A 115,343-nucleotide genomic window follows, 5' to 3' on the forward strand; every position below is an offset into this window, starting at 1 on the left:
CGCTGCCCAGCCGAGCAGGCTCCATTTGCGAAACCCATGCTTCAATGTCCACATGAACATCACTGCTCTCGTTCGACGAATTGCATGCTATAAAGTTTCGTTCCCCGGGAACGAACGACTACTTTTATAGTACGCCCTGCCAGCGCCGAGACGTCTTTGCCAGCCTTGAGCCATTCAACTTCCGTGTCGATGAAATCGCCGTTCAAATAAATGCATTCGTCTAATTCGAAGCCTTCAATCGGCGCTCCATGCTCGTCAAGTAGGCCTACTTGAGCATAGCCAGTTGCATCTGTATCGAGATTAATTACCAATCGATTACCAGAAAAAACAAGCGGTCGAGTCGTCATTGTGCCGCCAGTGTAGGGAGTGTCTGCAGAAACGAAGCCGTCGAAACGCTGCACAACACGAAACACTGCTTCTCGGGCCGTCGGGTTTTTCTTCCAGGGAGAGTGGTATTCCTCACTACCAACATAGTATTGCCAAATCTCTTCGCCGCGTCGCACCATGCCGTGTCCTATGTAGGCCTTCTTTAGATCAAACCCGGCATGACGGCCGATCCCGATATAGGCAGGGCGGGGATAACGTTGCCAGCGTATTCCATCTCGACTAACCGATAACTGGGTCTCCAAGGGTCCTGATCCGCGGTCTGCTTCAGGAGTTCCTAATGCTTGCCGCGCAAGAGGGTCTTCTTCATGGTAATGAAAGTACATGACAGGAAATGCTAGATAAGTGTCGTCAGCCCAGGGGTATTTGATGCACTTAGGTACGTAAATATCTGTCCCAACTGGGTCGAATTTTTCTATTGGTGCAAACACCGTTGGGAATTCCACTCCGAACCCCGGCGGAGTGAGTGGGCCATTATCAGTGTAGTAAGGATTTTTCCACCCCAATCGCCTCGTCTTACTCATTGCTGTTTGCTCATCAGGTAAAACAGGTTTGAGTGGCCAAGGACGCATGAGATCCGTTGTCTCGGTCATCACCGACGTCCTGGCTGTTTTACCACTCTCAAAGCGAGCCATATCACTCCGATGATATCCGACATACCGCTGACGTTGTTCGTCGTAAAATACGATGGATTGCGAAGCGCCCCTGAAAGGCAAAGCACTCGACTCATTTCGAGTGAAATGATAGCCGTCCGGGGAGGAATAGACGTAAAGTCCTCGGCCACGGTATCCACTAATATACTTGATTCTTTCCTCAGGAGGTGCATTAGGATCAACGAAGATCGTTCCCAGCCCAACAGGATCCTCGACTACGATGTTGCGAGCTCCATGATACTCGCGCCCCAAATCGGGAGCCGTAAAATTGACGCCATCCTCCGAAGTCCAAACGGCCAAGCTGTTCAGCGGCCCACGGCCATAGATCCTTACTAGCCCGTCGCCGCTAGCGCTATCTTCAAATACGACCAAATGGTTTGACAAGCCGCGACTTTCCATAATGACTTTGTCCAACCGCGGCGGATTAACACGAAATTCGATATTCTCCCGAGTAGCTAACAGAGAATCGTCGAGGAAGAGATATTTCCGACTACCAAGCTCAACAGGCCTGTCCTGTTGGACTTCCTCAGCAAACAACAGAGGTGGACCCGAACTGAGGCTAGGAGGAGAATAGTCGGCAGAATACCTGGAAAAGCTGTCTGGTGGAGTAAAATTGCTATGGTAATCCTGAGTATCGGAAAACCGCAACTCGTCAATCTGACCTGGTAAACGATGCTGCCACCGACCGTCACGGCCAACGCTCATATAATCCTCCTTGCCAATAGGAAGAGGCTTCATTTCGCATCTATCTGGCAGTGGCTGGAGTACTCCGTCTACATAGTGCCGCAATTGTTCCTCGCTTTTGTCATAGGCAAACGCGAGGTGATGCCAATCAGGGCCACTTGCATCCAAAGCTGTGCTGCTGGAAGGAATCCGCAACTTCAGATCAGCAGGATCATTGAGCAGAGAGAAGCTTTGACCGTCCTCATGAAGACTCAGCTGCGTAATAGCATCGTTCTTGTGGCGAGGTCCTTTCCCAATTTCGAAGACCACACCCGACCGTTCCGGTGGTCGTACAGGGCGGTACCAGAATTCAACGGTCCAGTCGCTCTCTCCTAAGTTCAGTCCGCTGGCCGTTGGGCTGCCGAATTCGACCTCTTGTCTGAGGTGCTGTTCCCCGCGCGTCATGAGTGCGGCGAAATAGGCGTTCAACCACGACATTCTCGCAGACGATTTCGACGCGGACTCTAGCGTTTCATGAATTGGCTTTCCGGACTCAGTCACAATCGATTGAGGAGGGTATGAAACTTGTGGTCGTCCAACGGGCTCTAGAGCGTTGCCAAATCTTCCTTCCACGAGTTGCCCGCCGGCACCAATGACTAGCGGAAAGTTGCCCGACGCCGCATCACCCAGCACACAACTGGGATACATTCCCACCTGCTCGTCGAACAACCAAAGAGCAACTGTTTCTGCATCGCAGCTGTCGTATCCTCGCCCCCAAAAGATGACTGCTAGACTCAATCGCATGAATGCGAGGGCCAACCAAACTTTCCAGTGAGAGCGAATCAACTGAGGCCTCCGAAAGCATTCCGTGTGTGAATCGCGATTGCGAGTGACAAGTCAAGTAGAATAAATATCAACCATACAATGAATTATGTTGCACACCATGAAAGGGTGCAACTCTCTATAGTCTCACAAGCAAACTTATTGAGAGCCCGAAGCCGATAGATTCCGGTACTTGCACTGATCCTGCTCGAAACGCCAACCGCGAATTACGCATTCACCAAATCGTAATGATATGAGCAAGGCTCATTTAGACAGGTGTACGTTGGATCTTGAACCGACCAAGAACTTGACTAACAATCGCACACCGGCTAGTTTGAAGTAAAGGTTGACTTGGCTTAATAAGTGCCTTTTCAGCGTTTTCTTCTTCTTATCAACTTTTGATTCATTACCGTAGACAAAGGGTTATTTTATGCCGACTACCACGCGAAGAAAGTTCCTCGCTACAGCGGCTGCCAGCGCGGCAGCGTCTACACTTTATAGCACCGTCGGCTCGGCTGCCGTCGGAGCAAATGAGCGAGTGCGAATTGGTGTGATTGGCGCAGGAAATCAAGGAAAAGCACATCACTTGTCGCTTTCTACTTTGCCTGACGTAAAGATTGCTTATGTTTGCGACATTGACGAAAAGCGATTGAAAGAAGGAGTTGCCCGGACTGGGGCAAAACCCGAGAGTGATTTACGGAGAGTATTGGACGATCCCACGATTGACGGTGTTACGATCGCTACTCCCGATCATTGGCATGTCCCCGCGGCTCTGCTGGCACTCGATGCTGGTAAGCACGTCTATGTAGAGAAACCTTGTTCTTATAATTTCGCCGAAGGGCAAATGCTGGTCAAAGCACTCGCCAAGTCGGATCGAGTATTTGCCCATGGCACTCAAGCTCGTTCTTGTGCGGGGATGCAACAAGCGATCAACATGCTGCGAGATGGAATCATCGGCGACGTATTAATCGCCAAATGCTGGAATTGGCAGCGACGCAATGACATCGGCCACCAACAGCCATCAGAGGTCCCCGCAGGGGTCGATTACGACACGTGGGTTGGCCCGGCCGAGTGGATACCCTTCCAAGCAAATCGCTTTCACTACGATTGGCATTGGTGGTTTAATTTCGGCTCAGGCGGTATGGGTAATGACGGTGTCCACGAACTCGACTACGCCATGTGGGGCTTAGGTGTCGAGAATCATCCATCGACTGTCTCCTCAGTAGGAGGAATTTATTATTTCAAGGATGACCGCGAGTGGGCCGACACGATGCAGGTTTCTCTCGAGTATCCAGGTGATCCGACGAAGTTGTTGATTTATGAGCAACGGCTCTGGTCTACTTCCTATCCATTCAATGTCGATGCGGGTGCTGAGTATTTCGGCACGAAGGGACGCATGTTCCTCAGCAAGCGTGGCAAGTTTGAAGCTTTCGATGATGACAAGAAACGAATCGACGTGAAACTCGATGCCTCGGTGAAATCAGAAGTATCCGACAACCAGCGCAACTGGGTCGATAGCATCAAGACAGGATCCATGCCTAACGCTCCGATTGACGCTGCCTTCCGAACCGCGGCGGCAATTCACTTGGGTAATATTTCTACGCGTCTGGGTCGCACTATAAAGTTTGACCCCAAATCGGAGAAGATCGTTGGTGATGAAGAAGCAACCGCAATGCTGTCTCGCAAGTATCGCAAAGAAGGACATTGGTCGGTGCCCAAGATGGCATAAATGATTTCCACGACACGTGGACTGAAATAGCAATAGTCTCCAAAGCATGTAGGTCGGAACGTGTAGAGCGAGTTCCGGCAAGGCATTTCATTTTGCGCCGCGTTTCTGGAATTTGCATTACGATTTTCCGGTAGACGTCTCCTCGGAATCAAGCGTGAAACGAATCTCCAAGGAAGTTTCGGAGTAATTCTCGATGCGATTTGCAGGAAGTATTACACTCTTGTTGTTTCTCTTTGTGCCCCGGGTGCAGCTGCTGCTAGGCGGTGAGGTACGACCAAACATCCTGTTCATTGTGGCCGACGATCTCGGTTGGAGTGACGTGGGCTGGCATGACGGGTTCAGCAAAACGCCACACCTGGATCGGTTGGTTCGCGAGGGGGTCGAACTCGATCAACACTACGTACAGCCCGTCTGTACTCCGACAAGAGTCGCTTTGATGAGTGGCCGTTATCCTGGTCGCTTTGGCCCCCACGCACTCGCACCGAGCAACCTCCGTGCGATGCCGCTGAGTACGATCACCTTGGCGTCGGCACTTAAGTCGCGCGGCTACAGCACGTGTCAGGTTGGCAAGTGGCATCTGGGATCGCGGTCCGAATGGGGTCCCAGTCACTATGGCTTTGACCACAGCTATGGCACGCTCACGGGGGCAGCTGATCCATGGACCCACAAATATCGGCATGGTCCTTACGAAGACACCTGGCATCGTGACGGCAAGCGCCTCGACGAGAAAGGAAATGCCACCGAGTTAATAGCCGCCGATGCACTGCATTTCATAGAGCAATTGCCGAACCCATGGTTCGTCTACGTCGCCTTTCATGCTGTGCATACCCCGGTGGATGCGCCGGACAAGTACAAGCAGCTTTACGACGGGGTCAAGTTTCACGATGATCCGGAGAGACAGGACTCACGATTGCGGCTAGCTGCAGAGACATCGCAACTCGATGCGAAGGTAGGTGCTTTCGTCGATGCCCTGGAACGAACCGGGCAAAGAGAAAACACATTGATCGTCTTCACCAGCGACAACGGCGGCATTGAGTCGCTCAAAAACGCATACGTCGGCGAGGTAGATGACTCTCCTTTAAATAGCGAAAACGACCCGCTTCGCGGCCAAAAAAATACGCTCTACGAAGGAGGAGTGCGCGTGTGCGCGTGTGCAAACTGGCCAGGCCAACTCGCCGCTCGCAAGTATGCCACACCCATGCATGTGGTCGATTGGTTTCCGACGATCTCCTATCTCACCGGCTATCAACCAGCAAATGACCTCAAGTGGGACGGCAAAAATCAATGGCCAGCACTCACGGGTTCTCAGAGCGACAACGAACCGCGCGCCATTTACATCGCTATGCAGCAAGGTCACGCACTGCGGCTCGGCGATTGGAAACTCATCGTACCTGCCAAAGGCAAGCCAGAGTTATATAATCTGGCCGACGATCCCTACGAGACGAACGACCTCGCTACTTCGGAACTTGAGCGAGTAGCGGGTATGCAACGACTGATGAAGGAGGAACAGACGAAAGACGATCCAGTGCTACCTGCCGACTTGGAGGGACTGCCGGGGTGAGGCAAGTGCCAGAGAGCAAGTTGAACTTGCAGTTGGCGTCTAGGCTGACATAGAGTTTCGGAGGAGCCATCGTGCTATGCCGCGTGTTCTGGTCATATCGATCAACAGCTAGCCGCTGAGTGCGTTCAATTGCTTTGTTCTATAGTTTTCTTTTAACTGCCGAAGCTAAGGTGATTACCTTTGTATTATCCAAACGAAATAGCCATGACTAGGCGAGTAGGTCAGCTTCTTGCCGCGACGTTGTTCTTTGGTCCCCCTGTGAGTGCCGCTTGGGCGGACGAGTCCATCACTTACGTCGGAGTGATACGCGATCAGACGGATTTCGAGAAATTGGGCATCGGGAAGGCTGGGTATTGGTTTCCGCAGTTCTCTGCGGAAGAACCAGTGGCCGGCAGGCCGACGGGTGAGAATGCGCGCGACGCGCTTCCGACTTGGGCAGGGCCGCTCAATCACGCCACCAAAATTTGGGATCTTGCTTTTTGGACGCGAACGTTTTCTCAGGATGGACCAGGCCGGTCAAAGGGGGGGCAAGAAAAGTGGAACAAATTTATTCTCCCTGGCGGCGAGGCAGGTAGCTCCGGCGCTATCGTCGACCCGTTTGCTTTCAAAAATACAAATAACTCGGTGAACCGAATTCAACTTGGCGAGAGTACGCCGTCACTGTTTTTCTTGCACATCGTGACCGATAACACGAACAAGGAACACAATCCGACAAATCGACTTCGTGCACGGGGAAACACGAATGGCGTTGACTTGGAGCCCTCCAGTGCACCTGCAAAGGAAGAATTGAAGTTCAACGGAGTCGCAGACATCTACACGTTCCGCTATGAAGGTTTCGATTCGGGAGACTTCATCAAAATCCAGCTCAACGGAGATAGCAAGCAAGGACCAAGCATCGGTGGGATGATGTTCGACACCGAGTTTGAGCCCCAGTCATCTTCGCCACTAAAGTCGAAGTATGATCCATAAATGCTAGAAGCTGATTTGACTGAGTTTTATCACAAGCGTGTCGATTACTTTATCATCGATATTGACGATCTCGTAGGTGATCGTGGGATCGGCTTGAGTGGTGTCGAAGGTCACCATTCCGCAAGAACATAATTTGTTGTAGCAAAAGAGCTGTCCTGGTACGCATTCGTGGGTGTGTTCGTTGGTGAGCTTCGAACTCATCAAGTCATACAAAGGATAACCATTCGGCCTGTCTATTTTCCAAGCTTCGCTGCGATGTCGGTCAGCCGAAAGTAACAACACACCATCAATCTTCTGCTTCTCGATCCAGCCAAATATTTCCTCGCGCTCGTGTGGAAATCCGTCCCACGTATCGTGGCTTCCCGGTTTAACGTTTGGGGCCCAAGGGACGGAAGAGACTATGACTTTGAAACGAGCTTGCGAGTTTTTCAATTCATTCAGCAACCATTTCTTTTCAATCGAACCGAGCATCGTGGGATTCTCGCCAAAGGGATTGGTGCGCAAATAACGAGTCTCAAGAAAGAAACAATCGACGCTTCCGAACGTGGCTTTGAACCAACAACCCGGTGACTCCTGGTTGCCGTAGCCGGGATTCACCCAGTTTTCCATGAATATCCTGAGCATCGCAGGTTTCCAGGCAGGTCGGTCGAGATAGGGACCCAGCCAGACATCATCCATGGCAGCATCGTGATCATCCCAGATGGCGTAGACGGGCGTGCTCGCGGTAAGCCGACGAAACTCCGGCTGCGATTGGCGACGATAATAAGTGTACTGATGCAGGCCTCGCGGCTCTTCGGGTAGATCGATATAGACGTTATCACCCAACAAAAACAACGCATCTGGATTGCGAGACGAAATCGTGTCCCACATGCGCTCATGTTCGGGCATGAAGCCCGCTCCACCGCCAAAAGCAACTTTAAAAATTCCCGGAGCACCCGGCTCAGGGAATGTGTGGAAATGAGGGCGGTCCCCTTTGAGAAGAGATTGGTCGTCGATCAGTACGTCGTATGCATACTGGGTATTTGGTTGAAGACCCGTCAGCTCAATAATCGCTGTGAAATCCTCTTGGAGGTCGACCAATGAGGAACTAGTACTGGCGATGTTTGACGATGGGTTGCCCTGCGTGTCACAAGAAAAGACCTGCACCTTTACCGGGCTGGCATTCTCGGTCCGCACCCAAATCCGTGCCGAATCATCCGTGACACAACCGAGCATCGGCCCATGCAACAAACCCGATGTCCGACTCCGCGCATATTCCTGGAATTCTTCGGACTCGGTGAGCGGTTTCAGCAATTGACGCGGACCCGCCAAGAACCGCTCAATGGGGAGTCCCCCCTCCACCGCCTGTTTCATTGCGGCAAACGCTTGGTCTATTTTTCCTAACTGACAGTAGGCAATTGACTGGTTGTAGATTGATTCAAGATCGTGAGGATCTTCTGCCAAATACTCTGCAGCCCAATCAAGTGATTTGTTCGGATTGCCGTTTAAAGTTGCTAAGAGTAGCCTCTGCCCACGTCTTTTATACTCGTCTTCGGCCTTCTCCTTAGAAAACTGACGTCTACTCCATTCATTCTCACTACCGTAGTAGGCCAGCTGAGGATTCTCCTCAAATGCATCGGGAGGAGCAAACTGCCCGTATTTCGTTCCTTGAGCACGACCCGCTTGCGAAACTGCAAGTGAAATCGCTAGGATCGATGCAAAGATAGCCAAATAAAAGAGGGGCCTGTTCAAATGAACCTCCTACTGATTCTGTTCAACTTTTAAGAGCTTCTTTAATTGCTGCCGCGTTTCAGCCAGATCAGACTTTTCAGCCAGATTTACGAGTTCGCGCGGATCACTTTGATGGTCATACAATTCAACTCCCCGTTTGCCATCGTCCCATTCGGTATATCGCCAGCGGTCGGTACGGACTGTGCGTCCCAAGTAGTCCATGGTCTTGGCGTGATCAGCTGCGGGATTAGTGCTTCGTGAAACAACGGTAAATGCTGCAAGTTTCGTATTCTTCGCCGGATCATCAAGCACTTCGGTTAAATTGATTCCGTCTAGATTCTCGCGTTCTGGCAACCCTGCCAGTGAAACCAAGGTGGGATACAGGTCGATCAATTCGACCAGTTGATCGGTTTTTTTACCAGGCGCCTTCATGCCCGGCGCATAGATAATCAGAGGAACCCGATCAGCCTCTTCAAACAGCGACATCTTATGCCAAAAGCCGCCGTGGTCGCCGAGGTGATAACCGTGATCGCTGACAAATACAATCACCGTATTGTCTGCGATCCCCAAACGATCAACTGCTTCCAGCAATACTCCTACCTGGGCATCGACAAACGAATTGCAGGCATAGTAGGCGGCAATCAGCTCGCGTTGTTCTTTTTCAGATAGAGGCTTCTCTGGGGCTGGATAATTAATCGCTGCCGGGGGCAAGCTTTCGTAATAACCATCGGGCGTAGAAAGTGGCAACTCGATCGAATCGGGAGGATACATATCGAAGTACTTTTTTGGTGCCGCGAAAGGAGCATGAGGACGTCGGAAACCAACTCCCAAGAAAAACGGTTCGCCGCGGCCCACTACTTCCTCCATGATTTCGATTGCTTTTCTAGCTACGATGCCATCGGGAGTCTCTTCATCAGGGGTCTTGAGGACCGACCAATCGTTGGTGTGCTCGCCAGGTCCGTCAGGATCGGCTCCAAGTAATATTTCCTCCTCGGGGGGCCGTTTGCCAAACTCGCGAATCTCCACGTCCCACGAACGAGGATCCTCGAAGCCATCATCAGTGTGATAGATCTTGCCAATTTGCGCTGTGAAATAGCCTTGCTTTCGGAAATACTCCGGCAACATCACCCAATCGCCTAAATGCGAGCGGGTCTGTTCAGTCAACGTGTAAACTTGTGTATTGTCCGGCCTGAGACCACTTAGCATCGAGACTCGCGACGGATTACAGACGGTGACTTGGCAATAGGCACGTTCAAATTGCATCCCTCGGCTTGCCAATTCGTCGATGTGCGGACTATTGACACGAGAATTCCCGTAGCACCCTAGGTCGTTGTTCATATCATCTGTGACGATGAATAGCACATTGGGCCGCGTCGAATCAGCTGCTGAAACTGATTGCCTAATATTAGAAAAGCCGAAGAAAAGAAATAGCACTAAACACGTTGGTATCAATAAACCTATATCAGTTCTGGACATGCTTATCCTCGCTAGATTGAAAAGACCCGTGAAAGAACAGAAAAGACATTGTGAATGAGAACTGCTCACAATTCGTCCGCAGGGATCACCTGACCATCTCCGATAGAAGTCAGTAATTGAAAAGCAAGCATATCAATAGTGATGGAGATCGCCTTTACATGCCCATCAAGAAACGCGAATTGGCTTATGCCGTGGTGCTCGCTGCCGAATTTGGTACGTGAGTTGTCCTGCGGGCCTTCTGCAAGACCATCTTGACTGCTGCGGAGAATGGTCGGGGCAATGTCACCAGAGAAAAAAGCGGTGTCTCCTTGGGCAAGCTGCTGCAGCCCACCTAGCGGATTCTCTTGCTCGGGAGGGATGTGCCGTTCGCCCTCGGCAATGGTATTGCTCAAGCCATCTTGCACCTGCCGATCCCCTACTCTTGAGAAGGTAAAAATCGGTCCTGCAACGGTTTCATCAATCGCTGAGAGAGGTTGTTGCTGTTTGTCGACACCATACTCAACTTTATCTCGACCCGCATTGGCCGCGTAGTCACCATTGGCACCCACACCCTCGGCCAATATTTTTGGAACAGATCCATCGATGAAGTCTCGATCTGCTGCCGGAGATCGCCGACTGGGACAGGAGTACGTTTCCACAGGAGTGCGCATGGCTGAGGCGTTATCTGCTTCGAAAGGAGATACATTCCGTTTCCAGGTTTTGAAGACATTGCCACCTTCTAAGTACTGTAGCAAGTGAAATGCCCATGAGGTTGTGAATTCGTCGGTTCCAATCCGCCCAGCGGGAAACTGCTTTTTTGTGTCGTGATACATTTGTGTCGCCAACCCAATCTGCTTGAGGTTGTTGGAGCATTGGTTGCGACGGGCCGACTCGCGTGCTGATTGAATCGCAGGGAGCAGCAAACCTACGAGTACGCCAATGATCGCGATAACCACTAGGAGTTCTACGAGCGTAAACGCACTCAGCCTTTTTCTATTTCGAGCCATAAGGAAACCTCGGGAGGATGTTAGGTTGGCAAAAGCAGGTTTGGGAAACCCGCCGGCTGGAACGCTCAGTATATCGTCCTCCAATTCAACTGGCAATAAAACTCTAGGAGTTCACAAACAAGCAATAGGCTGCATTTCTTTTTTGGGTCCGGCAACTACCGCACGAATTGCCAAGCGTCGATTTCTGGTTTCGCAAATTTCATTCCTTGGCAAGATTCTGGCTGAAAGAATCATATTGAGTTAAATTGAAATTCTTGGTCGCACTTTTCCTGATGTTTCGACTTCTTGCTCTTGAGAGGAGAACGGCAATGAACAGATCGGTGAGCATTTTCCTTTTACTTGCAATTACGTTTTCACCACTGACATGCCTAACTGCCGCCGAGTCGAATCCCGATCAACTTCGCATTGCAGGTATAGTCCTCAAATGGATTCGTGGTGATCGTGATGCCAATATTTCCCGCTTATTTCCGCTTGTCCGCAAGGCTGCAGCCAACGGAGCACAGATTGTTTGCACGACAGAATGTTTTCTGGATGGCTACGCAATCGAAGACAAAGAAATTCCACTGGCGGACTTTCGCGCGTTGGGCGAAATAATTCCAGGAGGAACATTTTATGAGCAACTGCGGCAACTGGCGGACGAGCTAGACATCTATCTGATCGCCGGAATGCTGGAAAGCGACGGTGATCAGCTATACAACACGGCCGTCGTCCTGGATCCACAGGGGCAGCTACTCGGCAAATACCACAAGCAGATGCTCGGACACGAGTCGGTGCGTGTTTCCCCGGGGGACGAATCATCAGTCATTGAAACCCCCTTCGGCAAGCTGGGGGTGATGATTTGTGCTGACCGCAGTAATGAAGAGGTCGTTCAGCAATTTTGTTCGCGAGGGGCTGACCTTCTGATCTGCCCCTCGGGGGGGATGTTTGGCCCCGAAAAAAATGATCACATTCTGCAGCGTCGCTCCAAAGAGAACAAAAAATACATCGTCTTTACTCATCCAGACGAATTTCTGGTCACAACTCCTGAAGGGGAAATAGCACAGCGAGTTCTGCTCGGAGAGAAACTGAATCTCGATGACGATGAGACCGGCACAACTGAAGACTCAAGTGGTGTATTCTTCACTGACTTTCAACGTCGGAAGGGTGCATGGCGCGCCAGCTCCATATCGAAAGCACTAAGTCAGCCGCTTCTTCAGAGTGGGCTTTCAAAAAAACAGGTGCGATCCTATGTCGATGCACGAATACCAAAGGTAGAACTTCCAGCAAAGAAAGCCGAGTGGAAGAATGAAGCTGCCCGCCTTCGCGAGGAATTTCTGGCGAGAGTTATCTATCAAGGGGAAGCAGCAGCTTGGCGTGATGCAGAAGTCAAGGTCGAGTGGTTCAACACAATCGATGAGGGCAATGGCTATCGGATCAAGAAATTTCGCTACGAAGCGCTACCCGGATTCTGGATTCCTGGATTGCTCTACGAACCGGAAGTTGTCGCCGACAAGATGCCGGTGATGATCAATCCCAACGGCCACCACCGAGGTGGTAAAGCGATGCCCTACAAGCAACGGCGCTGCATCAATTTAGCGCGGCGTGGTGTTCTAGCCTACAACCTTGAGTTCATCGACATGGGGCAACTGCACGATGGCAACAACAAACACAACCGTCTAGTTCAACTAGACCTTTGCGGTACGAGTGGCGTGGCTCCTTTTTATCTGGCTCTCAAACGCGGATTGGACATAGCTTTATCGCATGAGCATGCCGATTCAACGCGAGTTGGTGTCACTGGCTTGTCTGGCGGAGGCTGGCAATCAATCTGGCTCGCTGCACTCGACACTCGAGTCACAGTCGCCAATCCTGTCGCCGGCTATTGCAGCATTCACGAGCGAGTCAGTGGCGACAATAACATCGGCGACGCGGAACAGATTCCCTCCGATCTCTGCTCCGTCGCCGACTATACTCATCTCACTGCCATGATGGCTCCTAGGCCACTACTTCTAACGTACAATGCCCAAGACGACTGTTGTTTCGTTCCCACCCAGATCTTGGAGCCCTTGGAAACTGTTGGGCGTGCTGCCTATGGCTTATTAGACGTTGATGACAACTTCCAAATTCATATCAATGAAGATCCTGGTACGCACAACTTCGATCAAGACAATCGCGAAGCACTTTATCGATTCCTGAAACAACATCACTTCTTTTCTGATCCGGATATCGAGCCTGTCGAATTATCCATCAGCGATGCTGAAATTAAGTCAGAGGAAGAACTTGCCGTACCAATGCCAGCAAATAACCTGACATTACACGAGCTAGCTTTAAAACTAATTCCGTCTCTTACCAGCCAGAATTCTCTTCCTGCGGAGGAGGCGACTGTATTTCAGTCGCTCGACAGGCAAAGACAGCTTCTGAATAAGATCGTCCAGCGACCTCATTACGATGTAAAGCCCGAATTCTTCGAAAGGGAGCAATTAAAAGAGATAACCATCTCTCAATGGCGATTGAACGTCGGGGGCCATTGGACAATACCAGTAGTCGAATTTGACCCGGTAGATTCGAACAGGGAAACTTATATCCTGCTGAGCGATTGGGGCAAGCAGTCGATGATCACAGACGTGGCACGACTGGTTGCTGGCAGAAATCGGGTACTTGCCTTGGACTTGCTGGGATTTGGTGAAGCGGACCCTGGAAGCGATCCAAAAAGCTACGACGATGTGATGCTGATGCTGATTGCCACAGTGGGCGACCGACCTCTCGGGATTCAAGTTGCCCAATTGACTGCCATTGCTCAGTGGGCTACCAGAGAATCAGGTGAACAGCTCCCGCGAGTCTTTGCCACAGGTCCCCGCAACAGCTTGATTGGTCTCGTTGCTGCGGCGCTGGAGACCAGATCGATAGCAGGCATCGAACTGCGACAAGCTAGACAATCGCTCCGGGAGATCATCGAACAAAACCTTAAAGTCGAAGACGGCCCAGAACAGTTTTGTTTTGGGTTGCTTGAACAATTCGACGTGCCGCAACTGGTCGCAATGGTCAAGCCAAGACCGATTGTTCTTGGAGACATCAACGGCGACAATGATTAAGCATGGATTATCATTCTCAGAGGAACCGTATGGTTTCTTCAACCCTTCTCATCATTGGCCATTAGTTCACGAAGCGGATTTTCGCATGATATACGCATCGAGTGTCGTGGTCTTGTTCTTGATGCTCCTGCTAGCCATCGCGGTCCGACAATCTGAGACTCGCTATGATACTGTTGGATACATCCTTGGCGCATTATTGGGTTTACTCGTAGGCACCATCTACGGGATGTACCTCAATCAGCCTCACTTGGTGATGACAAACCAATCCTGGCTGTTGGTTGTGTCTATGATCGCGGGAAGCTTCGTTGGATTGGCGGTAGCATTGAAAACACATAAGTGGTGGATAGTGCCACTAACCACTTCAATCCAATGGATGATCTCAGGACTGCTTCACTTCAGTCTCGGTACGGTGTTCATTCTAATCACGCTGAGTGCAATCGGCTTGGGAATCGTAGCACACCGCATGAGCAAACAACGAACCGTCCAGAGATTACTTGATCGCAACCTGCATCTTTCATTTGACTACCAACTTGACCCTTCCGGAGAGTTCTTGCCAGAAACTCAGGCACCGACACCGAAATGGCTGCGGCGGTTGGTGGGTGAAGATTACTTTCGCACGCTGAAATCTATTCGGCATTCTGGAAATGTAGACATTCGTGATAGAGACATGAAACATCTGGCAGAATTTCCTGAATTGGAAATCCTCGACTTGCACAACAATCGCATCACCGGCGCGGGACTACATGAGATCTCACACTTGCACAAACTGAAAATGCTCGATCTACGAGACAACCAAATAGAAAATACTGGATTATTGGAACTGCGCGGCATGACGGAGCTTCGCGATCTCAATCTTTCTGAGAACAAGATTTCAGATGAGGGTCTTGCGCATTTGGCTCCTTTGATTCACCTACGTATTCTTGACTTATCAGACAACGCTCTTACTGGCGAGGGCCTGTGGCATTTAGAAGGGCTCAGAGAACTTCAATACCTAGAGCTGTCCGAAAACAAAATTGTTGGTCCAGAGCTATCCCGTCTTCGCGGAATGTCGCGACTGCAATATGTGGATCTCAGAATCAATCCGCTCACACTGTTCGATTTTCAGCAATTGATTGAATTGAAGAACCTGCAGACGTTGGACTTGAGTTGGACCCAGCTCGACGATTCTCAATTGAAACAGCTTGGCGATTTGAGCTCGTTGCAAAACCTATCGATTTCGGGAACGGATATCACTGACAAGGCTGTTCTCTATTTGTGTAAGGCTAGAGGCTTGCAACAACTCTCTATCAACGGAACCAAAATCACTGTCGCTGGCGCAGCACAACTCCAAAAGGAGCTTCCAGAATGCAAGATATATCGCTAGGCTGGGCGGATCCCTGTATGATTTGGGTGGTCGCAAAATGGTTTTAGGATGAAACAGAATTAATGCTGAATCTATGCTATCTGTTGTTCGTCATTGCTTTGATAATCATCGCAACGACCAATCTCAAGGTTCATCCATTTCTCGCACTCCTTATCGCAGCAATACTCATTGGATTTCTCGGCGGCTTGAATTCCACTGATGTGCTCACGAACCTTAGTGAGGGATTTGGAAATACGCTCATGAGCGTTGGCATCATCATTGCCTGTGGCACGATTATTGGAACTTTTCTAGAACACACTGGTGGGGCGAATACGATAGCTTCCTGCGTGATGAAGTTAGTTGGAGAAAAAAGGTCTCCGTTGGCCATGAGCATCACTGGCTTTATCGTCTCAATACCGGTGTTCTGCGATTCTGGCTTCGTGATCCTCTCGACGGTTAATAAGGCTTTGAGTCGGAAAACGGGCATTTCATTGGCCGTCTTGGCAGTAGCCCTCTCGACAGGACTTTACACAACCCATGTCTTTGTGCCTCCCACTCCAGGACCGCTGGCCGCGGCTGGGACTCTAGGAGCAGATATCGGTCTTGTGCTGATCTGGGGGTTGGTTGTTTCTATCCCCACTGCTGGAGCAGGATTGCTCTGGGCGATATTCTATGCTTCCAGGTTTTCCATCGTACCAAAGGAGATTTCGGATATTGGCGTTGAAAAGAATCCGCACGAAGACAACGCGATTCGAGCCTTTATGCCTTTGCTCGTGCCTCTCTTGCTGATCACATTAAAATCAATTGCCGATTCTCCTGCCGCTCCATTTGGGGAGGGGAACTTCCGGAACGCAATCCAGTTTCTAGGGGATCCTGTGATCGCACTGCTCACCGGGGTACTTCTAGTTATCTTCTCAAGAAAGCAGAATTCGCCGGAAACTGCCTTGGGGTGGGTTTCAGAAGGCCTGATGAGCGCTGGATCGATTATTCTTATCACTGGTGCCGGTGGAGCATTCGGAAATATCCTTCGTGCAACTGGTATTGCTGATGAGTTTGCAGCGGGTATGGCTGACTGGCACTTAGGCATTATCCTGCCGTTTCTGATCGCAGCAGCAATCAAGTCGGCACAGGGCTCCTCGACCGTCGCCATTATCACAACGGCAGCATTAATGACACCACTGCTGCAGCCGATGGAACTCACAGCGCCAATCGCCAAGGCTTTGGTGGTGTTAGCGATCGGTGCCGGTTCGATGACCGTTTCTCATTTCAACGACAGTTATTTTTGGGTGGTTTCCCAATTCTCTGATATGAACTCTGAAACTGCCTTGCGATGCCATACCGCCGCTACCTTGGTACAAGGATTGACTGGAATCGCGACAATAATAATTCTTGAATCTATACTAGTCTAGAATCAGCAAGCTAGTTCGGGCGGTAACTACCTTTGTCCTGGCTCACGACCAGTAGTTTCGCATAAATCCAGAGTAGAGTTCGAATAGAATTTGATCCGGAGTCGCTCAGCGGCAAGCGGCTCAGGCCGCCCTCTCTTGGGGATAACGGTTGCCGGCGAGCGAATTGAAGGCGTTGCGGACAATTGCCTCTCGGGAAGGATCAGCAAGAATGGCCCTCACCTGAGCGATGGCGTAACTTTTGCACTGCACACGAATCATTGGCAGACCGACCGCGGCCAACAAGAGGGCTCCTCCAAAGGTAGCCAAGCCGACCTCGTAAACCTGGAGAGCGATCAGCACGAACCCCGTCAACACAAACACCGCAGTTGCTTCCAGCCCGATCCAAAACCACGACCAGAGGTCGAGTGCCTGATGAATCAGATGTTCGTCAATCTTCGGCGACTGGCTGCTCGCAAACTGGTAAAAGGCTTGCCGCATGAGATCGTGCCGTTGGGAGAGCCAATGTTTTTCGGTTACCGTATCCACATCGATCCCGACCCTGCGGCCGAGTTCAGTCAGGATCACCTCGATATCGAACCGCTCCCGGATTCCAAGCCAGTGTCCCAGATGGCTGTGGATACGAAACACCCGAGCAACCATCCCCACTGCAAGTGCCGGGAGCAAAGATCCACCCGGAACCGGGAGCATTTTCCCCTCACTCGTTTTCAAGCCGATATCCAGCTGGCTGAGTAAAGTCTCCATGACTGGCACATGCATGCGCAACAGCCAGAACGCTCCCAGCGCGGCAGCCGAGGTAAACCAGCAGATGCGATTAAGCATTGATTGGTAATCGGTCACGGGAGCTAGTGGATTGAGAGCCATGTTTTTGTTTTCTAGTTGAATTCGGCTAAGATATTTCTTCTCCGAACAAATGTCTTCACAATAAACGCATCTACTAGGAACATAAGCAACAATCTAGATTTCGTCTTTAATCTGATACGTAGGCTGTTTGCTCCAATTGGCTTTGATCTGTCTTGCTATAGAGTTCATTGTTGTAAGGAGTTAGCGATTGATTGATGTCGTCTGGAGAATATCGCCACATCGCTCCCGTGGCGGAATCAGCAGCAACGCCAGGTACACCGCCAAGCGTGACATTGCCTAACACCCAGGGATTAACTTTCGGGACAATCGCTACAGTTGCAGCCTCGTAACCAGGCTTCTGAATTGTAGCTGTGTAGCGAGGTGCTTTCTTGAAAAATCCGTTCCCGCGTTTGAGCGAGACTTTTGCCGGCGTAATTCCCGTTGCAACGGTCTCGCCTTTTTCATTGCTTACCTTTACCTGGGCAGATGAAGGAGAACTGTGAATAGAAACCGATGTATCCCGACCGCTCACAACCGAATCAAATCTACTAGCTGCCATTACGCCTGTAGCAATGCAAACACAGAGAATAAGCTGTCTACAATTCATCGTCTTGTCCCGAACACGGTTGAGTATTGATTAGCAGCTAACAATTGCCTGAAAAAAGTAAAGCAGGCTACTCGAAAGGTGATCAACGCGAGGAGATTTCACGCGAATAGTAGTGAATCAGACGCTACTATTAAAGAGCAACTATAGTGCTGGCATGGAGCCGTCAAATTGCGAAAACTCTGGGCAGAAAGTCGCATTACGGAGGCTTGAGGTAAATCTACGCCTACTCGCTACTATCTCGGCGGGAACGCATTAGTGAGGTGAGCACAGGCTTCTGATTTGCATGAGAAGCACCGCAAGCGGCTCATTACTGCCTGATAAGGCAGTTGGGGGCCGTCCCACTTAGGGATTACCTGTTTGGCGAAACATGATTACGAACTCGTCAGAGAGGATCCTCACCGGACCGGACGATGGATCGAGCCCTCCAAAACTTTCGAAAAACCACGGTCCGCATGGAGCGTAAAGCGTTCGCTCTTAAAAAACTTTTGGATCAGGACTTGAAATCCCCATAGCTGTTACCGCCGCGCGTTTGCGAGTACGTCAAGTCGCAGAGGTTGGTCCACCCCGCTGCGCCCAAATGAAAACGCGATCCTACAAAAGTGGGGCGAACTGGTTCTGTAAACTATCCCACGGTGCACGTTGAATCTCGATTGCCAGTCCCACCTCAATTAGAGTGTTTCCGCACGAATCTCAACAACAACGGATGCGCTGGCAAGGCCATTTCCCCGTGGTCGTAGCCCTGCAGTTCGTGAAGCTCGACATCGGGATGCCCGACCACTTTCATCATCCGCCACATGTAGGCGTTTTCTTCGTAACGCCCAAGCATTTCCAAATCGCGGTCCCCCGTCAAGAACAGAATCGGCGGCGCGTCGCTCCGCACGTGGAACAGCGGCGCCATCTGGTCAACAACAGGTTGCTTTTCGTCGATTCCTCGCTCCGCTCGGACTGTGAGATGCGTAATCGCATGACCGCTACAGGGAATCAGCCCAGCAATCTTATTCGCATCGATGTTGTGTTTCGCCAGCCAGCGTTTATCTAAACCGATCATGCTGGTTAGATAGCCTCCAGCCGAATGCCCGCTCACGAAAATCTTGGTTGGATCTCCGCCAAACTCCTCTATATTCTCAAAGACCCATGCCACGCTTGCTGCGGCGTCTTCGACGTACGCGGGTGACTTCACCTTAGGATGCAATCGATAATTCACTGCTACGACGCCAACACCCTGCGATTTTAGCTCCGGAGGCACAAAACGTTCGCCTCCCGTGAGTCCACCACCGTGAAACCAAACGATCGTCGAGAAGCCCGCTTTGTCCGGATAGTATACGTCCAGCAGGCAACGTTCACTGCTGTACTTGGAAAGGTCTTCACCAGTGCGATAAGGAATATCAGCCTTCGTATGATAGGTTGCTTTGAGATCGGCAGTGTCCTGGGCAAAGCTGACGTGTGCACCACAAATCAATACCCATACAGTCAGGAGTTGCTTTAGTGATTTCATCCTAAGAGTTCCTATTTGCGATCTCGCGTCCGCAGGCACACTAAGGCTTGGATTGCAACCGAATTCCACTGCTTAGTCTAAGTAACCTAATCTCTGTGTATGCTATTCTACGGTCGCTCTTGCCTGGTGCAAGTCATTCCCTATCCACGCTGCGCCTACTGACCTGCAGGTTGCTGCGCTCCTCCTGTATGGATGATCGGAGTCCTCTGCAACCGAACGCGCTGAGTTGGCATCTTCGACATCTGGAAGGGATTCTGCCAAGCCACTGAAGTGCTTTCGCCTAGGAGACAACTCTGCGAGTCTAGGCGGACGGAATCTGCCGAAAATGGTCCAACTTCCCGCACGAAGCACGACCGCGAACTGCTGGAGGTCGATTCAGCGAGAGCAGTTGCCGTGTCTAACTGGCAGTTTCAGAATGCCGTCCGCAGGTCGTTGGCTACGTGACTTGCGGCCGATGGCTAGGGAATTCGAACCGTACAGGAACTCCTGGGGCACAAAGACTTTCTCACGACGATGATTCACACCCATGCCCTGAACCGAGGCGGGCGCGGTGTCCGCAGCGCCGCGGACGGCCTTATTTGTCTAGCCGATGAGCGTTAGGCAGTGGCGCCCTATCATGCGGCGAAGGCAGTGACAACGGGGCAACCGACGGCTACAACTGGACTTATGCGAGAATCAGCTGTCTGCGTGTTAGGCCGCAAACTTGCGACCTACAGTTGATAGGTGGAGATTTCCTATCAACAAGTTAGGCCTCAGCCATGTTTGGACGCCTTTTCGGTAAAAAGTCGAAATCACAGTCCGTTACACACGCGGATGACACCGGTGGCATGATCGAAGCCTACGATCAGCACGGCAATAAAGTCCTAATCGAGCGCATCGAATACCGTACCCGTGTCCTTCCCGGCATCTTCAAGGACGCATGGAACGATGCTGATAGTCTCTATGGCGCAATCGTGATGGCTCTCAACGACGGTTTCCTTGCTGAAACGGTCGCTCCTGCCGAACGGCTTCGCGCCATCGACCAAAGTGGCGAGCGAAGTGCAACTATTCTTGGCATCGTATTGATGAAAAACAACGAGCTGTCCCGCGCCGAAAAGTGCCTTGGCGACTACCTCAAAGAACAAGACTCCGGCGTCGTGGCGACGAATCTCGCAAAGGTATACGAAGCACAGGGTCGTCAGCACGAATCACGGACCACCTTGCGCAGAGCATTGGCGATTGACCCTAACCAAGATAACGGCCTCGAATGGTTCGCCGCGATTGCTCGTGAGGAAGGTGGGGAAGAAGCCTATCTTACAGCGATGCGTGACATCGCAAAAGAACCGGGAAGCTGGCATGCACAATTGTGGATCGCGCGGGATTTCCTCGAACACGATGACGTTCGATCAGCAATTGCGATTTACCAGCAGGTGTTGAGTTCTGCAGAAGTTTCCGAAGACGGCATCATGATGATCTCAGGTGATTTGGGAAACAATGGCTATATCGAAGAAATCATCGAACTGTTTCTGCCGCTCTTTGATGTACATAAACACGGAATTCAAGCAGGACTTAATCTCGTGCAGGCATGCATCGAGTCACATCGGAAGCACGATGGGTTGCGGATTTGTGATGACCTTCTATCGCTGAATCGTTACGACTTAAAGCAAATAATCGACGAACGACGGGAGCAGCTCACTGCGATGCACTAAAACTAGGCATAACAATCCGTTGGACACGGAGCCACGGGCCGCGCGGATCCCGAAATCAAAGTCGTTCTCGGCGGTCCGGTGAACGGTTAGACAAGGAGACAATATGTCCTTGAAGGACGCTATTTATCGCTTTCTCTCTTTCACTCCTACCCTGCCCCCGGAGCCCGCAGCGAAGATAACTCAGCACGAGCAGCTGGTCCAACTCCTGGACCGCGTGCATGCCGAAGCGATCATGCCGAACGTCGACGCGCTCGCGCGCATCTGCCTCGAGCGCGACGTCGCGCTCGTCTTCTACGAGATCGGCGGGCCCGACCCTCTGACCGATCGCTCGGCGAAAGAGGGAGCACTTGCGTTGGGGTGGGAAGGAGGCCGCGTCGAGATCGGTCGCTTAACCCACACGCAGGCGGGTAAGATGGCAGACGAAATCGAGCGTTCCGACCCTGGCGACGTCGCTGCGATCTCGTGGTTCCGTCGCCACTCGGAAGGTCGGCTCTTCGTCCTCGTCCAAGCCGCGACGTTCTGCGTCGACTTCGACCCTGGCAAGGGCTTCTCGATCGCGCCGGGAACCACCGACGCGGAATGGAAGTCTTAGCAGATGCGGAAGTCCACCAACTGTGCGCGTTGGATAGACCGACTTGGCTTCGCTCCCTTATGGCCGCTGGCTTCTAATGTCAGTCCTTGCGTATGTTGGAGCAGTAGAATTTAGCCCTCGGCGTCAAAATTGCCGCCTTTCTGTCACATTCTCTCCCGGAAGGTGTCCAAGTGGTTGGTATCACCTGCAGCCGCGTAGAATGACCTAATCCACCAGCCCAGAAGAATGAACATGCACAATCCATTTTCAGAAGCTACGGACGATGATTCGGACGACCTCGAGTTGGTTTGCCAGGCCAATAGCGGTGATCGTGACTCTCTCGAAAGGCTCGTGCTGCGGCATCAAGCATGGATCTACAACATTGCCGTTCGCATGGTCTTTGATCCGCAGGATGCCGAGGAGGTGACGCAGGAAGTGCTAATCAAGGCCGTCACCCGACTCAGCACGTTTCGCGGCGACAGCAAATTCCGCACTTGGCTCTACCGCATTACGGCGAATCACATCCTCAACATGAAACGCCGCGGCGCTGAGGCAACGCCATACACATTCTCCACGTACGCGGATGCTATCAACGGCACTCCCGACCTCGATTTGCCCGATCCGAAAAGCGTGCCCGTGGATGTGCCACTGTTGGTTGAAGAAACCAAAGTCGCCTGCACCACGGGCATGCTGCTTTGCCTGGATCGACGACAGAGATTAATCTTCACGCTCGGGGAAATCATCGGCGCGAGCGACACCGTCGGCGGCGAAGTCATGGACATGACGGCCGACAACTTCCGCCAGTGTCTGGCCCGCGCCCGCCGTGATCTGTATCAGTTCATGAATCACCAATGCGGTCTCGTCAATGCGAGCAATCCTTGCCGCTGTCCCAAGAAGACGAAGGGATTCATCGATGCAGGGCACGTCGACCCGCATCGCCTGCTCTTCGCCGCTCCCTACGTTCAGCGGATTCGGGACGCCGCAGTGGGTACTATTCGCGAGATCGACGACGTCGCAGATCGATCCTTTGCGGCCATCTATCGCGATCACCCATTCCTTGAGCCTACGGAGCAGGCTCAATGGCTTCGGCGAATCCTTGATCTACCTGAAGTTCGCGCGACACTGCGTCTGAACTGAGAAGTTTGCCACGGTGCTTGTCACAGTTGGCACCACAGCGTGTCTATGCCATTGAGAGACAATTTCTTACTGGTAATGAGGACGCAAGTCATGTTGCAACTTAGAAAGCGGGTAGCCTTGGTAACCGGTGCATCGAAGGGTATCGGGGCAGCAATTGCCAAGGAACTGGCCATGGCAGGAGCGGCGGTCGCCGTCAACTACGCAACCGACCGAAGTGGCGCAGATGCCGTGGTGAAAGAGATTACCGAGGCCGACGGCCGCGCCGTGGCAATTCGGGGTGACGTGTCGAACTTGGGCGACGTACGTCGCTTGTTTGCAGAAGTCGCAAAAGCTTTCGGCTCGCTCGATATTGTAGTCAATAACGCGGGCGTCTACCAACCGATGAAGATCGAAGAGCTCACCGAGGACGAGTTCCACCGGGAATTCAACACAAATGTGCTCGGCCCATTGGCCGTGATCCGAGAATCACTCGACTACTTCGGTTCAAACGGCGGCAGCATTGTTAACGTCGGTTCCGGTGCATCGCAAATGTGTCCGCCCGGCTATTCGATCTACGCCGCCAGCAAGAGTGCCCTCGATGCGGTGACCAAAGTGCTCGCCAAAGAATTGGCCCCGCGCAGCGTCCGAGTCAACTCTGTTAACCCCGGCGCCACGTTGAGTGAGGGGACGAAGTCGGCTGGGTTGTACGGTGCTGGCAGCGAGTTCGAGCGCCAGCTTGTCGCAATGACGCCGCTTGGCCGCATCGGGACGCCATTGGATATCGCAAAGGTTGTCGCCTTCCTCGCGTCCGATGATTCCGGGTGGCTCACGGGCGAAGTGATCTTGGCGTCCGGCGGCCTGCGATAGTTGGCACTGAGGAAGTAGTTCAGATCAACAAAGGAGAATCTATGTCAGCTTACATCGTGTTCATTCGTGAAAAGACGATTGACGAGTCGGAGTTGGAGACCTACTGGGAGAAAGCACCAGCCGCGATGGAGGACCAGCCGATTAAAGTACTGGCTGCGTATGGTCATCACGTAACGCTCGAGGGGCCAGATGTCGAGGGCATTGTCATTGCAGAGTTTCCAACGGTGGAAGAAGCGCGCGACTGGTACAACAGCCCAGCGTACCAAGAGGCGGCTCAGCATCGGCTCCGTGGTGCAGTTTACCGCGGCCTCATCGTGGAGGGCGTGTGACCGGTCAAGACCGGGCCCTTCCAGAGATCTGAGGGAGACCCGAGGTCTTGTTAGGGCTGAGGTTTCCCCGAGCACAATCGCAAGTTTCAACGTGCCGATGGTGCATCAGCCGAGGCGGCTGGGCAACAGCTTTAAAGCGCGGCGGTCTGCACAGCCGCTCACGATAACTGAATCGAGCAACGTTCCTCGGCTTTTATCGACCGTCGCTAATTGATATTGTAGCTTTGACCCTTCAAAATCACTCTGTGAAGGGTTAGATATCGGACCTGTGTGAATCGTCGGGGGCGTTCCCCTGCCGTTGCCCCAGAGACCCCTGGCTTGCCTCCTTTTACCCAGCCAGATGAGGTCCATCCGAGTAAAGCATGCGCTGGGTTCATCGCATTTGGGGTGGTTCCGGAACCTGGGCGTGCTGGGTGTTTGTGGTAGTTCTTTCTGTAACTATACGTTGTCTTAACTTTGCGAAAGCTTTTGGCCGCGCGATTTGTTAGAATCGGCCTTGAAAAAATTGCCGTGGCCCACGTTGGTGCTGCGCCGATCTTTGATAATTGAACTCTTTCCTTCCGAGCTCAAGTAGCCACCTCGCTCGCCGCGACTCGGCTAGAGATCCGTCGGTAGAGCGCCTGGCCGTCGATTGCTCGAAGCGATTTCTTTTTGTCACACGGAGAGGTAGTTTTGTGTTACAAAACTATGGGACAAACACTATAAAACAAGGGGTATGACGAGGGTTATTTAATAAAAAAAACGGATTTCGATAAAAAAGGCACGACAAAACCCCCGCTTCGATGCGCAGAAGCAAGCAAAGATGGTTGGCCATACGCAACTCGCGATCGCCCGGCGAATGCTTTATCCGGAAGAGATCCCCAAAAAATCGGGAGAGCCAAGGCCAACAGATGCACCTATTAGGAGCCCTTTCCGTGGCATTGCGTGTGACTACGCCACAGCGTTCGCCTTAAAGTTAGTGGAGCCGAGGGGTTTCGAACCCCTAACCTCCGGCTTGCAAAGCCGGCGCTCTCCCAATTGAGCTACGGCCCCGAGGGGAGCTTTCAGTCGTTGACTAATAGCTCTCATCCAGGAAAATCTCTGGTCAATTGCTAACAGCCAGTTGCTGTTAGCTCAATACCAGTGGGCGCACCAAGACTCGAACTTGGGACCTCAGCCTTATCAGGGCTGCGCTCTAACCAACTGAGCTATGCGCCCGATCGGGCACATGGCCGGGAAATGTCGCCCGCGGGCGTCGCTCCCGGCTATTGCCGAATCTCACATTCTAAAACGCAATTCAATGCTGTCAAACCGCAAAAAGGGCGATTCCACGAGCCAGGTTCGCTCTGGCCGGTTAGGCGACAAAAACGCTATAAGGGGGTGTGAATTTTGCCTAGCAGCCAGGCATACGGATGATATGCTTCTGAGTTTATTGGAGACCCCTACAAAGGATTTTGCCATGTTCTCCCCCTTCTATCGTCTTTTTACGGCCCTGAGCCTCGTGATACTTTTACCTGTTTCCCTTGTGCAAGCAGCCCCCTCCGTGGCCGATGCCCTCAAATTAAGGCCTGTTCAAAAGGGTGCAGACTATGACACGCCCGAGGCGGACAAGATCGGTGATTGCACGATCAAAGCCGAAAAAATCAATGGATCCACTGCTTGGGTCATCCGTGGCCCCCAAAGCGAAATCCTCCGCGAGTTCGGTGATACTAATGGCGACAACGTCGTCGATACTTGGAGCTATTTCCGCGATGGGCTGGAAGTCTATCGGGATATCGATTCCAACAACAACGGCAAGGCAGATCAATATCGCTGGTTCCATAGCGCCGGTATTCGGTGGGCTCTGGATCAGAATGAAGACAATATTATCGACAGTTGGAAATTAATTTCTCCGGAGGAAGTATCCGAAGAGGTCGTGGGTGCACTCTCCGATAACGATTTGGACCGTTTCAAACGCTTGCTCCTCTCCCCCGAGGACATCAAGAAATTGGGGCTCGATGCTGCCCGTGCTGAGCAATTGGAAAAACGCATCGCAGCTGCCCCCGATAAGTTTAAGGCGATTCTCTCCGCGCCTGACTTAAAGCCAGGATTCGTGTTTAGCGATTTTGGCGGCATCAAGCCCGGTATGGTACCTGCTGGCTCCCAAGGAGTTACCAAAGACCTGATGGTCTACGAAAGCGTATGGGCGATGGTGAAAAATGGAACAGAACATCGGCAATTGCAATTAGGTACGCTAATTAGTGTCGGAGGTGCCTGGAAATTGATCGATGGCCCCACTTTGGGTACAGGCCAGCAAGTGGCGGGTGGGTTCTTTTTCGATCCAGGCGGGCAAGGAATTGGTGAAAGGGCCATCGTCGGCAGCGATGTAGCACCTACTGAAAAGCTCCAAGGTATGCTCGCCGATTTGGAAAAAATCGACGAAGAACTCAATTCCGCTTCACAGGCAGACAAACCTAGCCTCAATAAGCGACGCGCAAGTGTTCTCCTGGCAGTAGCCAATTCCTCCGCTGATCCGTCCGAACGAGAACAGTGGCTGAAAAATTTGGCAGATAGCGTAAGTGCTGCGGCACAAGAAGGGAGCTTCCCCGGCGGAGTGGCCTATCTGCGAAAATTGGAAGAACAGCTTGCCGAGAGCGAGGATGCAAAGGACCTGCTGGCCTATTTTGAGTTTCACCGGATGGCCGCAGAGTACTATGGCATCACACTCACTCAACCGGACGTCGACATCTCCAAAGCTCAAGAGCAATGGATGAAAGACCTGGAGGCCTTCGTCGAAGCACATCCGACATCGGAACACGGTGCCGAAGCAATAAGAGCTATGGCTATGGGATATGAAATGTCAGGCCAAACCAACGAGGCGATCAAATGGTATCGAAAGATACTAAGCGACTATCCCAAGAATATCGCTGCTAAACTTGCTCAAGGAGCGATTACCAGGTTAAGCAGCGAAGGGAAAGAAATTACGCTCAAAGCGACGGACCTCAAAGGTGAAAAAGTCGACCTCAAGGATCTCCAAGGCAAAGCGGTCGTCATTCAATACTGGACCACAACGTCGGATGTCTGCAAGGCGGATCATGCTGTGCTTAAAGAGCTAGTGCAAAAATATGCTCCCAACTCGTTGGATGTGATAAGCATCTGCCTGGATTTCAATCGTGATGCTGTTATTGAGTACCTTCAGGCCAATCGATTGCCATGGAAACAGCTCTACGAAGAAGGCGGTTTTGACGGTCGCTTGGCAAATGAACTCGGTGTCGTGACTGTGCCCTTAACGATCATGGTCGGTCCCGACGGAAAAGTCATTTCGAATAATATCCAGACTGCCGAAATCGAGACTGAACTCAAGAAGCTGTAATTCTGATCGCTAAGCGGCAGACCTCTTGCGGCTCGCGTTTTGTAATTCTTGCAACGAAGTGTACGAATGGACCTCTGCCAGGGAGAGGATGCTTCCCGTTGGAGGAGAATATCAAGGTTACTCCCTTTGGCACGCAAATCGCACCAAAGCTTTCTCCTGTTCAACAGCTCATCGAACGCTTTTCGTGCTAGCAAATCTCTTCCCTAGATTGACATCAACGCCGGTGACGGATCTCCCGCGAGAAGGACTTCAAGATGGAACATACCTTTGCTCTGGAAATAACTTGGGTTGCTATCCACCTCGTTGGGCTCATCGCAGCCTGGATGGTTCGCCAGGAGGCAACTGCTTCTCGTCAGGCACTTGCGCAAAGCGGATTCTTTGCTTGCTTGCCGCTCATTGCACTGCTGACCATTCTTGGCCAGGTCTACTGTCTCGACATGTGGCCCCTATCAGCTGGGACCTTGGGAGCCATGATAGTAACAGCCGTCGTAGACTTTGGTCCACGAACATCTTGAAGGTGCTCCGCTTCGCATAATGCTGGCAATGAGCTGCCTTGCGTCGTCAAACTCTACGCAGACTACCCATATCTTCAGCTGTAGATGTTTTTTCCGTCAGAATCGGAAAAAAACTCCCTTCCCGCAGCCTCGCGCGCCGAAACCATACTGCAGATCGACCAATTCGACTCGCGTCGTGGTAATTGATACCTCGTTGCGACTCAGAGGTCTGGATGCACCACGTAGGTGCTGCCCGGTTGCAGCGTATCGGCCACTAGCTTGAGTCAAATGACTCAGCGAGAGGACAGAGCAGCGAATAATTCAGGAGGGGGACCATGCGAAGTTTCATGTTAGGTTTTGCGTTGCTGATCACAGCGCTGGGTCCAGCGGTTTCGACTACAACTGCTGCTACCAGCAATGAGAACACAGCACAACAGATCGCCGACAATCTCAAAGAGAGTGGTCGGCTGAAGGGCTACCGCGTCGGCGTGAAGTACGAAGATGGGGTTGCATGGCTGAAGGGTACGGTCACCAGCGAGCATCAGAAGATGCTTACTGAGGAGATTGCCCGGAACAGCGAAGGCGTGCAACACGTCATCAGTAAGATTGAAGTGGTTGGCATTGAAGAAAGTGCCACCCCAGCCTCTTTTGAGCAATCTAAGGCTGCTAGCAACAGCGCACCACAACGACAGGCCTCACGCCAAGTGGCTCCCCGACAGGCACAACGCAATAGCAGCAACATGCCTGTCCCTTATGCTTACACAAGCCCACAAGGCAACATTCAGGCCGCTTCCTACAGCCAACAGGCCCAATATTGTCCCGAAGGGGGATACATGCCAGGGGCTGATGGCGGCGGAGGTGGCGGTGGTTTTGCCCCCGGTTCCATGGGACCGTCGGTAAACTACGACAATCCACAAATGCCTGGTTACGCATGGCCCAGCTATGCAGCATCACCAAACTATGCTGCACTGACTTATCCCAAGCAGTACTCAGCATCGGCTTGGCCTTACATCGGTCCATTCTATCCTTATCCTCAGGTTCCACTGGGCTGGAGGAAGGTGACACTGGAATGGGATGACGGCTGGTGGTTCCTGGATTTCAAAGATTGCAAGAACTGCCGCTAGTCCAAGTTTGGGTTAGATCAACACGGTTCCCAACCCTCGCCCGGATATTCACGGGCGAGGGTTTTCTCGTTGGGTGCTATCAATGAAGTGGGTTCAATGCTAGCGGTTTTCACCTTGCTTTTCTTTTTTTTCGTTACAACCGGAAAAGGTCGCAAGTTTCCCCCAGCTTATCTCGATAACAGTATCATCGACTCAGCACGAAGCTGCGTCACTTTTCGCCCGGTGGAGCGGAGCTGGTCGGCAATACCGACTAACCTAATCGTTCCCTAACGAATCACTGAATTGATAAAGGCAGATTCGATGTCACTTCCGAGCAAGTTCACTTCTGCTATTCTTACAACTGTCATTGGAATAGGCTCACTATCGACGACAGGTTGCTTCTGGGGTGTGACCACTCTGGGGCCAAATCTGTTACCCTTTTCGATTCCAGTACCAGTGACTCCATATCTTCAGAAGAAGAAAGAAGATGAATTCTGGCAGCATGAACGCTATGATCGGGCACCAATTCTTGGCCCGCTCACCTCAGGGGCCGACATTGTTGCCCTGGATCCGCCCAGCGACGACGAAGTCATGCGAGCCTTAGAGAAGGCGCAACCTGTTCAAGGAGGGTTCCCTTTCTTGCACGAGCATAATCGGAACGATGTGCGTATCGTGAAGGAGAAAATCGCTGACTATATCGATCCGCCACGCGTCTATCCGCTGATCGGACCTGCTCAACAGCATCACGCACACTACAAGTGCACGGTCTATTACGAAGACGTTCGCCGCATCGGCTGGCCTTTCCCTCACACCCTGAAGGATGAGGACGCTCGCGAAGTCATCTATGTCGATCACAACCACCTCCACATGGTGGGCAATGTCGAGGGTGCGATCGAATCGGAACTGTAGTCGCTCCGATCGTTCCAAATAAGTTCTTGAATTCTTGGCGAGGCTTGCCGCCCCCCTCTGTGGATCTTTGCCACCAATGGGGCCGGCGAGCCTACTTTATTAGGGGGGCACCATCGCAAGTTGCCATGATGCCCAAACTACCTCTCAAATCCCTGGCTCTCTTGATCGTTGTCTGTTTGTCAAAGGCAGTGGACGCGAATGAGCAGCTTTCTGTCAGCCTGCCGACAGAACTCGTTCCAAGCACAAGAACTTTCGAAGAAGCAGTCGGCCTGGAACGAGACGGATACTACGATGCAGCGCTTGCGGCATACGCAGATTTCCTAGCGACAGGGGGAGCGAACTTACGCCCTGAAGCACTCTGGCGTACAGCTCAACTCCACGATCGATCGAGTCAGAAATCTGAAGCGGCAACCTTCTACTTCCAACTATTGGCTGAATTTCCAACATTTGATCGGTCCGCAGATGCACTCCTTAATCTGGCTCAGCTGGAGGCCGACCTGGGTAATCTCAGTACGGCAACAAATCGGCACAAAGAAGTGCTAGAAAAGTTCCCCCAAAGCCCCCAAGCCGACGAGGCCGCCTATTGGCTAGCACTGGCGGCAGCCGATGGTAAAGATAGCGACGCAGCTCGAAGGTATATCAACAGTCTTCTTGATTTAGCGGATTCGGTAGATGAAGTTGTCAGCGAGCAGAGCAAGCTACTGCGAGCCCAAGCCGCTTGCCTGAAATGCCAGCTCGCGGCGCAAGAAGATCAGTGGTATGAGATTAGCGAATTCCTGAACAGTACAAATTGGGAGATCGATTCAGGACCAACCTTCGCACAATTGGCCTTCTGGGAAGCAGAAGCCAAGTTTCGATTGGGACACTACAACTCAGCGAGGCAGAAGTTCGAAGCACTCAAATTATTGGTGTTCGGAGTTGCGGAGCCGTGGATCCCGATAGTTCACTTGCGACGGGCCCAACTAGCAGCAAGACAACAACAATGGAAACGCGTTTCGGAGATAATTAGCGAAATTGACGCGGCCTATCCAGAATTTGAATTGGCTTACGAGGCAGACTATCTCCGCGGCCGAGCCTTGGCCGGGCGCGGCCAAATGTCTGAAGCACGGCAAGCCTACCAGGCAGTCTTGAATAATGAATTGACCAACGGAACTGAGACGGCTGCGATGGCACAGTGGATGATCGGCGAGACTTACTTTCTTCAGCACGACTATGAACATGCCCAAACTGCATACCAGAATGTTTTGCTCGACCATCAGTATCCTGAATGGCAGGCGAAAGCTGCCCTAAAGGAAGGCAAGTGCGCCGAACTGAAGGGAGATTGGCTGGAGGCCAGCGAACTCTATCAGCAAGCCCTGCAAAATTGGAACGCTTCAGAAGTCGCTGAACAATTGGCAAGTCGACTTAAGTGGGCCCAGCGACAAGCAATACTTACTACAACGACAATGCGTAAATAAATCGACCCAAGAGAGGCGAGTTCATTAGGATGCAAACCACTATCCAAAGAATCAGCCGGATCGTCTTCACTTCAGCCTGGACCGTGGTTCTGTTGCATAGCAGCCCGGCCTGCTACGCTGAAGAAATGCCCTCCGGCGCAGTTCAAATGGCCGAGCGTTCGAAAAGCTTATGGGATATGATCTCCGCAGGGGGACCTATGGTGTATCCCATTCTGATCTGCTCGTTCGTGCTGCTCCTGGTCGTGTTTGAACGTAGCTTTAGTCTTCGCCGCCGCCGTGTTGTGCCTCGATTATTCGTTGAGCGGTTTCTCTTACAAATCGGCGAGGGCGGGTTGGAAAAACCCGAAGCTCTCGACCGCTGCGATTCCAACGACAGTTCGATTGCCCGAGTTTTTACCGCAGCGGTCCGCAAATGGGGCAAACCGGCAGTCGAAGTTGAGCAGGCTGTGCTCGACGAAGGGGAACGCGTGGCGAACGAATTGCATCGCTATCTACGCGTCATTAATGGCGTCTCGACTGTTTGCCCTTTGTTGGGTCTTCTGGGCACCGTCTCGGGAATGATGCAGTCTTTTGACGTGATCGCCAATAGCTCCGCTATGGGCCGCACCGAGTTGCTGGCTGGGGGGATTGGCAGTGCTTTGATCTCGACTGCCGCTGGGCTTTCGGTCGCGATTCCTGCGTTGATATTTTATCTTTATTTTGTGGGCCGAGTGGATGCTTTGGTCATGGAAATAGATCGACGAGGACAGGAGATCGTTCACCTGATTTCTGCTGAGGGGTTAGAAGATCGCCGTAACCGCCCTCGCGGAAAAACAAACCAAAAGAAAGTAGCGTGAAATTTTCTAACAATGAAAACCATTGCATCGCCCCGGGATTGCAATTCTGGGGCGTTACCATGCTATAGCAGCTAAAAGTGAAATATCGTGCCACTCAAAACTCAAAAAGACGAAATACCACAGCTGAATCTCACGCCGATGATCGACGTGGTGTTTTTGCTGATCATTTTTTTTATGGTGGCCACCAAGTTTGCTGAAGTGGAGCGCGATATCGATCTGAATCTTCCTGAAGTAGCTGCCGCTGCCCCGCTTACTTCGGCTCCCAAGCAAAGAGTTGTCTCTATCCAGTCCGATGGCCGTGTGCTGCTAGATGATGAGGAAATGACTCTCGTGAACTTAACGAGTTCTCTCAAGGCAGCCCAGCAAGAGTATCCAAAACTCAGCGTGGTGATCCGTGGCGATGCTACATGTGCTTTCCAACATGTGGCCGCCGCACTATCAGCCTGCAAAGACGCTCATATTTCTGAGTTGGGTATCACGGTTAAGCTGGCGCAGGGAGTAGGAAATACGACCCGCTAATTGGTTTGATTGAAATCTTCATGAATTATTCTCAACTACCTCCGCTAGCCTATTGGGGACTCACTAGCTCAACTTGGATGGCGATGTGGGGAGTGTTGGGAGCATTTTCGGTTTTGATTGTCGTGCTTCTGAGCACACGATGGGCGAACAAGCGAACGTGGCAAAAATGCGCGATCCTGTCGCTTTGGGTCCATGTCCTCTTTGCGTTTCTCTCGATTACCGTGCGGGTCATAACGGGCGCCCCCGAAAGCGGAGAAGAGGTACCCATTCACATTGCCGTGCTTACGATGGAAATGCCCATGGCGGAACCAGATCCCCAGGAAGAGATTCAACCCGACTGGGAAGATATTGTAGCCCCGCCGCTAGGAACTCACACAGCCGAGCCTCTACTTGAACCTAGCGAGGAACCCAGTCTCGAAACGGCTGATTCCGCCGCGACGGATATTCTCGCCGAGAATCCGGTAGACAAGGAGTCATCCCCCCCTGCCCCGCCATTGGAAGCCCCTACGCTTCTGCCTGCTCCTGCACCAGAACCAGAGAACCTCGTAGCAGAAAACGAGCCCAAACAAGATGACGCAGATTTCTCCCTAGCAGAAGCCTCACCAGAACCGAACGAGCCTTCACCAATTCCTCCTTCAGAATCCGTTCTGCAGAAGTCCGAATCAAAACAACCCGAGTTGTATCCTGACGTCTTACCGGTAACCCCTCCCACAGCTCCCAGCCATGCGGCAATTCCTGACAAATACACTGACCGTTTCGCCGAGAACCTTGCGGAACTTGCTACGCAACGTGGAGGCAGCGAGCAAACCGAAAAAGCGGTTCGCGCTGCCCTCGGCTGGCTGGCAGAAGCTCAGTCAGAAAACGGAGGCTGGGACGCCTCGCGATTTGGTGCTGGACAGGAACGCGTAGTGCTTGGTCACAATCGCGGTGGTGCCGGTGCGGAGGCTGATACAGGAATAACTGGGCTCGCAATCTTGGCATTCCTAGGCAACGGCAATTCCCACCAGCATGGTTCCTATCGCACTGAGGTAGCTCACGGCTTGGAATACCTTCGACAACGGCAGCGCGCCGACGGCTCGCTTTACGGAGATGCCCAATTATTTGCTCGCACCTATTGTCATTCGATGGCAACACTCGCTGCCTGCGAGGCCTACGCCATGACTTACGATTCGCGTCTTGACTCGCTGGTTCGTGCAGCGACTTCATACTCACTCGCCATGCAGCATCCAACTGATGGTGGTTGGCGTTATCGTCGCGGTGATACGGGAGACACCAGCCAACTCGGTTGGCAACTCATGGCCCTCAAGAGTGCAGAGCTAGCGGGCATCGATGTGCCGGATGTCACCTGGACACGCATCGATAGGTTTTTGCAACGTGTGAGACGTGGCAATTCGGGCGGCCTGGCCTCGTACCGCCCTGACAGTCCAGCCAGCCGTACGATGACAGCCGAGGCGTGGTTTTGTCACCAACTACTGCAAGTCGATAGAAGTGGTTCGTTCGGCCGTGATGCAATAAACGAAGCCGTCGAATCGCTCTCAGCCGAGATGCCTTCCCCAAAGAACCATAATCTGTACTACTGGTACTATGCCACGCTCGCACTGCAACAGAATCAAGATCATTCTGCCTCTTCTGCGGCGGCGTGGGAATCGTGGAACCACGCCCTCACAACAACGCTGCTGACTACCCAAGAGAGCGATGGCAGCTGGAATGCCGACACGGTTTGGGGAGGCTATGGCGGGCGGGTCTACGCAACGGCCCTCTCCGCGCTCTGCTTGGAGGTCTATTACCGCTACAAACCCAGCATCGAGTCTGGCGGAATTGCCGGTCGTGAGGGTTGGCAATCTCTCCAGCGGTAAACTCCTGTCGTAGGACGGTCATCCTGCCTGCGATTTGACTGGGAACAATCATATTTCGGCGGCCAGGCGACCGGGGCCGATTTGACTTACCACTAGCCGCCAGTAGAATTGAAAGCAGTGATTCCTAGCTCACAGCCGAGTGTGGGTACATCTGGTCAACCGACCTAAATGCCTAAGTGAACGTTTCGCTTGGGCCAGACACTCTCGGCTAGCCTTATGGCAAAGGTGGCGACAGCTAAAATGTTTACTCCAGGTCTCTGGCAAATGCTTATCGTAGGACTGATTGTTCTGCTGCTGTTTGGCACGCGGCTCCCTTCCGTGATGCGGTCGCTCGGCGAAGGAATTACGGAGTTTAAGAAGGGCATGAAAGGCAATGATTCAGATCCCAACACTCGTATCGAGGACCATCGGGATTAGATTGTAATCTCGATCTTTGGCCCATTTCATTTAAAAGCTTTCAAACACAATGTTTCAGACTTGCCTCTTGCTCGGATTTCTCTCCCCCAGCCCAAGCGAGATGTTGTTGTTGGTTCTGATAGCTCTGCTGCTTTATGGAGGAGACTTACCGAAGGTAGCGCGATCTTGGGGAAAAAGCTTGGCCGAACTCCGCAAAGGACTTTCGGGAATTCAGAACGAATTCAACGAGGCCATCTATGAGGTACCTCGCCAGATCAGTTACCACGAATCTGAATACAATAACCCGCAGTACGATGGTCCTACTTACAGTGAACCCGACTACAGTGGGCGTGAATCAGTCGTTAACAGCACTCTCGACAGTGTCCCCTCACCTGCAGACGAGTCAACCGTGGTACAAACTCCGTCACTCGATATCGTCGATGACACCCCGGTCACACGCCCTGAGAGCACCTAGCCACTCATTCTCGCGCAGGCTAAAATACACTCTACCCCGGGCGGCTAGCTCAGTTGGTTAGAGCGCTACGTTCACACCGTAGAGGTCACAAGTTCGAATCTTGTGTCGCCCACTCAAGTTTGAGCCTAGAAATACAGTGGTTTTTCTAACCTGCCGACGTTCGGCAGTGAGGCGTTTTCCGAAACCCAAGCGGGTATATACCCGCTTGCGGTTTTTAACTTAGGAGAACCCTTACTATGCCGCGTCTATCTCACCAGACCCCAAAGTACCGCAAGCACCGTGCCAGCGGACAAGCCTTCATCGAGTTGTCCGGGCATCGCCACTATCTAGGCCCCCACGGGACCAAAGCCAGCCATCGGGAATACGACCGTATCCTCGGTGAGTGGTTGGCAGCAGGGCGATCAAGCACCTATGGCGTCCCGGCAGATTCCATCACTGTTGTCGAGCTGGTCGCCCGCTATCTGGCGTTTGCCAAGGAGTATTACGGTACTCCCAAGCGGGGAACCTATAACAACATGCGACTTGGTATCACCCCCCTCAAAGAATTGTATGGCCGGACCCTGGCCATAGAGTTTGGCGTCCTGCAATTCAAGGCGATGCGTCACAAGTTTATCGAGGAAAATCTCAGCCGCCCATACATCAACGAGCGGATGCGGCAGATCGTGGCAGTATTTCGCTGGGGGGCTTCTGAGGGCTTGATCCCTGCCGTTGTCGCCCAGACCCTGGCGATCATCCCGGGACTGAGAAAAGGGCGAAGCGGCGTTCGTGAACCGGATCCCGTCAAACCTGTGGACTTGGCAGTCGTCGAGCAAACCTTCCCCTACCTGTCGAGTGTCGTGTCGGCCATGGTGAAATTCCAGATGCACACCGGCTGCCGACCTGGGGAAGTCTGTGGGTTGCGTCCCTGCGATGTGGATCGAAGTGGGGAAGTTTGGGAAGCCAAGCTGACTCAGCACAAGACCGCCCATCATGGGCTTCAGCGTACTGTCTACATCGGTCCCCAAGCTCAAGAAGTGCTGACCCCGTTTCTGCTGCGGGGGGCTGAGGATTATTGTTTCGACCCTAGGGAAGCAACGGAGGAGATGCGTTCTAAACGAGCGGAGGCTCGCAAGACCCCGTTATCCTGCGGGAATCGAGCCGGATCGAAGAAACAGAAGAACCCGCAACGCAAGCCAGCCAGTGGGTACACCACTCAGAGCTATGGGAAAGCGATTTATCGGGCTTGCAAGGATAACGACATCCCCGGTTGGTCGCCGAACCAATTGAGGCACAGCTTGGCCACGCGTGTTCGTCGAGAGTTCGACCTGGATGCGGCGAAAACTCTACTGGGGCACCAATCCATCGGAATCACCGAAGTTTACGCCGAAAAGGATCGAAAAAAGGCAATCGAAGTTGCCAGAATGATTGGTTAGAATTCAGATTGCCGAGTTCGCGGACTAATTACCCGCTAAGACTGCCGGTCGTCGTGGTTGCAATCTCCCCACGGCTGCCGGTAGTCGACTCGGCTATTAATAGGAGATCGCACGATGAATGACGATATCGCAGACAGGGAAATGTTTGAACTTTTAATTGCCGACCTGCAAGGTTGTGCAGACTATGCTGTTGAAATTGCTAAAGAAATTGATCCCAACTGGGAAAGTTTGAATCGCCCTCAATGTATCAGTTTCAGTTATAAGAAAGCCTACAATGGCAGAATCGGTTTAGATAAGCTTAACCATGACACATTGGCTCTCGCCCATGCACTCCTGGAAGATGTCAAAGATGCTATTGAGAAGAGTAAAACACTCAAGACAAAGCTTAGTCTCGAAAACGCATCAGATTTATCTCGTAAAGCCTATTTTGTTGGATTGTCAACCGGATTCCTGATGTGCTTACAGACCGACACATTGCGAGATGGCGCTAGTCTTGCAGGCAAGCGACCGATAGGTGGCAAGAAGACCAAGAAGCTTGCTACACCCGAGGAAGAGCAATGGCTGCGTGAAGAATATAGGCTTCATCGCGGACAGAGAGAACTGTGCAAGAAGATATCCAACGCTCTTTTCTACAAGCACGGCAAAAGAGCTTGCGATAAAACCGTGCGTAATCGGTTGCGTGAACTTGGTCTTTGGGAAACCGCTTAGTGCTTTCCTGGGAATCCTCTAAGCGTCTTCCCTGTTTGGGCATTTTGCACCCTATTTCTTCCTTCAGCATATCCATTGATTGTGTTCCAATTGTAGTTGTTAATTCACAAACAACTGCAGGAGCCAATCATGTACGATCTATTTTCCGAAGAGCCTATTTCGCTCAATCAAGTCGCTAAGGAAGAGGGGGTAAACCCATCTACCCCGTGGCGCTGGTATCTTAGCGGCGTTCGTGGCGTCAAGCTCGAAACCATAGTTGTCGGGGGACGTCGCTTCTCAACTCGACCTGCGCTAAGACGGTTCAAAGAGCGTTGCACCGCAGCCGCCAATGGCGCTTCTACCACGGTTCGCACTCCGCACCAAAGAGAGCGGGATATTGAGCGCGCGGAAAAAGAACTAGCCAAGATCGGCGTCTAACTCACCACGAAAAAACCTTGGTGCGATTTTGAAGAGACGCACCAAGGCTAAAGCAAGGAAGCTTTTATGTTGAATTTCAATGATACCATATCGACCACGACCACGGCAAACCGCAAAACGGAAGAGCCATTTCTCTCTGAAGCTCACCGTAAAGAACTCGCCGAGGGTTCAGGCTTGACGATGGAAACGATTCGAGCGGCTGGGTATTACACCGAAACGAATCGCGGAAATCTGGCCGCAATCCTGAATCGTTCTTCGTATCCAGCAAGCTACGGGGCGGCGTTAGTCATTCCCTATTACGACTCGACGGGAACAGTGGTCCACAAGCGAGTCAAGCCGAACAATCCACCGAAGGACAATAAAGGCAAGCTCAACAAATACTTGCAACCCAGTGGCGTACCCAATAGGGCGTACATTCCGCAAGCAACGCGCAAGATACTTTCCGATCCGACAGCCAGACTCGTGATCGGCGAAGGCGAGAAGAAAACTGACGCGGCAACACAAGCCGGCTTTCCTTGTATTGGGTTGCCTGGCGTGGAGTGTTGGCACTCTGCTAATCGCATGGCACTGTTGCCAGACCTGGCACGTATCGCCTGGAAGGGGCGAGAAGTCTTTATTGCGTTCGATTCTGACACGGCAGAAAATGAACAAGTGGAGCGAGCCGCGAGACAACTAGCGGCAGTTCTCAAGGACCACGGGGCAAAGGTTCGCATTGTCCGCATACCTCCTGCCGAGAATGGCGACAAGCAAGGCATCGACGATTTTATCGTAGCTCAAGGTGCAGCTGAATTCCAAAAGCTGCTTCAGCAAGCCAGCGAGCCGGAATCGCCAGAATCCGATGACTTGAAGGGCAAAGCCAAGAATGCAGACCCCGGCGTCGAAGCGGATTATATTCTCGCAATCAGCAAGATAGCCGAATTGTCACCGCTGAGATTCTGGCGCGGCGGTTGGTGGTGGTGGTGTCATGGGCGTTTTCAGGAAAAGCCGGTCGAGGAAGTTCGCGCCCAAGTTGTCAATCTAATGAATGACCGATGGCTCGACTTGAAATCCCGCATTGTGGGGGACGTGGTTGAACACCTGAAAGCCAAGTCGATTTTGCCCACTGCAATCGAGCCTACCAAGTGGCTAGGCAAAGCTCCCCATGGGTGGAAAGCGGCGGATTGTCTCGCCACACGGACCGAAGTGGTTCACCTGCCTTCGCTAGTTGACCGAGAGGCACTGTTTTCCGTTCCCGCCAGTCCTGCATTCTTCACCACCACAGCGGTTGAATTCTCAGTTGATTTAGACGCACCACCCCCCCAGCGGTGGTTGGCGTTTCTCAACTCGCTCTGGGCAGACGATCTACAGAGCATCCAGGTGCTGCAAGAGATCTTCGGCTATTTGCTCACGACTGATACTTCCCAGCAAAAAATGTTCATGCTTGTGGGGCCGAAGCGGAGCGGAAAAGGAACGATCGCACGAGTGCTCACGGCTCTCGTCGGGCAGGGAAACGTCGTGTCGCCAACATTATCGAGCCTGACGGGAACTTTCGGCTTGCAACCACTGTTGGGAAAAAGTGTAGCTGTCATTGCCGACGCGAGAATGTCAGGACGTACCGACCAAGCTGTTATTGTTGAACGGCTCTTGAGTATCACCGGCGAAGATACCCAAACCATCGAGCGGAAGTACCTAACGACCGTCACCTGTAAATTGCCGACCCGATTTCTGATTCTCTCCAACGAACTGCCGCGACTTAACGATGCGAGTGGTGCCGTTATCTCTCGATTCATCATGCTCACCACGAATCAGAGTTTCTACGGAGCCGAGGACCACAACTTGATTGACAAGTTACTCCAGGAACTGCCGGGGATCTTCCTCTGGGCGATTGGTGGCTGGCAGCGTCTCAGAGAACGAGGTCGATTCGTGCAACCTGATTCCAGTCTCGAAGCTCTGGGGGAAATGAACGATCTGTCATCCCCGGTTGCGGCGTTCGTGCGGGACTGCTGCCGAGTCGGACCGGGGGAAGTGGTTTCCGTCGCTGACATGTTCGCAGCATGGAAAAAGTGGTGTGAGACTCAGGGCAGGGATAAGTATGTCAGCACGATTCAGACCCTAGGGCGGGACTTGCTGGCAGTCGAACCACGGATTCGGCGGGCACAACCACGAGATGACGGCGGTAGGGTTCGGGTTTATCAGGGCATCGGTTTACAGGACGGTTTTTGACCAAGTGGCACTCAGTGGAACGCGAGGCAATCTTATGCACGCGTAGGGGAAATCAAAACATGAATACTAATAGCACATATATACCCGCAAGGCAGAACACGCGTTCCACGGCGTTCCAGTCGGTTCCGTGGTGGCTGAATTCTACTCCCCCCGTGGTGGCTGAAACGCCAGAAACCCCGGAAATTCCCGAAGAAAACGAGCCAATCGAGCCTGAAACAGCATATGCGGGACAAGTGGACCCAGCAAAGTTGGAATCCTTCCCCCGGTTTCCCGAAGAATACGACGCGGACAACGAATTCTATTGGTCGCAACTCTCCGACCATGACCGCGAGTATTTGCAATGGCACAGGGAGTATCCCCCGCCTTGTGCGTGGTGTGGCGGTAGGACTCGACATAGTCCGCTATGCGACGAACTGCGGGCATTGTGGCAACTATCCCTCCCGTTTGGCAAGTTCAAGGGAATGGCCGTTTCAGCGGTTCCGATGGATTACTTGATATGGCTCACAGAAAACAGCGATTCACTTGACTGCGAATTAAGAGACGCGATTCAGGAGAGACTGAAAGCAACTCCCCCGGCCGCTGAAGCGGCACGCGAGACTGCGATAATCAGCGATGAGGAATTCGACTTATGGTGAAACAAGGAAACCAGCCAACACGCAAGGGACTGCAACCAGAGTTATTCGAGACTGAAAAGGAAGCCCGCAGACTTGAGCGGGTGCTGCGAATCCTCGGCACGGTTCCCGAAGTGGTAACATCGACGAATTCTTTCACCGAAGCCCATTTTAGGCGGGCCACAAAGTTAGCGAGAACAACTGCTAATAAAAACAACCAACCATGAGGAAACGATGGCGGGCACCGGAAATATTGACTAATAGTGTAGCATTGGCTACAATCGTTACGCGCCCGCGCCCGTAAGAAAAGGGGGTTTTGTCTGGCAGAAATTCCCGACACCCATCCCCTACCCGGCTCCCCCTCACCCCACACCCCAGCAACTCTTCTAGTTCGCCGAGTTGCTCATCTTCCAGATTGAGGGCATTCTGCTCCGATTCAAGCTTGGTGCTGAGTTGCAGGGCTTTTGGCAGTATTTGCTCGAAGAATCGATCCTCATTCCGCTTGGACCAGCGGAGTAGCTATTTTATTTCCAAAAGAATCGTGGGATATGGTGAATTAGAAACAACGCCTTTTCCCTTCTGGCTGTCTGCACACCTTCCTCCACAAACTCCTTGCCGGATTCTAGGGCTGAAATCTCAAAATCTCGGCCGGAATAGTTTGCCCATCTGCGCAGTTCCCGGCGAAGACATGAAATTCTATGCGGTTGCTTTCTATCCCGTCTAAGAGATGGCTATACTGGAAATCCTGTACCCAGTCCTCACTCCCAGGGCAACCCTTTGTAGGTAGAGTTATCCAGTCGAAAATTTCCACAATTAGCAGAACACTGATGTCTTTTTCTTGCCGACTAGCGACAATCAAGTCGGCTTTCAGAAAGTTCAGTTTGGCTCACACTCGTATGGTTGATTTCTCTTATGTTCACTGTCTGATGCGAAAGTGTGGGCTTAACTTTTTATTGACTTCGATTGCGTGTGAAAAGTGCGGAGAGATTCCTTCTTATGTTTGATTATGCTTTGACTTCAGCTAACCCAATGGGTTATAGCATAACAGTACTACTAGCTTGGCTTGCAGCATCAGATGGCAAGATTTCAGAAGAAGAACTTGAGTGTTTAACTAGCGCTTCCAAGGCGGGAAGCATTCAAGAAAAAGGAATCAAACAAGCGATCCTCTGTGCCAAGAATTTCGACTTATCTCATATTAATGAGGCATGCGAAATAGTGAAGCAGCTTGACACTGATCATTCACTCCTGTTTCTTGAACTCGCTATTGGACTTTCGTTGGCAGACGGGTATTTGGGGAACTCGGAACTTCATGTCCTATTGTTTTTTGCCGATCTCCTTGATGTACCTCTTAAGAAGCTCGGTGCATTGTTTACGCAAGTGACAAGCCATAGCTTCCCTGCCCCAGGTGATCCAAGTTCTATGAAATGGTGGCATCAAAGAGAGGGACGTGGGCAAAGGCAACAGTCTAAGGATCACACTCGTTCGCACAATGGTAGAAATACCGAACAATCACAAACCAGCCCTCCAGCTTCAGCTTATGCGACATTAGGATTGGAAGCAGGTGCTACTATCAAAGAGATTCAAGAGGCATTTCGTAGGTTATCCAAGATACATCATCCGGATCGGTTTCATCAGCTGGGAGAAGAAGCTGTTGCTGCAGCTACGATCACCTATAAGAGAATACTCACCGCTTACGAGTCCTTTGCAATCCCATGAACGATTTCTATCGCCGACTCAAATTGAAGCCTTATACGAATGATCTTAAGCTCATTCGTGAAAGGATTCTAGCACAAGCCTCAACATCGCATTGGGTAGAAGATGCATTCCAAATATTACTCGACGACAAGAGAAAGCGAGTCTATGACCGCACTCACAAGGCCTTGATGGCAGTCTCTCATCTTCGTTTAAAACAAGGGCTGTACAATAGTCCTGGCTGGAAAGTTGCTTCAGCTGCTGATTTTCAAATGGTGCGAACCTCGTCGAAGACACCACCCCCACCTGAGCAAAATGACTGGAGTAAGCGAGCGAGAACGTTGGAACGCCGGAAGTTAGCTCTGATAATTCTGGCGAACGTAGGTCTTATTGCCTTATTCCTATATTTGGTCCTTGACCAAAATCGAGGCCCCTCGGAGAGGTCTTACCAGAATCCCTCCAAAGGAAATGTACGAGCTGAGCCCAAGAATTCGGCTCTTGCACTGCCTTTAACTGGCATCATCTGGGGCGACAATTCTTTCAGACGAAGCGCAGTAGCACCTTTGAAGATTACTACATCGAGGGGAGCTAACTACTATGTAAAGTTGGTTGGATTACAATCTAAGCAAGTTGTGGCGACGTTCTTTATTCGAGGCGGAGAGATGCTGGAAATTGAAGTCCCACTTGGCACCTTTGAGATTCGATACGCAATGGGCGATCAGTGGTACGGTACATCCGATTACTTTGGGTCAGGAACTAGTTATTCGCGTGCTGATGCCGTTTTTGAATTCACTAAAGAATCGAACCACTATTCAGGATATGAAATAGAACTGATTTTGCAGAGCAATGGCAATTTGGAAACCGAATCAATTTCGGAAGAAGACTTCTAGGTTTGCGATAGTCTTAGTAGCTCTTAGCTCTGCAATGTGAGGGGGCTGCTCACTTTAGGCTTGCCAGGTTGGTGTTTGAAACCAAATTGACGAAGCCTATCAATTTAAGATGAATTAACCTTGACTATAACTTGGATGCCACAAGCTGTTGTTGTCTTGATGCTGCTCTGGGCTATGAATCCTGGCAATCCCTACGCGTACTACAATTTGCTCCGAGTTGTTTGCTGTGGTGTCTTTGCTTACCTCGCATACAAAGCGTCAGATCGAGAAAAGAAAGAATGGGCTTGGGTTTTGGGTATACTTGCGTTGGTCTACAACCCACTTTTCCGTGTTCACCTGAATAGAGAACTATGGTCTCTCGTTAACTTAGTCACGATTGCCATTGCTATAGCTTCGGCATTTGCCCTAAAGGTGGACGAGGTAGACGACAACAGTTGATTCTTGCGTCGTCTCAATTTTTACCCAGGAAACCGAAAAAGGGATGAATTTAGAAGACAAATAAGGCGAGGATTGTCAGTTACGGATGACAAACTCGGCTGGCTGATACTGCTGGCCATTTTAAAATTAAGAGGCTCCGGTCATCGAGATCTCATTATGGGCAAATCGTCTTGTGGTAGGAAAATGTGCAGGCTAAGATTGGCAAGCACTGTAGATAGAAATGCTTCTTGTCCTTTTCCTGAAAGTACCCCCTACACCTTAACCTACAATATCTACCTCCAATGCTGGCAGCAAATAATTCGATACTTTAAGGGGTAGCGGAGAAAATGAAAAAGGCTAGTTATAATGTTTACGAGGTATAACATTCTGAGGTGGATTTGTTTTATTCCCGCTGGATTTATCTCAGCATTTCTGGTCTCGTTTCCGGTTCACTGGTTTGTCATGGTGAATTTGGGTGGTTGGGCCTTTGATCCACTGATCGTAATCGACAGTGAACAGACCTTACGGGCCATTGAGCTATTTCTTCAGGCTGGGGCAGGATCGTTGGCATTTGTATACTTCGCATCTAGTACCGCTCCCAGTCACAGATTCTTTGTTTCGATTTTTCTAGCAGTTATCGTCACACTTGGGTTGGAGTTCGCAGTGTACTGGTTGAACGTAGAGTTGGATTCCGGAGGAAGCAATTACGAATTCAGAGGTGGATTCTACAATACTGTTGCTCGAGTTGTCGGGGCAACGGCAGCGTCATATCTAATTTGGCATTCAGAGAAAAGACAATCAGACTTGTAGAGAGAATCGTCCGCTAATTCTAAGGCTTGCTAATTGCATGAGAGTTTGGATCATTTTGCTGAGAGTGTTTGCTTACTTTTGGCTGACGGCCTCTCTACTACTAATTCTCTCAGGCATTGCGGGCATCTGGATGAAAGGTGGCCTCTCTGCCATTCAAGGACTGCTCAGTCCTTTTAACATTGTTAACTGGATTGTCACCGCAATTACACTTGCACCAGGCGTTGGAGCTCTGGCTTGGGCAGATAAACTAAGCTCGAAGGATTCTAATACACCATAGAGCCATTGCTGCAATTTCACTCTGGGATTGCATTTTTTGTCAGCCGCTACGTTTTCTATTCGACGAAAACACTGATCCGGATATGGCTGCCCCTTCGACAGCCTTTGCAATCGCCTGAGATTCAGTCTGGCCGAAAAATCCCTTGCTCTTATTCCCCTGAGACAGATAGCAAATCCATTGTCCGTAGCCAATCTGGCCGGTGTCGGTAAGCTTCACCTCAAACCCCTTCGCCTCAAGTGCTCTGATCCTCTCTGAAATGCCTTCTGCCATCGCCCAAGCCCTCCAGGATGTTTGGAATCCGGCAATAACCATACGTGTACGTATGGCCACCCACAAGCCCCTAGGAGCCCCGCTGGCGCTATCTTGTGTTGGAGGGGTGAAGAGTCGGCACAAGTGGCATGCTGGCGCTGGCGGGTACGGATGCCCCCGGAATTGGGCGCATCATGCGTTCAAAATTCGGAGAAACTCGTTATGCGATAGTTGCCTTCTGACTCTCGGCAGCTTAGCATGGACAGCTTCCGGGCGGCTCGGTTCGAGCCGCGCATACTTCTCTTCTTATAGGTGATAAATAATGTACCAATCATGTATTCCTTGGTTCTTCATTGTGACGATCGCAACTTTTGTTGCACAGTCGACAGTCAAGGCTGATTTAGTCATTGATGGCATCAATAATTTTTCAGCCGCAAATACTTATCCGACTTCCGACGCGACGTATACTGGGTATGCCGCTGCAGATTCGACCAGCTTTCATTTTGGGTTTGATGGAGCCGACGTTCTAAATGGTGGGTCTAGTCATTTTATCGTTGCATATCTTGGAAATGGCGGACTTGGTTCGACGACAGGATTGAATTTTAATACTCAACAACCGAGTCTTCCGTTCTCGGCCACGCACGCTTTCGTCTATCGTGCGGACGGTTTTTTCACTGATGGATATCAGTGGAATGGTGCATCTTGGGTGGCTGGCCTTTCGTCGAATACGTCCGAAAATGGACAGTTTTTTGAAGCATCTTTATCGATGAACGATTTAGGCAATCCAAACTCTGTTGACTTCGTTTCCTACTTCTTGTTTGAAGGTTCTGGGTTTGAATCGTCGTACGCAGTTTTTCCTAGTACTGCTTTCGCCAATGGCTCGTACGACCCGAATATAGGCAGTTCACTTACGATAACAGCCGTGCCAGAGCCATCTTCTTTTCTTTTTTTTGGAGCCACTGGAGTAGCAATTGGATGCTTTCGTTTCCTAATCAAACGAGGGCAATTTCTTTCCCAAGCTTGACGCTGAACAGGAAAGCTTCAAACATCGAGGGCTTGAATCTTCTGCGTTTTTTATTGGTGTGACTGCCTCGCCATGCATCGTTTCCGGGAAAGCGTGGGTTCGCTTCGAGACTAGCTAAGTGAATAAGGTCACTATGTCCCATGCAGCGGAACGGCAGAATTCTTTGCAACTCATGTCTGACCCTCTTGAGTCTCGAAACGCATATCGCTGAGACGCCTCGGCTTTATTGATCGGCGCTAATTACGACGCACTGCTTTCCAACAGAACCCGATCTTATTCAGTCGAGCTATTCGTTCTTTGCTTAGCAATCTCTGTCTTTTCCTAGTTCGTTGATTGCTAACCCAAACGCCAAGTTCAGGGTTTTTGGCCCACCTCTGAGGCACGTCACAGTCTCCATGCTTTTTCTTATATGCCTTCAGCTGGTTGAACATCTTTTCCCATGATGCTTCCCAGACGGCAAACTCAAAGCCCAGTTTTTCAAGTCGCTTGATACGGCGGTTGCTCAGCAGACCTTGGCTATAGTTGTAGCGTTGTGTTCTGATCCATAATGCGAGTCGCGGATTTTCGTTCCAATTGATCGGTACACGACAATCCCCGTGCTTCGCCTTGAAATCTTCAAGCGACGCGAACATTTCGTCCCAAGCGTTTGAGATGAGTGACCACACAAAGCCAATTTTCTCCAGCCGTTGAAGGCGGGATTTGCTCAGTTGGCCTTTGTTGTACGACTTTCGTTGCGTTCTAATCCACAAAGCTAGCTGTGGATTGTCTTTCCATTCCAGAGGTACAAGTGTATCTCCATGTTTCGCCTTATAATCACAAAGTGCTTGGAACATCTCTTCCCATGGAGTTGGCTTTATTTCCCAGACGAAACCTAGCGAATCAAGTTTCGCAATTCGGTCTTTGCTCAGCCTCCCTTGCTTGAGTGCTCTTCGTTGGGAGGCAACCCAGGCGGCAAGTTTTTCGTTGTCGCTCCACCGCCAGGGCACAAGGCAATCACCATGCTTGGCCTTATATCTCTTGAGTGCCTGGAACATTTCTTCCCAAGCTGCTTCGTGACTATCCCATGCGAAGCCGAGGGACTTCAATCGAGAGATGCGAACTATACTGAGATTATCTTTTTGGTATTCAGCTCGCTGGGTACTAACCCACTCACCAAGTCGCGGATTGACCTCAAACTTGTTCGGCACATTACAATCACCATGCTTGAGCTTATACTTCTTGAGTTCAACAAACATCTCTTCCCACCTAGCGGCCAATGGTTTCCACACGAACCCAAGCTTCTCAAGCCGCGAAATGCGTTCTTTGCTGAGCAAACCTTTCTTATATGCGTGCCGCTGCTGACTTACCCAAGGGCGAAGTTTCGATCTGCCCGCCCACTGGGATGGCACATTGCAGTGGCCATGCTTGGCTTTGTACTTCTGGAGTTCAACGAACATCGATTCCCATTTAGCGGCCAAAGGATTCCATACGAACCCAATCTTCTCAAGTCGTGCGGTACGCTCTTTACTGAGTTTTTCTGTCTTGTGTGTGTGCCGCTGCTGACTAACCCAAGGGCCAAGTTTCGGATTGCCCGACCAATTGTGTGGCACATAGCAGTCACCGTGCTTAGCCTTGTATTTCTTGAGTTCAGCGAACATTTCTTCCCAGCTCACTTCAAACTCTCTCCTCTAAGCCACTTTTGTCAGTTACGAGATTCATGTGACATGCTTTCTTTCACGAATCCCACTAGCAATCACACCAACTACATAGTGTAATTTAGGGATGATTTACCGCATAGCATTTTTCTTGAGTCTCATCTTCCCAGCCAACTATTCCCATGGCTGGCCTGAATCCGGCCAAGGCAATTATAAGGTCGCCGCTCGAACCATTCTTACCGATCAATTACTCAGAATCTTATTTGAAACAGGGAGGCAACCTCTCACGGCATCGGGCAACAGAAGCAGGCTATCGACTTGCTGAGATCTGGCGACGTGCTCTTTCACAGGTGCAATAAAATAATTCTGTTCACACTACCTTAGAGGATAAGCTATGCCGCTATTCACCATCGCAAGAGAATCACTCTCTGCAGTCGAACAAACTAATTTCGCGATTGAGAAAACACTGCAAAACCTCATCGAGGCGAATTTGCAAACAGTTTTTAACTGTCGATTGATTGCTTCTGAGTTTTCTACTGGCCAACAGCATGCTGGCCGAATCGATACACTTGGCCTCTCCGAGGACAATAATCCCGTAATTATCGAGTACAAGAAAGTCGAGTCTTCGGAGCTCGTTACTCAAAGCCTCTACTATCTTCATTGGATTTACGATCACCGTGGCGATTTTGAAGTAGCAGCGCGAAACTCGCTCGGCTCGGTCGAGGTGGATTGGTCAGATATACGTGTCATTTGCATCGCGCCGAATTACAAAAAGTATGACCTGTTCGCCGTCCAAGTCATGGACACACAACTTGAGCTTTGGACTTATCGATTATTCAAAAACGATTCTCTTTATCTCGAGGAAGTTCTCCATAAATCTTCTAGTATATCAACCAACGACCGCACCGGTGAAAAGGACCCGAAGATGGTAGCCGCTGGGAAGAAAGCGGCGATAACCAGGGCCACTGGATCGTACACGGTGGACAGCTTGGTTGAAGGAAAACCCGAAAACATCAAGTCACTTGTAGAGGTGGTGCGAGAATATATTCTGGCCCTTGATCCCTCCATAGAAGAGTCGCCGAAAAAGTTTTATGTAGCCTACAAGATTTCTCAAAATATCGCATGCATGGAGATCCAAAAACAGCGAATTCTGGTTTTTGTCAAACTTGACCCGGAGGAGGTGAATGCTCCACCCGGCTTATCCCGTAACGTGTCTGCGATCGGGCATTTTGGTACCGGCGATTTAGAACTATCAATTCGGTCAGTGGATGATTTCGAGAAGGTAAAGGATTTGATCGAAATGGCTTATCAAAAAGTTGGTGGTTGAATAATGTGCTACCACTTACGATTATTGAACGAACCTCGCCAAGCAGTTCAAGGCAACTATTGCTGATGGGTTAATCTGCGACATCGTCGTAGCTGGAGTCAAGATTGGTAGTTTTTGCCGACGAATCGTCGGTATTCAGAGAGGATGATTATCGTTTTTAAACTGAGGTATTGCCTAGCCTTTTTTACAAAGTCACAATCCTTCACCGCGTTGACACAAGATCAATCTGGATCATTCCCTTCTTAAGCATTTCCATTCAGAAAGCTATAACCCGTAATGACGACACGAAAAAGAATTCCCGACGACACGGAAAAAGAAGTACTGCTTCAAAGCCGTAGAAGGTGCTGCCTCTGCTTTTGGCTCGAAGGAATCGATGAGGTCGTCAAGGGACAGATAGCACATCTAGATCAGGATCCATCAAACAGTTCCTTCGAAAACTTAGCGTTTCTCTGCTTTGATCATCACGATGAGTATGATGGGAAGACAAAGCAAGCAAAGGGACTTAAGGAAAGTGAGGTTACCAAATGGAGAGACGAACTCTACAAGGAGATGGAGTATCGGTTCCGTAGCGTAAAGGCCCGAAAACTAGAGTTGCGGATATCAAACTATCTGATGGTAAATGTCGGCGTAGATTTTAAACTGAGGTTCCGTCTGAAAAATGTAGGACAAGCTTCGGCGCGGAACATTACGGTCTCAATCAGACTGCAGGATAACATTTCAGCAGAGTCTCCAAAGAAGCAGGAGTCTAAACCAAAGATAACCACAACATCAGGTGTAAGCAGACTAGTGATTCCAGAGCTAATGACTGTAGAGCCCACCGAACTGCCAGACGCGTTCGGATTCTACGAATCCGAAGAAGACTTCTTCGAAGAAGTCGGTGGCCGCGTTGCCAGCATTGATCCGCTTGGGCCAATGAATCTGGGTCTCCTCCCCGATCACAGTATTTGGTTTGAGGGGCTTGGCTTCCACATCACGGACTATCCACCAGGAACAGATTTGGTATTAGGCTACCGCATAGATGCAGAAGATATGGATTCGGTTAAGGGCACTCTCCAGGGGACAATTCCCATCGGAGCGGAGTGGGTGCTTCAACAGCCCGAGGAGTTCGGATTGCCAAGGAGCATCACTCTACAGGAGGTTAAACAAATAATCGCTGAGAGCAAGCAAGATGTTTCCTAATAAAACGTCTACCATTGTCTCACTACCAAGAAGTCCACTCCTTGTACTCAATGTTTGAGATTCACGCCCAGGCCACCTACGTTGTGGCCCTAGAACGATTCTCAAGCGAAACCTTTACCACCCAACTTCCCCCGCCCCTTCGATCGCCATAGCAACCGCCCGAGATTCTGTCCCCTCGAAGAATCCCCGCGACAAGTGGCAAACCCGTTGCCCGTACCGGTTCATCGGGATAGCTAAGATCGCCGCGGGAATCAATAGCTACACCAGCCAGCTGAGTGATAATTCGTCAGGCATGGAAGTATTCTAGCTCATTGTTAATAATGGTTGCCGGGTTCGGACACCATGTCGACAGCTTAGCGGTTTTCTGCAGATAACTCAGGCAAAAATTCAGCTCTTCGACATTCATCGACTTAGACTGCTTGTTTTCATTAATCTGCCAGTTTACCCTGTAGTTTTATTCAGCATTGTTCTTTGGCGTATTCCGCAATGGGTAAAGTATCAAGAGAACAGGATGCTGTGGGATGTACAGTAGTATGTGTACTTGGTTTTTTCTTCTTAGTTTCAGTTTTAAGCAGCAGGAATGGCGGTGCAAACTACCAGAATGAGGCTGGGATACTCGGGGCACATGAGAATGGTTCCGTCGCGGGAGTCAAAGACGGTACCAAGGCTGGCGTTGTGGCGCGACTCGAGGACGCAGAAGACGAAGGTTATTGGAACGCCGTTGCCAAAGTGAAAGCATCGAGGGATTACGTTCTTATGCCTCACTACTGTCTAGCAATTGCTTTAACTGCGTTCGCAATCGGTTTCTTTGGCCAATTCTCTTTATTCTACGCGCTCAGGCGATTCGGAATTCTTGCGGACATCGATCTTATACTTCTGCCGAAAAGTAGCCGGGTCGTTAAGCTTCGAATAAATGAGTAGCAATGATGGCGAAGTATCAATACCCTTGGATCGTTTGCTTTGCTATGCTCATTGCTGCCGCAACAGGCTGCACGTCCACCCACAACAAAATCTGGGAGTCTGCCTACGACTCAAATTTCTCTGCCGCTTATCGCGATGGTTGGAATAAGCCAAACGAAAGCGAACTTCGTTCTGCATGGGAGCACGGCGAAGAAAAAGCCAATAAGGATTTGGCTAACGCAACAGTTTGGTGGCTATACTATCCGCTAGCCATTAACAGCTTGGCGGTGGGCATAATCGTAGGCCTCGCTGGGCAGTATTCGGCTATCTTTTACTGTCGCTGGAAGCAAGAGATTTCCGAGTTTCCAGCCTCACTGTTAATTCCAGCCTTCAGACTCTCGCGAGCCTTTCCAACTCTTGACCTGATCTCGCAATCGAACCATCAAATTCGACAGATCCAAATATTGAGACAGATAAAGGCGTGGCGGGTCGCGACTATAAAGCAATTTGTCACTGATAGGTTACGGGCACAAAACGAACTTGACGCTGAGTCTCAAGCTGCATTGTTAAGGAGAGCAATGCGAGACTTGGACAATATTGTCAACGACGGCCAAATTCTCGCAAATTCAATGACTGATCTCTGCGATCAGTCGCAAACTGAAATTATTGAATCGACGATCGACGAGTGGGGATCCGCGAGATAAATTCTATAACCAAAAGGTAGAAAGGTGTAATCACAGATGGAAGATCGTAGCAACACAGACTGGAGTTTCATTGACGAACAGATTCGGAAAAAGGATTCAGAACCGCGGGATGCTTTAATACCTACCGCTAATCGACAATCGGCACTTGCGGAATCGAAGGGCTCGATTAGCATGCAGGTCCCGGAACTTTCTGTGCCAGACGGCTTACTTTCGCAGTTCAAAGCAAATCAGATTAAGCGTAAGTCTGCACTCGAGGCGCTCCAAACTCACTATGGCAGTCAGATAGATGTTTTAAAGCATACGCTTTCAAGGGCCGCACAAGTCGAGAAATCGCGAGCAGATGTTACAGCTAGTCAATTTCTAAAAGAACTGGATTCAAAATATCTGGAAGTATTAGCGCAACTTGGAATGCGGAACAAAGACACTCGTGAGAAGGCGATTCTCGACCTCACGGATCAAACTACTGTAAGGTTGCGGGAGGTTGCAGCGAAGGATTGGCCACAGCAGTTCAAGGATTCGATAATTAGTGAGCTCATGTCCCTCCATCAGCGCTATATAGACGAAATTGTAGCGGAGTTGGGGAGCGATTATGCCGGCCAGTAACTTTGAGACTTACGTCTAAAGATATGGCAATGCGAACTTCCTTACTGTGCCTTGTCGTTATTGCATCCGCTCACTTACCCGCGTTTGCCTGGAACGCTCTCGGCCACAAAGTCATTGCCGAAATAGCGTGGGAAACACTCTCCCCTGAAAAGCAATCCAAGATTGCCGATACCCTAAAGCGCCACCCCCGCTACGCTGAAGACTTTAGAGATCTGGAAACCGATCAAGAGATTTTTCTTCATGCGGCAACATGGCCAGATATTGCCCGAGGCATTCGTGGGCCTGATCGCGACAAGTTCGATAAGCCCATCTGGCATTATGTGAACTTTCCGATAGGCGATGGCAAAACAAATCTTGCGACTAATCCCAAGGAATCCAAGTCAATTTCCTGGAACGTCATGCAGGCCACTAACTTCTGTGAAAGCGTGGTCAACAGCGATGCACCGCCACAAGAAAAGGCCCTTGCCTATTCGTGGCTCTTGCACCTGGTTGGGGATGCTCACCAGCCGATGCACTCAACAGCGTTGTTTTCGGAGCGATTCCCAAAAGGCGACCGGGGAGGAAACTCTCTCAAGCTTGCGAAGGGGCAAAACCTTCATTCCGTCTGGGATAATTTCATCGGTCGATCTCACGCATTGAACAACGTGCGGTTGAAGGCGTATCAACTAAAGGCTCAGCCTGAATTCTGGGACGTCGATACGACCGGAAATATCTCAGATTGGATTGAAGAGAGCCACAAGCTTGCAGTAGAGTTTGCCTACGACGATGCAATCCTGAAAGCGATACTAGGAACTGAAGATATACCGCCGATTGTACTTCCAGAATCTTACTACAAGCAGGCGGGAGAACATGCTAGAGCTAGGGTCGTTGCTGCGGGGTTGCGGTTGGGTGCCATGCTCGGGGGCAATCAAGAGCATATTGCCAAAAACCAGACCTCTAAGCCAGCGTATGATTCTGAGGTAGAGGATCGAAGCCCGCTGGCAGCTGAGCCGACCAGCAAGGTAAACGCCAAGATAGAAGTCTCAACTTCACCTGCTACCGGCTATTGGCTCAATACCAATACGAACGTCCGGCACAATCCAAGCTGTACGAACTTCAAGAACACAAAAAACGGCAGGCATTGCGGACCCAACGAGGGCAAGCCTTGCGGGATCTGCGGAGGCTGATTGTGTGAGAAACGGCCTAGAACAGCGCGTCACTTCGTTACACGGTTTTGCTTCAGCTTCTTAAACCCAAGTAGCCCCATACCAACCAAACCCAAGCATAAAAATGCACTAGGTTCCGGCACGGCAGTGAATTGGGCGAAGCCGGTGCCAGGTGCGTCAAAGACCGTCCCTAAAAACTCCCCCGCAGTCTCGGTATGATTAGTCCATAACGGCAATAGGCGATTGTCAGCGTTCAGCCACCCATTTGTCTGAAACTTCACCCCAGCTTCTGGTGCCTCACTGTCCACGTTCGGTTGAAATATTATCACCGTTTGTGATGAGTCCACGACTTGTGTGTTAAGCAACGAATTCAATGCCAACCTCGCCGCTGGGATATCGGCATCGGGTAAATCACCCACCCTTAACGGAGACAGCGCACCATTGTTATTAAAGGTAAAAGTAACGTCATAAATCTGGGTGTTGATGGCAATGCCGGAGACTGACACCGGCCGACTGGGTGTCCCACCATCGTATGTCACGAGGACTGCGGATGCGTCTGCTCCAGTAATCATCATGGCACATATCACGGCATAATGAATTCGGCTGTTGGCGATCATAAAGTTCTATTTTCTTGAAGCTATTGTGAATTGAGCCAATTGACGTAGTCTGCCACGACTTCATGTAACAAGAGCAACTACGCCGGAAGAGATCTCTGAACCATCTATCCTGCGTCAGATACATCGACGAACGGGTAGCTCAACAAGGGCCGCCTGAAAGGCGATCGACGGTGGATGTGACGGGCTTCAGTATGGGTGAACCAAAAATCAAAAGCAAGCAGATCATGTCGATTGAATACTCCAATTAGTTAAAATATCTGAAATTTGTCCCCATTGGCCTCGGTGCAGAACCAGCAGGTCAATAGTATCATGTGGCTAGAGCATGCACTCCTGTCGACGGGAACTGAGTTTCGTTCATGTGCCATCACTTCCGCCTCTTGAACGAAGCCCGCCAACTCGCCAAGCAGTTCAAGGCCACCATTGCCGACGATCAACTCCCGTTGCCCTTTGGCGACTTTTACCCACTCAGCCAGGTTCCCGTGATTCGCTTGGACGATTCAGGCGAGCGTGAGATGGTGCCGATGGAGTGGGGCCTGTTGCCGTTTTGGTGGAAGCCGTCAGGCAAGCAAACTTCTCGCAAAGCCTTTCAACGCAAATGCTTCAATGCGAGGGGGGAGACAGTCGACACGAAACCAACTTTCCGAGCAGCATTCAAGAGTCGTCGCTGCCTAATTCCTGCCACTGAGTTCATGGAGAAGGGCCACTACTTCCACCTAGCGGACAATGAGCCGTTTGTCTTTGCTGGGTTGTGGGAACACTGGCAAGGTGACGACGAGACAATCGAAACCTGTACGATTGTTACCACTACGCCAAATGCCGAAGTGCGAGACGTTGGACATCATCGTATGCCGGTCGTGTTGCTCTCCGAAACTGACTGTGAGACTTGGCTTGCTGGAGACAATCCTGTAATGGAAGTTCGCCCGGCTCCCGATGGGGCGTTGCTGACTCAATAGAATATCCGCGACAATAAGAGCCCTGTGCAATCACAGCAAGCCCGCCAAAACAAAGCGCAAAGGCTGACCGGGAGTAGTCAAGTGGCAGTGCCCAGAAATTCCCAGACTGTCGCCAGTTGAGTAAGATGCCTGCAAAGAACAGAGGCAGGCCGATGGACCAACCTGCTATAACGAAGTCATTGGGAGTCATAGTGCTATTATGGATTGGCAACTATCAGAAAACAAGAATCCAGTAATAGAACTTCTCTGCGCCCTCCACAGCCTTGACAACTACCTTTTCTTCAGTTGCCCCAAAGTATCCCCCCGGTTTCGATCCTCTGTGCGTCTATAGCAGATCCACTTCTTAAAACACGTTGTGCTGCCAATGTCCACAGTTCCGACCTGGAAGCCTAGATGCTCTAGTGCATTGATTTACCTGGTAGCGATGATATTTGGTGCCTCCTGCGATAGCCCTAAATATACAGATATGCGCATACAAGCCCCGCGGATGCATTCTAACACTATCTTGTGTCCCAAGATCCATACATCGGCACAAGTAGAATCAGCACATTGTGGTGGCTATGGAAGGAGATCAAGAACTGAGCCTGAAGATATACCGCGTAGCCTTTTGAAAGCAATAATTGCCTCATTGTCGGTGAGACTAGCCACAGCATCGGCCACGGTGCGAACTAGTCGATGTCTCGGCATCTGTGAATCGTTAACTTCATTCCAATATTCGATAACGCTTCGAAATCTTGCAGGTATTATTCTCAAGTCAGATCCGCCGCTCTCTGAAGCTTGCAGATACTCTTCAAACAGGGAGCGAACGATAAGCTTATACCCGTGTTGCTGTGTCGCTAAGGCAGGATTCAAGATTACATACTGCCAAACTAGCTCTTTCGTAATCGTGACTTGATTGCGTAAACCAGGATCAATAAATACCGGTTCCGATGGATCCTCCGTAAGTTTGGTAGCCTTAACAAATTCTCCGATTTTTTGTGCCTTAAACATATTCAAGCTCATTCGTTGTGCGCTCGATCCGTTATAAGGCTGGGTAATCGGTACTCCCCGATAGGGGCTAAAAAACTCATCAAAGGCTTTTGTGAGGTTCTCATATTCAGAACTCTGAATTGGCCCACCCTTCGCTTCGTGTCTTTTGAATACGGCATCTAAGAAGGAATCTCGCTCTTCTTTGTGCTGAGCAAGTGTATGTAGCGGAATCAGCCCGGCGCGGTAAAAATCTTCCACGTCATGAACTGAGTAAGCTATGTCATCTGCCCAGTCCATTATGGCAGCCTCAACAGCTTGATGCTTGCCTTCGGGTTTCTTTTTACGCACCCAATCGAATTCAAGTTGTTCACTTTCATATACACCCCACTTCTCAGAACTCTCTTGGTTTTTTCTTGGCCAGGGATACTTTAGGATGGCGTTCAGCGTGCCCCTCGTAAGGTTCAAACCAAATTCGTCTGGCTTGCGGTTCTGGAATTCTTGAAGGCTCGTGTTCCTGCGGTTCAAGTCAAACCTGACAGCCAGTTTTGTTGCTATTCGAAATGATTGGGCGTTGCCTTCATAGCCTTCGATACCTTCGATCTTCTGGCGGACCAACAGGGTGTCGAGTTCCTTCTCCGCGACATGACCAAAAGGCGGATGGCCGAGATCGTGTGCCAGTGCTGCGGCTTCTGCGACATCAGGGTTGACGTTGTCATGGCACCTAGATTCCTCCTGAAAGTCATCGCGAAGCCGCTCTGCTAACCTCCGCGCGATCTGGGCGACCTCAAGGCTATGGGTCAGGCGATTATGGAAGATTTGGCCCTCAGTGGGCGTCACTACTTGAGTAACCCCTGCCAATCTCCGAAACTCTTCCGTGTAGAGAATTCGATCGCGGTCACGCGCGAATGCATCGCGTTGGTCGCTGCCAGTCTCCCAGATACGATCGTCGTATTCAGCCAAGGCGCTTGCAGAGTCTTTTTAGAGTGCAGAAGAGACCTTAGCTGGGCGAAGCCTGATAATTGTCTCGGTTCCCTGATATTGGGCCTCTCCGCTATCAACTAGACGCAACACTGCCGCCCGGAAATCTCCCAAGCGAATATCTCCAAGGCTAGCCGTAACAGCTTTGTACAGATCTTGCAGCTTGATTGGTTCTTGCCGAGGCAGGCAATCTGAAGTGGCATCAGTTGCTTTGTTTATTCGCATCATGTCGGTCATATTTGAAGCCCTCCTACTTAAGTAGGCCCACATCTAGTTGGATATCCAGAGGTTCCTCACCTATATTATACTAGTTCGGCCGATCAGAGTTCGGAAGGGGAATTCAAATCTGGAAGTTTATTCTCGCTATTTTCTGCAAATTAACACCCGAAACGTCAGATCCCAGACAGGTTACCTATTCTACCAGCCTCCATCCTCGACATACACGAATTATCAAGGCTATTGCCCACGGCGGCCGTTTACGCACTGTCCGGCGAACTAGAAAACCCTCTGAATGGGAGCAGGTGAACCAGTACGCTATACCGATGGTACCTGGAGCCCGGGCACCGGATTCAAAATCTGACAGAAATCGTCCTGCGAATTCTTCCGCCTGTTCATCGTCGTTCGTGATCACCCCGAGTCTCCAGCGGTAGCCCGGCGCGAGTCCGAACCCGGCACGATTCGCAGTTGATAGCCATCAGCGGGGAGCCGATACACCCACAGCAGGACGACGACAGGATCGGAGGCGAGTAATGCAATCGCCCTGCCCTGCTTCTTTGCTAAACGGATAAATACCCGCTTGCCAATTTGCCGATCTCTGTGATACCCGTAATCTTCGAGAATCAATGCAATGGCGTGCAAGGGATTGCAAAGCACCTGAGAAGTGACTAAAGTACTATAGATACAGAGGAAAACGTTGATAGTGCCATTGCACTAGGCTAGATTCACACCGTAGAGGTCACAAGTTCGAATCTTGTGTCGCCCATTTGACGTAACTATAGCCGAATCAAAGCTTTGTGATACCTCGCGACGTTCGCGAGTGCGGCACCTAATTCGCGAAACTTCGAGTAGTCGTACTCGGAGAGTTTGCAATAAGGAGCCAACGAATGCACAAGCGCGTACCCACGTATCGGAATCACAAGGCCAGTGGCCAGGCCATCGTTGAGATCAACGGTCGCCATTTCTATCTCGGGAAGTTCGATTCCCCGGAAAGCCATGAAGCGTATCGGCGTAAGATCGCCGCCTATCTTTCTCAGCAGGAACTCGACGACACCCCCCTGCCCTCTCTCCGCATTGATCGACTGATTCTCAAATACTTCAAGTTTGCCAAGACCTACTATGTACGGAACGGCAAGCAGACCGAGGAGATCGTTGCCCTGCGGATAGCCCTCAAGCGACTTCGCAAAATGTATGGGAGTACCGAGGCAGTCAAGTTCGGCCCCAAGGCATTTAAGACCTTTCGTGATTCGATGATCCAAGAGGATCTATCTCGCAAGTATATCAACGACACTACCGGCCGTATCAAGCGAATGTTCAAGTGGGGGGTGGCAGAAGAACTCATCCCACCGGCGGTGTTCCAAGCACTTACCGCTGTGCCAGGTCTACGCAAGGGAAGAAGTGGTGCACGGGAGACGGAGAAGATACTGCCTGTCCCCGACGACGTCGTTGACGCCACCCTGCCCTTCCTGACGGAGGTCGTCGCCGACATGGTCAGGCTCCAAAGGCTGGCAGGCATGCGTCCTGCGGAGGTTTGTATCCTGCGTCCCTGCGACATTGATCGCTCGGCTGAAGTTTGGATCTACGTTCCCCAGTGGCACAAGACGGAACATGCCGATAAGGAACGGCTGATCCCCTTGGGACCTAAATGCCAGGAGATTCTACAAAAGTATCTGGATCGGAATCCGGACGACTATTGTTTCCGTCCCTGTGATTCGGAGCGGCAGCGGAAGGCCGAACGACATGCCAACCGCAAGACCCCGCTTCGTTATGGCAATCGCCCCGGCACCAGCATCATCACACTGCCCAAGCGGACTGCCGGTGAGAAATACAACACGGCCAGCTACAGACGTGCGATTCAGCGGGCGTGTGATAAGGCGTTTCCCCATCCTAAACGTTCGGTAGAATTGACTGCTCAAGAACGCCAAGAGTGGAGGTCCGAACATCGCTGGGCACCGAATCGACTGAGGCATTCCGCGGCGACGGAGATTCGTAGGAAGTTTGGATTGGAGGCGGCCCAGGTGGTGCTGGGGCACTCGGCGGCGAACGTCACGCAGATCTATGCGGAGAAGGATTACGAGTTGGCTGTGAGAGTGGCGAGGGAAGTGGGTTAGGCAATACGCTTTCTGGAAACAATGGTCATAGTCGACCAGCATACACTGCCGGTCGGTCGGGTGACATCGGGATGATCGAATGGCAAGTATCAATGAAATCTCCAAAGCTGTACAGAATACTCTTAAGCTGTTTCGTAGGCTCCAAGCATCAATCAAGGCGGTAGGTTTAGGTGTCGATGAAAATGCCATCAAGGACAATACCGACAAGACCCTGGTTGAATTGGTTAGTCAGTTAAGTCTCGCACGGAAACTACTAGACGGGGATAGTGCCTTCGCCACAGCTTCCGATCAGAGCCGCCAGTATTTGACCTACTCCGGTGTCTCGTGGCATGAGGTGGCTTTGAGGGCAGTAAGTGATTTGCTCAAAGACTTATATATCTCCATCGTCTACGATGCCCCGATTGACAATGAGGCTAAAGCAGACCTTCTACTTGACTTGCCTGCAATATTACCAGTGCGCTCCTGGGATTCTGAGGCCATCCAGAAATGTAGCGTCTTGGACGTAGACGTGGAAACGCTCTTGGCCGACGTGCGTTCGGAGTTGGCGAGGGCGACAATGCCAGTCGACGAATCCGGATGGCCAACAGTCTCGCAAGCTGCCGAAGATCAGTTCGTCTCGGCGTCCGTTATCTCCAAAGCCGCGAACAGTGGGGCCTTGAAATCCAATGGTAAGAAAGGCCGCGATAGGCGAATCGACCCCGCTAGTCTGGTGACTTGGAATCTAAAAAGAAACAAGCGGTAGTTTCCTTGAAGTTTCCGTTTAAAATTTTTCCCAGGCCTTTCCTAGGCGTTCTTCCCTGCTTCGAGTTTCCATTTTCTTTCTGAAGTGTGAGTACCGGCTAAACTCCGCAATCATTGGCAAACACCATTGTCCGATTGCAGAGGTTAGAAATGGCTGCGAAACATGAGAAGCTCTTGGCTGGCCCTATCGCCGTCGAAAAGGTCTCCGGCGAACGGCCTCACTACAGCACCTTCTTCCGCTGGACCCACTATGGCATCCGGCTTCCCAATGGCAAACGAATCCGCCTGGAGTTCGTGAAGGCGGGTTCCAAGCGTCTCACCTCGGTGAGTGCCGTCCGACGGTTCTTCAATGCCACGACCGCGGCTGTCGGCGAGTCCCAGATTCTGCTGGAGAATGTCGACGAAGATCTTGCCAAGGAGGATCTGTAGAAATGGTCCCTCCAACCGGTAATTCCCCTCTGTTCGATGTCGCGGAGATTCGCCGCGCGCTCGATTTACTTCTACTACCTGACCAAGTGACGGAAGTGAGAATACTGAACGGGACCACCTCCAAGGATCGATGGACTGGGACCTACTCCGGCTATTTTGACGACCGTGAGAAACTCATTGAATCGCTAGGTTGCATCCGTTCTGCAACTGGCATCTATATCATTCCAAATCCTGTTGATGAGAGCCTACTAGCCAGGGCGTGCAATCGTATTATCCGGACACCTAAGGGGCAATCGACTTCTGACAACGACATCAAGAGGCGTCGTTGGCTACTCATCGACTGCGATGCTGTACGACCCGCAGGGATCTCGGCATCAGATGAGGAGCACGAAGCTGCGCTGGCTCGCGCAAGAAGGATCTATGGCTACTTAAGCAAAAGGGGATGGCCGGAACCAATCGTAGCTGATTCAGGAAATGGCGGGCACTTACTTTATCTCATCGATCTGCCAAGGGGAGATGAGGGTTTAGTGCAGCGGGTGCTGGCTGCCTTGGCTGAGCTGTTTGACGATGACATAGTTAAGGTCGATGTCAAAGTAGCCAACCCTGCTCGAATCTGGAAGCTGTATGGCACGCTGGCGTGCAAGGGAGACAATATCCCCTTTCGTCCCCATCGCATGTCGAAAATTCTGTCCGCGCCAGGGACTCTGGTTGAGGTTTCACTGCGTCAGCTTGAATCCGCTGCCTTACCTGCATCATCACCCTCTCCCAATCGTCCTACTCAAACCAGCTTTGACATCGACGAGTTCATCCAGAAGCATCAACTGGATGTATCCGATCCTCATGACTACCAAGGTGGCAGGTGCTGGAAATTTCAAACCTCACCTATGTGCGACCATGGGGGTGATGGATCGTTCCTGATCCAGTTTCCAAATGGCGCTCTCGCAGCCAGCTGTCACCATAATTCATGCTCCTGGAACTGGCATGACCTCAGGAATAAGTTTGATCCAAGACCTCAAAACAAGCCGAGCGGTGACAAAACCTCCTCAAACCACGGCTCTCGTGAGGTTTTGTCACCACCTGGGTTAAACATTATCCCTCGGGCGGTGCCATTTCCGGTGCAAGCCCTGCCTCGCTGCATCCGACACTTTGTCGAAGCTGCCGCTGAGGCCATTGGCTGCGATCCTTCTTTTATTGCCTTACCGCTCTTGGGTTGCTTGGCGGAAATCATAGGGAACAGGCGAGTCATCGAACTCAAGGCGACCTGGACGGAACCCGCAATTATCTGGGCGGTGATCATCGGTAAGAGCGGCAGCGCAAAATCCCCTGCCCTCAACCTAGCGACTAGGTATCTGAAGGAAATCCAAAAGGCCGCGTTTGAAACGCATGCGGTACTCCTCGAACAGCACAAGGTCGCGGCTGCCAATTATGACAAAGACTATGCCAAATGGAAAACAGATAAAAAAGGCCATGATGATCCACCCGAAAAACCAAAGGAGCCCGTCTGCCGACGATACATCACCTCAGATTCCACAATTGAAGCCCTGGTCAATCTGCTGGCAGTCCAGCCTGATGGGGTACTTGTGGTCCGAGACGAACTTGCAGGCTGGGTCAATGGAATCGCTGAATACAAGGGTGGAAAAGGTTCTGACTTAGGTCACTGGCTGGCGTTCTGGTCGGCACAACCCGTTACCATCGACCGCAAGACCGGCGCTATTAAGACAGTACATGTCCCGCGGGCTTCGGCCAATATTGTTGGCGGGATTCAACCGGGCATCTTGCGAACCGCCATCGGCCGGGAGCACATGCAAGATGGCCTCTGTGCCCGACTGCTTCTGGCTATGCCGGAAACGAATCCTATTAAATGGTCAGAGAGAGTCATCGACAGCAACGTTGAATTATTGTTGCAAGAAGTCTTTGCCCAACTTGCCAGTTTGGAGGCAGATTTTGATGAAGATGAACATCCCATCCCCGTGAGGATGCAGCTCACCCCCGAAGCAAAGACTTTATGGGTCGAGTATTACAACCGTCATCGGCAAGAAATGACTGGTCTAGATGACGATTCCACTTCTGCGTGGAGCAAGCTAGAGGCCTATACGGCCCGCTTCGCGTTGATCTTCCAGCTCTGCGACTGGGCGGCTGGCGACGCCAGTGGAGAGAACCAGATTGATGCGCAGGCCATGGACTCGGCCATTGAGCTCTCAGACTGGTTTGGAGCTGAGTCCCTCAGGATGTACGCCGTACTCAGCGAATCGGATGAGCAGCGCGATACACGAGAATTGCTCGATCTAATTCGTCGCCGAGGTGGTTCCGTAACTCCTCGCGAACTCGCGCGTAGTTCCCGCCGCTACCGTGAGGCCGGAGTGGCTGAGGCAACTTTGGAGGAGCTAGTTCGCATGAAGTATGGGCGTTGGGAAATGCAGGCTTCGGGTCCCAAGGGGGGTGCTCCGACACAGGAATTTGTGCTTGCCGACACTGGTGCCGGTGACACAACTATCAAAATCTCCGAGCAGGAGGAGGTTTTGTCACCGGCGACAGGGCATTTTGTGTTTCCAGAGGACCCGGTCAACCGGCTCTTCGCGGAAGCTGTGGATCCAGATCTTTATGAAGTGTCATAGGGCGCAAACATGAATGTAACCCAACTAATGCTAGATCTCAGGGATCTGGGGATAGAACTGACCGTAGAAGATGATGAGTTGAAGTTTTCTCCCAAGTCATCCATAACCCCCGAGCTGCTGGAACGTATCAGGGAGCATACACCCCTGCTGCTGGGCATTCTGCAAGCGGAGGATGTCTCAGCGGCAGTTCTGTGGCACGCCACCCTCGACCGGGTCGAAGCTGAAGGAAAGTTCCCACCCGATCTATTGGAGGGCTGTCGGCAGGCGTCGGCCTGCTGGGAATACAAAGGACCTACGGGGTATGGAAAGGAATCTCAAACGGAACTTGAACCCTCGATAGAGGGCGAATCCTTCCCCCGATTCCCGGACGAATCTGACGTGGACAACGAATTCCACTGGTCGCAAATCACTGACGAAGACCGTGAGTATCTCTGTGGCCCCCGTGAATATCCTCCTCCTTGTCCATCGTGTGGCGGACGGCTACATCACCACCCACTCTGCGAGGAACTGAGGGCATCGTGGGAGCCTAAGATGCCATTCGGAAAGCACAAAGGCAAACCGCTCTCGCAAGTCCCGCATGACTACCTGGAGTGGCTCTTAGCCAAAAACAAAACAGTCGACACTGAATTGCGGAGTGCGATTCAGGACACCTTGATGAGGAATCCGAACTCCACACTCTTTGAAGATGGGAATGATCTAAGTCCCCCATGCTCACACAAGCAAGTATGAGATACCCCTATTCACGACGGCCAGTCCCTAAGGCGGGACTGTGCACTGTGCGATGAATTCATCTGTTTTCCCATTTGGTATGGCAAAAAGAAAAAAGATTAACCCATGAAAATTGAACTCTGCCGTCTGGCCGATATCCACCCCTACTCCAAAAATTTCCGCGTGAACGACCTCGCCGTCGCCGCTGTGGCCAAGAGCATCCGCGAGTTCGGCTTCCGCCAACCGATCGTCGTCGACGGCGACAACATCATTGTCGTGGGTCATACGAGATTCAAGGCAGCCCAGCTCCTCGGCCTTAAGATGGTCCCCGTTCATGTGGCAAACGACCTCACCCCTGAGCAGGCGAAGGCATATCGTCTGGCGGACAACCAGACGGCCACCATTGCTGACTGGGATCTTGACTTGCTGCCGTCGGAGTTGTTGGAGTTACAGAACGCCGACTTCGATCTTGATGTGTTGGGTTTCTCACCGGACGAACTCTCCAAGATTTTGGGTGACGAAGCAGCCGACGGACTCTGCGACCCTGATGAAATCCCAGCACCACCTGATGAGGCGACCACCCAACCAGGAGACCTGTGGATTCTCGGCGAGCATCGTCTCCTCTGCGGGGACAGCAGCCTTCCAAGTGACGTCGATAGATTGCTCGATGGTGCCACGATCCAACTTGTGAATACCGATCCGCCGTACAACGTGAAGGTGGAACCCAGGAGCAACAATGCCATCGCCGCGGGAAACTCCAGCCATCACCAAAAGTTCGACCTGGCCCGGCACCCCGAGAAGTCCAAACCCACGCAGAAAAAGATGCGGGCGAAGGATCGGCCGTTGATGAATGATTTTATGAGCGACGTGGAGTTCGACATCTTGCTCGAAGCCTGGTTCGGCAACATTGCCCGAGTGCTTGACCCAGGCCGTGGGTTCTACATCTGGGGCGGCTATGCCAACTGTGGCAACTATCCCCCAGTCCTCGAGGCGACAGGTCTCTATTTCAGCCAAGCAATCATCTGGGACAAGCAGCACCCGGTGCTAACCCGCAAAGATTTCATGGGTGCCCACGAATGGTGTTTTTATGGTTGGCGTGAAGGTGCGGCCCACCAGTACTTCGGCCCCCACAATGCGACTGACCTCTGGCACGTCAAGAAGATCAATCCTAATGCGATGGTCCATCTGACCGAGAAACCGGTCGAGCTGGCCGTCCGTGCGATCCAGTATTCCAGTCGTCCTGGTGAGAACGTGCTCGATCTGTTCGGTGGTTCCGGCTCAACCTTGATTGCCTGCGAACAGACAGGTCGTAAGGCGTATCTGATGGAACTTGATCCCCCGTACTGCGATGTGATCGTCGAGAGGTGGCAGCAGTTTTCGGGGAAGCAAGCCATCCTACAATCCAATACCAGTGAGTCCTGATAATGCCGGTCAAGCGTAGCGTGAAGATAGCCATCAACAAACGCAGAGAGCACGTGGCCGATCTCTACCTGCAGGGATGGACGCAGTGTGCTATTGCCGATGAAGTCGGAGTTGGCCAACCCACTATCAGCAGCGATCTGCAACGTATCCAAAAGCAATGGCGTGAGTCCGCCGTCCGTGATTTCGACCTGGCCCGCGAAGTCGAGATTCAAAAGATCGACCGCATCGAACGCGAGGCCTGGGGGGCGTGGGAACGTTCTAAGAAACCCTCGCAGACCGCAATTACCACGGACGAGACCCACCAACGCAAGACCCGTCGGCATGTGAAGAATCAGTACGGGGACCCCCGTTTCCTGGAACAGGTAAATAAATGTATTGCCAGTCGTCGTGCCCTGTTGGGCCTCGATGCCCCCTCACGGATGGAGATAGAAACTGATGGAGCCAATCCTGAACAAAGACGAGATCGCGTCGTTACCATCCTTGCTGCCCTACGCGAGCGAAGAGGAACTCCGGGTGATGGAGAACTATCTGGCGACCCTGAGCCCAGGCTCCTTTGCACAGATAGTAAGCCAGGGACGCTGGAGTCCGGCCAAGCACCTCGCCTACCTGGACCAGGCGATCGTTGATGCCATCGATCAGGCCGCTGAAGAAAACCTCGACGGCCTGGTTGTCTCGATGCCACCTCAGCATGGTAAGAGCATGTTGTGTAGTCACTACCTCCCTGCGTGGTATCTGGGGAAGTTTCCCGATCGGCGTGTGATCCTGACGAGCTACGAGGCCGACTTCGCTGCCAGCTGGGGACGCAAGGCTCGGGACCTCCTTGAGCAACATGGTCATCTCTTTGGGGTGCGGGTCAACCGGCGATCCAGTGCCGCCAACCGATGGGACCTCGAAGGTCGCGAAGGTGGCATGACAGCCGCCGGAGTGGGAGGACCCATCACGGGAAAGGGTGCCCATCTGTTGATCGTGGACGATCCGATCAAAAACGACGAAGAAGCACGTAGTTCAACCTTCCGCGAGAAACAGTGGCAGTGGTGGCAATCGGTGGCCACCACTCGACTCCGTCCTGGGGCACTGATGGTCGTCATTCAAACCCGTTGGCACCGGGACGATCTTACCGGCAGGATTCTCCATCAAGCCCGGGACACGGGTGACCGCTGGAAGGTCGTAAAATTCCCAGCCCTGGCCGAAGAACACGACATCCTCGGTAGAAAACCTGGTGAAGCCCTCTGGCCTGAGGTGTTTACGCAGGAACGACTCGAGCAGGTGAAGGCGACCCATACCAACTACTACTGGTCGTCGTTGTACCAGCAGAACCCCCAAGCGGAAGGAAGTGCCGAGTGGCCTGATGACTTCTTTGGTCCCGATATCTGGTTTAACGAATGGCCTGCCACCTGGGACTGCAAGGTGGTGGCCCTGGATCCCAGTAAAGGGGTCGAGTCCAAGTTCGGCGATTACTCCGCCTTCGTCATGTTGATGGTCAGCGACGGGGTTCTTTATGTGGATGCCGATCTGGCGGTGCGTAATACCACAATTATTACCGAGACGGCGGTGGAGATTCAATTGGAGTTCCGTCCCGATTGGTTCGGCGTAGAAGTGAACCAGTTCCAGGAACTCCTGGCCAACGATCTCCTGCGACGAGGCCAAGAGCGAGGGATCATGATGCCCATCTATACGATCAACAATCAGGTCAACAAGCTAGTTTGGATTAGGCGTCTCACTCCCTATCTAAGTCGACACCAGATCCGTTTCAAAGGGGGTTCTGCCGGTGCCAAACTTCTGGTGGAACAGCTGCGGGATTTCCCCAATGGATCCCACGACGATGGCCCCGATGCCTTGGAGATGGCAATGCGGTTGGCACGCCAATTGTTCCATGAAATCTCCTACCCAGAACCCGAGTATGTGCGGATCATCGCGGTCTAAATCTACCAAACTGGACCCAACATGCGTGAAATGGGTCCACATTCGCTTGCTTTTGAGCACCAACGGAGGTAGTCAGTTATGACCACTACCCCAATTGACAGTGATGATGAGCAAACGATGGCAAACTATGCTAACCGAGCAGCCGATGCGACCAAGATTCTCATGAAGCGGGAGATGGCCGCCGTGTTGGCCGAATTGCGCCGTAAGGCGGCACGCTCCAAGAGTACCCGTATGAACCTAGTCATCTTCCGCCTGGCCGCGTGTGGCGGCCTGCGGGCCTCTGAGATAGCCCAGTTGCAGATGGGGGATGTGCGGTTGGAAATGCCCAGGCCCCACTTGCGGATTCGGGCGAGTGCTTCGAAGGGGGGGCGACCGCGGATGGTTCCGTTGTGGTGGGATCGGGGGACGTTCGACGACCTCGTCGCTTGGCGGGATGACCGGTTGGCACGGGGTGCGAAGCCGGGTGATCTGTTTGTGTGCTCATGGCGAACCGACCGCGAGAAAATGGTGTTCTCTAGACATACGCTCCGGAAAAGGTTTCGCACAGCCTGCAAGGTGCTGGGTCCGGAGCGGCTCAAGACGCTCACCATTCACCACGGACGACACACCTTTATAAGCCACGCGTTGGCTGGTGGGCGGACGTTGGCTGAACTTCGCGACGCGGCTGGGCACTCGAATGTGAGTATCACCAGTATTTACTTGCATGTGGCCGTCGAGGAAGAGGGGCTGGGGAGCTTGTTTGGGTGAGAGTGCCTGATCTTGTAGGAACTTGATTTTATGATGAACAAGTATTTCAAGCAGCCACTATACTCTGAGTGATGGAGAAGTTGGTTCACCTCTGAAGAATTGCGATTAGAAAAAGGCTTTTTAACAAATTAGCAGTACTACTGCAGTTGAGGGAGCAGGAAATAACTTTCTCATCCGAAAACATTAGTTGAATGCATTAAAATGAGTTTCACCTGAACGCTACAGAATGGCAAGCTACCCGGAGATTAAGTCCACTGCAGTCTTTCCTCGGAGTTGCCATCGGTATTTCTAGGAAAATACCAAGAAAACTGTCGGATTATGCTCTGTCTGCACCCTTATGTATAGCGGTATAGCCACTGCTATGCTCCAGAAGATTGATTACAACCGATGTTTTGTGCTTAGACGCTTGGCTATTTGCTGCTGGATAGTTACATCGATTGAAATTTCTTAATGTAGAGGTGCCAAGTTTGAGGCGTTGAATTAGTTGCCTTTGTTGAGGCCTAGTCTCTTACAACTAAGAATGGCTCCCTAGATTTAATTCATTAGATTCAGAAAGCGGATCATGTTCACTAGGCTGCCACAATCGTTTAGCAGATACTTGACCGTCGTGCTCCTACTAGTTGGTTTGGTTTCTCAACATTCCTTGGTGGCGGAGCAAACCGGTGCCGACGACATCTCCAACCCAACTCGGCAGACGACGCTCTTAAACTCCGATTGGCGGTTCGAGCTTGACGGTACGATTGAAGGCCAAGACCCGAACTTAGATGACTCACAATGGTTGCCTCTAAGATTGCCTCATACATGGAACACAGAAGATTCATTCGACGAAGATCCCGGTTATCGTAGAAATGCATCATGGTATCGCAGGAATCTTGTTACCCCCGAAAACCTAGGTGACGAACACCTTTATCTGCGCTTCGAGGGAGTGAACCAGCGAGCTGAAGTGTATGTCAATGGACAACTTGCTACTCATCATGTGGGAGGGTACACGGCATTTGTATGTGATATTACGAGCCTGCTGAATCCTACTCCTGGCGCCAGCAATCTCATTGCAGTGCGCGTAGATAATAGCTGGGATCCTGATGTTCCGCCGATTGCGAAAATCAACTTTACCATCTACGGGGGAATCTATCGTAATGTGCATCTGCTCAGAGTGGACCCTGTGCATATCGCTGTGAATGATTTTGCTTCTCCAGGAGTCTTTATCGACACGCTTCTTGTCACACGTAAGGAAGCCTGTGTTCGCATTCGGGGATTGGTCGAAAATCAAGATGCCTCTTCTCACGACTGTACGGTAATCAACACTATCCTCTCGCCTGAGGGACGGGAAGTCGGATCAGCGCGCACCGAGTTGACGATCCCTGAAACGGGTCGCTCGGAATTTGAAACGACAGTTGGCTTACAAGAAACGCCACAACTCTGGTCGCCAGACAATGCGGTTCTCTATCGAGTCAAAACGGAAGTCCTGGTGGAGGGAATCGTTCGGGATTTGGTGACCAATGATTTCGGGATTCGGTGGTTCCATTTCGATCCGGAGCAAGGTTTCATTCTCAATGGGGAACACCTGTACCTGAAGGGAACGAATCGCCATCAAGATCGTGAAGGGTTTGGCAACGCGTTGACTGACGAGCAACATCGTGAAGACCTGGAGCTCATCAAACAGATGGGGGCAAATTTCCTGCGACTTGGCCATTATCCTCAAGCACCAGCCGTGCTCGACTCTGCGGATAAGTTAGGGCTTCTGTTGTGGGAAGAGATACCCGTGCTGACACGAATTTCTGAGTCTGATGCCTTCCGCCAAAATTCCCTGCATATGCTCGAAGAGATGATTAAGCAGCATTTCAACCATCCTTCGATCATTGTGTGGGGATCCATGAACGAGATATTTCTTCGCAATGGGGATGGGACCCGCTCGGAGCCAAGCGAAGCGTATTCAGCCAAAGTTTCCAAACTAGCCCACGACCTGGATGCCCGGATTCGCCAACTTGATCCAGGCAGAGTCTCCACAATGGCGTTCCATGACAGTCGCCAATATGACAAACTCAGCATGCTGGATATTCCTCAGCTCGTGGCGTTCAACCGATATTTCGGCTGGTATGGGGGAGGATTGTCATCATTTGGACGTGAACTGGATCGGCAACATCAGGCAGGTCCCGAACGACCACTATTCATTAGTGAATATGGTGCTGGCAGCGATCGTCGGCTCAACTCTATCGATCCTCAGCGGATGGACTTCACCAACAGCTATCAACAAGCGTTTGCCGAAGGCCATCTGCGTCAAATTAAGGAACGTCCATATCTATCGGGAGCGGCCTGGTGGAACCAGTTCGACTTCGGGAACCCCTACAATCAAGACACGATTCCGGGGATTAATCAGAAGGGCCTCATGTACTTTGATCGTACGCCTAAGGATACCTATTATCTATTTCAGGCCAACTTTAGTGACGAGCCGGTCCTGCACATCGCCAGCCGAGATTGGCCCATTCGAATTGCGTATCCGTCGCCTAAATCAAACGACTCCGCAGAGCCGCCTTTCGAGCACGCAATTAAGGTTTACAGCAACGCTGATTCTGTTGAGCTTGTTGTGAATGGGACGAGTGTGGGTAGCAGACAGCCCGATGACGTTTGCGCAGCAACATGGAAAGTGCCATTGCAGGAGGGAGTCAATCAGATCGCAGCTCAAGCGAAATTCGATGAGAAGATTGTCAGTGATGAGATGGAAATCGAATCTAGGGGCATGCCCACAAACCTTGCAAAGGAAGGGGATCCATTTGATGCACTCTATGTGAACGTCGGCTCGCACGTCGAGTTTCGAGATCACAAGGACCACATTTGGATACCGGACCAATCCTATCAATCGGGTGGTTGGGGGCACGTCGCAGGCAAGCCCCGAGAACTGAGTGCCGAGGGGTCACGAAAGAGCGTTGATGTGTTTAATACGGATGAGGATCCACTCTACCAATCCTTTCTGGTGGGTATCAATCAGTATCGCTTTGACTTGCCGGATGGTCGTTACCGTGTGACGCTGAAGATGAACGACTACGAGAATTCTGACCCGGCAACGAGGGTATTCGATATCAAAGTGAATAATGAACCGGTCGTCGAGAATCTTGACTTGGCTATGCAGGCAGATAAGCAAACCGCTTTGGTAACGGAGCATGTTGTCGAAGTTTCTGAGGGCAAGGGGCTCATTGTGGATTTTGTCCCAGTAGCTGGAGAACCAGTCTTGAGTGGTATTTCGGTTGTGAGGGAAACACCTACAATCAAGTCCGCTGGCGTAACACGAAGCGAGACCGATCGCTAGCTGTTGTTCAGAATAGGGACATGTCAGGGTAGTCTTAGAAGGGGTGAACATGGGCCAGGAGTCGCAGAATCGCTCACAACAATGGCTGGAAGATCAAATCGCAATAGTCACGGGTGGCGGGACAGGCATTGGACTTGCGATTTCACTCGGCTTGAGTCAAGCAGGGGCACGAGTTGTTCTCCTAGGCCGTCGAGAGGGTGTACTGCAAGAGGCCGCTCGCTCCATCGGATCCCAGGCGACGTGTGAAGTTTACGACGTGAAGCAGACGGCTGGCTCGGACCAACTAATTGAGCGTATTAGTGATAAAGTTGGAACCCCCACAATTCTCATTAATAACGCTGGGATACATCTGAAAAAGCCAGCACTAGAAACCTCGGATGAGGAGTTTGATGCCGTCATCCAGACCCACGTGAATGGCGCGTTTGCGCTGTCACGCAGTGCTGCTCGACGCATGGCAAAGTTAAAGCAGGGGTCGATTGTTTTCGTCTCCTCGATGGCTGCAATTTTTGGCATCCCGCAGGTCGTGGCCTACTCAGCAGCCAAGACTGCCCAGATTGGGCTTGTCAGGGCGTTGGCATCGGAGTGTTCTGTTCATGGAGTCCGCGTGAACGCGATTGCCCCTGGTTGGATCGAAACGGAGATGTCAAAGAAAGCGTTCGACCAGGATCCAGCCCGGCGAGAACGTGTATTGCAGCGCACACCTCTTAACCGCCTGGGCAAGCCCGAAGAAATTGCTAGCGTAGTGACCTTTCTTTGTTCCGAGGCAGCCAGCTTCGTTAATGGCGTGGTGCTCCCCGTCGATGGTGGAGCGAGCATTGGATTTTGATATGCCATTCGTTATGACGGAATTAATTAACTCATGAAACTCGGCCTTGGGCTTTACCGACGAATGCTGACTACGCAAAACTTTCGTTTTGCGAAGCAAGCCGGTTGCACGCATATTGTCGCCCACTTGGTTGACTATTTCCCAGAGGGAAAGCTGCATGGAACGGATAATACTCGGACCTGGGGAGTCACACAAAATCAGGGTCGCCTCTGGTCTGAGGAAGAATTATCCGACCTCAAGCGAGCCATCAATGCTGAAGGGCTCGAATTGGAGGCTATCGAGAATTTTGACCCGTCGCATTGGCACGATGTCCTCTTGGACGGGCCGCAACGGGAGCAGCAACTAGAGGGTCTAAAGACAATTATTCGTCGCATGGGCAAGGTGGGTATTCCTGTAGTGGGGTATAACTTTAGCCTTGCCGGAGTATGGGCTCACCGAGAGGTGCCATGTGCCCGCGGCGGTGCAATCGCCGTTGAGTTCGAAGCACTTCCGGAAGATCAGCAGCCCCCGATTCCTCATGGCCAGGTCTGGAACATGACCTACGATCCAGATGCACAGACTGGAAACATAGGAACGGTTACTGAAAAGCAACTGTGGGACCGTTTAAGTCACTTCTTGAACGAGCTAGTCCCCGTGGCGGAAGATAGCGGTGTCCGCCTCGCAGCCCATCCTGACGATCCTCCCATGCCGACATTGCGTCACACGGCACGGTTGGTGCATCAATCGCGGTACTATGATCGGCTGCTCGAATTGGTGCCCAGCAGCGCGAATGCCTTGGAATTCTGTCTTGGTTCATTGCAAGAAATGACTGAAGGCAATGTATACGAAGCAGTCGACCACTTTAGCTCGCTCGGAAAGATCGCTTACATCCACTTCCGCAACGTACGCGGCAAGGTTCCTCACTACAAAGAAGTCTTTGTTGATGAGGGGGATCTCGACATGCTCAAGGTTCTCAAGATTCTCAAGAAGAACAATTACCAGGGCGTCATCATCCCAGACCATACGCCTCAGATGGACTGTGCAGCCCCTTGGCATGCTGGAATGGCTCATGCCTTGGGCTATATCCGTGCAGCAATTCAGACCCTCGAAGAGACCGAATGACAATAGAGAGGCCTGACTTGAGTAAATTCACATCGAACTTGATTTTGGGAATTCTCAGCAGTCTGCTTGTGATGACGGCCTATGCATCACATCTGCAAAACCAGCGTGAAACCACAAGCCATGCAAACGGTGAACACGTCGTACTACGACTGGCTCACAGCTTGGATGTACAGCATCCTGTGCATAAGGCCATGCAAGAAATGGCGGATGCGGTTCACAAGCGAACCAACGGAAGTCTTGAGATTCAAATCTATCCCAACGGTCAATTGGGAAATGAATCCGAGTGCGTGGAACAGATGCTGCAAGGGGCACTAGAGATGGTGAAGATTTCCGCGGCTACATTAGAAAACTTCGTTCCGGACATGGCCGTTTTCGGAATCCCCTACTTATTCCGGGACGAGGTGCATTTTTGGCACGCGCTCGATGGCGACGTCGGGCGCGAATTGCTGCTTGCTGGCGAGCCAACTGGCATTAGGGGGTTATGCTACTACGACGCGGGAAGTCGCAATTTCTACACGGTCAATCGACCTATCCTCGTTCCCAACGATCTGAGAAACTTGAAGATTCGCGTGATGCAGAGTCGTACCTCCATGGACATGATCCAAGCCTTAGGGGGTGCCCCAACCCCGATCGCCTGGGGAGAACTCTACACGGCGCTGCAACAAGGCGTAGTGGACGGGGCAGAGAACAATCTACCGAGCTATTACTCAAGTCGGCACTTTGAAGTGTGCAAAGAGCTTTCTCTTAGTGAGCATACACGTATCCCTGATGTGCTTCTCATCGGTAGCTCAAGTTGGGATTCGCTTTCACTACGCCATCAGAAGATACTTCAGGAGGCCGCCAACCTGTCGAGCCAATTAGAACGTCGACTGTGGCAAGAGGAGTCTGCGAAGGCACTTGAAGCGGTTGAAAGAGCAGGAGCACACGTAAATCACCCTGAAAGGGATCCTTTTGTGAAGCTCGCATTACCCATGCAAGAACTACTTTCTGAGGGCCCAATAGGAGATATTGTCAGACGGATTCAAGAAGTTCCATGAGTGATCTCCGGCAGCACCTTCGATCCGCCTTGAATTTCCTCCTAGAATGGGTGGTTGTACTCTGCTTCACGGCACTCGTATTGGATGTATTGTGGGGCATTGTGTCGCGATATCTCCTGGGGAGCCAAAGTCCCTGGACCGATGAACTGGCGACTACCTTGATGATCTGGGTCGCACTCCTGGGTGCCGCACTGGCTTATAGCGAAAACCGCCATCTTGGCCTGGATGTCCTGTTTGCACAGCTGCATCCAGATACCCAGAGAGTAAATGCAATTCTGGCAGATATCCTTGTGGCGATCTTTGCCGCAACCGTCATGGTCTCCGGAGGATGGTTCAATGCCTATGAAACTCTCTTAACGAAGCAGTTTTTACCAGCACTGGGATGGCTCAAAGGCTACGTTTACCTGGCGATGCCACTGAGTGGATTGATTATTTTGTATTACAGCCTGGATGATTGCTGGTCACGACTCGTGGAGCCTGCACCTCCGTTGAGTTCCGAGGGTGAAACCTGTTCCCTCTCTACGCCGCAGAAAGGTGAAGCGTGACCCTTCCTGCAGGAATCTTGCTATTGGCTTTTTTTCTCTTGTTGTTGCTCAATGTTCCGATCGCGTTTGCGATTGGCATTGCCTCAGCACTTGCGATCCATTCTGCGGGCGATGCACCTACTACTTACATTGTAGCGCAACGGATGATAGGAGGTATCGACAGCTTTCCTCTGCTCGCAATTCCGCTATTCATCTTGGCGGGAAATATCATGGGGCGCGGTGGAGTGGCTTCTAGGCTGGTGCAGTTGGCCAACGCCTTGGTCGGCTCGCTGCCGGGAGGATTAGCCTATGTGAACACTCTGACTTGCATGTTGTTCGGTTCGATCTCAGGGTCCTCGGCAGCGGCCATCTCTTCGATTGGCGGCTTCATGATTCCAGAGATGGAGAAAGCGGGCTATCGCAAAGAGTTCAGTGTTGCCCTCACGACTTGTGCGGCGACGACGGGACTCATCATTCCTCCCAGCAACATCATGATCGTCTATGCTGTCGTGGCGCAGAATGTGTCGATTGCAGCACTCTTTGTTGCTGGCGTCTTGCCGGGGATTGCATTCGGATTGTCGCTCATGTTGGTTGCAGCAATTTTCTGCGGTCGCCATGCGAAAGACCAAATCGTGATAGCCAATCAGGTTAGCTTGGTGAAAGCGGCCCTCTCGGCAATTCCCAGCCTCATGTTGATCGTGATCGTACTAGGCGGCATCCTGGGTGGTTTTTTTTCTGCGACCGAGGCCTCTGCCATGGCAGTTGCCTACGCATATTTTTTGGCGTGCATCGTTTATCGGGAGCTAAAACACAAAGAGTTGCACACCGTTTTGGTTGATTCGGGGAAGACAACCGCAGTCGTGTTGCTGCTAATCGGGGCCAGCCAGGCGATGAGCTGGTTCCTGGTTGCTTCCCAGATTCCTCAAGCAGTAAGCGAAGCCCTTTTGCAACTGACCGACAATCGCCTGACGTTGTTACTACTGATCAACATACTCTTGTTAGGAGTAGGAATTGTGCTGGACATGACTCCCGCGGTCCTGATTGCCACCCCAATCTTTCTCCCCGCCGTCATGGAGCTTGGCGTTAGTCCTGTCCATTTCGGCATCATCATGATCGCCAACCTTTGTATTGGGCTCTGTACGCCACCCGTCGGAACCTGTTTGTTTCTCGGCTGCAGTGTGGGCAATGTCCCGATATCTAAGGTGACGCGAAGTATGCTTCCGTTTTATGCTGCCATGATTGTGGCTCTAGCCGTTATCACCTATTGGCCGAGTCTGTCGCTCATACTTCCGCGGATGATGGGGTTAGTTTAATGAGCAATGTTCAAAGTCCAATGAATAATAGACGATCTTGGGGAAATCACATGTTAATCTGTTGCAAACCGATCGCAATCAGCGTTCCTTCAACGCCCCTCCTTCTCACGGCGATGCTGTTAATGATTCTGCCCGTGGCGAAATGTTTTGCAGAGGTCCGAATCGAGAAAGGAGTTGAGTTTCTCTCGCCGGGACGCAAGGAAATGGCCGATCTCTATTTGCCAGCGAACTCAAAGCCTGGTGAGCTACGCCCGGCGGTGGTCATCATTCATGGCGGTGGTTGGAATGGCGGTAAACGCGATGCGAAACGCGAGATCAACATTGGCACGAATCTCGCGATCCATGGCTACGTCGGAATGAGCATTGACTACACTCTGGCCTCCAAGACACGAGCGACTTGGCCGCAGAATCTCCACGACTGTAAAACGGCAGTCCGCTGGTTGCGAATGAACGCTGAGCGACTTCAGATCGATCCTAAGCGAATAGGCGTTATCGGTGGCTCGGCAGGGGGACACCTTGCAGCTATGGTTGCATTTACGATGCCGGAGGATGGTCTGGATCCCCAGGAGCCGTATGGGGAGTTCTCCTGTCAAGTGCGGTGCTGCGTCGATCTTTACGGTATTTCCAATGTGCCGACTTACCACGATGTTCATATGCTAGGTAAATCTTTTAAGGAGGCACCGGAACTGTATCGCGCCGCCTCGCCGGTTACTTATGTCCGAGCCGAATCGCCTCCGACCCTGATTCTCCACGGCACGAAAGATACCACGGTGAATCTGGACCAATCTAAGTTGTTGGCAACCGTATTGAGGCAGGCTGGGGTGGAACACAAGCTGGTCGTGATTCCAGGTGCCGTACACTCTTTTGATCTACAACCCAAGCAGCGTGACTTGCGTCCGCTCGTGATCGGCTTCTTCGATAAGCATCTCAAGTGAGGCACAGGTAATTCCTAGATTTCTCACCGAGAAAAAAAACTTCACGCAGCACTTTCGAGCCGATAGGCTACTCGGCTACGTGGACTGCATCAGATATCGTTCGCTTCGAAAAATAAATAGTATCGGTCGTTTGCCTGGACGATGGCTGGGGCCCAAACGGAATAAGCCGCCCACTTGACGTTCTTGATGTCCAACACATGGGAATGCTTGGTCCAGTTAACCAGATCTTGCGACGAGAACGCATTGGAAAATGTCTGTTTCAGGTACTTTGGATTGATCGTGTTCTGCTGCAGTGCTAATTGTTTTTCCGAGAATTCCGCTGAGCGATCCGGCTCACCGTAGTCGTCTGAATACGTCCGGTAGATCCAATACTCGTCACCAAAGACGGCACCTTCCGGGTCGGCGTACCACCCCTCGAACACGGGATTGCCTGACATCCCTTGTTGCTTTAGCTATTCGTCGACCTGTTGAGCAAGGGCTCCGGTGGGCAAAAGAGAGTACAAGATCAGAGCTGTGAATTGAAGCCTACGTGCCAGCATGGGAGTCGTCTCTATTGGGCAAAGTCGTCGGTACGAAAACCTCCGGAGGGAAGGTTTTCCTGATTGTAAAGTGAAATAGGAGGCAAAGCCCATACTTTGAAAGGGTTGCGTTTCCCATTCCATCGCATTGTAGTCGGATCGGCGACCCTCTTGCTCAAAATGATAAGGCCATGCCTCGTCTTGCCGCCATCTGCCTCGCTATCTACAAAGTCCTGCGGTTTGGCCTGTGCGGCGTAGAATTTTCCATCGGCACCGGCGACAGTGAACCCTTGGAGATCGCCTCGCTTCACGGCATCCGCGAAACCATCGACGCGAACCCGGTTACAATCCCTGATGACGCACTTACCATCCTCCACGTCCATGCGATTGAAAAGGCTGTACCAACCGTATCGCACACCGACGGGATGCTCGATCTCAGGACTGCAGACGACCACTGTGTCGCCTATGATTCGCGCATCGGCATCGACAAACTCTTTATCCTCGCCAGCGATGGCGAAGCCTGCCAATCGGCCATCACTGCTGATTGTGGTGAGGCGGTCGCCAGGCAAACGGTCATGCGGGATGATGCAATTGCCCTCGCTGACCTCCATCGCTGTAAAGGTGGTTGTCACTATCTTGCCGTCGACCTTGCGCGAATAACAGAGTGTCGTGGGATGATTGGCTTCTCGATTCCTTAGATCAGGAATGATGACGACAGCAACTTCTGTGATCTCTACGGACTTCGGCTCAAAGTAGTGCCCCCAAACATTGGCGACATGGAAGACAGCATCGTCGGCCACGGTTCCGCCAATTCTGTCGGGGTCCAGGGTCAGTCTAGTCTCGTCGCGCACCAAGTCTTCAAAGAATACCTCGAAGATGTTTCCATTGACCGATCCTTCGTAGCGGACGGTAACTGGTTTGCGAACTTTGGGACTCGATACGACGACATTACTCCCGACGACTTCGGCGATGGCAGGTACGAAATTGCCTTCTTTACCTGCCATCGTGAAACCGACCAGTTCCTTGCCGCTGCGCGCGACGAGTCCACCCCCGACGTTTTCGAATGTAAGCACGATCTTATCACCTTCAATCCGCTGCGATCTATACGTTGGCTCCTGTGCGATCCCTTCCCGCTTGTAGGCGACCTGCTGTGCGACCCGTGAGCTGCGCGGACCTAGCGGTTCTTTGTTGGGGGGGTGAATGTCAAAGAATGACCCGACGCCCAACCCATTGATGAGGCCTGTATTCGGCACTCGAAGTATCTTTTGCTGAGCATCCCATAGATTAGGGTAATAGAGGCCGGTTCTCTCAACGAAGGGGGGGAGCTCCACGACGAGAAACGGTAAGTCTCCCTTGCCCCAGTTGCGGCGCCAACTGGAAATTAGCGCCTCAAGCTGCGCTTGATACGTGAGATATCTGCTAGCGTCAGACTCGCCTTGGTACCACAGGACCCCTTTGATGGCGAAAGGAATCAGCGGTGCGAGCTTACGGTTGAAGAGGGTGCCAAGCCTAGCATCGTCTTGTGAATTCTTCACACGGTCCAAGTCAGCGCGAAAAGCGGAATTTGACTTGATCTCGTCCCGAGGAACCCACTCGCGTATCGCCGAGCCACCAACGGAGGAGTCAATAACGCCGACAGGAACCCCCAAATCGTTCTGCAACTCCCGCCCAAAATAGTAAGCTGCTGCAGAAAAGTTCAATGTGTTCTCAGGATCGGCCACCAGCCAGCCCGCTGACTCAACTTCGCGACGAGGGCTATTCGTCTCATTGGGGAGCAGGCTATTGACTTTGCACAAGCGAACCAATCGGTTGGTCGCGCGCATGGCAGCCGCCGGGCCAGTGGTGGTTGTATTGACGCAGCGCCCCATGTTGGATTGCCCGCTACAGAGCCAGACTTCACCGACCAGAATGTTCTTAATCGTGATTGTGTTCGTACCAGCAATCGTCATCTCAAGCGATTGATCGTCCTTGGTGGTTGCGAGCGGACCAAGTCGTAACAACCAATCACCTTTCTCGTCGGCAACGGTCATTTTTGTCTGACCGGCAAATTGGACAGTTACTTTTTCACCAGGATCGGCACGGCCCCAGACAGGTATGGTTGTGCCTTGCTGAAGAACCATGTTATCGTTGAATAGCCCATGCATGCACACGTCGGCGGTGGCCGTCGTCACAAACACTGAGAGCAAGAGTAGCACAGGGAATTCAGACATGGACTTCATTCAAGCTTCCCGTACTTTTAGTCGCTACTGATTCTAATGAGAACGTCGCAATACCGAGGCCATTAAGAGCGAAAGCGTGAGAAGGATGCTGGCGGGTTCTGGCACGGCTCGCAACATGGTAGGCGGATTAATGCTCTTTCCTTGGGATCGCTGCCAAAGAAGAAAATCACGTCCATCGACGTCGCCATCCTTATCGGCATCTCCATCTGCACGGGTGGCACCAGAGGTCATTCCAAATCCTTTTTGCCAGTCGAGTAAATCAACACCGTCAATGGTCCCGTCGCCATTGAAGTCCGTGACCAAGGCAAGTTCGTTGAGGGAAAGCATTAACTGGGGACCTGGGTCGCCGGTACGTTCTTTGGAAGCGAGCTTGAGCGAAGTGAGTGCGTCGTCCACATCTTCGCCATCGAATCGTACTTCTCGCGCAATAAGAAAAGTAATGGCCGAGTCGGGATGGTCGCGGACAAAGTTGGTAACATCCAATAGAATCTCCTGTTCACCGGCTGTGCCAGTCAGGTGTCCGACTATCGACGCACTCCCACCAATGTCCTCAATGAAATTCTGCGAAATGTCGTCCATCGTACCAAGTCCATCCGCCAAATTCGGTGCATTATTCCAGTTAATCGTGCTTTCATCCCAGTTGTCATCCGCGATTCCATAGACGTGGGTGATGACCTCTGATGCGGAACCAGCATTTTCTCCAAGCACGCGCAAGATTGCCTGGTCGACTCCCTCTGGATCGATATCTCCTGCGTCGAACTTGATGAAACTCACGTTACGAGCATTGGCGTTCGTTGCATCGTTTTTCGCATAAAGGTTAGGACTTGCCCCATAATTCACTGAAGAGTTCGCTCCCGACTTCACCATCGCATCATCGGTTGCCCCTAACGTTACTGAGTACGTTGGTGCAGCAACCGATGCTGTGATGAGAAATACGCTCTCGGCGGGTTGAGTCAATGAAATCAGTCCTGACACAGGCAGATCGATCACGGCATGCACTTCGCCGTGGCTTGCTGAGCTGACTTCTTCAATCATAATACGAGCACCCGTAGGAATTCCCAAAGCATTGAGGTCTAAATTGAGTGGGCGAGACGAAGTGGAACTGTTGCTTGAAAATACTGAGTAAACACCCTTGGTAGGATTGTGTGCGGCAGCCAATGACAAGTCGCTCGCACCCGTCCCAGATGCGTTTGGCACGGCAAGTAGGTCTTGTGCGCCGGCAAAGGCCTTCGTAAACAGACGTACTATCTCAGCGCCATTCGTCGAGCCGCCGATATTGTAAGGTGCCGAATCGTTATCGACAAAATGAACGCCATTTTTCGCAATGCCGCCGCCTCCCTTCGTCGTTTGACTGAACTTAAAGACATACAATTCGTCCGGCTCGCTATTCGCCAAGTTTGAAAGAATTGAGCCCCAGCGTGCCACTTTTGACGGCGAGTCAAGCGTCTCGGGCAAGGTGTCGAATACCCCTGCAGTGTGAACATTGAATTCAGTGAGTGCGAGCTTAAGACCCTCGCCACCGGGTGTCGTGTTGAGCAAGTTTTGAAATGTGTTGACTTCGTTGCCAAATGTAGTTGGAGCAGCATTGTATTGCTGATAAGCATAAGTCTGAATCAAATTCGAGTTAGGATCGACATCCCCGAGAACATCGGTATGCTGATTCTGCAGGATAAGCTGCCCCCATCCGGTCGTGTCGTCACGCGGATCGCCACCGGGATTGGCCGAGAAAAGTGTCGTTCCCCCGGCGGAGACAGGGCCCTGCATTTGAGGGACCAGTGACTTGCCGTAGAGTGAGTTGACATCCGCCACAGCAGATTGCACGGCGTCCGAGGCAAACTGCAATCGCTCCAGATAATCAGGCTGTGAAATATCTTGCGAACTGTGTGTTGGCTCGTTGAACATCTGAAAGCGTTCGATGTCATAGTTCTTCGCCAGATAAAACGCTTGGGCATAGTAGTGCTGCCAGTATTCCCAACGATCGCCCCAGCCCGCTTGGGTTCCGGAGGATGCCCAAGGGTCGGCGTTGTCGGTGCGATGAATCACGACCAAGGGAGTCACTCCCATTCCGCGCAACTCGCTGAAGGCGTAGTCGAGTTGAATCTTATTGTTGCCGCTTAGCGTGCTCTGATAGCCGTTCTCGAAATGCGCCCAATTGATGAAGTTGGGGTTGAGCGGATCTGCCCTCAATGCGATGCGACGTTCCAGGAACGACTGAGACGAAAAGACGCCGTCACCTTCGATCCCATTATCGTCCCCATTTTCCACATCCCCAGGCGTGGCCCAAACCCGAGCAGCATTGACGCCTGAGTATTTCCACCAGGCAGCCGTGTTGCTGCCCGGCATGAAATGTCCCGAGTTATAGCCAATCAGCCCAGGGGTCTTGCCGACGACCTGATTGGATATTGATACATCCACGGCAGTTGCTGGCGTGATCAATAGAGAAACCATCAAGTACCCGAGCGAAACGGCAAAGCGGTGCGATGTTTTGATGGTGGGATTTAACATGGTATCTCTGTTGTTCATTGGTATTGTGTTTCGGCAGCCGCTGAGGCAAAGAGTCATTTTCCATACAAACATAGCTGTGGTCCTAAAGATTCACCCTTGGCAGTTTTATCACGTTCCTTGGAAGCCAATTTCAGTGCGGCGAGATCATCATCCACATTCTCCCCATCAAAACGGACTTCTCTGACAATGAGGAAAGTCACTTGTTGGTCGGGATGGTCGCGGACAAACGGGGTGACATTCAATAACATCTCCGAGTTTTCCTTGCGGCCCGTAAGATGCCCCACAAACGATGTTGACTTGCCAATATCTAAGACAAAATTATCAGAAATATCATCCATTACACCCGTACTTTCTCCCAGGTTGGGAGCGTTATGCCAGTTGATGTTCTCTTCATCCCAGTCGTCCTCGAGCAGCCCATAGACGTGGGCCACGACTTGCTCTTCACTTCCCGTATTTTTGCCGAAGACACGCAGAATTGCTTGTTCGATATTCCTCGGGTCTTGGTTACCTAAGTCAAACTTGATGAAGAACGCATTTCTGGCGTTGGCATTGTTCGGCTCACCCTTAGCCCAGAGATTGCTGCTCCGACTGTAATTCCTCGTGGCATTTGAACCCGATTTCACGGTGGCGTCGTCGGTCGCGCTCAGCTTGGTGGCGGCCAGTGGACCTTCCACTGGGATCGACACCAAAATTACACTTTGCTGGGGTTGAGAAATCGACACAAGATTTGAGTCTACACTCTCGATAACTCGTTGAACCTCTCCACGACGGTCCTCACTCACTTCTTCAACAATAACCGTCGCACCGGCGTTGACGCCCAGACGGGAAAGATCGAGTTGGAGATCGACTGCCGAATTCGATTCATTTGCCGCAAAGAAAAAGTAGCGATTCTTCCTACGGTTGTAGACCGCACAGGTATGCAAATCCTTGGATGGATCCGTCTGATGTGTGACTTGCAGAAGATCATGTCCTCCTGCAAAACCGCGCGCGAACAGACGGACTACTTCGCCCCCCCGGGTCAGTCCACCGATGTTGTAGGGCGCGTCCATATTGTCCACAAAGTGAACACCATTTTTCTTGACATTGGAGGCCGATTTCCCCTGGCTCAGGTTGGCTGTTTGACTGAATTTGAATACGTACAGCTCGTCTGGCTCGCTTCGAGTCAAGTTGGCCAGGATGGAGCCGAAGCGTGCGACTTTGGCTGGCGTATCAAGCGTCTCAGGCATCTGGGACCAAACTCTGGCGGTATGTACATTGAATTCTGTGATGGCATACTTGAGATCGCTTTCTCCGCCGTTGTCCTCAACCAGTGTGCGAATGAATGCTAAGTCCTTGCGGAAATCGGGACCCGACTTGTTGTATTGTTGATAGGCATAGGTTTGGAAAAGCGTGAAATTGGAATCCTCATCAGGGGCATTACTGCCCAAGAGCGAATCATGCTGATGCGTGGCAATTAACTCACCCCAACCGACCCGGTCATCGCGAGGATCGCCGCCCGGTGAGGGAGTGACTTCTTTACTACCTCCCGCCGTTACAGGAGCCTGCATTTGTGATTCTAAGTTTTTGCCATAAATCTTGTTGACATCCTGAATAGCAGATTGGACCGCATCCGATGCCATCTGAAGCCGAGCGAGGTAATCCTGCTGGCTGATCTTATGCGAGCCGTGGTCTGGTTCATTGTACATAATAAACCGCTCGATGCCGAAGTGCCGCGCCAGATAGAAGGCATGGGCATAATAATGCTGCCAGTATTCCCAGCGGTCTGCCCATCCGCTGGGAATACTGGCCGCATGCCAAGGGTATTTCACTTCATCGCGTTGAATCACCACCAGCGGGGTGATTCCAGATTCCTTAAAGAAATCAAAGGCATACTTGAGTTTGACACGGTTACCTGACGTGGTAGTTCGCTCCATCTTTTCATTCAATTTGGGCCAATTGATGAACTCCTCATTCAAAGGATCTGCTCGAAGTAGGCGTCGATGTTTCAGGAAGGACTTGCTCGAAGTGACTCCATCTCCCCAGATGTCGTTATCGTCGGCTCCCTCAAAATCATCGGAGCTGCACCAAACGCGTGCCCCGTTCGTACCGGAGTAGCGCCACCAAGCGGCCGTATTGCTGCCCGGCATGAAGTGGGCACAGTTGTAACCGACAAGCGAGGGAGTTCGCCCGAAGACCTCTGGTGAAATCACGATCTCAACCGCGGCACATGGGAGACTCCCCCCGGCTAGCAGCACCGCCAACCCCACATTTCGAGACCATGAAAAATGCATAATAACTCATCAATTGGTAACCACTTACGATACTTCAGGACTTCGAACTCAGTTCTAAGTTCAACTGATTCGAATCGCCCGGCTGTACGTTGATCGTAAGACCTGAAGAACTAGCCTTCATGTATTTCGGAGGTATCTCGGTTGCCCTTCCCTTCGGTCGGGGAGTTCCTTCGCCGGCGGGGATCGGGGTGACGATGACCGGGTGTTCACCCACTTGTACGCCGTCGCCCTCATCGTAAGTGCTCATGACAAAAGTTCCATCTTCTTGAATCGAGCCTTTGGCCATGCGTCCTTTACCAGGCAAAATGAACACATAGCCGCTGGTTACCGGCTGGCCATCCATTTTTACGGTCCCTGTCACGGGTGCCGTTTCGAGTTCGTGGCTTGCTCCTCCGCAGCCAGAAATTGTAGCAAGACTAAAGCATATCAGAATTGTCAACGAAACAGAGTTAGATATTGCAATCGGGCTCGCTTTTAAGGTGTCATACATCATGTTCACTACACCAATTGTTTTGTTGAGCAATAGTCTGTTTCGCCAGGGGAAACTCTCAGCAAGTTAAAATGCGCTACGGTCGACGAGATCTTCACCGTTACGAGTTGCTAAGGCGTACATGAGCCTCAGAGGGATATTTTCACTCAAGTACTGAACCGACCCATCGACCAATGCAAAGTGGCAGCCTCCAGGATGATCGGAACCGAATCCGACGTCGTTTCGTGGTGGCCCAGGCTGCTCACCGCTGTTGATTGAATAAGTGACGTTTCTTGTGCCGTACATAAAGCCTCCTGCAGCACCAACCCACCATGGTCGTGTCCCCTGGAACTCCGGATTTCCAAACGCTATCTCGCCGAATATGAACGTAGAGGAAGTTCCATCTGTGATGTCCTTGAAATCCACATTTTTGCTGCTCAGAATCACGCCGTTGTTCGCGATTTTCCCTCCGCCCAAATCGATGCAAGGAGGATCTCTTCTAGAACTTCCAGTTGGCTCTTCCTTCTCCATGGTATAGATGCTCCCTGGAGCATCGCAGTCACTCTGCAACGTAGGGTCTAGCTGGGGATTAGCGCCTAGAACACCAATATAGTGCGATGCGAGCGGCGAATCAGGCGTTTCTGGGCCACCTCCGGGAGGGTTCAACTGCATAGGTTGCAGGCGCACTCGGCTCGGACATTTGAACTGAGGCATTTCGGTCGTCATGAGCATATCCGTAGGCTGCTCAAACCAATTGCGCTTCGAGTCTATTGCATTTTTGAACGAGCCTTGTTCAATGAAAGGTAAGATTTGAGCCAGATAGCTCCAATCAGGACGAAGGCCTGGAATCTCAATATTGTCCTCACCAAGAAAATCCCCTCCGTTCGGTAGCTTTCCCTTAGAACTGGCAAAATTTTGGCAGGCAATTCCTATCTGCCGCATGTTATTCTGACAACTCATCCTACGTGCTGCCTCCCGTGCTGCCTGCACTGCGGGCAACAAGAGGGCCACCAGCACACCAATAATCGCGATGACAACCAGTAATTCCACGAGCGTAAAAGCGTTACACTTAGGATTTCCTTGCATTACAATGGCTCCTTATTCTGAATCGCATTCCGGTTTGCACCGCTATTGAAATCTAGTGATTGCGACGAACGCCAAGTCCCACCAAAGCAATCAACACAAGCACCACTGAACTAGGCTCAGGCACTGCCGCGAGCGTTGTTAGTGGTCCCGCTACGACTTCCAACTGCACCAGCGTAGAAGTGTAGTTGATTTGGAAAGCGAGTCCTGCACCACTCATGACGTTACCCGGATCGACAACGGACAGTGCGAAGGTACCAGTGATTGTCCCTGCCGGTGCAGATGTGTCTCCAAAGGATCTCTGCCAAGCCAGGAAGTCCGCTCCGTCGGAATCACCATCACCATCGGCATCCGCAGTGGCGTCAACTCCGTAAGCTGACTGCCACATAGTCAAGTCGCCGCCGTCGACTGTAAAACTATGGTCAAAATCAGTAGGGAGCGAAGAAGCCACAGCTGAAACGATGTCGAATGTGTCTCCCAATGTCGGAGCATAAATGGGATTCGTGCCGCCGCTTCCGTCAGGGTTCACCAGAATTTGGAGCGTTCCAGCCAGAGTGACATCGCCCTCAGCCACGATCGAGTCAAACTCATTGGCAGCCGTACCGTTAACCTGCATTATAGTGGTTGACCCTGACGCCAAGGTTAAACTCCCTGCGCGACTACCGCTTGAAGTGAGCTGCAATTTGCCGACATTATGGTCGTCATTATCTTCATATCCAACTTCTAAGGCACCGCCGCTGTTGACCTGAACCTCGCCGAGGATCAAGTTTTGATTCGGATCGATTGCCCCCCACCCCATTTCGAGTCGGGCGTTGTTGTCGATCACAATTCGAGCGTTCGGCAAGTTGTTGCGAATCTCGATGTCGACAAAATTGTTCGCAGTTATCGTCCCTGAGAATTCGCTAATAGTAGCTGTTGTGGGTTGGCCGGTGGAACCTAGTTCAAACTCATTGTGAGTGATGCTGCCACCCGTGGGGTCGGTCGGCGTTCCGTTGATAGTTATGTCGCCAGTACCACGAAGGTCTCGTGAGACGAGGAAGCGGCGTTCGTTGCCAGGAAACGTCGTGCTGAGGTCGACTGTAACGTCCCCGTTGACTTCGAGCTCATTGACACTCTGCAGCCGAGGTGCAGTCGAAGGAGGTGCCACTTGCGTTGCAGCATGATCAATCACACCGGACTGATTGAAGATCAGTGTTCCTCCACCTGAGGCCGCAGTTCCCGCGAAAACCACCTTATTATCGCCCGTGGAATTCATTTCCAAAACATTAAAGTCGTCTGCTTCGGTTAACTGGACGGAACTGCCAGTCCCATTGAAGCGAATAATACCGTCGTGGCCCCCGGCAGCCGAGAGATACAAGTCCGACCCAGGGCCATTGCTGTTAAAGTTTAGGTTGCCTGGTCCGTCGAGCTGCATGTCCAAGAAGAAATCTGACCCAGCGTCCATATTGAATGTGAGATCTTGCTCCAAAGTCAGGAGTCCAAAAAATTGTGCGCCAATGTCTCCCAGGGCGAAGTCGCCACTGACGGATTCAGTTAAATTGCCACCAGCACGGATTGTCAAATTGAGAAAGTTCGCAGCGTCGGCCGAAATATCAACGGCTCCTCCGCTCTGGACTTCTAATGTTTTACCTGGAAAGTCGGCATTCACGGTGACGGTGTGCGAGGCGACGACCTGGTAATCATTCGTCTCGATTGGAGGCATGTTATTGCTCCAAGTCGAGGCACTTGAGGCAAGACCACTCATAACAGACTGAACAGTTACGGGGGGAACAAAAATGTCATAGCCGATACCATCGTACCACGAGCGATCATTGGCTGATCCTGTCGTGGAGGCAGGAAAATCGTCGACGAACACCGAGAGCGTCCCGTTGGTAACATTCATTTGACCGATAATGGCGTACAGCAAGTTCTGTTGGGCATCCTCCGTAGGAGCCGTCCCATTGAAAGTTAGCTGAGAAGCTCCAGAAAGGGCTAAAGAGCCAGCAATCCCATCTGTACCTGTGCGGTCATAGACGGTGTTAAGATTAGGGTTTGAACTAAGTCCCGCTCGAATCTTCCAGTTGTTCGACCCCACATCAGACCGATAAAACACGTAGACATCGTAGTTGCCGTTCGATAACCCAGTGGCAGTCGTCTTTATCTCTACAGCATCCTCTGCGAGCGATGAGCTGCCCGTGGCTTCCCAGGTGCCGTTATCGCCCCCCTGCGTGCTGCGGAATCGCCATAAACCATCATTTGCTATTGATCCATCGACACTACCGATGTCATTGCCGTCGTTCCAATCAAGTAGGCCGCTCGCGGCACCAACCGTGTTGGTTGTTGAGGTCGGAATATAAGTCACCGCGGCGTTTGCCTTAATGGGTAAGTTGACAAGAAAAAAAACTACCACTAGTGAGGCAAATCTACCTGATTGAATATACATAACTAATCCCTCATTAAATGTTCGCTACGGTTGTTTTAGTTTTCGATGGTTCGTATGACAAAGCAGCAGAAAATGTTTTGGCCGCTACTTATCTGAATAGCATATCTGTGGTTAAACGAAAAGAAATGAAGACAATTACAAGCAATCCAGCAGTGATGCTACAGCCAAAAATCCTTCATGTCATGACAATACTCTAAGTCGATAATATCTCTCGCGATCAATCATGCGACTCCGTGACGTGGGCGGAATAGACAACCACTGAGCAGCATGGCCGCCAACAGGCCGAACGAGGCAGGTTCTGGAATCGTGTCCACCTGAATCTCGGTGATCCGAATACCTACGTTTCCAAGCGATCCCGTGGCCTTGAATGTTACGTTGTTGCCAGTGGGAATCACCAACCCGCTGAGTGGATCGGCGTAGTCGTCCGACGATCCGTTGTCGGGGAAATTAAATGTTCCGACACCTTCGACAGTGACTTCAAACACATCATCATTGCTCATGGATGAGAAGTTGAAAAACGACAAGATTACGGGTTGATCAAACTCGATAGTCCACGCTTCATCGAAATTGAAGTTAGCCGCCTCGCCGCTGGCGTCCGTAGACCCCCCGGTCGTGCCATACTGCGTGTTATTGACGCTGCCGTTGTTGATAGCGAGCGCGTTGTTGCCGCTATCAATGTTGGTGGTCACGTTATCGCCCCCCGCGGCACTCCACGTGTTTCCCGTCGGAATAAATGTACCGGGGTTTAGTGGGTCGTCCGCATACTCGGGAGCCAGGATATCGACGGATGTCATCGTGATCGTATCTGTTCCGCCGGTGCCGGTGTTGTCGGCAGTCATAGATACCCCGCTACTCACATTGTCAAAGGCCGAGCCGTTATCGAATCTGAAATTGACGGTCCCAGCCGAAGCGAGAGAAAAACTTAGTATTACCATAAACCCAGCAAAAACACATCTTTGCAGAATCATTAGACACCCTCCCAGAAACTCTGTATTTGATAAGCGAAAAAGGATTAGACGCACATAGGAGTCTAACCTAAGGGAAAATTCGTTGCCCTACAAAGGAAAAGGGATATATTTCGCCCGAATTCGACATGAAAAGAACCAAAAACTCAGAATTCTTTGATTTTGAGTCCCAGATATCTGAGCTAAGTCATCGATGGGTAATGCTCGGTAGTCATTGCAGTCGCAGAAATGCGGAAAATTAGTTGCAATTCCAGTCAATTCCCAGATCCTCGCGCCCTTTAATAGTGTAAGACTTTGGGACGTATGTTTGCGATTGGTAGGATTAAGCACGATGTGATCGGGGTTAAGAAGCCTGAAGAATGTTCATGAGTTCACACGATTCCAAGCGTGAGTTTGTACGGCTAATAACCAAGCATGAACGGATGTTGTATGGGTATGTGTTGAGCCTCGTGCCCCAGGCTGCGGATGCTGACGAAATTGTTCAGGAAACGAATCTACGCCTGTGGGATGAATTTGATAAATTTATTCCAGGCTCAAGTTTTGCCGCGTGGTCGTTAAAGGTCGCCCACTACCAAGTCTTGACATGGCGTAAGAAGTCGCATCGCAGCAAATTGATCTTTGACGATAGCCTGGTGGCAGCGCTCGCCGAAGAGAGCGCGACGTTGGAACATTCGGTCGGCCCCCGATACGAGGCCTTGGTCGAGTGTGTCCAGCAGATGTCGGCAACGAGCCAGCGGCTACTTGCCGAATGTTACGCGGGAAATAGAAAAATAAAGGAAGTGGCCGAGAAACTCAGTCGGACCGAAGCCTCGGTCTACAAGGCTTTGGAGCGACTGAGGGCGGCGTTGTTCGACTGTATTGAGCGAAAACTTGGAAAGCAAGTGGGAAGATGAAACACGAACATAATCAAGTGACGAACCGGGATTTATATCTCCAGGTGCATCACCTGGTTGCTGACCGGAGTACTGCCGACGATCCCCAGGAGGCTAATAAAGCGCTGGCTGAATTGCTCAGGGACAACCCCGGAGCCCAGCGCGAGTATCTGTGCTATATGCAGGATGTCGTTTCGCTAAAATGGCGCTTTAATGGTCCACACGACAACCATGATTTTGAAGCTTTAGAACTGAGCCAACTTGTTCCCGCAAGCCACTTTTCATTCAAGCGGATTTGGCAGGGTGGATTTCTCCTGGCTCTGGCAGCCTCGCTATTGCTCGGTTTGACGTTCGCTTTCAAACCATTCTTATGGTCTGAGATACAGTCCGCTCAGGCTGGTGTGGAAAAGGGAGAGCCCACTGTGCTTCAGACTGAAAAGAGTTTAGAGGTGGCCACCGTCTCAGCCCTGGTCGACGCAGCTTGGCACGAAGCTTCCTCTCAGCCGGAGATTCTTTCTCGTATGTCGGTCGGGGATCGCATCCAACTCACTGGGGGTACCCTCGAGTTGACATTTGATCGCAGTGTGCAGGTGAGCATCTTTGGCCCGGCAGACTTTGTGATTACCTCACCCTCGTCAATGTCTTGTACCTTGGGACGGGCGACCGCCTTGGTGGGCGAGAATGGCAAAGGATTTACCATTGATACTCCGCAGGCGCAAGTTGTCGATCTGGGAACTCAGTTTGGTGTGAACATTTCCAAACTTGGTGCTACGGAGGTCGTGGTATTCGAAGGCGAGGTGGATCTCACTCCCAATCATCAGCAACCCTATCACGAGTTACCTACGGCGAGCACGCGAAGAATGAGGCAGGGGGACGGCTTGATGGTCGATGCTTCCGGCGAAATGAGCCGCTTAATGAAAGTACAGCGCGGCGATTTTATTAGTTCCGCCGCCTTCCCAGCCTTCCTGCCTCGGAAACCAGCTCGTCTGATTGAAGACGTGCGAGACAACATTCATGCCAACGAAAGTACCAAGTGCTACCAAATCGTGCATGGTGCCTTCGGCGAAGATGCACCCTCCTTTGTAGACAGACATCACCAGTGGAATGGCATCGACGGCCAAGGCATACCTGAATTCTTGCTTGGTGCTGACTACGTGATGCCGTTCAACGATGATAAGTATTTCACCGATTTGCAAGTGGAATTGCGAATCTCCCAGCCGGCAATCTGTTACGTGTTTCTGGATAACAACATGACAGTACCACAGTGGATTCTCGACGAATTCGAAGACACGGGCGTTGATATCGGCTTGGACGGTGCTAAGAGTATATGGCATCCCAGCCATACCTTGGGCGTGGGGCCGGGTGAGAGCGTCGATTTTACCTTCTCAGTTTGGCGTAGAGATATACCAACTGCAGGAAATGTCGTGCTGGGGGGCGTCGCATCGCCAAAGCTGGAAGAGCGACCACGCGGTTTCAATATGTATGGTATCGCCGTCGCGGCGCAGTAAGTGTCCTGAAGCTTGACGAAGGCTTCGGAACTTAGCATCGAGGCGGCTGAACAACTAATCCTTGAAAAGGAGCTTCTCTCAAATGTCCGGTCAGAAAATTGTGTGGCTACTGCTGTTGAACATTGGCTGCCTCGCAATTGGTTTTGTGGGGGGCAGAACCTGGGAATCGGCAGTGGATTCGAAAAAACCAGCTGCAGGAAGGCCGCACTTTGACTTCATTGCCGCGAATTCTAACCCGTTCTGGGATACCGTGGTGGCTGGAGCTCGCGCTGCTGCCGACGAATATGATGTTGATCTTGTGGTTTACACACCCTCAGGACAACCGGGCGACCAAACAGCTCAACTGGTGCAGGTGGAAGCCCAGGGCTCTGATGGAGTCGCGATTAGTCCGGTCGCTCCCAACGAACAGTCCCTGCTGCTGAGTCGATTGGCGACAAAAACCCTTCTGGTCACGGTTGACAACGATGCCCCCCAGTCGTTGCGGCACTGTTATGTTGGCACGAACAACTTTATGGCCGGCAAGATGTGTGCCAAGGTGGTGCAAGAGGCTCTGCCTGAGGGGGGAAAGATTGTAGTCTTCATTGGTGCTGCGGATCGCGCCAACGCACAGGAGCGCCTGCGTGGGTTCCGCGCACAAGTTGTCGGTGATGTCTCACCATCGGATGAGTCGGACCACTCACTGGAAAAACCTTACGGCGACGAGAAGTGGACCGTTCTACAAACGTATGTCGACGGTCTCGATCCAGCCAAGGCTGCCGAGAATGTCAAAAAATCCTTGGAAGAGCATCCAGACACCAATTGCATGGTCGGGCTGTACAGCTATAACGGACCAGTTTGCCTTACAGTACTTAAAGAAAGAGACAAAGTGAGCGACATTAAGATCATTGCCTTCGACGATAATGAAGAGACCCTAGATGGTATTGAGAATGGAGGAATCTATGCAACCGTGGTGCAGGGTAACTACGAATACGGGTACGAGGCCGTGCGCCTCTTAATCTCCCTTTACAATAGTAACGAGCGTTCTGTTCCACTGGCCGGGTCGGGCTCCGTTTATTTACCGTGTTCAGTCGTATCGAGAGAAAATGTTGCGGACCATCGGTTCAAGATTGCCGAGCGGCTTGCGGACCATCAGGAACCTGTGGAAAGTGACAGAATAGAGGCCAAGTCGGGTTAATGATAACTTGCGTTCTTCCTTCGCGAATCGTACTAATATTATGAGATCTCCGAGAAAGCAGAGTTCGTGAAAATAATACCATTAATGTTTTATCTTGCCGCGACTTTACTGGTCCTCCCAACAAAGGTTCGAGGCAAGGGGATTTCCCTCTTCTGCTAACACCTACCATAGTGAAGTATCTTTCTCCGTTGTATTTATCGGTTTTTTCTGGCAATTTTCTCTTTGCTTGAGTTAAGAGAACTTGGCGGGTTACTCCCCTCTGCTCCGAAAGAGCATAGATACTATTTTTTCTGTTTGGAAACGCGTGTTACTAAAACCTACATTATTCAGATTGGGAGCTGTCGAACGGCCTGTCGATACTGCAGGCTACAACATGTACGGATTCGCAGCCGTGGGACTTGTTGCTGAAGTTGATGAATGAGATAGATGTGGTGATGGTAGAATAAAGCCATCATACACACAACGTATGAGCCCCAAATAGTCGAGAAGTTGAGCGTTTATCTAAGGGGTGAGATTCCTGATCTTGGCAATCCAGAGTGAATCAATGGCATCTAAACGGACCTTTCCCAAGCACTTCACCCAGAGGGTTGCTTGGATGGTTTTTCCAATGCTGAGTTATGGTCCGTTGGCAATCTGCGCGGATTATCATATTTCTACTCAAGCGGACTTTGATACTTATAAGCAGGCTACTTTTTCTCCGGGTGACAACATTCTCTTTGAGCGTGGCAAAGTGTTCACAGGCATGTTCGCCCCCACCACGGTCGGTAACAATGGAAGAGTGATTACCATTTCTTCCTACGGCACTGGTGCCAAGCCCGTCATCAACAACAACGGGGTCATTCATCCTCATCCTACACGCAACGGCAAGACAGTTTCCGCTGGAGTCTTCCTCTTCAATGCGGAGTATGTGGATGTGAAGAATCTCGAAATTACCAACAACAACGGTGGCGATCAGACAGAGAATTTATTTGGGATCTACGTACTCGGAGAAGATACTGGTAAATATCATAATCATATTTATATCGAGAACAACTATGTCCACAACGTCAATGGCGCGGTCGCTGGCAAGAAAAGAGGTGGAATTCACATTCATGGATACTCACCGACAACCGCAAAGACCGCCACCTACAATGACGTCCGGATCGTTAACAATGTGGTTGATCGAGTTGGTGGCGTCGGAATTGGCTCCGAGATAGACGATGTCGTCAACGCGAACAGTTTTGTCGGTACTCATCGAGAGAATGCTATGACTAATCTTTATGTGGCACATAATTGGATTGGTAACACGGGTAGGAACTCCGTGATTGCGAGAGATAGCGACTATGCTGTTTACGAATACAACACTTCTGCAAATAGCAGTCGTTATGACACGGGGCATAGCTTTTTCAATTTCCGAACACTCGGCATGACATTTCAATATAACGAAGCGTACGGAAATACTGGCGTGGACAATGATCCTGATCGCGGTGGATTTGATGCCGACTTCAACTCGAAGGACACGGTTATTCAATACAACTATAGCCACGGCAACAATTGGTTTGCCGGCATCATGAAAAAGCCTAACACGGACGTGACGATTCGCTATAACCTGAGCGTGAATGAAGAGAAGGGCGCATATTTCTACGGTTTTGAAAACAATGATGACCTGACGGGTTTAAACATCTACAACAACACTCATTATTTTGATGGCACCATCAGTCCAGAAATCATCGCCCGAGATCGGACTCCGATTGAAACGACATTTTATAACAATATTTTTTATGCCGTTGGCACCGGAAGCATGGGTACCAATGCCAATAACGGTACCAAAGTCACCTACGACACCAATGTCTACCACAATATTACTCCACCAGCTTCCGAAACAAACGGGTTGATACAAAATCCCTTGTTTTTTTCACCCGGGGCAGAACCGCAAGATGTCGATATGGAATTCGGCCGAGACGTACTTGCGGGATACATGCTTTCAGCAGATTCTCCATATCTTAATAACGGGGTCTCAATCAGCAGCAATGGTGGTCTTGATTTTTGGGGCAATGCGCTACCGAATGGCGATACTGACATTGGCGCTAGTGAATATCGCATTGGCACAGTAGTCAGTCCTGCAGTAACAGTATTCACGGGAAACCTTTTTCCTGCGTCTAATAACGCAAACGTGGTTGCCGCCACGCCCGACGCAGTGAGTATCACAGGAGATGACGCAGCTGTATCCTTGACCCAAACCTTTCAAGTTACTTCTGCCTTCAATTTGAAAACAATATTTCTTGACTACGAATACGATGCTGCCTCTGATCCCAATGATATTCTCATCAACCTCGAAATCTTCGAAGTGGCTGACGTCGCAGCTAGTTCGATAAAACAAGGTAGATCGTTCCTGACTTTAAACGGACAAACTTTGTCCGAAATCGCGGGTGCTGATGTAGCGGCGATCATTCTCGATTCTGCAGTCACGCTGTCAGAAACAACCGGGACCACCGGCTATGCCCTCCGGATTACGAACGGTGGGAGCCCTGGATTTGAGTGGCATCGTACTGGGAGCAGTTCCGGGTCGGTGTATTCGTTTGGCCAAGCTTATGAAGATGGCGTCGAGAAATATGACGGACAACGTGACTTTGTGTTGGCACTATCTGATGTAGATGTGAGCCTACCTGTCAATGCCGATTTTGACGCTGACGGCGATGTCGATGGTGCGGACTTTCTGATTTGGCAACGAGGGTTCGGCACCTCCGGGGCACATAAGTCGGATGGCGATGCGGACAATGACCATGATGTCGATCAAGACGACCTGACACTATGGAAGAATCAATACGGCAATCCTGTACCGCTCTCAAGCGCTACCGCAGTTCCGGAGCCATCTAGTTTGTCGGCTTGCTTGATGAGCACGGTTTTCGCGTGTCGCTGGTTCAGACGCATCAACACTTCTGCTGAATTACCAGACGTCGATTAAAACGTATCTTGCTTTACTGTGAACGTGCAAGATCTTAGAGGTACTCTTGAATGATCCGTCTTTGCTTGCTGCGACTATATTTTTCAGGAATTACTGGGTGTATTAGCACACTGCTGCTTGTTGTCGAGTTGAGTGCAGCTACCGTGAACGTTGTAATCTTGGCAGGCCAATCAAACGCCAGTGGTCGTGCATCGGTCACAGAGCTGCCGTCAAGTCCATTCGATTCGAATATCGAGTTTTTCTACGAAACAGATATTACCGGTTCGAGTACTCAAGTTAACTCCAGCAGAGAGTTCGTGCCTCTGGTTCCCCCTGGTTCTACATTTGGTGCCGAATTTGGTCTGGGGAGAACTCTGTATCACAAAGGAATCGAAAATCTGGTAATTATCAAAGTGACACGTGGCGGGACCACCCTTCGGTACGACTGGGCGAAAGGAAATACGAACGGAAAAAAATTGTACTCATTGCTAATCAACACGGTGAGTGACGCCGTCGGAGTGCTGCAAAATCGTGGCGATAAAATCAATGTACTCGGAATGGCATGGCACCAGGGAGAAAGCGACGCTGGCTACGAATCGAGTCATCCCGGTGCCTATCAGCACAATCTCACTAAGTTTATCAGCGATGTTCGGACTGATTTGAACTTGCCGAATTTACCGTTCTTGATCGGCGAATTATTCGCTCCGGGTCGCGAACAACTTATTGCGGCTCAGCAAGCTACTGCAGCTTCAGTTCCAGGAGTCTCTCTCGTCCACTCTACCCAAATGAGCGTCTTCGACGTAACGACTCACTTTGACGGCAAGAGTCTATTATGGATGGGGACCCGTTTCGCCAATGCTCTTGCTTCCTCTTTGCAGCATGTCGAATTCGAACCGCCAACATTCGGCGTGGGCTTAATTGAAGGACAGGGAGGCTGGGCTTCCAATGGCACTCTTGAGAACCTCATCGTTTCGACAACCACCAGTGGAGATTATGTTGCCGGACAGGCTGTGGGACATGTTGATAGTGGTGGTACTGAACAATTCGGCAACTTGGGACTAATTCCGGTTTACGGCCGTTCGATGACCGCCGACTTTTTTGCCGGGGACGCTACGGATCACGACCAAGATGGAAACCCAGATTATGATAACGAGGGGGATAGAGACTCGACGGTAAGGCTATACGGGTGGACTAAAGACACAAATAATGACGGTCTTTTCTCCGTTTCGAGTGACGAAAGAAGCGTTGGGTTCGGGCTCGATAATGACGGCGAGTTTAAGCTTAGAATTGCTACAGGTTCCGAGATAGCGACAGGATTCAACTATGATGTCGACAACTGGTATAGGCTGTCATTGACATGGACCAACCCCAATGAATTCGGAAATCGTCAAGTGGCTCTTTTTGCCCGCGATCTAACGAATCACATTGATCTGAATGGTGGTGATGCAATTCTTTCCACAGAATTATCGGCAACCGAATTTGGTAGTGATCCCAGCACATGGATCGGCACAGGGGTTAGGGCGACTCGTGGGCTGATAGACAATATTCATTTTGCGGCAAACGCTAGTACCGCCGACTTTAACTTAGATGGCGAAGTCGATTTGGCGGACCTCCAAAGGTGGCAAGAAGACTATGGTAACAATGGTTATTCAGACGCCGATGGAGACACTGACTCGGACGGCGCTGACTTTCTGAGTTGGCAAAGAGATCTCAATCGCTCATTCCCTTCGGCTCCCAAAACGCAAATCCCTGAACCGGATACTGGTAAATTGACGATGGCTGTTCTACTTGGGTACTCAAGCATCATAATTATGATACGCATTCGAAGCCCTAGCCGAATGATTTGAACTGGGTACTTATTCGGGTGAGAAACAACGAGAAATCCTATCGCTACTCTTTTCTAGTTCTTAGGGATCATTTTCTCCAAGTGATATTCGATAGTACTTAAATGGCTAGCCCCCCGCGAACAGCACCAGTTGTAATTAGATATTTGGTCTTTGGGTTCGAATCCGTTGAGAGGGAGACCTATCTTACTATTTTGGGAGTACAAGCAATGCGATACTTATTTCTAGTAGTATTTACTTTAACTAGTATGATCCTAATTCATGATTCTGCATCAGCAGAGCCTCAGGTTTGTACTGTTCCCATTGGCAGGGCCGTACAAGTGCAAGCAGCGAGCGAAAATGCTCGTAGTTTGGACACAAGCTGGACAACAACCGATGAAAAAGTTGCACAAGTTTTTGCTGATGGCTTCACCATTGGGATCAGTCCCGGACAGGCTCTTTTAGAGCTACGTACAGGAAAACATGGCGAAGTGGTCGAGACCTTTGAGATCAACGTCGGTGAAATAGCGAATCCAACAATCGAACTAGATACTGTCAAACAGTTCAAAGACAATCATCGTTTCAAAACATCAGACGGCAGAGAGTGCTACGGTAGCGAACTCAATGCACGTCAACCACAGGCAACCGGCACAGTATCGAATAGGATGGTCAACCCTAATCCTCTTCCAGGCGCACCTCTAGAATGGTTAGTAAAGAAGGAATCTGCGGTTGTAGATGGTACTGGCTCACTGATCGGATACGTCGCGCCACGTAACGAAGTGTACGGTATCATCTATTCATCTAAGTTCAACCACGGCATGCTCAAGATCATCGGAGACCGCCCGCATGTTTACGGATTCGGCACATTGATAAAGTGCGATGACTCACTCGACGACACCCTTTCGGGTCAAGAAAAAAGAGTGTCTGCTTGGATCGCGCTTGAGGACATTATCCAAATCGACGAGTTTGTTGAACGACTGGACCCGGGCACAGGAGTATTGCCTTCGCTACCTTGTTATTCAAAGCGTCATCTAATCACAGGGGGTAATCCGGAAGACTATCTTACAGACGAAGGTACTCCACTGAGTATCGTTTCGAACGTCAATATAGGCGCCCAACCAGAACACTACCTAACAAGGCCGACAGGCACCGTGAACATCGTCTATTGCGTTCCAGGATTCGGATTGGGTGGGCACGGGGTGGACTCATTTCATCTATCAAATAAGCCATTTTTTCGACGAGCGATTGGCGTCCGAGCATTCACTATGCCGACTTTTTATCCCAAAGGGCATCCACTAGAAGGTAAGATGGCAGACCCGACCATGACTTTTCTATATGGATCAGTGGAAGTCAAGAATTCACATAAGATCTTCGGTTGGGTTGCCCAGGAAGCATTGGATTCGACCGAAAATTGCGTCCCGGCCCCTACCACTAACTAATCAAATTGAGCGGGTTTTACGCTCCGATTAGTAGTTCGATAGTTAGAAAAACACGAATATTGGTCTGCGCAGTCTAATTCTTGATTGTTGAGAACTTCACCTTAGCCTACCGAGTTCGTATCTTCTAGCGAAGGGAATCGAGTCGTTCGTGTAGCGGCGGCAGGCAGTTTTTCCTTGCTTGAAAGGTTGTCTCCTTGAGATTTGGTTCTGTTCAAACACCACATAGCCATGGATTACCAAGAACAAAAAGGCGGCATTCGTTAAGACCAAGAATAGAAAAACTCCGTCCTATGGTAAGACGTTTGGCCCGTGTCGGAATCTGCAGTGCTCTCGCCCATCGGTTCCTCAACACAAATAAACCCCTTTACTTGGAGCTCGTGTGTGGAGGGGGCGTGGAGGCGAGAGCGGCAACTTGTCCAGGGAGAACTTTCCTTTCTCGACCTTCTTGAACCGGGATAACATGCCCCGGTGCAACATCTCTTGAGTGATCGCCGAAGAGTATTTGCAGTCGAGGATCTGGCCGCCGGGTGACTTCCAGTACCCGCGGGCCGACATCGCTTCGTTTAGTTCGGAAGTGATCTGTGGCAACTGCAATTCGGCGAGCACTTTGGCTGTGACATCCATGGCACTATTTGAAGACTATTTTGTACTTCCCTTACTACTCCCCCCTGCCCCACTACGCGAAAATACTGCCGAGTTTTGGCAACGAATAATAACGCTTGCAATACTCAAAAGTTATGGCTCACTGGTATTTATCGCGGATTAGGCGTTTTTGCGATTTGGCGGCAGTGGTTTCACACCGTAGAGGTCACAAGTTCGAGTCTTGTGTCGCCCACTGGTAAACACCCTAATACAGGGTTTTCAGCGGTTTCAATGGGTTCGGCGGGCTCCCCTTCCGACTCATTTCCACCCGTTACGGCCGGTTTCTGCTGCGCTTTGTGCATACACTTTTCCACGGCCTTCGCAAAGTCGGCATCGGTCACCTGCCAGTAGTGTTTCTGGGCAACTAGAGTGCTGTGCCCGAGCCAAGCAGCTGCGACGTGGGCCGGGAACTCGGCTGCCAGCTCTGTGGCCCGGCTTGCCCTCAGATTGTGGAACAGCTTGGGCCATGGGTCGACCCCAGCTCTTTTAATGATTCGCAGCATTTGCGTTCGCAGGTTGCAGCCCCTGTCCCGATACCTAGTAATGACCGGCTGTTCGCTCAGGCGTTGCTTCTTGGGGTCGAAGTCTTCCAGAAGCTCATTCAGGACGGCCTCAAGGATGGGTCGCAATTCGGAAAACAAAGGAATCACTCTCGAGCCCTTACCTTCGTGGTGAGCCGTCTTACTGCTCCGTACCGTGATACGGCTGTATTCCCAGTTGATGTCGCCCCAGGTCAACGCCAGGTGCTCAGAGGGGCAACGTAGGCCACCATAGCGGCTAAGGGCGAAGATCAGCTTCCATTCGCTATTTGGGCAAGAATCAAGTATTGTGTCGGCCACATCGCGGGGGATGAAGTGCTGACGCTCTTCGTTCTTGAGGCATGAGACTCCCTCACGCATTTCAGCGAAAGGGTTTTCTGTGATTAGCCGCTTACGCAACGCCGCCCGGAAGTATTGCCGTGCAAGACCGCAGCGACGTCGTGTCGTATTAGGGGCCAGGCCTTCATGCTTGCCGAGCCACGTTCGCCAATCGTCCGCATCGCCCGGTGTGATCTCTGACAAGATCTTGCCAGCCCCGAAATAGTCCACCAAACAACGCCTTGTGTGATTGTAGATCACCACAGTTGCAGGCTTTACCTTGAGGCTTTGACTGGCAATGAACGCATCCAGAAACGGGCCCAGGGTGAACGCTTCGGTTTTCTCTCGCTTGGGCAAGAGGCCCACTCCAGCCAGCTTCTTGTACAGCTTTGAATCGAGTTTTCCGATAAAAACAGCGGTCTCAGGATCCCACGATTTTTGTGCAAAAAGGTCTGCCAGCATGGACTCAACATGCACTTTGATTGTTTCGGCACCCTTGGCACTTACCTTGCCCAGCCTGACCGACTTGCGTTTTCCGTCGGGGGCGATGAATTGCAAGCTGCGGCAGCCATTGTATTGGCCCGTTTTGCGGTTTCGATCTCGGATGATGCTGGCCATGGTTACTTCCCCTTCTTGACTAATTCCAATTCCAAAAATTCAGCTATTCGATCTATCGCATTCAGTGAGAGAGTCCGCTCGCCATGCACAAACTTCGACAATGCCGACTGGTCGATACCTGTCGCTTTGAAAATCGCATAACGGCTGCAATCGGCATCGAGGATAGCAGCTCGCAATTGCTCCGAAAGTGGTTTCTTTTTTCTCGCCATAATTCCAGTATCGGGAATGCTGGGCTATATGTCTAGCACATCACTTATTCCTTCAATGTTATGGTTGGGTAGATGGTTACTTTCCGTCGCTTCGCGGTAACTAGTCTCGTCAATCAGCCGTGCCCCCGTGGTGAGCCTCGGAGTCTTGCCGAGGATTCGCTCGACACGCTCTTGTCGTTGGGCTTCCCTGAGGTCTTCAAAGGGCAACAGCCGCTGTCGTTTCTGTTCTGCATCATTCATCATAGTTTCTCCCTTGATCGTTAAAGCGATTCTGGTTTGACTGAGTACCATATATTGCCGCGTCGCTCAAACTGCTCGGTCATAGCAATAAGATGGAGGATGTACTCCGTCTCGAATATCTTTGGCTCTATCGGCCCGCCATAGGCAACAACCCGCATCACTGATTCCAGCACGATGTGCTCCCTTGGAAACAGGCCCTGTGTCGTGAAAATTGCTGCTTGAGCCGCACAGCAAGCGTTGGGGGCCAACGTGCAGCGTAGGAAGTCTCCAGACAGCACCGCAAAGTAAAACATTTCGGGCCACGCCGGAGGCTGGGGAAGCGGGGCATGATCGCAATCGGAGTATTTGTTGAAAGTAATCACAACGCTCCCCCCTGGCAGTGTCCGTTCAAGATTGGCTGGAAGATGTCATCGCTGGTGTCCTCGACAGACTCGGCCAGCAGCCGGTTGATGCCGTCTACGTCGGGGTCAGAAAGGGTTCTTGGAGGTGTGTTGACAGTGTTGACGCTGACACTAATACCGTTTTCCTCGTGTTTTCTGTTATTTGTGTCACTGTCAACGGTGTCAACGAGTGTGAACCGTCGGGTTGGCCGGCCGCGTCCCCCGGCATGATCGTCAAACGACCAGGAGCCTATACCGCTGGCCTCCAACTCCACTAACGCAGCCTCCGCATCTGATGCATTTTTGAACTTTCGGCCGGAACGCATGAGGTCTCGGGGTACTACCGTTCCGCCTTTCCTGCGAATCAACTCAACTAACTCCCTTTGCTCGCGTTCATTTTCATTTTCAACAAACAACCCGTAAACGCGCTTGGTTTCACCGCCAAACCAATCAGACAACTCAATCGCCATGCTCATGCTGGCTTCGTCAATCGAGTCCCCTGAAGCCTCACCCGCCGCCCACCTACAGAGTTGAATGATCAAGGCAAATCGAGCCGTGTACGCTTCCAGCTTGCTCCATGCAGCAGCTGAGTCGTCATCCAGGTCAATCAACTCCGCCCGATGTCGGTTGAAATATTGCACCCAGAGCGACTTGGCTTCGGTTGTCAGGTCCAGCGGTAGTGGCTCGCTCTCGCCCTCATCATTGACGGTCGGCTCAAGTGTGAGCAATTTTTCGAATAAGTCTTCGATCGCTGTTTCCATGCTGCGATGCACAGTGGCATCACTCCACACTACTTTGCGGGCTTCCGGCATAACGAAGAGCAGACGAGCACACAGCCCGTCCTGCATGTGCTCCCTTGCAATCGCTTTCCGAAGGATGCCCGGTTGAATACCACCCAACAGAGAAACCGAGGCGCGGGGAATGTGCAACATTTTGATGGGCCCCGTTTTCCGATCCACGGTGAGAGGTGCCCCACTCCAACTTGCCAACCAGTGCCCGAGGTCAGAACCACGCCCATTTTTGTATTCGCCTATCCCCCCCAGCCATCCGGACAACTCATCTCGGCTAACGAGCAGGCCGTCAAATTGAGTTGCCAACAAGCTGGTCAGCGCTTCAATCGTGCAATCACTGGTTGTAAAGCGGATGCAAACCGGTTCTGGTGGCGCAATCGGTGGGGGTTCGCTTGTTTTCTTGTCGTGCTTCCAAGCATCGTAGGCCCGTTCCCAAACAGCATTATCTTCGGAGTATTGCTGAAGAGCTTCAGCATGATTGGCGATGGATTTCGCTTGTATCCGCTCCAGGAATTTCATGGCAGATTGCAATGCGGGAGTTTTATGCGTACCGCTCTTACCGACAATTGCACCCCACAGAATTGCAGGTTCTGTCCAGGTCTCTTTGAGTCGAATCGCTCTGGCATTACCCACGGTTCTGGCTAGACAGCAAAGCATTGGAAGAGCGATGGAGGCAGCATCGCAACCGATCGCCTGGGCTGCCGCTGAAACGTATTTTCTCACCGGTCCAGGCAAACAATGGATAGGGAATGGCTTATAAGCGCTGACGCTGACACAATTCGCGAATTCGGCGGATTCGTCGAATTCTGTCAACGGCTCCCCCTGCATGAGTGCCAGTATGTCCTCGCGGTACGGGTCCAGCTTCTCTTGCCAATGCTCGTTTTTTCCTGTTGTGCCGATCCGCAATTGATCGTTCACTACTTTCAGTAGCACGCCATTTGCCTCAGCATCCGCGATTAAGGTGGTTAGGACCACAGAACCACCTCGCTTTCCTTGCTTGGGGCATGGTCCTCGTTCAGCTTGTTGAGAGCTGCAATAGCCTCTTCCATGGCGATGGACTCGGCTAACACAGAGGGCAGCAACGGTCTAGTTGAGCCGATTGCTCGCAAATTGTTGTCCAACAAAAGATGCCGATAGCGAGGGGGAATCAGAAGCGCGACCACGTCTTCGGCAGTTCGTTCAGCATCAATGCTGCTGGCGACTGGCACGCGCTGAATATAAAAATCCACATTCCGCTCGGCGTAAACCTTAATAGTGCCATCGAAGTACGATGTAATGAGCACTGTGGGTCTTTTCAATCTTTGATATATTTGCGTAGAGTTCATTTTGCTCTCTCCTTTTTGGCCCGTTCCTGTTGGTAGCAGGGCGGGCCATTCTCATAGTCCGCGTCTCGGGCAGTAAAAACTATTTGGTGCTCCGTCGTTCGCGCAATCGACACCAGGCGTCGAGAGCCTCACGTCGGTACATGATTCGAGAGCCGACCGGCACAAACGGCAGGCCGCAATCGCGGCGGAGATTGTAGAGATGCTTCTTACTGACTCCGCCCATATAAATAGCGGCTTGGTCTTCGGTCATCAGTGGAGATGCTTCGGATTCGACTTCTTTGCTTGGTCCGGTAGTTACATGCGTTAACATTTTATTTGCCCCTCATGCTTAAGAATTGCCGCGAAGTGCGACGCTGAGGGCATTGAAGCGTTAGAAAGCCATGCATTCCAGTGGGAAGCGGCGGTTATGCTAGACTGCGCTAGAGTAAGCTAGACTGCGCTAGAGAAAGCTAGACTGGTTAAGGTTTCAAGCAGTCATGCTGTTTCGCCGGGAATTCACGCATGTCGACTCTCCAGCTCTTCGAGTTAGGCGGTCCCACCAGTTTTACTTTTTTTCGCCGGAGGTAAACCGTGGGATTAGAAATTTTTCTGCAGGCGTGTAATTTAGCTATTTCATTTTTCGTCAGAGGCTTGCTCATGAATTCTGGTGGGATGGTGACTGATGGTTCTTCATCCACCTCAGCGGGTTGAGTTTCTCCTAATGAATGTTTCGCTTGTCCGTTGTCCTCTGCTACTCCAGAGGCACCCAGCGATACACTAACTTGGTGTGGCTCTTTCTGAAAATCCTCTATCATTTTTGAGACGACATAAGTTTCATTCGATTGTGAGCTTCTAAGTTTCTCCAGAGCCTCGGATGTCTTCATCCGCATCAGTTCATAGCGAGTATTTACATGCTTGACCAATAAAGCACCCTCGAGATGCTCAAAATACTTATCATCAGTCAAACCAGATCCATGCAGTTCGATCATTATGTCTCGAAGTTCCTGCCAGTCATTGATTTCTCTGGCATCATTGCCAAGCAGGATTTTATAGTGCATTTCTGCTATGCGACCTTCAGTTGAACGACATTTAAAGCAGAGCCTATCTTCAGCGTCTCCAGTATCGATTGCATCTGGAGCGAGTTTTCCCGAACTGGGAACCGGATTACCTGACTCACGAGGCCCTCCGCATATTGGGCAGGGGCCATAGTCCCTTTTTTTTCGCTCTGCCACCTTTTTGGAATTAGATTTCTTCGGTGGTTGCGTTGCAGAAGCCTTTTTCGTAGCAGCGATCTTCGCGTGAGTCGGAGCCTTTACTTTTCCCTCTATGCAAAGTTTAGCTTTGGCATCGTCCGGGTTGCCGTCGGGAGTGTACCAGTCGTAAATAGTGGCAATCTGGTGAGGTTGGACTTTCTGCTCGATGAGCTCTTCAATCAATTCTAATTTAACTTTTTTGAGGCTTTGCTTGGCCATGAATGTAATCTCCTGTATGGCCAGGCCGACCGACCGGTGTCACAGGGGAGATTGCTACCTATGACGCCGGCAAGTCTCGCGGGGTTCAATCCGCAAACCCGGTTTGTCAATTTTACCGCAGGGAGTATTCAATCGTTCGAGGAAAAGATCTTTCCCCGGTCATCGACTTCTGGCACGCCGGTTACGAACCCGGCCAGTGCCCTCCCGGTTTATTCAACTATTTTACGGCAGTTGTTGATTTTTCAATATGGGGGGAAATTTAGAGGCGAAAATTGTCAATCTGCCTCAATTTCTGCCATACAGCCGCCTCCCCCACATTTCGCCCCACTCGCTAGTTTCGCGGCGAGTGACTGGGGAACGGGCGTCGATTTTGACGGCTATGCGTTCGTGTGAATTCTTCGTTCCCAGATTGAACGCCATGGCACCCGCTACCAAGCACCCACCTGGCGGGGCTATACTGCCCCGGCGCGTGTTTCCCCCTTTTCCAACGCTGACAGACAGGAATCGCCCCGTCGATGGCCATTAATAAATCCGACCTTTACTCCTCCCTGTGGGCCTCGTGCGATGAGCTGCGTGGCGGCATGGATGCCAGCCAGTACAAGGACTATGTCCTGTTCATGCTGTTCATCAAGTACGTCAGCGACAAATACGGAGACTCCGATGATTTCGCCCCGCCGGTCAAGATCCCCCAGGGAGCCAGCTTCAAGGACATGATCGCCCTCAAGGGCAAGGCCGACATCGGAGACAAGATCAACAAAAAGGTCATCGCGCCGCTCGTGGAAGCGAACTCCCGTCTCGCCCGCAGCGACTACCCGATTTCGATGACCCGAACAAGCTCGGCGAGGGTCAGGCCAAGGTGGACCGCCTCACCAACCTAGTAGGTATCTTCCAGAAACCCGAGCTGGATTTCTCGAAGAACCGCGCGGAGAACAACGACATCCTCGGCGATGCCTACGAGTATCTCATGCGGCACTTTGCCACAGAGAGTGGCAAGAGCAAAGGGCAGTTTTACACCCCGTGGGAGGTCAGCCGGATCATGGCCCACGTCATCGGCATCTCACCCGAGAATGCCGTGGCTTCGACCACCGCCTACGGACCCTACGTGCGGTTCCGAGTCGTTACTGCTCAAGGTAGCCGCCCAGGCCGGTAAGGACTCGAACGAATTGCATATGGTGCGGAGTCAGTTAGATTCGCTCTCGAAGCGTTGCAAAAGTGTATGCAATTCGAGCCAGAAATCTGGGAACATTGTGTCACCGAATTCACCATCCCACCTCACCTGCCTCTACCGCCTCCACAGCTACCTGGAGCGCGGCCGACTCGGTACGACCAAAGAATCCCTTCCCACAATGCTCCCTGGACACATAGCAGGCCCACCTGGGCACGAACGTTATAGTCGAAGTGGGCTTCGCTAGCCAGGGCCTATTTGCTATCGAGTTGGTGTCGCAGCTGCAGAGGTCGCCACCACCTCCTTCAGTTTGAGGAGTGGCTAAGAAACTGAGGTTGGTCCACCCGCTGGCAGTTCAGGAATCCAACAAGTTACGTAAGTGCTTCTGTCTCAAATTGCAATGGAGTTGAATCAACAACGGCTGCAAGCTCCAAAGCAGTGCTGAGTGAAGCGTTTCCATTGACCCATTCGAGAGGTGCCAAGGGACTAAAAATCAAGTCAAAATGAGGTTCCCTAATACATTCATCCCGGCTCACCCAATCCCGGCTACGTCAGTCTCGGTCGGCACCCGCTGCGGCGGAACTTCAAATCGAAACCGCCTTGCTCCAAACTGCCCCGCAGCCCGCTGCTACCCTCGGTCGCTCCGAACAGTTCCCTCGCGTTGCTCAGCACCGCAGACGCGGACGAACCGATCGCCGTGAACCTTACGGAACTCGCCGCGCGGATCGCCGGGTATCACGAGGGGCTTGCCGAAGTGGAAACCACCCTCCGCCGGGCCCGGGAGATCGACCTTTCCTTGATCGGCCAGCAACTGGACCACATCAGATCGCTCAGCCGAGACTTTCGCTTCGTGCGGCTGTACTACGATTCCGTGACCCCCGCCGAGCGCCGCATGATGCTTGCATCGAAACCGCTCGAGGCCAGTCTGCAGCAACTGGCACGCCAGTTGGATCGCTACGAAGCAGCGCAGGCAACCGATTTTGGTGGTTCGCTCAACCCGGCCGCCGCCGACCAGATCGCCGAATTGCGAGAATTGCTCAACGCCCTCGGCCAACAGACCGGGCACTAACGGCCCGGCGCGAGGCGCATAAAAAAAACCTCGCCGAGAATCTCGAAAATTCCTGCGGCGAGAGTGCGTCTCAATCGCTAGCGGGCTCTCAGCCCCCTTGGCCGGAGTTGTCGTCCCCCCCGGCTTCCGGCATGCGGACCATCAGCCAAGTCTGCGTCTTATGAGGACCGAAGTGGACTAGGCACGTCGATTCGTCCTTGGTCAGATTCTCGACCCCCGCTTCGAAGACGACATCCGCATTAGACTCGTCGGAAAACTTCCAGGCGGCCCGCTGGGTTTTCTTGTCGATCATCCCTTCAATGGGGCGACTGTCATCTGTGATGTCGTTGTAGTACGTCCCCGCCAGAATCCCTTCTTTGCTGACCGCCAATTGGATCATCATCCCGCTGTCGGTCGCACTTTCCTCGGCGACGGCGAACACCCCCAGGGGCATCCACTCTTCTTCGTCAGGCTGCGCAACTGGCGGGATGCTGTCGGCGATTGTCTCGGCCTGCTGGTAGTACTCTTCGGTGGTGCCCACCTGCTGGTCGTTCATGTAGACATAGTTGTCCCGATACACGACTGTCGAGCCGTAGTCGTAGACCATCGGTTGGGCGAAGTTGTAGCCAGGCAGCCAGGAGTTCAAGGCCCCCCAAGTCGCGACGCCCCAGCACCAGTTATTGGGGTAGCTGCTCCATCCCCTCTGCCAGCGGGCATAGCCAGGATTGAAATTCTGATTCTCCCACCAGTTGTTATTAAAGGGACGATTGACGCCTCCCGCATAGCGGCCCCGCATGTTGTTGATATTGTTTTGGCGATTGTTGTTGATATTGACATCGCCCACGCGCCTTCCGCCGCCGATATTGTTCGTCCGATCGCCGATGTTCGTGTTGGGATTCACCAGATTATTCTTGGTCCGATCCCCAATGTTGGTATTCTCGCGATCATCGATCTGGTTCCCAATGTTGTTCTTTTTGCGGTCTTCGCGATTGTTGGGACGCTTGTCGGCCGTGCCGGGGAGGTCGAGGAAGCTATTCAAGTCTTTGCTCGAGGGGCGATCTTTTCCGCCAGGCCGGTTAATTTTTCCCAGTTGCGAACCACCCCCTCCCAAATTGGGCCGATCGTCGCCCCCCAGATTGGGTCGATTGCCGCTCCCTCCCGAGTTGGGGCGGAAGTTCGGGTTTTCGATCGTCTGCGGGCGATTGCCCCCCGCCGCTGGTCGCGAAGTTTGTGGCCGCGAAGACTGTGGCCGGGACGTTTGGGGACGAGTGGAAGGTCGACTCCCGGCACCGGCATTGCCACGGTTCATCCCCCCCGTTTGGGATCTGCTCAACCCGCCGCTGGGACGTGCCGCCGAAGCCCTCGAGGCTCCGCCGCCACCGCGAGACATTCCACCCCCTCCGCCGCGGGAACCACCACCTCCGCCCCCACGTCCACCACCGCCACGAGAAAACGCATCTTGCGAGCAGAGCAGTACGCTCAGCAGCGCAACAACCACTAGAGAAAAACCTTGTTTCATCAGAATATTCCTTGTGAATTTTTAGATTGTTTAATGACTAGAAAATGGGGTCAGTCCGTTTTGCGGACGACCTTCACCGGATCGATATTGGGGAGCAATTCGCCATCGACTTGGCGTCCCAACGACTTGAAGGTGAAGGAGTCGTCGTCCAGGTACTGATACGTGTTGGTCGACGACGAGAGTCGTCCATCAGCCAGCGTGTTGAGGGTGTGAATGGTCCAGTTCCCCCCTTCCCCCGACCAACGTCCCACGCCAAAACCGCCTTCGGAGTCGAACACCCACGAGCGAATCGATTCATTCACGGGGTCCCAGCCGATGATCTGCGTACCAGAAAAATCGAGCTTCCCCTCGACCAGCACATTGAACGATCGCACCAGAAAATTTTTGTTCGTGGTCCAATTACACGAGGTTTCGATCGACGAGCTGTCGTCCCCATCGACCCATTCGCCGACCATCCACTCCAGTTCCTTGAGATTCTCGTAGTTCGACACCGGCGGGGCTTCTAACTCCGCTTCGCTGATGCTGTCTATCTTCCAGCCATTGGCCAAGCGGACGTGGATTGCCTCGTACTCGGTCTCGAGCGGTTCCTCGTCCGGCGAGATCACCCGCGCGAACCCGCTCTCGATCGCCACACTCGGCGAGATTACGTCCACTTCGGTATTGATCAGTTCCAACCGCACACTCGGGTTATTGGCGAAGTAGCCGGCAAAACTGGTTTCTAGCGCGGCCCGACCTTCCACGGCCGCCCCACCCGGAGGAGTGTAGGAACCACGCTCGTTCCAATGGCCGGCCAACGCCTTGCCGTCGTGTCCATTGAAAGCCGCCAGATACGACGCGATCGCCTGACGGATGGCCACCTCATCGGCCGAGGTTGTCGTCGTGCCGGTGGCCGCTGCCGGACTGTTCGTGGGGACCGGGGGGGTGAGCGTTTGCTGAGCGCAAACCGTCGATACGATGAGCGACCATGCCATAAAGAGTGAAGCGAATGTTTTCATTGCGATTCTGCCTGAGCCGGTGAGGGGAAAGGGGAAATGGACGGGCAGTTCCAAACTCTGCCGTGGCTCGAAATCGTACCAAAAGCAAGTTGCCGCGAGTAGCAGTCTAACGGTTTTTCTTCAAATCTAATTACGACTAACGAACGTCGCAATTCGCCTGCTTTCGTGGTTTACAACCGATCGAGAACTATTCCGACCATGTTGTTTCCGGTCAATTGGGTTCTGAATTGATTCTTAACTCGGCGCAAATCGTGGCGGTCGGCTGAAATGGTTTACTCTGGCGTTTGTCACGCCCTCGAAGGCGTTTACGAATTCTGCTGCAAAAGTTTATTGCCTGACCAGTTGCGGGCCTGCCCGGTCAATGCGCGGACCTCAAGCATTTGCCGCCACCTCGGCGAGCTGATCGAACGCGATAGCGTGGCGGTCAAAATTAAATGCGGTTGCTCTGGCAAGGCCGCCGAGCAGCACCACGTCGCCCACCGTTGCGCAATCCACCAGCGCTGCCTGCCGACCCTTGTGCCCAAAGACTTGCAAGCGTGGCGGGAACGTCAGCTGGAGATCGAGATATACCTTCTGTGCCACGTCTGCATAGACCGACAGTCGCTTAAGCTCCCCACTGCGGCCGTCAGGCCCGCAAGGAATTCTTAAACCGTATCGCGACCACCCTGGCGGTAGGTTTTCCCGAAGGGAGGGCTCCGGTGCCTGGGAGTCGGGGCTGGCCCTGACGCACGAAATCAGGGAAAAGGTTCGAACCTAATCGATAGGAGGTGACCTTTTGCCGTGGTCAAAGCACACTCGCGCCCTGATTGACGCTGGGCCGTCCTCGTACTTTTAGCGTACGGGATGGGAGTTCCCCGAATTGACGACGGTACTCATTCGAAAACGAACCCAGACGGTGAAAGCCCCAACGTCGAGCAATCTCGGCAACGGATACATCACTTCCTCGGGCGCCTTTGAGCGTCACCCTCACCTGGTGCAGGCGAATCACTCGAAAGTAGGCTAACGGGCCAAGACCGAAAGCTTCGCGGAAAGCTCTCCTTAACGATCGGTCACTGGCGCCGAGTTCCGCACATAACTCAATTGCTGTCAATGGCTCATTCAAACGATCATGCATGACATCAAGTGCACGCCTCACCAGAAGCCTGCGATTCTTCTCACGCATTCTGGCAGGTTCCGTCACCGACGGATGCAATAATGCATCAATGAGCCTGCGCAGGCACTCCATTTCAAGCGATTTTCCTTCCGCGCCGCCTACAATCTTCGGGGACCGAAGTGAGGTAGTCAGCAGTTCGGCAAGTCCTCGTTCGAACCGTTCCATTGCCTTGGGTTCCGGCCGCAGAGCGCTCCAAGAGGGAAAATTTGTTTCCGAGCTTCCTCCGGCAAGAATACAGGTCATCTCCTGGAGAGTACACACCGGTACCAGCAATGCGCGAATCGACGTGTCTGGTATTGTTTGATTGTTGTATTCGGCTTCGGGAAATTTGGCGATCAGATCGCCGGGATTCAGATTGCATCCCGACCACCGAGTGGCTGCGTTTCGGGGTGTGATGGGTATGAACGTGGCGAATTGACTGTCCATGCCGCGAGTGAGAATGGCCTGGTTGGTCTTCGCTTGGAACAACCGCACCCTCTGCCCAGTCACCACGTCGATACTTCCCTCAAACTTCCCTCGGGACATTTGGTGAAATTGGCCATTCCAGCGGGCAAAGATCTCCGCGAAGCCTGAAGCGTCATCGAGTTGCCGCGAAAGCACCCTATTCGGAAGCCTCGATAAGGTCGTCTGTGAGTGAGCGCTCTGATCCATGGTGAAATTAGACGTGGGCGGTTTGGCCGAAAGCGGATATTCCCAGATTTGTAACCTACACTTATTTTGGCCCCTAAAGTAGGATAAATCTTTGCACATCTGATTACCGCTTCCGCGGTTACGACTGTGCCTGCTGAAGCCCGGTCCTCCAAAGACCCTCTGCTTTCTATTATTGGCAACTGAAAATCTGTTCCTGGTCGAGGAGTTTAGAATGCGTTCGATGCCTATCTGTTTGCTGGCGATTGCAGCAACCATTTGGGGCTCGCCCTCTGTCGGTCTTGCCCAGACATCGGAGCCGAAACCGAATATACTCCTGATCGTCGGTGACGACATTGGTTTCGGCGATCTTGGCATCTGCGGTTCCATCACCAAAACGCCAAACCTGGACCGCCTTTCTAAACGCGGTACATTATTCACCAACTTTCATGCGTCGCCGGTTTGTTCGGTCTCCAGGGCCATGCTGCTGACCGGCAACGACCCGATTGAAGTTGGCCTTGGTGCGTTCGACTACGCACTCTATCCACCTGCCGAAGGCAAACCCGGTTACGAAGCCTTCCTCACGAGGACAACCGCCACGATTGCGGAGATACTCCAGGACGCCGGGTATCGGACTTACATGGTGGGCAAGTGGCACCTGGGAGGAACCCATCACGGCGGACAAGGACCGCATGAGTGGGGGTTTGACCGCAGTTACGCCATTTACACCGGCGGTTCCAATCATTGGAACCAGGGTGTGTTTCATGTCGATATGCACGATCCAGCAGTCGTCGCCACGGTCAAAGCCGGCAAGATACCTAAGGAGCCGTTTTACGAGGACGGTAAAGAGGTCGATCGCCCCTTGGGCATCTATTCTGACGACCTTTACACCTCGAAAATGCTGGAATACCTCGAACAAGGCAGAGAGTCAGGGAAGCCATTCTTCGCCTACATGGCTTACACCACCGCACACGCACCTTTGCAATCGCCCGATTTCCTGATTGACAAGTATTATGAGCATTACCTGAAGCTAGGTTTCGAGGGGGTCAAGCGTGCTCGATTTGACTCCCAGAAAGCGCTCGGCATCATTCCCCAGAATGCCGTCTTCCCAGAGACGAGCAAAAACCGCTTACTTCGTGCTTGGTCAAGTCTTCCGGATGAGGAGAAACGCCGGCAGGCTCGATCCATGGCGACTTACTCGGCAATGATGGAGTCGCAAGATTACCACATCGGTATGCTGCTGAATTATCTTCGCGAGACAGGGCAGCTTGATAATACGTTGATCGTCTACATGGCCGACAACGGTCCAGAGGGATTGGACGAGCGCGGTGAACTGAGCAACCCAGCCGCGACCAAGTGGATCAGAAGTAATTTCAGCCAGGAATTCGATCACATCGGTCGCGGAGACGCGTTTGCTTTCATCGGCACTGACTGGGCCAACGCTTCGACCGGAGGGTTGCGATGGTGGAAGTGGTTCATTGGCGAGGGTGGTATTCGTGTTCCCATGGTGGTGGTTCCGCCGCAAAAAATCTCTGCGGCACGAGTAGGACAGATGACCAAGGAATTTGCCAGTGTGAAAGATGTACCGATGACGATTCTCGATTACGCAGGACTCGAGCATCCGCAGCGTGAGTATAAAGGCAGACAGATTGTTCCTCCCTCTGGTGTGTCGATGCGGGGCTTCCTTGAAGGTAGAGTGGAACAACCTCGCAACGATGAACAATGGGTTGCGTTTGAGCTGTTTGGAAATAGTTACGTCATTGCAGGCGACTACAAGGCCATTCGAGTGCGTACCGGCATGTACGGCGACGGCAAATGGCACCTTTACAACATCAAGAACGATCCGGGGGAAACCCGTCCTCTGGACCGGGAAATGCCCGATAGTCTGGCGCGACTGATTGCGATTTATGAACAGTACGCAAGAGACAAAGGAGTCGTCCCCGTCGCTGAAGACTGGAACCCTTGGCATAGTTCATAGACTGAGAAACAGGTCCCATTCGCATGAATGCAGATAAAAAAAACACCCCAGCAAAGCCTTTGAGAACGGTCTCTTGGTTAGATATGCTCAACGCGAGTGCATTGCTCGCGATCACACCCGAGTATGGCACAGTCAAACGTGCGCGGGGCAAGGAGTACGGCAAGCAACCAACTTTCATTCAGCCCGCTCCAATGCCACTGGAGTTTAAGACGATCGCCGGAGTGAAAGTGCGTTTTGCCCATGCTCCTCGCGAGAACTGTCCGACGGTCCTGCTGATGAATCCCTTGCCTCAGAGCATTGTCGCGTTTGCTCCACTCTGGAACGGATTGGCAAGTCAGTTCAATCTGTACGCCTACGACTTACCGGGATTCGGTGGCAGTGAGGGTGGCCCTGAGTACATGACCTTTGAAGCACAGGGACGCTTTCTGCGCGATTTCATTTCCGAATTTGACATCCAGAGTCCCCATCTTTTTGGACCCGATGTGGGAATGTCTGCGGCATTGGCTTATGTAACGCACTTTCCAAACGACGTCGCAAGTCTCGTTATTGGGGATGGTCCTGGCATCGCACCCTCGAGCAATGGCAGCGTCATTAACAAAATTGTGAACTCAGCTTTCTGGCGTCAGGTCTTCAAGATCGCTGGAGCGGCGACATTTGTGCATGCCGGCAATGCCCTGTGCTACGTGAACTACGCCCCCAATGAAGAAGAGATATCTGACTACATCACTTCTTATTCCGGGCGCATCGGACCAATCACTCAGTGGTTCAAGGACTATCCAAAAAGCCTTGCGTACGTGGATCCCAAACTCTCGGAAATCGATAAG

100 protein-coding genes and 3 tRNA genes (2 of these 103 running past the window's edge) are annotated in these 115,343 nt (G+C 51.7%); 66 read left to right on the top strand and 37 right to left on the bottom strand.

What is annotated here, in order from left to right; translation table 11 throughout:
• Positions 1 to 54: the start of a DUF1553 domain-containing protein gene (locus Pla144_RS10910; protein WP_146450704.1), read on the bottom strand. It extends 3,120 nt beyond the left edge of the window; only the first 54 of its 3,174 coding nucleotides appear in the window; it begins with the start codon at positions 52 to 54; its stop codon lies beyond the left edge, outside the window.
• Between the two features lie 5 nt (positions 55 to 59).
• Complete coding sequence (locus tag Pla144_RS10915; RefSeq protein ID WP_146450705.1) at positions 60 to 2,546, bottom strand: LamG-like jellyroll fold domain-containing protein; 2,487 nt, start codon at positions 2,544 to 2,546, stop codon at positions 60 to 62.
• A gap of 406 nt (positions 2,547 to 2,952) precedes the next feature.
• Between Pla144_RS10915 and Pla144_RS10920 the strand changes: the two genes are divergently transcribed.
• The 3 genes from Pla144_RS10920 to Pla144_RS10930 all read left to right on the top strand — a co-directional run bounded on the left by Pla144_RS10920 (position 2,953) and on the right by Pla144_RS10930 (position 6,781).
• Positions 2,953 to 4,251, top strand: a complete 1,299-nt coding sequence (locus Pla144_RS10920; RefSeq protein WP_146450706.1) for a Gfo/Idh/MocA family protein — start codon at positions 2,953 to 2,955, stop codon at positions 4,249 to 4,251.
• A 193-nt stretch (positions 4,252 to 4,444) separates the two neighbouring features.
• Positions 4,445 to 5,812, top strand: a complete 1,368-nt coding sequence (locus Pla144_RS10925) for an arylsulfatase B (protein WP_146450707.1) — start codon at positions 4,445 to 4,447, stop codon at positions 5,810 to 5,812.
• A 204-nt stretch (positions 5,813 to 6,016) separates the two neighbouring features.
• Positions 6,017 to 6,781, top strand: coding sequence for a hypothetical protein (locus tag Pla144_RS10930; protein WP_146450708.1), 765 nt, complete (start codon positions 6,017 to 6,019; stop codon positions 6,779 to 6,781).
• 3 nt (positions 6,782 to 6,784) lie between these two features.
• Here the strand turns inward: Pla144_RS10930 and Pla144_RS10935 are convergent, their stop codons facing one another.
• The 3 genes from Pla144_RS10935 to Pla144_RS10945 all read right to left on the bottom strand — a co-directional run bounded on the left by Pla144_RS10935 (position 6,785) and on the right by Pla144_RS10945 (position 10,953).
• The gene (locus tag Pla144_RS10935) at positions 6,785 to 8,512 is read right to left on the bottom strand and encodes an alkaline phosphatase D family protein (RefSeq protein WP_146450709.1); all 1,728 of its coding nucleotides are present in this window, start codon (positions 8,510 to 8,512) and stop codon (positions 6,785 to 6,787) included.
• 9 nt (positions 8,513 to 8,521) lie between these two features.
• The gene (locus Pla144_RS10940) at positions 8,522 to 9,967 is read right to left on the bottom strand and encodes a sulfatase (RefSeq protein ID WP_146450710.1); all 1,446 of its coding nucleotides are present in this window, start codon (positions 9,965 to 9,967) and stop codon (positions 8,522 to 8,524) included.
• A 65-nt stretch (positions 9,968 to 10,032) separates the two neighbouring features.
• Complete coding sequence (locus tag Pla144_RS10945) at positions 10,033 to 10,953, bottom strand: DUF1559 domain-containing protein (protein WP_146450711.1); 921 nt, start codon at positions 10,951 to 10,953, stop codon at positions 10,033 to 10,035.
• 308 nt (positions 10,954 to 11,261) lie between these two features.
• Between Pla144_RS10945 and Pla144_RS10950 the strand changes: the two genes are divergently transcribed.
• The 3 genes from Pla144_RS10950 (at position 11,262) to Pla144_RS10960 (ending at position 16,772) form a co-directional block, all read left to right on the top strand.
• Positions 11,262 to 14,021, top strand: coding sequence for a nitrilase-related carbon-nitrogen hydrolase (locus Pla144_RS10950; RefSeq protein ID WP_197530573.1), 2,760 nt, complete (start codon positions 11,262 to 11,264; stop codon positions 14,019 to 14,021).
• A gap of 85 nt (positions 14,022 to 14,106) precedes the next feature.
• Positions 14,107 to 15,384 carry a leucine-rich repeat domain-containing protein gene (locus tag Pla144_RS10955; protein ID WP_197530574.1) on the top strand — a complete coding sequence of 426 codons (1,278 nt, stop codon included), beginning with the start codon at positions 14,107 to 14,109 and terminating at the stop codon, positions 15,382 to 15,384.
• A gap of 62 nt (positions 15,385 to 15,446) precedes the next feature.
• Positions 15,447 to 16,772, top strand: a complete 1,326-nt coding sequence (locus tag Pla144_RS10960; RefSeq protein WP_146450714.1) for a GntP family permease — start codon at positions 15,447 to 15,449, stop codon at positions 16,770 to 16,772.
• A 120-nt stretch (positions 16,773 to 16,892) separates the two neighbouring features.
• Here Pla144_RS10960 and Pla144_RS10965 read toward each other — a convergent pair whose 3' ends face one another.
• The 3 genes from Pla144_RS10965 to Pla144_RS10975 form a co-directional block, all read right to left on the bottom strand.
• On the bottom strand, positions 16,893 to 17,633 hold the full coding sequence (locus tag Pla144_RS10965) for a hypothetical protein (protein WP_146450715.1): 741 nt from the start codon (positions 17,631 to 17,633) through the stop codon (positions 16,893 to 16,895).
• Positions 17,634 to 17,739: 106 nt separating this feature from the next.
• Positions 17,740 to 18,171 (bottom strand): hypothetical protein, encoded by a 432-nt coding sequence (locus Pla144_RS10970; RefSeq protein ID WP_146450716.1) that lies wholly within the window; start codon positions 18,169 to 18,171, stop codon positions 17,740 to 17,742.
• 712 nt (positions 18,172 to 18,883) lie between these two features.
• A complete protein-coding gene (locus tag Pla144_RS10975) occupies positions 18,884 to 19,714 on the bottom strand; it encodes an alpha/beta hydrolase (protein WP_146450717.1) in 831 nt (276 codons plus the stop codon).
• 758 nt (positions 19,715 to 20,472) lie between these two features.
• Between Pla144_RS10975 and Pla144_RS10980 the strand changes: the two genes are divergently transcribed.
• The 5 genes from Pla144_RS10980 (at position 20,473) to Pla144_RS11000 (ending at position 24,285) form a co-directional block, all read left to right on the top strand.
• Positions 20,473 to 21,402, top strand: a complete 930-nt coding sequence (locus Pla144_RS10980; RefSeq protein WP_146450718.1) for a tetratricopeptide repeat protein — start codon at positions 20,473 to 20,475, stop codon at positions 21,400 to 21,402.
• 103 nt (positions 21,403 to 21,505) lie between these two features.
• Positions 21,506 to 21,994, top strand: coding sequence for a hypothetical protein (locus Pla144_RS10985; protein WP_146450719.1), 489 nt, complete (start codon positions 21,506 to 21,508; stop codon positions 21,992 to 21,994).
• Positions 21,995 to 22,225: 231 nt separating this feature from the next.
• Positions 22,226 to 23,110, top strand: a complete 885-nt coding sequence (locus Pla144_RS10990) for an RNA polymerase sigma factor (protein WP_146450720.1) — start codon at positions 22,226 to 22,228, stop codon at positions 23,108 to 23,110.
• A gap of 90 nt (positions 23,111 to 23,200) precedes the next feature.
• Positions 23,201 to 23,956: an SDR family NAD(P)-dependent oxidoreductase gene (locus Pla144_RS10995; RefSeq protein WP_146450721.1), complete on the top strand. Its 756-nt coding sequence runs from the start codon at positions 23,201 to 23,203 to the stop codon at positions 23,954 to 23,956.
• Between the two features lie 41 nt (positions 23,957 to 23,997).
• Positions 23,998 to 24,285 (top strand): DUF1330 domain-containing protein, encoded by a 288-nt coding sequence (locus tag Pla144_RS11000; protein ID WP_146450722.1) that lies wholly within the window; start codon positions 23,998 to 24,000, stop codon positions 24,283 to 24,285.
• 959 nt (positions 24,286 to 25,244) lie between these two features.
• On the opposite strand, the gene Pla144_RS11005 is transcribed toward Pla144_RS11000, so the two are convergent.
• Positions 25,245 to 25,317: transfer RNA gene (locus Pla144_RS11005), tRNA-Ala, on the bottom strand.
• A gap of 91 nt (positions 25,318 to 25,408) precedes the next feature.
• Positions 25,409 to 25,482, bottom strand: a tRNA-Ile gene (locus Pla144_RS11010).
• Between the two features lie 241 nt (positions 25,483 to 25,723).
• Here Pla144_RS11010 and Pla144_RS11015 point away from each other — a divergent pair.
• The 20 genes from Pla144_RS11015 (at position 25,724) to Pla144_RS11110 (ending at position 44,031) form a co-directional block, all read left to right on the top strand.
• The gene (locus tag Pla144_RS11015) at positions 25,724 to 27,616 is read left to right on the top strand and encodes a TlpA disulfide reductase family protein (protein ID WP_197530575.1); all 1,893 of its coding nucleotides are present in this window, start codon (positions 25,724 to 25,726) and stop codon (positions 27,614 to 27,616) included.
• 254 nt (positions 27,617 to 27,870) lie between these two features.
• On the top strand, positions 27,871 to 28,131 hold the full coding sequence (locus Pla144_RS11020; RefSeq protein ID WP_146450724.1) for a hypothetical protein: 261 nt from the start codon (positions 27,871 to 27,873) through the stop codon (positions 28,129 to 28,131).
• 314 nt (positions 28,132 to 28,445) lie between these two features.
• The gene (locus Pla144_RS11025) at positions 28,446 to 29,234 is read left to right on the top strand and encodes a BON domain-containing protein (protein WP_146450725.1); all 789 of its coding nucleotides are present in this window, start codon (positions 28,446 to 28,448) and stop codon (positions 29,232 to 29,234) included.
• A gap of 300 nt (positions 29,235 to 29,534) precedes the next feature.
• Complete coding sequence (locus Pla144_RS11030) at positions 29,535 to 30,122, top strand: hypothetical protein (protein WP_146450726.1); 588 nt, start codon at positions 29,535 to 29,537, stop codon at positions 30,120 to 30,122.
• A gap of 125 nt (positions 30,123 to 30,247) precedes the next feature.
• Positions 30,248 to 31,579 carry a tetratricopeptide repeat protein gene (locus Pla144_RS11035; protein ID WP_146450727.1) on the top strand — a complete coding sequence of 444 codons (1,332 nt, stop codon included), beginning with the start codon at positions 30,248 to 30,250 and terminating at the stop codon, positions 31,577 to 31,579.
• Positions 31,580 to 31,608: 29 nt separating this feature from the next.
• Positions 31,609 to 32,415, top strand: coding sequence for a MotA/TolQ/ExbB proton channel family protein (locus tag Pla144_RS11040; RefSeq protein WP_146450728.1), 807 nt, complete (start codon positions 31,609 to 31,611; stop codon positions 32,413 to 32,415).
• A gap of 87 nt (positions 32,416 to 32,502) precedes the next feature.
• Positions 32,503 to 32,934 (top strand): ExbD/TolR family protein, encoded by a 432-nt coding sequence (locus tag Pla144_RS11045; protein WP_146450729.1) that lies wholly within the window; start codon positions 32,503 to 32,505, stop codon positions 32,932 to 32,934.
• A gap of 20 nt (positions 32,935 to 32,954) precedes the next feature.
• Positions 32,955 to 34,790, top strand: coding sequence for a prenyltransferase/squalene oxidase repeat-containing protein (locus tag Pla144_RS11050; protein ID WP_146450730.1), 1,836 nt, complete (start codon positions 32,955 to 32,957; stop codon positions 34,788 to 34,790).
• A gap of 240 nt (positions 34,791 to 35,030) precedes the next feature.
• The gene (tatA, locus tag Pla144_RS11055) at positions 35,031 to 35,207 is read left to right on the top strand and encodes a twin-arginine translocase TatA/TatE family subunit (protein WP_146450731.1); all 177 of its coding nucleotides are present in this window, start codon (positions 35,031 to 35,033) and stop codon (positions 35,205 to 35,207) included.
• 49 nt (positions 35,208 to 35,256) lie between these two features.
• The gene (locus Pla144_RS11060; RefSeq protein WP_146450732.1) at positions 35,257 to 35,661 is read left to right on the top strand and encodes a twin-arginine translocase TatA/TatE family subunit; all 405 of its coding nucleotides are present in this window, start codon (positions 35,257 to 35,259) and stop codon (positions 35,659 to 35,661) included.
• A gap of 38 nt (positions 35,662 to 35,699) precedes the next feature.
• Positions 35,700 to 35,773: transfer RNA gene (locus Pla144_RS11065), tRNA-Val, on the top strand.
• Between the two features lie 124 nt (positions 35,774 to 35,897).
• Entirely contained in the window at positions 35,898 to 37,073 is a 1,176-nt protein-coding gene (locus Pla144_RS11070) for a tyrosine-type recombinase/integrase (protein WP_146450733.1), read from the top strand.
• 114 nt (positions 37,074 to 37,187) lie between these two features.
• Complete coding sequence (locus Pla144_RS11075; protein WP_146450734.1) at positions 37,188 to 37,781, top strand: hypothetical protein; 594 nt, start codon at positions 37,188 to 37,190, stop codon at positions 37,779 to 37,781.
• A gap of 129 nt (positions 37,782 to 37,910) precedes the next feature.
• The gene (locus Pla144_RS11080) at positions 37,911 to 38,198 is read left to right on the top strand and encodes a DUF1580 domain-containing protein (protein ID WP_146450735.1); all 288 of its coding nucleotides are present in this window, start codon (positions 37,911 to 37,913) and stop codon (positions 38,196 to 38,198) included.
• Positions 38,199 to 38,264: 66 nt separating this feature from the next.
• Positions 38,265 to 40,400, top strand: a complete 2,136-nt coding sequence (locus Pla144_RS11085; protein ID WP_146450736.1) for a phage/plasmid primase, P4 family — start codon at positions 38,265 to 38,267, stop codon at positions 40,398 to 40,400.
• 59 nt (positions 40,401 to 40,459) lie between these two features.
• Entirely contained in the window at positions 40,460 to 41,035 is a 576-nt protein-coding gene (locus Pla144_RS11090) for a putative quorum-sensing-regulated virulence factor (RefSeq protein WP_146450737.1), read from the top strand.
• Positions 41,029 to 41,238 (top strand): hypothetical protein, encoded by a 210-nt coding sequence (locus tag Pla144_RS11095; protein ID WP_146450738.1) that lies wholly within the window; start codon positions 41,029 to 41,031, stop codon positions 41,236 to 41,238. Before Pla144_RS11090 ends, Pla144_RS11095 begins: the two co-directional genes overlap by 7 nt.
• A gap of 769 nt (positions 41,239 to 42,007) precedes the next feature.
• A complete protein-coding gene (locus tag Pla144_RS11100) occupies positions 42,008 to 42,727 on the top strand; it encodes a DnaJ domain-containing protein (protein ID WP_146450739.1) in 720 nt (239 codons plus the stop codon).
• A complete protein-coding gene (locus Pla144_RS11105) occupies positions 42,724 to 43,593 on the top strand; it encodes a hypothetical protein (protein ID WP_146450740.1) in 870 nt (289 codons plus the stop codon). The genes Pla144_RS11100 and Pla144_RS11105 overlap by 4 nt, the downstream gene beginning before the upstream one ends.
• Before the next feature lie 120 nt (positions 43,594 to 43,713).
• Positions 43,714 to 44,031 carry a DUF6804 family protein gene (locus tag Pla144_RS11110; protein WP_146450741.1) on the top strand — a complete coding sequence of 106 codons (318 nt, stop codon included), beginning with the start codon at positions 43,714 to 43,716 and terminating at the stop codon, positions 44,029 to 44,031.
• Positions 44,032 to 45,136: 1,105 nt separating this feature from the next.
• On the opposite strand, the gene Pla144_RS11115 is transcribed toward Pla144_RS11110, so the two are convergent.
• A complete protein-coding gene (locus Pla144_RS11115; protein WP_146450742.1) occupies positions 45,137 to 45,367 on the bottom strand; it encodes a hypothetical protein in 231 nt (76 codons plus the stop codon).
• A gap of 301 nt (positions 45,368 to 45,668) precedes the next feature.
• On the opposite strand from Pla144_RS11115, the gene Pla144_RS11120 reads away from it, so the two are divergent.
• Positions 45,669 to 46,370 carry a hypothetical protein gene (locus Pla144_RS11120; protein WP_146450743.1) on the top strand — a complete coding sequence of 234 codons (702 nt, stop codon included), beginning with the start codon at positions 45,669 to 45,671 and terminating at the stop codon, positions 46,368 to 46,370.
• A gap of 236 nt (positions 46,371 to 46,606) precedes the next feature.
• Here the strand turns inward: Pla144_RS11120 and Pla144_RS11125 are convergent, their stop codons facing one another.
• A complete protein-coding gene (locus tag Pla144_RS11125; RefSeq protein ID WP_146450744.1) occupies positions 46,607 to 48,022 on the bottom strand; it encodes a helicase associated domain-containing protein in 1,416 nt (471 codons plus the stop codon).
• A gap of 376 nt (positions 48,023 to 48,398) precedes the next feature.
• On the opposite strand from Pla144_RS11125, the gene Pla144_RS11130 reads away from it, so the two are divergent.
• The 6 genes from Pla144_RS11130 (at position 48,399) to Pla144_RS11150 (ending at position 53,883) form a co-directional block, all read left to right on the top strand.
• The gene (locus Pla144_RS11130) at positions 48,399 to 49,331 is read left to right on the top strand and encodes a DUF5655 domain-containing protein (RefSeq protein ID WP_146450745.1); all 933 of its coding nucleotides are present in this window, start codon (positions 48,399 to 48,401) and stop codon (positions 49,329 to 49,331) included.
• A 276-nt stretch (positions 49,332 to 49,607) separates the two neighbouring features.
• A complete protein-coding gene (locus Pla144_RS11135) occupies positions 49,608 to 50,510 on the top strand; it encodes a hypothetical protein (RefSeq protein WP_146450746.1) in 903 nt (300 codons plus the stop codon).
• 486 nt (positions 50,511 to 50,996) lie between these two features.
• Positions 50,997 to 51,431, top strand: coding sequence for a hypothetical protein (locus Pla144_RS24555; RefSeq protein ID WP_197530576.1), 435 nt, complete (start codon positions 50,997 to 50,999; stop codon positions 51,429 to 51,431).
• Between the two features lie 2 nt (positions 51,432 to 51,433).
• The gene (locus Pla144_RS11140; RefSeq protein ID WP_146450747.1) at positions 51,434 to 52,114 is read left to right on the top strand and encodes a hypothetical protein; all 681 of its coding nucleotides are present in this window, start codon (positions 51,434 to 51,436) and stop codon (positions 52,112 to 52,114) included.
• A 36-nt stretch (positions 52,115 to 52,150) separates the two neighbouring features.
• Complete coding sequence (locus Pla144_RS11145) at positions 52,151 to 52,717, top strand: hypothetical protein (RefSeq protein ID WP_146450748.1); 567 nt, start codon at positions 52,151 to 52,153, stop codon at positions 52,715 to 52,717.
• 29 nt (positions 52,718 to 52,746) lie between these two features.
• Positions 52,747 to 53,883 carry a S1/P1 nuclease gene (locus Pla144_RS11150; protein ID WP_197530577.1) on the top strand — a complete coding sequence of 379 codons (1,137 nt, stop codon included), beginning with the start codon at positions 52,747 to 52,749 and terminating at the stop codon, positions 53,881 to 53,883.
• 29 nt (positions 53,884 to 53,912) lie between these two features.
• Here the strand turns inward: Pla144_RS11150 and Pla144_RS11155 are convergent, their stop codons facing one another.
• Positions 53,913 to 54,479, bottom strand: a complete 567-nt coding sequence (locus Pla144_RS11155; RefSeq protein WP_146450750.1) for a PEP-CTERM sorting domain-containing protein — start codon at positions 54,477 to 54,479, stop codon at positions 53,913 to 53,915.
• A gap of 356 nt (positions 54,480 to 54,835) precedes the next feature.
• On the opposite strand from Pla144_RS11155, the gene Pla144_RS11160 reads away from it, so the two are divergent.
• Positions 54,836 to 55,432, top strand: coding sequence for an SOS response-associated peptidase (locus Pla144_RS11160; protein WP_146450751.1), 597 nt, complete (start codon positions 54,836 to 54,838; stop codon positions 55,430 to 55,432).
• Between the two features lie 558 nt (positions 55,433 to 55,990).
• Here Pla144_RS11160 and Pla144_RS11165 read toward each other — a convergent pair.
• The 3 genes from Pla144_RS11165 to Pla144_RS11175 form a co-directional block, all read right to left on the bottom strand.
• Positions 55,991 to 57,361, bottom strand: coding sequence for a deoxyguanosinetriphosphate triphosphohydrolase family protein (locus Pla144_RS11165; RefSeq protein WP_146450752.1), 1,371 nt, complete (start codon positions 57,359 to 57,361; stop codon positions 55,991 to 55,993).
• Between the two features lie 18 nt (positions 57,362 to 57,379).
• The gene (locus tag Pla144_RS11170; protein ID WP_146450753.1) at positions 57,380 to 57,616 is read right to left on the bottom strand and encodes a hypothetical protein; all 237 of its coding nucleotides are present in this window, start codon (positions 57,614 to 57,616) and stop codon (positions 57,380 to 57,382) included.
• 390 nt (positions 57,617 to 58,006) lie between these two features.
• Positions 58,007 to 58,237 (bottom strand): hypothetical protein, encoded by a 231-nt coding sequence (locus Pla144_RS11175; RefSeq protein WP_146450754.1) that lies wholly within the window; start codon positions 58,235 to 58,237, stop codon positions 58,007 to 58,009.
• A 245-nt stretch (positions 58,238 to 58,482) separates the two neighbouring features.
• Between Pla144_RS11175 and Pla144_RS11180 the strand changes: the two genes are divergently transcribed.
• From Pla144_RS11180 to Pla144_RS11250, 16 genes are all read left to right on the top strand, one after another.
• A complete protein-coding gene (locus Pla144_RS11180; protein WP_146450755.1) occupies positions 58,483 to 59,706 on the top strand; it encodes a tyrosine-type recombinase/integrase in 1,224 nt (407 codons plus the stop codon).
• Between the two features lie 79 nt (positions 59,707 to 59,785).
• The gene (locus tag Pla144_RS11185; RefSeq protein WP_146450756.1) at positions 59,786 to 60,448 is read left to right on the top strand and encodes a hypothetical protein; all 663 of its coding nucleotides are present in this window, start codon (positions 59,786 to 59,788) and stop codon (positions 60,446 to 60,448) included.
• 149 nt (positions 60,449 to 60,597) lie between these two features.
• Positions 60,598 to 60,876 (top strand): DUF1580 domain-containing protein, encoded by a 279-nt coding sequence (locus Pla144_RS11190; protein ID WP_146450757.1) that lies wholly within the window; start codon positions 60,598 to 60,600, stop codon positions 60,874 to 60,876.
• Between the two features lie 2 nt (positions 60,877 to 60,878).
• A complete protein-coding gene (locus Pla144_RS11195; protein WP_146450758.1) occupies positions 60,879 to 63,491 on the top strand; it encodes a YfjI family protein in 2,613 nt (870 codons plus the stop codon).
• 9 nt (positions 63,492 to 63,500) lie between these two features.
• A complete protein-coding gene (locus Pla144_RS11200; protein ID WP_146450759.1) occupies positions 63,501 to 64,220 on the top strand; it encodes a putative quorum-sensing-regulated virulence factor in 720 nt (239 codons plus the stop codon).
• A gap of 105 nt (positions 64,221 to 64,325) precedes the next feature.
• Positions 64,326 to 65,621: a DNA modification methylase gene (locus Pla144_RS11205; RefSeq protein ID WP_146450760.1), complete on the top strand. Its 1,296-nt coding sequence runs from the start codon at positions 64,326 to 64,328 to the stop codon at positions 65,619 to 65,621.
• A 2-nt stretch (positions 65,622 to 65,623) separates the two neighbouring features.
• Positions 65,624 to 66,247, top strand: coding sequence for a helix-turn-helix domain-containing protein (locus tag Pla144_RS24560; RefSeq protein ID WP_197530578.1), 624 nt, complete (start codon positions 65,624 to 65,626; stop codon positions 66,245 to 66,247).
• Positions 66,138 to 67,544: a phage terminase large subunit gene (gene terL / locus Pla144_RS11210; protein ID WP_197530579.1), complete on the top strand. Its 1,407-nt coding sequence runs from the start codon at positions 66,138 to 66,140 to the stop codon at positions 67,542 to 67,544. The genes Pla144_RS24560 and terL overlap by 110 nt, the downstream gene beginning before the upstream one ends.
• A gap of 78 nt (positions 67,545 to 67,622) precedes the next feature.
• Positions 67,623 to 68,291: a tyrosine-type recombinase/integrase gene (locus Pla144_RS11215; protein ID WP_146450762.1), complete on the top strand. Its 669-nt coding sequence runs from the start codon at positions 67,623 to 67,625 to the stop codon at positions 68,289 to 68,291.
• Positions 68,292 to 68,853: 562 nt separating this feature from the next.
• Positions 68,854 to 71,595: a glycoside hydrolase family 2 TIM barrel-domain containing protein gene (locus tag Pla144_RS11220; protein ID WP_146450763.1), complete on the top strand. Its 2,742-nt coding sequence runs from the start codon at positions 68,854 to 68,856 to the stop codon at positions 71,593 to 71,595.
• A gap of 49 nt (positions 71,596 to 71,644) precedes the next feature.
• The gene (locus Pla144_RS11225) at positions 71,645 to 72,421 is read left to right on the top strand and encodes an SDR family NAD(P)-dependent oxidoreductase (protein ID WP_146450764.1); all 777 of its coding nucleotides are present in this window, start codon (positions 71,645 to 71,647) and stop codon (positions 72,419 to 72,421) included.
• A gap of 33 nt (positions 72,422 to 72,454) precedes the next feature.
• On the top strand, positions 72,455 to 73,522 hold the full coding sequence (locus Pla144_RS11230) for a mannonate dehydratase (RefSeq protein WP_146450765.1): 1,068 nt from the start codon (positions 72,455 to 72,457) through the stop codon (positions 73,520 to 73,522).
• 17 nt (positions 73,523 to 73,539) lie between these two features.
• On the top strand, positions 73,540 to 74,559 hold the full coding sequence (locus Pla144_RS11235; RefSeq protein WP_197530580.1) for a TRAP transporter substrate-binding protein: 1,020 nt from the start codon (positions 73,540 to 73,542) through the stop codon (positions 74,557 to 74,559).
• A complete protein-coding gene (locus tag Pla144_RS11240) occupies positions 74,556 to 75,104 on the top strand; it encodes a TRAP transporter small permease (RefSeq protein ID WP_146450767.1) in 549 nt (182 codons plus the stop codon). Before Pla144_RS11235 ends, Pla144_RS11240 begins: the two co-directional genes overlap by 4 nt.
• On the top strand, positions 75,101 to 76,396 hold the full coding sequence (locus Pla144_RS11245; protein WP_146450768.1) for a TRAP transporter large permease: 1,296 nt from the start codon (positions 75,101 to 75,103) through the stop codon (positions 76,394 to 76,396). The genes Pla144_RS11240 and Pla144_RS11245 overlap by 4 nt, the downstream gene beginning before the upstream one ends.
• 50 nt (positions 76,397 to 76,446) lie before the next feature.
• Positions 76,447 to 77,331, top strand: coding sequence for an alpha/beta hydrolase (locus Pla144_RS11250; RefSeq protein ID WP_197530581.1), 885 nt, complete (start codon positions 76,447 to 76,449; stop codon positions 77,329 to 77,331).
• Positions 77,332 to 77,420: 89 nt separating this feature from the next.
• Here the strand turns inward: Pla144_RS11250 and Pla144_RS11255 are convergent, their stop codons facing one another.
• From Pla144_RS11255 to Pla144_RS11290, 8 genes are all read right to left on the bottom strand, one after another.
• A complete protein-coding gene (locus Pla144_RS11255) occupies positions 77,421 to 77,768 on the bottom strand; it encodes a family 43 glycosylhydrolase (protein ID WP_146450769.1) in 348 nt (115 codons plus the stop codon).
• A gap of 113 nt (positions 77,769 to 77,881) precedes the next feature.
• A complete protein-coding gene (locus Pla144_RS11260; protein WP_146450770.1) occupies positions 77,882 to 80,068 on the bottom strand; it encodes a sialate O-acetylesterase in 2,187 nt (728 codons plus the stop codon).
• Between the two features lie 33 nt (positions 80,069 to 80,101).
• Positions 80,102 to 82,573, bottom strand: coding sequence for a CBM96 family carbohydrate-binding protein (locus Pla144_RS11265; protein ID WP_197530582.1), 2,472 nt, complete (start codon positions 82,571 to 82,573; stop codon positions 80,102 to 80,104).
• A 53-nt stretch (positions 82,574 to 82,626) separates the two neighbouring features.
• Positions 82,627 to 84,843, bottom strand: a complete 2,217-nt coding sequence (locus tag Pla144_RS11270) for a CBM96 family carbohydrate-binding protein (protein WP_146450771.1) — start codon at positions 84,841 to 84,843, stop codon at positions 82,627 to 82,629.
• A gap of 34 nt (positions 84,844 to 84,877) precedes the next feature.
• Positions 84,878 to 85,336, bottom strand: coding sequence for a carboxypeptidase regulatory-like domain-containing protein (locus Pla144_RS11275; protein ID WP_146450772.1), 459 nt, complete (start codon positions 85,334 to 85,336; stop codon positions 84,878 to 84,880).
• A 63-nt stretch (positions 85,337 to 85,399) separates the two neighbouring features.
• On the bottom strand, positions 85,400 to 86,398 hold the full coding sequence (locus Pla144_RS11280; protein WP_146450773.1) for a DUF1559 domain-containing protein: 999 nt from the start codon (positions 86,396 to 86,398) through the stop codon (positions 85,400 to 85,402).
• A gap of 52 nt (positions 86,399 to 86,450) precedes the next feature.
• On the bottom strand, positions 86,451 to 88,817 hold the full coding sequence (locus Pla144_RS11285) for a PEP-CTERM sorting domain-containing protein (RefSeq protein WP_146450774.1): 2,367 nt from the start codon (positions 88,815 to 88,817) through the stop codon (positions 86,451 to 86,453).
• 221 nt (positions 88,818 to 89,038) lie between these two features.
• Positions 89,039 to 89,785, bottom strand: coding sequence for a hypothetical protein (locus Pla144_RS11290; protein WP_146450775.1), 747 nt, complete (start codon positions 89,783 to 89,785; stop codon positions 89,039 to 89,041).
• 362 nt (positions 89,786 to 90,147) lie between these two features.
• On the opposite strand from Pla144_RS11290, the gene Pla144_RS11295 reads away from it, so the two are divergent.
• From Pla144_RS11295 to Pla144_RS11320, 6 genes are all read left to right on the top strand, one after another.
• Positions 90,148 to 90,675 (top strand): sigma-70 family RNA polymerase sigma factor, encoded by a 528-nt coding sequence (locus tag Pla144_RS11295; RefSeq protein WP_197530583.1) that lies wholly within the window; start codon positions 90,148 to 90,150, stop codon positions 90,673 to 90,675.
• Positions 90,672 to 92,162: a FecR family protein gene (locus Pla144_RS11300; protein ID WP_146450777.1), complete on the top strand. Its 1,491-nt coding sequence runs from the start codon at positions 90,672 to 90,674 to the stop codon at positions 92,160 to 92,162. The genes Pla144_RS11295 and Pla144_RS11300 overlap by 4 nt, the downstream gene beginning before the upstream one ends.
• 82 nt (positions 92,163 to 92,244) lie before the next feature.
• Complete coding sequence (locus Pla144_RS11305) at positions 92,245 to 93,336, top strand: substrate-binding domain-containing protein (RefSeq protein ID WP_146450778.1); 1,092 nt, start codon at positions 92,245 to 92,247, stop codon at positions 93,334 to 93,336.
• 544 nt (positions 93,337 to 93,880) lie between these two features.
• Positions 93,881 to 96,280 (top strand): hypothetical protein, encoded by a 2,400-nt coding sequence (locus Pla144_RS11310; RefSeq protein WP_197530584.1) that lies wholly within the window; start codon positions 93,881 to 93,883, stop codon positions 96,278 to 96,280.
• A 50-nt stretch (positions 96,281 to 96,330) separates the two neighbouring features.
• Positions 96,331 to 98,106, top strand: coding sequence for a sialate O-acetylesterase (locus Pla144_RS11315; RefSeq protein WP_146450780.1), 1,776 nt, complete (start codon positions 96,331 to 96,333; stop codon positions 98,104 to 98,106).
• Between the two features lie 206 nt (positions 98,107 to 98,312).
• Positions 98,313 to 99,521 carry a hypothetical protein gene (locus tag Pla144_RS11320; protein ID WP_146450781.1) on the top strand — a complete coding sequence of 403 codons (1,209 nt, stop codon included), beginning with the start codon at positions 98,313 to 98,315 and terminating at the stop codon, positions 99,519 to 99,521.
• A gap of 345 nt (positions 99,522 to 99,866) precedes the next feature.
• On the opposite strand, the gene Pla144_RS11325 is transcribed toward Pla144_RS11320, so the two are convergent.
• From Pla144_RS11325 to Pla144_RS11365, 9 genes are all read right to left on the bottom strand, one after another.
• Positions 99,867 to 100,145: a hypothetical protein gene (locus Pla144_RS11325; protein WP_146450782.1), complete on the bottom strand. Its 279-nt coding sequence runs from the start codon at positions 100,143 to 100,145 to the stop codon at positions 99,867 to 99,869.
• 170 nt (positions 100,146 to 100,315) lie between these two features.
• Positions 100,316 to 101,638, bottom strand: a complete 1,323-nt coding sequence (locus Pla144_RS11330) for a tyrosine-type recombinase/integrase (RefSeq protein ID WP_146450783.1) — start codon at positions 101,636 to 101,638, stop codon at positions 100,316 to 100,318.
• 2 nt (positions 101,639 to 101,640) lie between these two features.
• A complete protein-coding gene (locus Pla144_RS11335) occupies positions 101,641 to 101,847 on the bottom strand; it encodes a helix-turn-helix domain-containing protein (RefSeq protein ID WP_146450784.1) in 207 nt (68 codons plus the stop codon).
• Positions 101,848 to 101,871: 24 nt separating this feature from the next.
• Complete coding sequence (locus tag Pla144_RS11340) at positions 101,872 to 102,090, bottom strand: hypothetical protein (RefSeq protein WP_146450785.1); 219 nt, start codon at positions 102,088 to 102,090, stop codon at positions 101,872 to 101,874.
• 17 nt (positions 102,091 to 102,107) lie between these two features.
• Entirely contained in the window at positions 102,108 to 102,449 is a 342-nt protein-coding gene (locus Pla144_RS11345; protein ID WP_146450786.1) for a hypothetical protein, read from the bottom strand.
• Complete coding sequence (locus Pla144_RS11350) at positions 102,446 to 104,233, bottom strand: YfjI family protein (protein WP_146450787.1); 1,788 nt, start codon at positions 104,231 to 104,233, stop codon at positions 102,446 to 102,448. The genes Pla144_RS11345 and Pla144_RS11350 overlap by 4 nt, the downstream gene beginning before the upstream one ends.
• Positions 104,224 to 104,583 carry a hypothetical protein gene (locus tag Pla144_RS11355; RefSeq protein WP_146450788.1) on the bottom strand — a complete coding sequence of 120 codons (360 nt, stop codon included), beginning with the start codon at positions 104,581 to 104,583 and terminating at the stop codon, positions 104,224 to 104,226. Before Pla144_RS11355 ends, Pla144_RS11350 begins: the two co-directional genes overlap by 10 nt.
• A gap of 79 nt (positions 104,584 to 104,662) precedes the next feature.
• Positions 104,663 to 104,893, bottom strand: coding sequence for a helix-turn-helix domain-containing protein (locus tag Pla144_RS11360; RefSeq protein ID WP_146450789.1), 231 nt, complete (start codon positions 104,891 to 104,893; stop codon positions 104,663 to 104,665).
• 148 nt (positions 104,894 to 105,041) lie between these two features.
• Positions 105,042 to 106,034, bottom strand: a complete 993-nt coding sequence (locus Pla144_RS11365) for a hypothetical protein (RefSeq protein ID WP_146450790.1) — start codon at positions 106,032 to 106,034, stop codon at positions 105,042 to 105,044.
• A gap of 515 nt (positions 106,035 to 106,549) precedes the next feature.
• Between Pla144_RS11365 and Pla144_RS24565 the strand changes: the two genes are divergently transcribed.
• From Pla144_RS24565 to Pla144_RS11375, 3 genes are all read left to right on the top strand, one after another.
• Complete coding sequence (locus Pla144_RS24565; protein WP_197530585.1) at positions 106,550 to 106,912, top strand: type I restriction-modification system subunit M N-terminal domain-containing protein; 363 nt, start codon at positions 106,550 to 106,552, stop codon at positions 106,910 to 106,912.
• The gene (locus Pla144_RS24570) at positions 106,891 to 107,184 is read left to right on the top strand and encodes an N-6 DNA methylase (RefSeq protein ID WP_197530586.1); all 294 of its coding nucleotides are present in this window, start codon (positions 106,891 to 106,893) and stop codon (positions 107,182 to 107,184) included. The genes Pla144_RS24565 and Pla144_RS24570 overlap by 22 nt, the downstream gene beginning before the upstream one ends.
• Positions 107,185 to 107,860: 676 nt before the next feature.
• The gene (locus Pla144_RS11375; RefSeq protein ID WP_197530587.1) at positions 107,861 to 108,268 is read left to right on the top strand and encodes a hypothetical protein; all 408 of its coding nucleotides are present in this window, start codon (positions 107,861 to 107,863) and stop codon (positions 108,266 to 108,268) included.
• A gap of 88 nt (positions 108,269 to 108,356) precedes the next feature.
• Here Pla144_RS11375 and Pla144_RS11380 read toward each other — a convergent pair whose 3' ends face one another.
• The 4 genes from Pla144_RS11380 to Pla144_RS25375 all read right to left on the bottom strand — a co-directional run bounded on the left by Pla144_RS11380 (position 108,357) and on the right by Pla144_RS25375 (position 112,514).
• Positions 108,357 to 109,766, bottom strand: coding sequence for a hypothetical protein (locus Pla144_RS11380; RefSeq protein WP_197530588.1), 1,410 nt, complete (start codon positions 109,764 to 109,766; stop codon positions 108,357 to 108,359).
• Between the two features lie 50 nt (positions 109,767 to 109,816).
• Positions 109,817 to 110,761, bottom strand: a complete 945-nt coding sequence (locus Pla144_RS11390) for a YybH family protein (protein ID WP_146450793.1) — start codon at positions 110,759 to 110,761, stop codon at positions 109,817 to 109,819.
• A 372-nt stretch (positions 110,762 to 111,133) separates the two neighbouring features.
• Positions 111,134 to 111,343, bottom strand: coding sequence for a hypothetical protein (locus Pla144_RS11395; RefSeq protein ID WP_146450794.1), 210 nt, complete (start codon positions 111,341 to 111,343; stop codon positions 111,134 to 111,136).
• A 202-nt stretch (positions 111,344 to 111,545) separates the two neighbouring features.
• Positions 111,546 to 112,514 carry a helix-turn-helix domain-containing protein gene (locus tag Pla144_RS25375; RefSeq protein WP_315851793.1) on the bottom strand — a complete coding sequence of 323 codons (969 nt, stop codon included), beginning with the start codon at positions 112,512 to 112,514 and terminating at the stop codon, positions 111,546 to 111,548.
• 262 nt (positions 112,515 to 112,776) lie between these two features.
• On the opposite strand from Pla144_RS25375, the gene Pla144_RS11405 reads away from it, so the two are divergent.
• Both Pla144_RS11405 and Pla144_RS11410 read left to right on the top strand, forming a co-directional pair.
• Positions 112,777 to 114,519, top strand: a complete 1,743-nt coding sequence (locus Pla144_RS11405; protein WP_146450796.1) for an arylsulfatase — start codon at positions 112,777 to 112,779, stop codon at positions 114,517 to 114,519.
• Between the two features lie 23 nt (positions 114,520 to 114,542).
• A protein-coding gene (locus tag Pla144_RS11410; RefSeq protein ID WP_146450797.1) for an alpha/beta fold hydrolase crosses the window boundary here: on the top strand, positions 114,543 to 115,343 show its 5' portion. 192 nt of this gene lie beyond the right edge of the window; only the first 801 of its 993 coding nucleotides appear in the window; its start codon is at positions 114,543 to 114,545; its stop codon lies beyond the right edge, outside the window.

This window comes from Bythopirellula polymerisocia (assembly GCF_007860015.1).
Lineage (GTDB): Bacteria > Planctomycetota > Planctomycetia > Pirellulales > Lacipirellulaceae > Bythopirellula > Bythopirellula polymerisocia.

Excerpts from the sequence above, each read along its gene's own strand:
- Pla144_RS11310 (WP_197530584.1), top strand. The coding sequence starts at position 93,881 with ATGGCATCTAAACGGACCTTTCCCAAGCACTTCACCCAGAGGGTTGCT.
- Pla144_RS11360 (WP_146450789.1), bottom strand. The coding sequence starts at position 104,893 with ATGTTAACGCATGTAACTACCGGACCAAGCAAAGAAGTCGAATCCGAA.
- Pla144_RS11000 (WP_146450722.1), top strand. The coding sequence starts at position 23,998 with ATGTCAGCTTACATCGTGTTCATTCGTGAAAAGACGATTGACGAGTCG.
- Pla144_RS11250 (WP_197530581.1), top strand. The coding sequence starts at position 76,447 with ATGTTAATCTGTTGCAAACCGATCGCAATCAGCGTTCCTTCAACGCCC.
- Pla144_RS11225 (WP_146450764.1), top strand. The coding sequence starts at position 71,645 with ATGGGCCAGGAGTCGCAGAATCGCTCACAACAATGGCTGGAAGATCAA.
- Pla144_RS11040 (WP_146450728.1), top strand. The coding sequence starts at position 31,609 with ATGCAAACCACTATCCAAAGAATCAGCCGGATCGTCTTCACTTCAGCC.
- Pla144_RS11295 (WP_197530583.1), top strand. The coding sequence starts at position 90,148 with ATGAGTTCACACGATTCCAAGCGTGAGTTTGTACGGCTAATAACCAAG.
- Pla144_RS11275 (WP_146450772.1), bottom strand. The coding sequence starts at position 85,336 with ATGATGTATGACACCTTAAAAGCGAGCCCGATTGCAATATCTAACTCT.
- Pla144_RS10965 (WP_146450715.1), bottom strand. The coding sequence starts at position 17,633 with ATGGCTCTCAATCCACTAGCTCCCGTGACCGATTACCAATCAATGCTT.
- Pla144_RS11205 (WP_146450760.1), top strand. The coding sequence starts at position 64,326 with ATGAAAATTGAACTCTGCCGTCTGGCCGATATCCACCCCTACTCCAAA.
- Pla144_RS11260 (WP_146450770.1), bottom strand. The coding sequence starts at position 80,068 with ATGAAGTCCATGTCTGAATTCCCTGTGCTACTCTTGCTCTCAGTGTTT.
- Pla144_RS11255 (WP_146450769.1), bottom strand. The coding sequence starts at position 77,768 with ATGTCAGGCAATCCCGTGTTCGAGGGGTGGTACGCCGACCCGGAAGGT.
- Pla144_RS11025 (WP_146450725.1), top strand. The coding sequence starts at position 28,446 with ATGCGAAGTTTCATGTTAGGTTTTGCGTTGCTGATCACAGCGCTGGGT.
- Pla144_RS11330 (WP_146450783.1), bottom strand. The coding sequence starts at position 101,638 with ATGGCCAGCATCATCCGAGATCGAAACCGCAAAACGGGCCAATACAAT.
- Pla144_RS11340 (WP_146450785.1), bottom strand. The coding sequence starts at position 102,090 with ATGATGAATGATGCAGAACAGAAACGACAGCGGCTGTTGCCCTTTGAA.
- Pla144_RS11305 (WP_146450778.1), top strand. The coding sequence starts at position 92,245 with ATGTCCGGTCAGAAAATTGTGTGGCTACTGCTGTTGAACATTGGCTGC.
- Pla144_RS11145 (WP_146450748.1), top strand. The coding sequence starts at position 52,151 with ATGGAAGATCGTAGCAACACAGACTGGAGTTTCATTGACGAACAGATT.
- Pla144_RS11365 (WP_146450790.1), bottom strand. The coding sequence starts at position 106,034 with ATGGCCAAGCAAAGCCTCAAAAAAGTTAAATTAGAATTGATTGAAGAG.
- Pla144_RS10970 (WP_146450716.1), bottom strand. The coding sequence starts at position 18,171 with ATGGCAGCTAGTAGATTTGATTCGGTTGTGAGCGGTCGGGATACATCG.
- Pla144_RS10995 (WP_146450721.1), top strand. The coding sequence starts at position 23,201 with ATGTTGCAACTTAGAAAGCGGGTAGCCTTGGTAACCGGTGCATCGAAG.
- Pla144_RS11090 (WP_146450737.1), top strand. The coding sequence starts at position 40,460 with ATGAATACTAATAGCACATATATACCCGCAAGGCAGAACACGCGTTCC.
- Pla144_RS11160 (WP_146450751.1), top strand. The coding sequence starts at position 54,836 with ATGTGCCATCACTTCCGCCTCTTGAACGAAGCCCGCCAACTCGCCAAG.
- Pla144_RS11285 (WP_146450774.1), bottom strand. The coding sequence starts at position 88,817 with ATGTATATTCAATCAGGTAGATTTGCCTCACTAGTGGTAGTTTTTTTT.
- Pla144_RS11030 (WP_146450726.1), top strand. The coding sequence starts at position 29,535 with ATGTCACTTCCGAGCAAGTTCACTTCTGCTATTCTTACAACTGTCATT.
- Pla144_RS11150 (WP_197530577.1), top strand. The coding sequence starts at position 52,747 with ATGCGAACTTCCTTACTGTGCCTTGTCGTTATTGCATCCGCTCACTTA.
- Pla144_RS10920 (WP_146450706.1), top strand. The coding sequence starts at position 2,953 with ATGCCGACTACCACGCGAAGAAAGTTCCTCGCTACAGCGGCTGCCAGC.
- Pla144_RS11265 (WP_197530582.1), bottom strand. The coding sequence starts at position 82,573 with ATGTTAAATCCCACCATCAAAACATCGCACCGCTTTGCCGTTTCGCTC.
- Pla144_RS11200 (WP_146450759.1), top strand. The coding sequence starts at position 63,501 with ATGAATGTAACCCAACTAATGCTAGATCTCAGGGATCTGGGGATAGAA.
- Pla144_RS11115 (WP_146450742.1), bottom strand. The coding sequence starts at position 45,367 with ATGGCAGAAGGCATTTCAGAGAGGATCAGAGCACTTGAGGCGAAGGGG.
- Pla144_RS10945 (WP_146450711.1), bottom strand. The coding sequence starts at position 10,953 with ATGGCTCGAAATAGAAAAAGGCTGAGTGCGTTTACGCTCGTAGAACTC.
- Pla144_RS11215 (WP_146450762.1), top strand. The coding sequence starts at position 67,623 with ATGACCACTACCCCAATTGACAGTGATGATGAGCAAACGATGGCAAAC.
- Pla144_RS11300 (WP_146450777.1), top strand. The coding sequence starts at position 90,672 with ATGAAACACGAACATAATCAAGTGACGAACCGGGATTTATATCTCCAG.
- Pla144_RS11405 (WP_146450796.1), top strand. The coding sequence starts at position 112,777 with ATGCGTTCGATGCCTATCTGTTTGCTGGCGATTGCAGCAACCATTTGG.
- Pla144_RS10960 (WP_146450714.1), top strand. The coding sequence starts at position 15,447 with ATGCTGAATCTATGCTATCTGTTGTTCGTCATTGCTTTGATAATCATC.
- Pla144_RS10975 (WP_146450717.1), bottom strand. The coding sequence starts at position 19,714 with ATGAAATCACTAAAGCAACTCCTGACTGTATGGGTATTGATTTGTGGT.
- Pla144_RS11140 (WP_146450747.1), top strand. The coding sequence starts at position 51,434 with ATGATGGCGAAGTATCAATACCCTTGGATCGTTTGCTTTGCTATGCTC.
- Pla144_RS11035 (WP_146450727.1), top strand. The coding sequence starts at position 30,248 with ATGATGCCCAAACTACCTCTCAAATCCCTGGCTCTCTTGATCGTTGTC.
- Pla144_RS11240 (WP_146450767.1), top strand. The coding sequence starts at position 74,556 with ATGAGTGATCTCCGGCAGCACCTTCGATCCGCCTTGAATTTCCTCCTA.
- Pla144_RS11085 (WP_146450736.1), top strand. The coding sequence starts at position 38,265 with ATGTTGAATTTCAATGATACCATATCGACCACGACCACGGCAAACCGC.
- Pla144_RS11290 (WP_146450775.1), bottom strand. The coding sequence starts at position 89,785 with ATGATTCTGCAAAGATGTGTTTTTGCTGGGTTTATGGTAATACTAAGT.
- Pla144_RS11315 (WP_146450780.1), top strand. The coding sequence starts at position 96,331 with ATGATCCGTCTTTGCTTGCTGCGACTATATTTTTCAGGAATTACTGGG.
- Pla144_RS11355 (WP_146450788.1), bottom strand. The coding sequence starts at position 104,583 with ATGAACTCTACGCAAATATATCAAAGATTGAAAAGACCCACAGTGCTC.
- Pla144_RS11185 (WP_146450756.1), top strand. The coding sequence starts at position 59,786 with ATGGCAAGTATCAATGAAATCTCCAAAGCTGTACAGAATACTCTTAAG.
- Pla144_RS11170 (WP_146450753.1), bottom strand. The coding sequence starts at position 57,616 with ATGACCGACATGATGCGAATAAACAAAGCAACTGATGCCACTTCAGAT.
- Pla144_RS11230 (WP_146450765.1), top strand. The coding sequence starts at position 72,455 with ATGAAACTCGGCCTTGGGCTTTACCGACGAATGCTGACTACGCAAAAC.
- Pla144_RS10980 (WP_146450718.1), top strand. The coding sequence starts at position 20,473 with ATGTTTGGACGCCTTTTCGGTAAAAAGTCGAAATCACAGTCCGTTACA.
- Pla144_RS11320 (WP_146450781.1), top strand. The coding sequence starts at position 98,313 with ATGCGATACTTATTTCTAGTAGTATTTACTTTAACTAGTATGATCCTA.
- Pla144_RS11060 (WP_146450732.1), top strand. The coding sequence starts at position 35,257 with ATGTTTCAGACTTGCCTCTTGCTCGGATTTCTCTCCCCCAGCCCAAGC.
- Pla144_RS11100 (WP_146450739.1), top strand. The coding sequence starts at position 42,008 with ATGTTTGATTATGCTTTGACTTCAGCTAACCCAATGGGTTATAGCATA.
- Pla144_RS11070 (WP_146450733.1), top strand. The coding sequence starts at position 35,898 with ATGCCGCGTCTATCTCACCAGACCCCAAAGTACCGCAAGCACCGTGCC.
- Pla144_RS11325 (WP_146450782.1), bottom strand. The coding sequence starts at position 100,145 with ATGGATGTCACAGCCAAAGTGCTCGCCGAATTGCAGTTGCCACAGATC.
- Pla144_RS11380 (WP_197530588.1), bottom strand. The coding sequence starts at position 109,766 with ATGAAACAAGGTTTTTCTCTAGTGGTTGTTGCGCTGCTGAGCGTACTG.
- Pla144_RS11270 (WP_146450771.1), bottom strand. The coding sequence starts at position 84,843 with ATGCATTTTTCATGGTCTCGAAATGTGGGGTTGGCGGTGCTGCTAGCC.
- Pla144_RS10925 (WP_146450707.1), top strand. The coding sequence starts at position 4,445 with ATGCGATTTGCAGGAAGTATTACACTCTTGTTGTTTCTCTTTGTGCCC.
- Pla144_RS11390 (WP_146450793.1), bottom strand. The coding sequence starts at position 110,761 with ATGAAAACATTCGCTTCACTCTTTATGGCATGGTCGCTCATCGTATCG.
- Pla144_RS10955 (WP_197530574.1), top strand. The coding sequence starts at position 14,107 with ATGATATACGCATCGAGTGTCGTGGTCTTGTTCTTGATGCTCCTGCTA.
- Pla144_RS10940 (WP_146450710.1), bottom strand. The coding sequence starts at position 9,967 with ATGTCCAGAACTGATATAGGTTTATTGATACCAACGTGTTTAGTGCTA.
- Pla144_RS11155 (WP_146450750.1), bottom strand. The coding sequence starts at position 54,479 with ATGATCGCCAACAGCCGAATTCATTATGCCGTGATATGTGCCATGATG.
- Pla144_RS11220 (WP_146450763.1), top strand. The coding sequence starts at position 68,854 with ATGTTCACTAGGCTGCCACAATCGTTTAGCAGATACTTGACCGTCGTG.
- Pla144_RS11335 (WP_146450784.1), bottom strand. The coding sequence starts at position 101,847 with ATGGCGAGAAAAAAGAAACCACTTTCGGAGCAATTGCGAGCTGCTATC.
- Pla144_RS11080 (WP_146450735.1), top strand. The coding sequence starts at position 37,911 with ATGTACGATCTATTTTCCGAAGAGCCTATTTCGCTCAATCAAGTCGCT.
- Pla144_RS11195 (WP_146450758.1), top strand. The coding sequence starts at position 60,879 with ATGGTCCCTCCAACCGGTAATTCCCCTCTGTTCGATGTCGCGGAGATT.
- Pla144_RS11075 (WP_146450734.1), top strand. The coding sequence starts at position 37,188 with ATGAATGACGATATCGCAGACAGGGAAATGTTTGAACTTTTAATTGCC.
- Pla144_RS11135 (WP_146450746.1), top strand. The coding sequence starts at position 49,608 with ATGACGACACGAAAAAGAATTCCCGACGACACGGAAAAAGAAGTACTG.
- Pla144_RS11280 (WP_146450773.1), bottom strand. The coding sequence starts at position 86,398 with ATGCAAGGAAATCCTAAGTGTAACGCTTTTACGCTCGTGGAATTACTG.
- tatA (WP_146450731.1), top strand. The coding sequence starts at position 35,031 with ATGTTTACTCCAGGTCTCTGGCAAATGCTTATCGTAGGACTGATTGTT.
- Pla144_RS24555 (WP_197530576.1), top strand. The coding sequence starts at position 50,997 with ATGGGTAAAGTATCAAGAGAACAGGATGCTGTGGGATGTACAGTAGTA.
- Pla144_RS24560 (WP_197530578.1), top strand. The coding sequence starts at position 65,624 with ATGCCGGTCAAGCGTAGCGTGAAGATAGCCATCAACAAACGCAGAGAG.
- Pla144_RS11015 (WP_197530575.1), top strand. The coding sequence starts at position 25,724 with ATGTTCTCCCCCTTCTATCGTCTTTTTACGGCCCTGAGCCTCGTGATA.
- Pla144_RS11095 (WP_146450738.1), top strand. The coding sequence starts at position 41,029 with ATGGTGAAACAAGGAAACCAGCCAACACGCAAGGGACTGCAACCAGAG.
- Pla144_RS10930 (WP_146450708.1), top strand. The coding sequence starts at position 6,017 with ATGACTAGGCGAGTAGGTCAGCTTCTTGCCGCGACGTTGTTCTTTGGT.
- Pla144_RS11105 (WP_146450740.1), top strand. The coding sequence starts at position 42,724 with ATGAACGATTTCTATCGCCGACTCAAATTGAAGCCTTATACGAATGAT.
- Pla144_RS10950 (WP_197530573.1), top strand. The coding sequence starts at position 11,262 with ATGAACAGATCGGTGAGCATTTTCCTTTTACTTGCAATTACGTTTTCA.
- Pla144_RS11050 (WP_146450730.1), top strand. The coding sequence starts at position 32,955 with ATGAATTATTCTCAACTACCTCCGCTAGCCTATTGGGGACTCACTAGC.
- terL (WP_197530579.1), top strand. The coding sequence starts at position 66,138 with ATGGAGAACTATCTGGCGACCCTGAGCCCAGGCTCCTTTGCACAGATA.
- Pla144_RS11130 (WP_146450745.1), top strand. The coding sequence starts at position 48,399 with ATGCCGCTATTCACCATCGCAAGAGAATCACTCTCTGCAGTCGAACAA.
- Pla144_RS24565 (WP_197530585.1), top strand. The coding sequence starts at position 106,550 with ATGGCCATTAATAAATCCGACCTTTACTCCTCCCTGTGGGCCTCGTGC.
- Pla144_RS11120 (WP_146450743.1), top strand. The coding sequence starts at position 45,669 with ATGTACCAATCATGTATTCCTTGGTTCTTCATTGTGACGATCGCAACT.
- Pla144_RS10985 (WP_146450719.1), top strand. The coding sequence starts at position 21,506 with ATGTCCTTGAAGGACGCTATTTATCGCTTTCTCTCTTTCACTCCTACC.
- Pla144_RS11190 (WP_146450757.1), top strand. The coding sequence starts at position 60,598 with ATGGCTGCGAAACATGAGAAGCTCTTGGCTGGCCCTATCGCCGTCGAA.
- Pla144_RS10990 (WP_146450720.1), top strand. The coding sequence starts at position 22,226 with ATGCACAATCCATTTTCAGAAGCTACGGACGATGATTCGGACGACCTC.
- Pla144_RS11180 (WP_146450755.1), top strand. The coding sequence starts at position 58,483 with ATGCACAAGCGCGTACCCACGTATCGGAATCACAAGGCCAGTGGCCAG.
- Pla144_RS11020 (WP_146450724.1), top strand. The coding sequence starts at position 27,871 with ATGGAACATACCTTTGCTCTGGAAATAACTTGGGTTGCTATCCACCTC.